121 protein-coding genes, 3 pseudogenes and 2 riboswitches (1 of these 126 only partly in view) are annotated in these 114512 nt (G+C 49.4%); of the genes and pseudogenes, 45 read left to right on the plus strand and 79 right to left on the minus strand.

Translation table 11 applies throughout. The features are described 5' to 3' along the window. Positions 1 to 24 precede the first annotated feature (24 nt). From B1728_RS28765 to B1728_RS28775, 3 genes are all read left to right on the plus strand, one after another. The gene (locus B1728_RS28765) at positions 25 to 504 is read left to right on the plus strand and encodes a VanZ family protein (protein WP_256865551.1); all 480 of its coding nucleotides are present in this window, start codon (positions 25 to 27) and stop codon (positions 502 to 504) included. A gap of 76 nt (positions 505 to 580) precedes the next feature. Beyond that, positions 581 to 766 (plus strand): YjfB family protein, encoded by a 186-nt coding sequence (locus B1728_RS28770; protein WP_179136248.1) that lies wholly within the window; start codon positions 581 to 583, stop codon positions 764 to 766. A gap of 167 nt (positions 767 to 933) precedes the next feature. Then, positions 934 to 2316, plus strand: a complete 1383-nt coding sequence (locus B1728_RS28775) for an S-layer homology domain-containing protein (protein WP_079913869.1) — start codon at positions 934 to 936, stop codon at positions 2314 to 2316. Positions 2317 to 2392: 76 nt separating this feature from the next. Here B1728_RS28775 and B1728_RS28780 read toward each other — a convergent pair whose 3' ends face one another. Next, positions 2393 to 2818: a DUF2621 family protein gene (locus tag B1728_RS28780; RefSeq protein WP_079913870.1), complete on the minus strand. Its 426-nt coding sequence runs from the start codon at positions 2816 to 2818 to the stop codon at positions 2393 to 2395. A gap of 120 nt (positions 2819 to 2938) precedes the next feature. On the opposite strand from B1728_RS28780, the gene B1728_RS28785 reads away from it, so the two are divergent. Both B1728_RS28785 and purU read left to right on the plus strand, forming a co-directional pair. Further along, the gene (locus B1728_RS28785; RefSeq protein ID WP_079913871.1) at positions 2939 to 4063 is read left to right on the plus strand and encodes a deoxyribonuclease IV; all 1125 of its coding nucleotides are present in this window, start codon (positions 2939 to 2941) and stop codon (positions 4061 to 4063) included. Positions 4064 to 4099: 36 nt separating this feature from the next. Further along, positions 4100 to 4993, plus strand: a complete 894-nt coding sequence (gene purU / locus B1728_RS28790; protein ID WP_079913872.1) for a formyltetrahydrofolate deformylase — start codon at positions 4100 to 4102, stop codon at positions 4991 to 4993. Positions 4994 to 5110: 117 nt separating this feature from the next. Here the strand turns inward: purU and B1728_RS28795 are convergent, their stop codons facing one another. Then, positions 5111 to 6217, minus strand: a complete 1107-nt coding sequence (locus tag B1728_RS28795; protein WP_079913873.1) for a GGDEF domain-containing protein — start codon at positions 6215 to 6217, stop codon at positions 5111 to 5113. 298 nt (positions 6218 to 6515) lie between these two features. Between B1728_RS28795 and tkt the strand changes: the two genes are divergently transcribed. Beyond that, entirely contained in the window at positions 6516 to 8525 is a 2010-nt protein-coding gene (gene tkt, locus B1728_RS28800) for a transketolase (RefSeq protein WP_079913874.1), read from the plus strand. A gap of 61 nt (positions 8526 to 8586) precedes the next feature. Next, positions 8587 to 8904, plus strand: coding sequence for a pyrimidine/purine nucleoside phosphorylase (gene ppnP / locus B1728_RS28805; RefSeq protein ID WP_079913875.1), 318 nt, complete (start codon positions 8587 to 8589; stop codon positions 8902 to 8904). 231 nt (positions 8905 to 9135) lie between these two features. On the opposite strand, the gene B1728_RS28810 is transcribed toward ppnP, so the two are convergent. Beyond that, on the minus strand, positions 9136 to 10383 hold the full coding sequence (locus B1728_RS28810) for an NAD(P)-binding domain-containing protein (protein WP_079913876.1): 1248 nt from the start codon (positions 10381 to 10383) through the stop codon (positions 9136 to 9138). Positions 10384 to 10512: 129 nt separating this feature from the next. Here B1728_RS28810 and B1728_RS28815 point away from each other — a divergent pair, with 129 nt between their 5' ends. Further along, complete coding sequence (locus tag B1728_RS28815) at positions 10513 to 11868, plus strand: glucose-6-phosphate isomerase (RefSeq protein WP_079913877.1); 1356 nt, start codon at positions 10513 to 10515, stop codon at positions 11866 to 11868. A gap of 132 nt (positions 11869 to 12000) precedes the next feature. Next, positions 12001 to 12639 carry a YigZ family protein gene (locus B1728_RS28820; protein WP_079913878.1) on the plus strand — a complete coding sequence of 213 codons (639 nt, stop codon included), beginning with the start codon at positions 12001 to 12003 and terminating at the stop codon, positions 12637 to 12639. A gap of 178 nt (positions 12640 to 12817) precedes the next feature. On the opposite strand, the gene B1728_RS28825 is transcribed toward B1728_RS28820, so the two are convergent. Then, positions 12818 to 13003, minus strand: coding sequence for a hypothetical protein (locus B1728_RS28825; RefSeq protein ID WP_079913879.1), 186 nt, complete (start codon positions 13001 to 13003; stop codon positions 12818 to 12820). 98 nt (positions 13004 to 13101) lie between these two features. Here B1728_RS28825 and B1728_RS28830 point away from each other — a divergent pair, with 98 nt between their 5' ends. The 3 genes from B1728_RS28830 to B1728_RS28840 all read left to right on the plus strand — a co-directional run bounded on the left by B1728_RS28830 (position 13102) and on the right by B1728_RS28840 (position 14547). After that, positions 13102 to 13686, plus strand: coding sequence for a TetR/AcrR family transcriptional regulator (locus B1728_RS28830; protein WP_079913987.1), 585 nt, complete (start codon positions 13102 to 13104; stop codon positions 13684 to 13686). A 208-nt stretch (positions 13687 to 13894) separates the two neighbouring features. Next, the gene (locus B1728_RS28835) at positions 13895 to 14119 is read left to right on the plus strand and encodes a DUF1128 domain-containing protein (RefSeq protein WP_079913880.1); all 225 of its coding nucleotides are present in this window, start codon (positions 13895 to 13897) and stop codon (positions 14117 to 14119) included. Positions 14120 to 14262: 143 nt separating this feature from the next. Then, positions 14263 to 14547, plus strand: coding sequence for a 50S ribosomal protein L33 (locus B1728_RS28840; protein WP_079913881.1), 285 nt, complete (start codon positions 14263 to 14265; stop codon positions 14545 to 14547). Positions 14548 to 14631: 84 nt separating this feature from the next. On the opposite strand, the gene B1728_RS28845 is transcribed toward B1728_RS28840, so the two are convergent. The 6 genes from B1728_RS28845 to B1728_RS28870 form a co-directional block, all read right to left on the minus strand. Next, entirely contained in the window at positions 14632 to 15723 is a 1092-nt protein-coding gene (locus tag B1728_RS28845) for a GerAB/ArcD/ProY family transporter (protein ID WP_079913882.1), read from the minus strand. An 18-nt stretch (positions 15724 to 15741) separates the two neighbouring features. Then, positions 15742 to 15966 (minus strand): hypothetical protein, encoded by a 225-nt coding sequence (locus B1728_RS28850; protein WP_079913883.1) that lies wholly within the window; start codon positions 15964 to 15966, stop codon positions 15742 to 15744. Further along, positions 15963 to 17156, minus strand: coding sequence for a Ger(x)C family spore germination protein (locus tag B1728_RS28855; protein ID WP_256865565.1), 1194 nt, complete (start codon positions 17154 to 17156; stop codon positions 15963 to 15965). The genes B1728_RS28850 and B1728_RS28855 overlap by 4 nt, the downstream gene beginning before the upstream one ends. A gap of 2 nt (positions 17157 to 17158) precedes the next feature. Continuing rightward, positions 17159 to 18760 (minus strand): spore germination protein, encoded by a 1602-nt coding sequence (locus tag B1728_RS28860; RefSeq protein WP_079913885.1) that lies wholly within the window; start codon positions 18758 to 18760, stop codon positions 17159 to 17161. 162 nt (positions 18761 to 18922) lie between these two features. Then, positions 18923 to 20086, minus strand: coding sequence for an SEC-C metal-binding domain-containing protein (locus tag B1728_RS28865; protein WP_079913886.1), 1164 nt, complete (start codon positions 20084 to 20086; stop codon positions 18923 to 18925). Positions 20087 to 20423: 337 nt separating this feature from the next. Next, complete coding sequence (locus tag B1728_RS28870; RefSeq protein ID WP_079913887.1) at positions 20424 to 21707, minus strand: histidine--tRNA ligase; 1284 nt, start codon at positions 21705 to 21707, stop codon at positions 20424 to 20426. A gap of 383 nt (positions 21708 to 22090) precedes the next feature. Here B1728_RS28870 and B1728_RS28875 point away from each other — a divergent pair, with 383 nt between their 5' ends. The 8 genes from B1728_RS28875 to B1728_RS28910 all read left to right on the plus strand — a co-directional run bounded on the left by B1728_RS28875 (position 22091) and on the right by B1728_RS28910 (position 25510). Beyond that, on the plus strand, positions 22091 to 22633 hold the full coding sequence (locus B1728_RS28875) for a hypothetical protein (protein WP_079913888.1): 543 nt from the start codon (positions 22091 to 22093) through the stop codon (positions 22631 to 22633). A gap of 88 nt (positions 22634 to 22721) precedes the next feature. Then, positions 22722 to 22973, plus strand: coding sequence for a hypothetical protein (locus B1728_RS28880; RefSeq protein WP_079913889.1), 252 nt, complete (start codon positions 22722 to 22724; stop codon positions 22971 to 22973). Between the two features lie 38 nt (positions 22974 to 23011). Next, the gene (locus tag B1728_RS28885; RefSeq protein ID WP_079913890.1) at positions 23012 to 23314 is read left to right on the plus strand and encodes a hypothetical protein; all 303 of its coding nucleotides are present in this window, start codon (positions 23012 to 23014) and stop codon (positions 23312 to 23314) included. Between the two features lie 83 nt (positions 23315 to 23397). After that, the gene (locus B1728_RS28890) at positions 23398 to 23844 is read left to right on the plus strand and encodes a hypothetical protein (RefSeq protein ID WP_079913891.1); all 447 of its coding nucleotides are present in this window, start codon (positions 23398 to 23400) and stop codon (positions 23842 to 23844) included. Between the two features lie 169 nt (positions 23845 to 24013). Further along, positions 24014 to 24454 carry an Hsp20/alpha crystallin family protein gene (locus B1728_RS28895; RefSeq protein WP_079913892.1) on the plus strand — a complete coding sequence of 147 codons (441 nt, stop codon included), beginning with the start codon at positions 24014 to 24016 and terminating at the stop codon, positions 24452 to 24454. A 42-nt stretch (positions 24455 to 24496) separates the two neighbouring features. Beyond that, a complete protein-coding gene (locus B1728_RS28900) occupies positions 24497 to 24721 on the plus strand; it encodes a hypothetical protein (protein WP_079913893.1) in 225 nt (74 codons plus the stop codon). Positions 24722 to 24726: 5 nt separating this feature from the next. Further along, on the plus strand, positions 24727 to 25155 hold the full coding sequence (gene gerPC, locus B1728_RS28905) for a spore germination protein GerPC (RefSeq protein ID WP_079913894.1): 429 nt from the start codon (positions 24727 to 24729) through the stop codon (positions 25153 to 25155). Positions 25156 to 25183: 28 nt separating this feature from the next. Next, positions 25184 to 25510 (plus strand): hypothetical protein, encoded by a 327-nt coding sequence (locus tag B1728_RS28910; protein ID WP_079913895.1) that lies wholly within the window; start codon positions 25184 to 25186, stop codon positions 25508 to 25510. Between the two features lie 61 nt (positions 25511 to 25571). Here the strand turns inward: B1728_RS28910 and B1728_RS28915 are convergent, their stop codons facing one another. The 8 genes from B1728_RS28915 to B1728_RS28955 all read right to left on the minus strand — a co-directional run bounded on the left by B1728_RS28915 (position 25572) and on the right by B1728_RS28955 (position 32768). Continuing rightward, positions 25572 to 26567 carry a hypothetical protein gene (locus tag B1728_RS28915; protein WP_079913896.1) on the minus strand — a complete coding sequence of 332 codons (996 nt, stop codon included), beginning with the start codon at positions 26565 to 26567 and terminating at the stop codon, positions 25572 to 25574. Between the two features lie 150 nt (positions 26568 to 26717). Next, entirely contained in the window at positions 26718 to 27035 is a 318-nt protein-coding gene (trxA, locus tag B1728_RS28920; protein WP_079913897.1) for a thioredoxin, read from the minus strand. Beyond that, positions 27032 to 27409 carry a MerR family transcriptional regulator gene (locus tag B1728_RS28925; protein WP_079913898.1) on the minus strand — a complete coding sequence of 126 codons (378 nt, stop codon included), beginning with the start codon at positions 27407 to 27409 and terminating at the stop codon, positions 27032 to 27034. Before B1728_RS28925 ends, trxA begins: the two co-directional genes overlap by 4 nt. A gap of 241 nt (positions 27410 to 27650) precedes the next feature. Continuing rightward, positions 27651 to 28814 carry a DUF4317 domain-containing protein gene (locus B1728_RS28930; RefSeq protein WP_079913899.1) on the minus strand — a complete coding sequence of 388 codons (1164 nt, stop codon included), beginning with the start codon at positions 28812 to 28814 and terminating at the stop codon, positions 27651 to 27653. A 141-nt stretch (positions 28815 to 28955) separates the two neighbouring features. Further along, entirely contained in the window at positions 28956 to 29537 is a 582-nt protein-coding gene (locus tag B1728_RS28935) for a DUF4256 domain-containing protein (protein ID WP_079913900.1), read from the minus strand. Between the two features lie 222 nt (positions 29538 to 29759). Then, positions 29760 to 30533 carry a hypothetical protein gene (locus tag B1728_RS28940; RefSeq protein WP_079913901.1) on the minus strand — a complete coding sequence of 258 codons (774 nt, stop codon included), beginning with the start codon at positions 30531 to 30533 and terminating at the stop codon, positions 29760 to 29762. A gap of 345 nt (positions 30534 to 30878) precedes the next feature. Then, complete coding sequence (locus tag B1728_RS28945; protein ID WP_079913902.1) at positions 30879 to 31580, minus strand: CPCC family cysteine-rich protein; 702 nt, start codon at positions 31578 to 31580, stop codon at positions 30879 to 30881. Between the two features lie 657 nt (positions 31581 to 32237). Continuing rightward, a complete protein-coding gene (locus tag B1728_RS28955; RefSeq protein WP_256865566.1) occupies positions 32238 to 32768 on the minus strand; it encodes a TetR/AcrR family transcriptional regulator in 531 nt (176 codons plus the stop codon). Between the two features lie 402 nt (positions 32769 to 33170). Here B1728_RS28955 and B1728_RS28960 point away from each other — a divergent pair, with 402 nt between their 5' ends. The 3 genes from B1728_RS28960 (at position 33171) to B1728_RS28970 (ending at position 36053) form a co-directional block, all read left to right on the plus strand. Next, a complete protein-coding gene (locus B1728_RS28960; RefSeq protein ID WP_079913905.1) occupies positions 33171 to 33929 on the plus strand; it encodes an SDR family oxidoreductase in 759 nt (252 codons plus the stop codon). A 209-nt stretch (positions 33930 to 34138) separates the two neighbouring features. Then, positions 34139 to 35137, plus strand: coding sequence for an NADP-dependent oxidoreductase (locus B1728_RS28965; protein WP_256865552.1), 999 nt, complete (start codon positions 34139 to 34141; stop codon positions 35135 to 35137). Positions 35138 to 35183: 46 nt separating this feature from the next. Further along, a complete protein-coding gene (locus B1728_RS28970) occupies positions 35184 to 36053 on the plus strand; it encodes an SDR family NAD(P)-dependent oxidoreductase (RefSeq protein WP_079913906.1) in 870 nt (289 codons plus the stop codon). 153 nt (positions 36054 to 36206) lie between these two features. On the opposite strand, the gene B1728_RS28975 is transcribed toward B1728_RS28970, so the two are convergent. Both B1728_RS28975 and B1728_RS28980 read right to left on the minus strand, forming a co-directional pair. Next, positions 36207 to 37937, minus strand: a complete 1731-nt coding sequence (locus B1728_RS28975; protein ID WP_079913907.1) for a recombinase family protein — start codon at positions 37935 to 37937, stop codon at positions 36207 to 36209. Positions 37938 to 38008: 71 nt separating this feature from the next. Then, the gene (locus B1728_RS28980) at positions 38009 to 38155 is read right to left on the minus strand and encodes an SHOCT domain-containing protein (RefSeq protein WP_079913908.1); all 147 of its coding nucleotides are present in this window, start codon (positions 38153 to 38155) and stop codon (positions 38009 to 38011) included. On the opposite strand from B1728_RS28980, the gene B1728_RS35930 reads away from it, so the two are divergent. The 4 genes from B1728_RS35930 to B1728_RS28995 all read left to right on the plus strand — a co-directional run bounded on the left by B1728_RS35930 (position 38147) and on the right by B1728_RS28995 (position 39998). After that, on the plus strand, positions 38147 to 38461 hold the full coding sequence (locus B1728_RS35930) for a hypothetical protein (protein ID WP_144028044.1): 315 nt from the start codon (positions 38147 to 38149) through the stop codon (positions 38459 to 38461). The two genes, B1728_RS28980 and B1728_RS35930, sit on opposite strands and share 9 nt — an antisense overlap. 356 nt (positions 38462 to 38817) lie before the next feature. Beyond that, positions 38818 to 38880, plus strand: a riboswitch (Fluoride riboswitch). A gap of 30 nt (positions 38881 to 38910) precedes the next feature. Next, positions 38911 to 39342 carry a fluoride efflux transporter CrcB gene (gene crcB / locus B1728_RS28985; RefSeq protein ID WP_079913909.1) on the plus strand — a complete coding sequence of 144 codons (432 nt, stop codon included), beginning with the start codon at positions 38911 to 38913 and terminating at the stop codon, positions 39340 to 39342. Beyond that, positions 39342 to 39701 carry a fluoride efflux transporter FluC gene (locus B1728_RS28990; protein WP_079913910.1) on the plus strand — a complete coding sequence of 120 codons (360 nt, stop codon included), beginning with the start codon at positions 39342 to 39344 and terminating at the stop codon, positions 39699 to 39701. Before crcB ends, B1728_RS28990 begins: the two co-directional genes overlap by 1 nt. 24 nt (positions 39702 to 39725) lie before the next feature. Further along, entirely contained in the window at positions 39726 to 39998 is a 273-nt protein-coding gene (locus B1728_RS28995; protein ID WP_079913911.1) for a phosphatase PAP2 family protein, read from the plus strand. A 288-nt stretch (positions 39999 to 40286) separates the two neighbouring features. Here the strand turns inward: B1728_RS28995 and B1728_RS36555 are convergent. Then, positions 40287 to 40415, minus strand: a pseudogene (locus B1728_RS36555) (ketoacyl-ACP synthase III); the annotation flags it as partial. Positions 40416 to 41369: 954 nt separating this feature from the next. Here B1728_RS36555 and B1728_RS29005 point away from each other — a divergent pair. From B1728_RS29005 to B1728_RS29015, 3 genes are all read left to right on the plus strand, one after another. Beyond that, positions 41370 to 42668, plus strand: a complete 1299-nt coding sequence (locus B1728_RS29005) for an IS110 family RNA-guided transposase (RefSeq protein WP_079913913.1) — start codon at positions 41370 to 41372, stop codon at positions 42666 to 42668. 410 nt (positions 42669 to 43078) lie between these two features. Beyond that, positions 43079 to 43408 (plus strand): ArsR/SmtB family transcription factor, encoded by a 330-nt coding sequence (locus tag B1728_RS29010; protein ID WP_079913914.1) that lies wholly within the window; start codon positions 43079 to 43081, stop codon positions 43406 to 43408. 175 nt (positions 43409 to 43583) lie between these two features. Continuing rightward, the gene (locus B1728_RS29015; protein ID WP_079913915.1) at positions 43584 to 45344 is read left to right on the plus strand and encodes a SulP family inorganic anion transporter; all 1761 of its coding nucleotides are present in this window, start codon (positions 43584 to 43586) and stop codon (positions 45342 to 45344) included. 700 nt (positions 45345 to 46044) lie between these two features. Here B1728_RS29015 and arsC read toward each other — a convergent pair. From arsC to B1728_RS29030, 3 genes are read right to left on the minus strand one after another with little or no spacing between them, the layout of a single operon-like run. Further along, on the minus strand, positions 46045 to 46473 hold the full coding sequence (arsC, locus tag B1728_RS29020; RefSeq protein ID WP_079913916.1) for an arsenate reductase (thioredoxin): 429 nt from the start codon (positions 46471 to 46473) through the stop codon (positions 46045 to 46047). A 20-nt stretch (positions 46474 to 46493) separates the two neighbouring features. Further along, a complete protein-coding gene (gene arsB / locus B1728_RS29025; RefSeq protein ID WP_079913917.1) occupies positions 46494 to 47549 on the minus strand; it encodes an ACR3 family arsenite efflux transporter in 1056 nt (351 codons plus the stop codon). A gap of 16 nt (positions 47550 to 47565) precedes the next feature. Continuing rightward, the gene (locus B1728_RS29030; protein ID WP_079913989.1) at positions 47566 to 47889 is read right to left on the minus strand and encodes an ArsR/SmtB family transcription factor; all 324 of its coding nucleotides are present in this window, start codon (positions 47887 to 47889) and stop codon (positions 47566 to 47568) included. Positions 47890 to 48100: 211 nt separating this feature from the next. Here B1728_RS29030 and B1728_RS29035 point away from each other — a divergent pair. The 4 genes and pseudogenes from B1728_RS29035 to B1728_RS29050 all read left to right on the plus strand — a co-directional run. Next, a pseudogene (locus B1728_RS29035) lies at positions 48101 to 48447 on the plus strand (MarR family winged helix-turn-helix transcriptional regulator); the annotation flags it as partial. Between the two features lie 94 nt (positions 48448 to 48541). After that, positions 48542 to 49624 carry a GerAB/ArcD/ProY family transporter gene (locus tag B1728_RS29040; protein WP_079913990.1) on the plus strand — a complete coding sequence of 361 codons (1083 nt, stop codon included), beginning with the start codon at positions 48542 to 48544 and terminating at the stop codon, positions 49622 to 49624. Between the two features lie 6 nt (positions 49625 to 49630). After that, complete coding sequence (locus tag B1728_RS29045; RefSeq protein ID WP_079913918.1) at positions 49631 to 51190, plus strand: spore germination protein; 1560 nt, start codon at positions 49631 to 49633, stop codon at positions 51188 to 51190. Next, positions 51187 to 52341 carry a Ger(x)C family spore germination protein gene (locus B1728_RS29050; protein WP_079913919.1) on the plus strand — a complete coding sequence of 385 codons (1155 nt, stop codon included), beginning with the start codon at positions 51187 to 51189 and terminating at the stop codon, positions 52339 to 52341. The genes B1728_RS29045 and B1728_RS29050 overlap by 4 nt, the downstream gene beginning before the upstream one ends. A 132-nt stretch (positions 52342 to 52473) precedes the next feature. On the opposite strand, the gene B1728_RS29055 is transcribed toward B1728_RS29050, so the two are convergent. Continuing rightward, a complete protein-coding gene (locus B1728_RS29055; protein WP_079913920.1) occupies positions 52474 to 52791 on the minus strand; it encodes a hypothetical protein in 318 nt (105 codons plus the stop codon). A 187-nt stretch (positions 52792 to 52978) separates the two neighbouring features. Between B1728_RS29055 and B1728_RS29060 the strand changes: the two genes are divergently transcribed. The 4 genes from B1728_RS29060 to B1728_RS29075 all read left to right on the plus strand — a co-directional run bounded on the left by B1728_RS29060 (position 52979) and on the right by B1728_RS29075 (position 55671). Further along, on the plus strand, positions 52979 to 53323 hold the full coding sequence (locus B1728_RS29060; protein WP_079913921.1) for a helix-turn-helix domain-containing protein: 345 nt from the start codon (positions 52979 to 52981) through the stop codon (positions 53321 to 53323). A gap of 278 nt (positions 53324 to 53601) precedes the next feature. Beyond that, a riboswitch (cyclic di-GMP riboswitch) is annotated at positions 53602 to 53685 on the plus strand. Positions 53686 to 53764: 79 nt separating this feature from the next. After that, positions 53765 to 54481, plus strand: a complete 717-nt coding sequence (locus B1728_RS29065; protein ID WP_079913991.1) for an EAL domain-containing protein — start codon at positions 53765 to 53767, stop codon at positions 54479 to 54481. Positions 54482 to 54526: 45 nt separating this feature from the next. Then, positions 54527 to 54880 carry a hypothetical protein gene (locus B1728_RS29070; RefSeq protein WP_079913922.1) on the plus strand — a complete coding sequence of 118 codons (354 nt, stop codon included), beginning with the start codon at positions 54527 to 54529 and terminating at the stop codon, positions 54878 to 54880. Continuing rightward, on the plus strand, positions 54877 to 55671 hold the full coding sequence (locus B1728_RS29075; protein WP_079913923.1) for a GGDEF domain-containing protein: 795 nt from the start codon (positions 54877 to 54879) through the stop codon (positions 55669 to 55671). Before B1728_RS29070 ends, B1728_RS29075 begins: the two co-directional genes overlap by 4 nt. 146 nt (positions 55672 to 55817) lie before the next feature. Here B1728_RS29075 and B1728_RS29080 read toward each other — a convergent pair whose 3' ends face one another. The 3 genes from B1728_RS29080 to B1728_RS37390 form a co-directional block, all read right to left on the minus strand. Next, a complete protein-coding gene (locus B1728_RS29080) occupies positions 55818 to 56246 on the minus strand; it encodes a hypothetical protein (RefSeq protein WP_079913924.1) in 429 nt (142 codons plus the stop codon). A 37-nt stretch (positions 56247 to 56283) separates the two neighbouring features. After that, positions 56284 to 56664, minus strand: coding sequence for a hypothetical protein (locus tag B1728_RS29085; protein ID WP_079913925.1), 381 nt, complete (start codon positions 56662 to 56664; stop codon positions 56284 to 56286). Between the two features lie 122 nt (positions 56665 to 56786). Beyond that, on the minus strand, positions 56787 to 56912 hold the full coding sequence (locus B1728_RS37390; RefSeq protein WP_368665242.1) for a Ger(x)C family spore germination C-terminal domain-containing protein: 126 nt from the start codon (positions 56910 to 56912) through the stop codon (positions 56787 to 56789). Between the two features lie 447 nt (positions 56913 to 57359). On the opposite strand from B1728_RS37390, the gene B1728_RS36560 reads away from it, so the two are divergent. Further along, the gene (locus B1728_RS36560) at positions 57360 to 57608 is read left to right on the plus strand and encodes a hypothetical protein (protein WP_218672324.1); all 249 of its coding nucleotides are present in this window, start codon (positions 57360 to 57362) and stop codon (positions 57606 to 57608) included. Positions 57609 to 57635: 27 nt separating this feature from the next. On the opposite strand, the gene B1728_RS29090 is transcribed toward B1728_RS36560, so the two are convergent. The 3 genes from B1728_RS29090 to B1728_RS29100 form a co-directional block, all read right to left on the minus strand. Then, positions 57636 to 58871 (minus strand): C40 family peptidase, encoded by a 1236-nt coding sequence (locus B1728_RS29090; protein WP_218672325.1) that lies wholly within the window; start codon positions 58869 to 58871, stop codon positions 57636 to 57638. Between the two features lie 761 nt (positions 58872 to 59632). Further along, the gene (locus B1728_RS29095) at positions 59633 to 60040 is read right to left on the minus strand and encodes a DUF6075 family protein (RefSeq protein WP_079913993.1); all 408 of its coding nucleotides are present in this window, start codon (positions 60038 to 60040) and stop codon (positions 59633 to 59635) included. Between the two features lie 118 nt (positions 60041 to 60158). Continuing rightward, positions 60159 to 60578 carry a sigma factor-like helix-turn-helix DNA-binding protein gene (locus B1728_RS29100; RefSeq protein WP_079913926.1) on the minus strand — a complete coding sequence of 140 codons (420 nt, stop codon included), beginning with the start codon at positions 60576 to 60578 and terminating at the stop codon, positions 60159 to 60161. Positions 60579 to 61288: 710 nt separating this feature from the next. Here B1728_RS29100 and B1728_RS29105 point away from each other — a divergent pair. Continuing rightward, the gene (locus B1728_RS29105) at positions 61289 to 61831 is read left to right on the plus strand and encodes an RNA polymerase sigma factor (RefSeq protein WP_079913927.1); all 543 of its coding nucleotides are present in this window, start codon (positions 61289 to 61291) and stop codon (positions 61829 to 61831) included. 345 nt (positions 61832 to 62176) lie between these two features. Here B1728_RS29105 and B1728_RS29110 read toward each other — a convergent pair whose 3' ends face one another. Then, on the minus strand, positions 62177 to 62785 hold the full coding sequence (locus B1728_RS29110; protein ID WP_256865553.1) for an ATP-binding protein: 609 nt from the start codon (positions 62783 to 62785) through the stop codon (positions 62177 to 62179). A gap of 73 nt (positions 62786 to 62858) precedes the next feature. Between B1728_RS29110 and B1728_RS29115 the strand changes: the two genes are divergently transcribed. Further along, positions 62859 to 63407 carry a GGDEF domain-containing protein gene (locus B1728_RS29115; RefSeq protein WP_179136250.1) on the plus strand — a complete coding sequence of 183 codons (549 nt, stop codon included), beginning with the start codon at positions 62859 to 62861 and terminating at the stop codon, positions 63405 to 63407. 190 nt (positions 63408 to 63597) lie between these two features. On the opposite strand, the gene B1728_RS29120 is transcribed toward B1728_RS29115, so the two are convergent. Genes B1728_RS29120 through B1728_RS29135 form a run of 4 tightly spaced genes read right to left on the minus strand, consistent with a single transcriptional unit; the run spans position 63598 to position 67581 of the window. Beyond that, on the minus strand, positions 63598 to 64698 hold the full coding sequence (locus B1728_RS29120; protein WP_079913929.1) for a GerAB/ArcD/ProY family transporter: 1101 nt from the start codon (positions 64696 to 64698) through the stop codon (positions 63598 to 63600). A 3-nt stretch (positions 64699 to 64701) separates the two neighbouring features. Beyond that, positions 64702 to 64950: a hypothetical protein gene (locus tag B1728_RS29125; RefSeq protein WP_079913994.1), complete on the minus strand. Its 249-nt coding sequence runs from the start codon at positions 64948 to 64950 to the stop codon at positions 64702 to 64704. A 10-nt stretch (positions 64951 to 64960) separates the two neighbouring features. Further along, a complete protein-coding gene (locus tag B1728_RS29130) occupies positions 64961 to 66148 on the minus strand; it encodes a Ger(x)C family spore germination protein (RefSeq protein ID WP_256865554.1) in 1188 nt (395 codons plus the stop codon). Further along, positions 66145 to 67581 (minus strand): spore germination protein, encoded by a 1437-nt coding sequence (locus tag B1728_RS29135; protein ID WP_256865555.1) that lies wholly within the window; start codon positions 67579 to 67581, stop codon positions 66145 to 66147. The genes B1728_RS29130 and B1728_RS29135 overlap by 4 nt, the downstream gene beginning before the upstream one ends. Here B1728_RS29135 and B1728_RS37030 point away from each other — a divergent pair. Further along, on the plus strand, positions 67468 to 67812 hold the full coding sequence (locus B1728_RS37030; protein ID WP_256865568.1) for a hypothetical protein: 345 nt from the start codon (positions 67468 to 67470) through the stop codon (positions 67810 to 67812). The two genes, B1728_RS29135 and B1728_RS37030, sit on opposite strands and share 114 nt — an antisense overlap. A gap of 44 nt (positions 67813 to 67856) precedes the next feature. On the opposite strand, the gene B1728_RS29140 is transcribed toward B1728_RS37030, so the two are convergent. The 7 genes and pseudogenes from B1728_RS29140 to B1728_RS29170 form a co-directional block, all read right to left on the minus strand. Continuing rightward, on the minus strand, positions 67857 to 69581 hold the full coding sequence (locus B1728_RS29140) for a methyl-accepting chemotaxis protein (protein WP_079913930.1): 1725 nt from the start codon (positions 69579 to 69581) through the stop codon (positions 67857 to 67859). A 94-nt stretch (positions 69582 to 69675) separates the two neighbouring features. Further along, on the minus strand, positions 69676 to 70317 hold the full coding sequence (locus B1728_RS29145; RefSeq protein ID WP_079913931.1) for a GGDEF domain-containing protein: 642 nt from the start codon (positions 70315 to 70317) through the stop codon (positions 69676 to 69678). A 10-nt stretch (positions 70318 to 70327) separates the two neighbouring features. Then, positions 70328 to 70634 (minus strand): annotated as a pseudogene (locus B1728_RS29150) (response regulator). A gap of 187 nt (positions 70635 to 70821) precedes the next feature. Beyond that, positions 70822 to 73146, minus strand: coding sequence for a VirB4-like conjugal transfer ATPase, CD1110 family (locus B1728_RS29155; RefSeq protein ID WP_079913932.1), 2325 nt, complete (start codon positions 73144 to 73146; stop codon positions 70822 to 70824). After that, complete coding sequence (locus B1728_RS29160) at positions 73139 to 73504, minus strand: PrgI family protein (protein ID WP_079913933.1); 366 nt, start codon at positions 73502 to 73504, stop codon at positions 73139 to 73141. The genes B1728_RS29155 and B1728_RS29160 overlap by 8 nt, the downstream gene beginning before the upstream one ends. 34 nt (positions 73505 to 73538) lie before the next feature. Beyond that, positions 73539 to 73895 carry a hypothetical protein gene (locus B1728_RS29165; protein ID WP_079913934.1) on the minus strand — a complete coding sequence of 119 codons (357 nt, stop codon included), beginning with the start codon at positions 73893 to 73895 and terminating at the stop codon, positions 73539 to 73541. A gap of 26 nt (positions 73896 to 73921) precedes the next feature. Further along, positions 73922 to 74107: a hypothetical protein gene (locus B1728_RS29170; RefSeq protein WP_079913935.1), complete on the minus strand. Its 186-nt coding sequence runs from the start codon at positions 74105 to 74107 to the stop codon at positions 73922 to 73924. A gap of 166 nt (positions 74108 to 74273) precedes the next feature. On the opposite strand from B1728_RS29170, the gene B1728_RS29175 reads away from it, so the two are divergent. Continuing rightward, positions 74274 to 74612: a helix-turn-helix domain-containing protein gene (locus B1728_RS29175; protein WP_256865556.1), complete on the plus strand. Its 339-nt coding sequence runs from the start codon at positions 74274 to 74276 to the stop codon at positions 74610 to 74612. 33 nt (positions 74613 to 74645) lie between these two features. Here the strand turns inward: B1728_RS29175 and B1728_RS29180 are convergent, their stop codons facing one another. From B1728_RS29180 to B1728_RS29250, 15 genes are all read right to left on the minus strand, one after another. Next, positions 74646 to 75485, minus strand: a complete 840-nt coding sequence (locus B1728_RS29180) for a VirB6/TrbL-like conjugal transfer protein, CD1112 family (RefSeq protein ID WP_079913936.1) — start codon at positions 75483 to 75485, stop codon at positions 74646 to 74648. A gap of 66 nt (positions 75486 to 75551) precedes the next feature. Continuing rightward, positions 75552 to 75851, minus strand: a complete 300-nt coding sequence (locus tag B1728_RS29185; protein ID WP_079913937.1) for a glutamyl-tRNA amidotransferase — start codon at positions 75849 to 75851, stop codon at positions 75552 to 75554. Positions 75852 to 75857: 6 nt separating this feature from the next. Continuing rightward, entirely contained in the window at positions 75858 to 77627 is a 1770-nt protein-coding gene (locus B1728_RS29190; protein ID WP_079913938.1) for a VirD4-like conjugal transfer protein, CD1115 family, read from the minus strand. Beyond that, positions 77614 to 77805 carry a hypothetical protein gene (locus tag B1728_RS29195; protein ID WP_079913939.1) on the minus strand — a complete coding sequence of 64 codons (192 nt, stop codon included), beginning with the start codon at positions 77803 to 77805 and terminating at the stop codon, positions 77614 to 77616. The genes B1728_RS29190 and B1728_RS29195 overlap by 14 nt, the downstream gene beginning before the upstream one ends. 47 nt (positions 77806 to 77852) lie before the next feature. Then, the gene (locus B1728_RS29200) at positions 77853 to 78758 is read right to left on the minus strand and encodes an ArdC-like ssDNA-binding domain-containing protein (protein ID WP_079913940.1); all 906 of its coding nucleotides are present in this window, start codon (positions 78756 to 78758) and stop codon (positions 77853 to 77855) included. Next, the gene (locus B1728_RS29205; RefSeq protein ID WP_079913941.1) at positions 78755 to 79651 is read right to left on the minus strand and encodes a PcfB family protein; all 897 of its coding nucleotides are present in this window, start codon (positions 79649 to 79651) and stop codon (positions 78755 to 78757) included. The genes B1728_RS29200 and B1728_RS29205 overlap by 4 nt, the downstream gene beginning before the upstream one ends. After that, a complete protein-coding gene (locus B1728_RS29210; protein WP_079913942.1) occupies positions 79560 to 80981 on the minus strand; it encodes a relaxase/mobilization nuclease domain-containing protein in 1422 nt (473 codons plus the stop codon). The genes B1728_RS29205 and B1728_RS29210 overlap by 92 nt, the downstream gene beginning before the upstream one ends. A 31-nt stretch (positions 80982 to 81012) precedes the next feature. After that, positions 81013 to 81357: a plasmid mobilization protein gene (locus tag B1728_RS29215; protein WP_079913943.1), complete on the minus strand. Its 345-nt coding sequence runs from the start codon at positions 81355 to 81357 to the stop codon at positions 81013 to 81015. A gap of 279 nt (positions 81358 to 81636) precedes the next feature. Next, positions 81637 to 81954, minus strand: a complete 318-nt coding sequence (locus B1728_RS29220; RefSeq protein WP_079913944.1) for a type II toxin-antitoxin system RelE/ParE family toxin — start codon at positions 81952 to 81954, stop codon at positions 81637 to 81639. Then, complete coding sequence (locus B1728_RS29225; protein ID WP_079913945.1) at positions 81932 to 82222, minus strand: type II toxin-antitoxin system Phd/YefM family antitoxin; 291 nt, start codon at positions 82220 to 82222, stop codon at positions 81932 to 81934. The genes B1728_RS29220 and B1728_RS29225 overlap by 23 nt, the downstream gene beginning before the upstream one ends. A 164-nt stretch (positions 82223 to 82386) precedes the next feature. Then, a complete protein-coding gene (locus tag B1728_RS29230) occupies positions 82387 to 83337 on the minus strand; it encodes a DUF3991 and TOPRIM domain-containing protein (RefSeq protein ID WP_079913946.1) in 951 nt (316 codons plus the stop codon). A 49-nt stretch (positions 83338 to 83386) separates the two neighbouring features. Beyond that, positions 83387 to 83671 (minus strand): hypothetical protein, encoded by a 285-nt coding sequence (locus B1728_RS29235; protein WP_079913947.1) that lies wholly within the window; start codon positions 83669 to 83671, stop codon positions 83387 to 83389. Positions 83672 to 83920: 249 nt separating this feature from the next. Continuing rightward, complete coding sequence (locus B1728_RS29240; RefSeq protein WP_256865557.1) at positions 83921 to 84928, minus strand: HD-GYP domain-containing protein; 1008 nt, start codon at positions 84926 to 84928, stop codon at positions 83921 to 83923. 8 nt (positions 84929 to 84936) lie between these two features. After that, the gene (locus tag B1728_RS29245; RefSeq protein WP_079913948.1) at positions 84937 to 86796 is read right to left on the minus strand and encodes a flagellar assembly protein A; all 1860 of its coding nucleotides are present in this window, start codon (positions 86794 to 86796) and stop codon (positions 84937 to 84939) included. A 30-nt stretch (positions 86797 to 86826) separates the two neighbouring features. Continuing rightward, a complete protein-coding gene (locus B1728_RS29250; RefSeq protein ID WP_179136251.1) occupies positions 86827 to 87186 on the minus strand; it encodes a response regulator in 360 nt (119 codons plus the stop codon). Positions 87187 to 87565: 379 nt separating this feature from the next. Between B1728_RS29250 and B1728_RS29255 the strand changes: the two genes are divergently transcribed. Further along, entirely contained in the window at positions 87566 to 87805 is a 240-nt protein-coding gene (locus B1728_RS29255; protein WP_079913950.1) for a helix-turn-helix domain-containing protein, read from the plus strand. Positions 87806 to 87945: 140 nt separating this feature from the next. Here B1728_RS29255 and B1728_RS29260 read toward each other — a convergent pair whose 3' ends face one another. The 6 genes from B1728_RS29260 to B1728_RS29285 all read right to left on the minus strand — a co-directional run bounded on the left by B1728_RS29260 (position 87946) and on the right by B1728_RS29285 (position 93254). Continuing rightward, on the minus strand, positions 87946 to 88224 hold the full coding sequence (locus B1728_RS29260; RefSeq protein ID WP_079913951.1) for a hypothetical protein: 279 nt from the start codon (positions 88222 to 88224) through the stop codon (positions 87946 to 87948). A 425-nt stretch (positions 88225 to 88649) separates the two neighbouring features. Next, entirely contained in the window at positions 88650 to 89546 is an 897-nt protein-coding gene (locus B1728_RS29265) for a hypothetical protein (protein WP_256865558.1), read from the minus strand. Between the two features lie 83 nt (positions 89547 to 89629). Beyond that, positions 89630 to 91453, minus strand: coding sequence for a recombinase family protein (locus tag B1728_RS29270; protein WP_079913952.1), 1824 nt, complete (start codon positions 91451 to 91453; stop codon positions 89630 to 89632). A 52-nt stretch (positions 91454 to 91505) separates the two neighbouring features. Continuing rightward, on the minus strand, positions 91506 to 91670 hold the full coding sequence (locus tag B1728_RS29275) for a stage II sporulation protein R (protein WP_144028045.1): 165 nt from the start codon (positions 91668 to 91670) through the stop codon (positions 91506 to 91508). Positions 91671 to 91793: 123 nt separating this feature from the next. Continuing rightward, a complete protein-coding gene (locus B1728_RS29280) occupies positions 91794 to 92654 on the minus strand; it encodes a ParB/RepB/Spo0J family partition protein (RefSeq protein WP_079913954.1) in 861 nt (286 codons plus the stop codon). A 285-nt stretch (positions 92655 to 92939) separates the two neighbouring features. Further along, on the minus strand, positions 92940 to 93254 hold the full coding sequence (locus B1728_RS29285; protein ID WP_079913955.1) for a hypothetical protein: 315 nt from the start codon (positions 93252 to 93254) through the stop codon (positions 92940 to 92942). Positions 93255 to 93731: 477 nt separating this feature from the next. Between B1728_RS29285 and B1728_RS29290 the strand changes: the two genes are divergently transcribed. Further along, positions 93732 to 94850 carry a hypothetical protein gene (locus tag B1728_RS29290; protein WP_079913956.1) on the plus strand — a complete coding sequence of 373 codons (1119 nt, stop codon included), beginning with the start codon at positions 93732 to 93734 and terminating at the stop codon, positions 94848 to 94850. Here the strand turns inward: B1728_RS29290 and B1728_RS37290 are convergent. The 15 genes from B1728_RS37290 to B1728_RS29365 all read right to left on the minus strand — a co-directional run. Next, a complete protein-coding gene (locus tag B1728_RS37290) occupies positions 94760 to 100087 on the minus strand; it encodes a DEAD/DEAH box helicase family protein (RefSeq protein WP_306293559.1) in 5328 nt (1775 codons plus the stop codon). The two genes, B1728_RS29290 and B1728_RS37290, sit on opposite strands and share 91 nt — an antisense overlap. A 68-nt stretch (positions 100088 to 100155) precedes the next feature. Continuing rightward, positions 100156 to 100596: a TnpV protein gene (locus B1728_RS37040; protein ID WP_306293560.1), complete on the minus strand. Its 441-nt coding sequence runs from the start codon at positions 100594 to 100596 to the stop codon at positions 100156 to 100158. 770 nt (positions 100597 to 101366) lie between these two features. Next, positions 101367 to 101633, minus strand: coding sequence for a helix-turn-helix domain-containing protein (locus B1728_RS29310; RefSeq protein ID WP_079913960.1), 267 nt, complete (start codon positions 101631 to 101633; stop codon positions 101367 to 101369). A gap of 21 nt (positions 101634 to 101654) precedes the next feature. After that, the gene (locus B1728_RS29315) at positions 101655 to 102095 is read right to left on the minus strand and encodes a hypothetical protein (protein ID WP_079913961.1); all 441 of its coding nucleotides are present in this window, start codon (positions 102093 to 102095) and stop codon (positions 101655 to 101657) included. 32 nt (positions 102096 to 102127) lie between these two features. Then, positions 102128 to 102304 carry a helix-turn-helix domain-containing protein gene (locus B1728_RS36450; protein WP_179136252.1) on the minus strand — a complete coding sequence of 59 codons (177 nt, stop codon included), beginning with the start codon at positions 102302 to 102304 and terminating at the stop codon, positions 102128 to 102130. 9 nt (positions 102305 to 102313) lie between these two features. Beyond that, positions 102314 to 102799 carry a hypothetical protein gene (locus B1728_RS29320; RefSeq protein ID WP_079913962.1) on the minus strand — a complete coding sequence of 162 codons (486 nt, stop codon included), beginning with the start codon at positions 102797 to 102799 and terminating at the stop codon, positions 102314 to 102316. Positions 102800 to 102823: 24 nt separating this feature from the next. Continuing rightward, positions 102824 to 106642, minus strand: coding sequence for a DUF5704 domain-containing protein (locus B1728_RS29325; protein ID WP_256865560.1), 3819 nt, complete (start codon positions 106640 to 106642; stop codon positions 102824 to 102826). Positions 106643 to 106646: 4 nt separating this feature from the next. Beyond that, positions 106647 to 107753: a copper amine oxidase N-terminal domain-containing protein gene (locus B1728_RS29330; protein WP_256865561.1), complete on the minus strand. Its 1107-nt coding sequence runs from the start codon at positions 107751 to 107753 to the stop codon at positions 106647 to 106649. 115 nt (positions 107754 to 107868) lie between these two features. Then, entirely contained in the window at positions 107869 to 108852 is a 984-nt protein-coding gene (locus tag B1728_RS29335) for a hypothetical protein (protein ID WP_079913963.1), read from the minus strand. After that, positions 108839 to 109387 carry a hypothetical protein gene (locus B1728_RS29340; RefSeq protein ID WP_079913964.1) on the minus strand — a complete coding sequence of 183 codons (549 nt, stop codon included), beginning with the start codon at positions 109385 to 109387 and terminating at the stop codon, positions 108839 to 108841. Before B1728_RS29340 ends, B1728_RS29335 begins: the two co-directional genes overlap by 14 nt. A 10-nt stretch (positions 109388 to 109397) precedes the next feature. Beyond that, entirely contained in the window at positions 109398 to 109787 is a 390-nt protein-coding gene (locus B1728_RS29345; protein ID WP_079913965.1) for a hypothetical protein, read from the minus strand. 83 nt (positions 109788 to 109870) lie between these two features. Beyond that, entirely contained in the window at positions 109871 to 110350 is a 480-nt protein-coding gene (locus B1728_RS29350) for an ABC transporter permease (protein ID WP_079913966.1), read from the minus strand. Between the two features lie 75 nt (positions 110351 to 110425). Next, positions 110426 to 112495, minus strand: coding sequence for a hypothetical protein (locus tag B1728_RS29355; protein WP_079913967.1), 2070 nt, complete (start codon positions 112493 to 112495; stop codon positions 110426 to 110428). Continuing rightward, positions 112485 to 114356: an ATPase, T2SS/T4P/T4SS family gene (locus B1728_RS29360; protein WP_079913968.1), complete on the minus strand. Its 1872-nt coding sequence runs from the start codon at positions 114354 to 114356 to the stop codon at positions 112485 to 112487. The genes B1728_RS29355 and B1728_RS29360 overlap by 11 nt, the downstream gene beginning before the upstream one ends. Then, positions 114353 to 114512: the final stretch of a CpaE/TadZ family protein gene (locus B1728_RS29365; RefSeq protein WP_256865562.1), read on the minus strand. Its footprint extends 599 nt past the window's final position; the window shows 160 of its 759 coding nt (coding positions 600–759); its start codon lies beyond the right edge, outside the window — the gene reads right to left on this strand; it ends in the stop codon at positions 114353 to 114355. The genes B1728_RS29360 and B1728_RS29365 overlap by 4 nt, the downstream gene beginning before the upstream one ends.

Here is a 114512-nt window from a genome sequence, read left to right on the forward strand (position 1 = left end):
GTAGCAAAGCGGTGGACATTTTGGGTGTGGCTGGCGCTAACCTGCTTTTGGGTCGTGCTTATATTTGTCAAATCGGCCCAAACCTATGCAGAGCAGGATATTCGCCCGCTGCTGGCCGAGTGGCTTCCCTATGAAACGTTGCTTCATTGGATTCCTCACGTGGAGTTTTATTACGACGGAGGCTTAGTCACCTGGACGAAGCCGTATGATTTTATCGAATTTTTTATCCGTAAGGGCGGTCATGTCACGGAGTTTGCGATCCTCTGCTTTTTTAGCGTGATGACCTTGCTATCGAGGCCGTACAAGCCTTTTCCTTCTATTGGTATAGGCGCAGTCTTCTCGATTTTGTACGCAGCTTCGGATGAATGGCATCAAACCTTCGTTCCGGGGAGAACCGGCCACGCTATTGACGTGATGGTGGATTCTATCGGCGTAGTGCTGGCAGCGCTCGTAATCGGTTTGGCTCGACTTGTTTTCCGCAAACGGAAAGCAAACCGTTTCTAAAGATTAGGACTTTAGTATCCGATAATAGAAGAGGATGCTATCGTGTCCAAATCGAACGGAAAGGGGGCCGCGAACAATGGACGTAGGAAGTATAGGCTCGGCATCCATGGCACTGAGCGCAAGCGCATTAAAGCAAACCGTAGGGATTGCCGTGTTGAAAAAATCGGCCGATATGCAGACTGAGCAGGTGAATACGCTGTTGCAGGGCTTCGCTGCGGCTCAGCATCCCTATTTGGGACAAAGTCTGGATTTGAAGGTCTAAAGGCATAAACCAACCATAGCGCGGTCGCTCATCTTGGAATGGCTTCGACGGAATTTTTCATCATGACTTGGAACGTGACGGCTCTTTTGGGGCCGTCTTTTTTTTCTATGGATTAACAAAATAGGCGGGATTAACCGATATAAGTAGAGAGGATTGGAGGGTATGCAATGAAAAAGAAACGAGGCTTCCGCTATACTTGTTTGTTATGGTTGACTGTGATAGGGCTTGCATTGCCCCCGATGCCGGCCAAGGCAGAGGTTCAATTCAGCGATGTCAGCGCGCAAGCAAACGGCTGGGCTATCAATTCCATTTATTTGATGGCGCAAAAGCAAGTATTGACCGGATATCCGGACGGAACGTTCAAACCGAACCAAACGATCAGCAAAGCCGAATGGACAACCATGGTATACCGTTTGTTCGATAAATACCGGCCTAATTTATATGCAACAGGATTGCAAAAGGTTGAAGGATTTTCCGACGTATCTCCGCAGCATTGGGCGTATAAGCCGATTTCGGAGATTTACAACCAAACGTTTAACTGGGGCGTGTTCGGATTAACGAATACGGGGGAGCTAACCTTTCGCCCGGATGCCCAGCTGACACGGCTCCAGCTTGCGGATATGCTGTACTCCTTCTTTGATACGAGGATGATCGATCGGCGCATGAGCCCGAATGACGTATGCTCCGTAGTATCGGAATATAAAGATATTCCGATCAAAATGTTCGAGGAGAAGGCGAAGTATGACGATGCCGCCAAATCGGACGGCCGCCTGGACGCATCCGGCATGGCCTTGCTGCAGACGAACAGCGTCCTGCCCATACTCATGATGGGAACAGGAAAGAGCGACTGCACCTTCGGTACGGATGCTTTCTCCAATGCCCAGGCGAGCAGCCTGGCGAGCTTACAGGTTTCCGGCATCATGACGGCCAATGAGCTGGGGTATTTCCGTCCGATGGATAAGGTTACCCGTGCCGAGGCGGTAACGATTTTGAACCGGATATACAATTATTTAAACAAAAACTACTGGCTGGGCGACTATTCCACGATTGAACTGGAGGGTTCTGGCTCAGGAGGCTCAACCGGAGCGGGCAGCGGCCCCAATTCCGGCATTTACAACCCTGACACGTCGGCTTTGTATCCGGACTGGGATACAGGGGGATCCATTATCGGCGGCAATAACGGGGCAAGCTGGTCGAATGATTCTATCGTCAATGTTCGCGATTACTTCGACGATAAGGGCGTGCTGCAAAAAAATCTAAAGAACGGCGAGATTGAAGCGGCTATTTTGCCTAAGGACAATCGATATTTGACCGTCGATATGAAAACGGACGATGAGGTCGATTTGTACCTCATTCTGGACGGAAAAATTGCTCATCTGACACAGAAGGAGCTGCCCAAAACGATATCGGTGGAAGGAGTCAAGCTGGTAGGCTTCCGTACAACCCAGCTGAAACCAAATCCGCTGAAAATCGCAGGCACTCCGGTCACCTTGACGGTGAAGCTGGATAAGGAGAAGCCGGAGCCTGTTAAGCCCGGCAAGAAGAAGTAAGAGGACCTCATCCTGAGGTCATCCATCCATAGCAACGAAAAAAGGCTTCCGCCATCCGGCGGGAGCCTTTGCTGTATCATTGAAGAAGATGCTTTAATGCGCTATAGTCGATTTGTTTTTTGTCGAGATAAGAGGTTAAGCTTTTGTAATCGCGTCTCGGAGTGGCCAGAATATAGCCGCGGAGACAATGCTCCTGCGTAATCCGGTCGGCTTTGTCCTCAAGAGCGACCTCCCCGATTTTGGCGGCAATGGAATGGCGGGCAATGTCCCGGAACGGGGCCGGTACAGGATCGACCAGCATATTAAGAAAGTCTTTGGCTTCCTCTGTCCATAGGTGGCGGGAGGCTTCGACATAATGGTTTTGCCAATCCAGCTTGGACTTGCCGTCCGCTTTAGGCAGCACCTTCAGAAACTTGCGGAACATAAAATAGCCGCCTATCGACATAAAGAAGAGAAGCACAAAAACCCAGAAGAAGATAAAATACATAAAACCCGAATTCATGATTATTGTCACCTCATCCTTATTATAACTTACTTTGGCGATATCCAAAAGTAGCCTTGTGGATAAGAGTCAATCCTAGTAAAATAGAGTGAGTGCGAAAAAAAGGAGATGAGGAATACGATGGTAAAAATCGGTTCTCACGTATCGTTTTCAGACAAAGGGCTGCTGAATGCGGCGGAGGAAGCTGTCTCTTACGGATCATCTACATTCATGATATACACGGGGGCGCCTCAAAATACGCGCCGTAAGCCGATAGAATCGCAATATATTGATGAAGGCAAAGCCTTGATGGACAAGCATGGCATCGGAGAGATCATCGTTCATGCCCCTTATATTATTAATCTGGGCTCTTATAAAGATGATACCTACGAGCTGGCGGTTCGTTTTTTGCAGGAAGAGATTCGCCGGACGGATTATTTGGGCGTGAAGCAAATTGTGCTTCATCCCGGAGCTTACACAGACAAGGATGCGGAATACGGGATCGCACGGATCGCTCAAGGATTGAACGAGGTGCTGGCCGGGGTTCAGGATACGAACGTGCAAATCGCCCTGGAGACGATGGCGGGCAAAGGAACGGAATTGGGCCGCAGCTTTGAAGAGCTCGCCGCCATCATTGACAAGGTAGAGAATAATGATAGATTATCTGTCTGCCTGGACACCTGCCACGTTCATGATGCTGGCTATGACATTATCAATGATCTGGACGGGGTGCTGGAGCATTTTGATAAAGTGGTCGGACTTGACCGGATCAAGGTCGTTCACTTGAACGACAGCAAAAATCCGAAAGGCGCAGGCAAAGACCGCCATGCTCCTGTTGGTGCCGGCTGGATCGGGTTTGAGGCGATGAACAATGTAGTTCATCATGAGAAGCTGACTCATTTGCCGCTGATTCTGGAAACCCCATGGATCGGAAAAGAGGACAAGCTGCAGCGTCCGATGTACGAAGCGGAGATCGCTCTGCTGAGCGGTACGGTCGAACAGCGGTTCGGCTCTAATTTCCTGGAGGATGTTGAACGGCTGGCGCATTTCTTCAACAAGCAGGACATCAATCCGCGCGATTATGTACTGAATGTATGGGAAGTGCTCAAAACGGATGCCAAAGCCAAAAAAGAGGACGGCCGCGAGCCGATGGAGCGCCTGTACGATCTGGTTGCCGAGCATCGCGTGCTGCCGGAATTATCGGAAGAGCAAATTAACCAGCGCTTGACAGCGTGGTTTGCAGGCCAAAAAGTATTTCAGCTGTAACGGAAATTTTGAAATAATGAAGGAGTAGTTTGTATCATGACACCGAATGTTTTGCCAAAAGCCCAGCGGGATGATTTGAAAAACCGCGCCAGAATGCTAGTTTCCTGCCCGGATCAGCCGGGAATCGTTGCGGCGGTATCCCGCTTTTTACATGAACAAGGTGCGAATATCGTACAATCGGACCAATATACAATGGACCCGGAAGGCGGCATGTTCTTCATCCGCATCGAGTTCGACCTGGATAATCTGGACGACCGCAGAGAGAAGCTCAAAGAGGATTTTGCAGCGGTTGCGGAGCAGTTCCAGATGCAATGGAGCATTACCCGCGCCAGCCGCAAGAAGCGTCTAGCCGTGTTCGTATCGAAGGAGGATCACGCTTTGCTGGAGCTCTTGTGGCAGTGGCAGGCGGGAGATCTGGAAGCCGATATTGCCATGGTTATCAGTAACCATGATGACATGCGGAGCCTGGTTGAATCGTTCGATATTCCTTATCACCACATTCCGGTGACACCGACAACGAAGGCAGAGGCCGAGCGCCGGCAGCTTGAGCTTGTGGTGGGCAAGGTGGATGCGGTTGTTCTGGCCCGGTATATGCAGATCATTACGCCGAAGTTTATCGAGCATTTCCCTAACCGGATCATCAATATCCATCACTCGTTCCTTCCGGCGTTTGTGGGCGGCAAGCCTTATGCCCAGGCCTATAACCGCGGCGTGAAAATTATCGGCGCTACCGCACACTATGTAACAGAGGAGCTGGACGGAGGCCCGATCATCGAGCAGGACGTGCAGCGTGTAAGCCATCGCCATAACGTAGACGACCTCAAGCGTATCGGCCGCCATATCGAGCGGATCGTTCTTGCGCGTGCCGTATCCTGGCATGTTGAAGATCGAGTGATCATTCACGGCAACAAAACCGTTGTATTTAATTAATAGAAATCAAAAGAGACTGAAGCCGTCATTCCCATGACGCTCAGTCTCTTTTTTTCAAATGCAGCGTGTATAAATTGCGCCCAGCCTTGTGCGGATATTTTGCCTCCAAGCCGCCGCTCAAGCACCTTTGTGGTCGCCGATGAGCGCCTGAATGACCGATTTATTTTTGCCGGTTCGTTTGGCGGAGTAGAGCGAGGCGTCAGCACCCTTGAAGAGTGCTTCCTTGCCTTCGCCTGTCTTGTAATCATGAAGCCCGATGCTTAGGGTAACCGCTTGTGAATCGAGCTCGGGCTGCAGCGTGACGGACAGCTTATGGCGGATTTGTTCGGCAATGCGGAACGATTGCTCCATCGTTTTCTCCGTGAAGATAACCGCGAATTCTTCACCCCCATAACGCGCCACAAAATCATTCGGCGTAACGGTCTCTTTAATGATGTTGGCCACCCGCTGCAGCATAATGTCACCTACCCAATGACCGTACGTATCGTTAATTTTTTTGAAATTATCGATATCGATAATAGCCAGCTGGAGCGACAGATGATTCCGTTCGTTCTGCTCAATCAGCTTTTCCAAGTACTCGTGGAAGGTCTTATGGTTGTACAAATCGGTCAATGCATCCATCTTGGACAGCTTGTCCATAATAATCGTCTTGACCAGCAGCTCCTGCTTCGTCTCGGTCGCGTTCTTCAGATTGTTCAGCAGCTCATTGCCGCTATTCGAAATGTTCATGGCAATGATCGTGACGCCGATGTACAAAAATAAAGTACCGATAATATGGATAGGCTTCATGGAGATACGCAGCTCGGGAGTGATGGCATACATGGCGGCAAAACAAATGAGTATCAAGGAAAGGGCTATCACAATTCGCTTCTTGTTGAAGGATAGTACGGATGTTAGGATGGGAAAAATGTAGATTGCAGGTACAATGCCGATGTTAGGGTTCAAATAGATGATCGATGAGGCGAAGATGATGCCGGTAATAATCATTAAATCATCGCTTTGTAATTTGCGATACCTGTAAAGCATCTCCGACGTACCGGTCACAGCTGCTAATCCGATCGCCTGGAGGACCAGAGGGCTTAAGATCGATTTCTCGCCTCCGGAAGGATCCAAGCGGTGAATCAGGTATTCCAGAACCACGGTGAACAGGATGGTAATCCAGTATAAATTCAGCATCTTCCGATAGGTTTGACGCGTCTTGGCAAGCTCCAATAACAGATCCATAATTGACTTCTACCACTCCAAGTAAACAGGATTCATTCATCCACAGAATACTACATATTCGCCAGATTAAAACAAATTCCTCTAGTGTCCGTCTCAATTTCCGTATGAATTTTTTCTATCTAATTCAGGTTTAAGCTGGCAAACCGATACGGACAATGGTAAAATGGTGCCAGTGAGTTTCCGTGCAATTGATCATGCACACGTTAACAATGGCGTTCATTTCCGTACATTCTGCCGATTATGCCGAGCAGCGTCCGGAATTGCCGCTTTCACTAAAATAAGTAGGAGGTTTTTTTTCATGACAGTAATGAATAAAACGATCGAGCAATTGTCCATTGACACGATCCGTACACTATCCATCGATGCCATCGAGAAAGCTAAATCCGGGCATCCGGGAATGCCAATGGGCGCAGCGCCTATGGGTTATGAGCTGTTTGCGAAAGTAATGAACCATAATCCGGACAATCCGACCTGGATTAACCGCGACCGTTTCGTTCTGTCCGCCGGCCATGGCTCCATGCTGCTGTACAGCTTGCTTCATCTTAGCGGTTATGATCTGCCTATGGAAGAGCTGAAGCAGTTCCGTATGTGGGGAAGCAAAACCCCGGGTCACCCTGAAGTTGGACATACCCCAGGTGTTGACGCAACGACAGGCCCATTGGGACAAGGCTTTGGTATGGCAGTAGGTATGGCTATCGCTGAGGCACATCTGGCTTCAGTTTACAATAAAGATAAATTCAATATCATTGACCACTATACGTATGTCATTTGCGGCGACGGAGACTTGATGGAAGGGATTTCTTCCGAGTCCGCTTCGCTTGCAGGACATATGAAGCTGGGCAAATTGGTCGTATTGTATGATTCGAACGACATTTCCCTGGATGGCGAGCTGAGCCTTTCCTTCTCCGAGAGCGCGACCAAACGCTTTGAAGGCTATGGCTGGCAAGTGCTTCGCGTCGAAGACGGCAACGATCTGAACGCGATCGACAAAGCGATCCAGGAAGCTAAGAAAGACGAGCGTCCTACGCTGATCGAAGTAAAAACCGTCATCGGCTACGGCAGCCCGAACAAAGCAGGTAAAGGCGGTCACGTCGGTCCTCACGGTTCTCCGCTTGGCGTAGACGAAGTGGCTCTAACCAAGAAAGCTTACGGCTGGCCTGAGGATCAACACTTCTACGTGCCTGAAGAAGTACGCTCTCACTTTGCTGCTGTAAAGCAAAAAGGTGTCGAAACGAATGCTGCATGGCAGCAAATGTTTGCTGAGTACGCTAAGGCATATCCTGAGCTTGCGAAGCAGTTCGAAACAGCCGTTAACGGCGACCTTCCTGAAGGCTGGGACAAAGACATCCCTGCTGCCGCTCCTGCGGAAAAGGGAACTCGTACCGCTTCCGGTATCGTGCTGAATGCTATCGCTAAGAACGTAAAATCTCTTGTAGGCGGCTCTGCGGACCTGGAGTCCTCCACCATGACGCATATGAAAGATCTTGGCGTGATGACACACAAAGATTACAGCGGACAAAACATTTACTTCGGCGTGCGCGAGTTCGGTATGGGCGCTGCAGTGAACGGTATGCTGCTGCATGGCGGTCTGAAAGTATTCGGCGGTACGTTCTTCGTCTTCTCCGACTACTTGCGTCCGGCTGTTCGCTTGGCAGCCATTATGGGCGTACCTGCAATTTATGTATTTACTCATGACAGTATCGGTGTCGGCGAAGACGGCCCTACTCATGAGCCAATCGAGCAATTGGCCGCTTTGCGCGTCATTCCTGGCGTTACCGTGATTCGTCCGGCTGACGGCGACGAGACGGCTGCAGCATGGCGTTATGCGGTTGAGAACAAAAAGGGCCCTGTAGCTCTCATCTTCTCCCGTCAAGCTGCTCCTAAGCTGGAAGGCACAGAGCAAGCAACAGCTAGCTTGAGCCGTGGTGCGTACGTTCTGTCCGATGCGGCTAACGGCAAGCCTCAAGCGCAAATTATCGCTACCGGTACGGAAGTACAGCTTGCAGTAGCTGCCCAGAAGCAATTGGCTGAAGAAGGCGTACAAGTTCGCGTTATCAGCATGCCAAGTTGGGAACTGTTCGACAAGCAATCCCAAGAATACAAGGACTCCGTTATTTTGCCGGAAGTGAAAGCTCGTCTTGCTGTGGAGATGGGTCATTCCTTCGGCTGGGAGCGTTATGTAGGCGAGCAAGGCAGCGTTCTTGGCATCGACCGTTTCGGAGCATCCGCACCAGGTCCTGTAGTTATTAAAGAATACGGCTTTACCGTGGAGAACGTAGTTGCCCGCGTGAAGCAGCTTTTGAAATAAAAGAATACCAGTAGACCGGGCTGATCAGCCCGGTCTTGCTTCCAAAGGAGATAAGCGAACCATGTCCCAATTCGAGAATGTGACCGTATTGAAAAAAGCGAACTTTTACTTCGATGGTAAAGTAACCAGCCGTACCGTACTGTTCGCGGATGGAACGAAGAAGACGCTGGGGGTTATGCTTCCAGGGGAGTACGAATTCGGAACGGATGCTAAGGAAATCATGGAGATCCAAGCCGGCGAGCTGGAGGTTCTGCTTCCAGGAGCAAGCGAATGGCTTCATATCCAAGGCACAGGGGAATTCACCGTTCCTGCGAATTCGAAGTTCAAGCTGCAGGTGAAAACACCGACTGACTATTGCTGCTCTTATATTGCAGAGTAGTCCAGGCAGCTGTAACGGATGATGGAATGAGAAATACCCTGCCGCCAAGCAACTCCAAGGAGGATGCATAGCAGCAGGGTATTTTTTCTCCCGGCAGGAGGTTTAATTCACTAAAGCATGATCGTAGTGAAGGACATTCCTATTGCCGAGAAAAGCTCGCATCCTTAGGGGAGCGCCAATGGATGAAAAAAGCTTCGATGATTCACATTGCAGCCCGGCAGAACCAATCTCTTATTGTTGGTTCAAGTGACTGGCAATATAGGTCTCCAGCTGCAGCCTGTCAAAAGGAGCCAGTCCGGAGAGCAGGCAGCCGTAACGGAAGGAGCCGTTATTGTCACTCTCGATGCGGATGACTCGTCCGGTTACTGGCGGCAGAGACGCCTCCTTAGGGAAGTGAATGACGACAAACATGTCCTCGGCCAGCGGGAACTGGGAGATGATTTGCAGTCCGTTCTCGGACAAGTCGTACAGGATGCCCGGGATCGTTTGACCGGTAAAGGCGCCTTCCTGCTCCCACTGATGAACGGATAGATGCAGAGGAATGTTCAGCTGCACCCGGCTTGATCTGCGGCGCTCCTCCACCACGGGGGATGCCTTGCCGATCTGCTGCTGCATCCAGTCCTCGTAGACTTGGGCTACGGAACACAGATCAGCCTCGCCGAGTCCTTTGCTGAGCCCCATTTGGAAAATGCCCGCCGCTGCCTTGAGCATCGGAGAAGGCATCTGGAAGCGGTTGGTGACCTCGTTAGCCAGCAGCAGATCCTTGAGCATCAGCTGAAGCGAGAACTGATTGCTGAAGTCGCGGTTGATGATTTTGCCGCCTTTGAGCTCCGCCTGCTTGCTGTTGCCGCTGCCTGCAAATACGATTTGCAGAAACTGCTCTGCATCCAGGCCCGCCTTGGTCACGATGGATAGGCCTTCGACCAGCCCGAGCGCGTTAATGCCGACCATCGTATTATGCGCCAGCTTGGCGTAAGAGCCGGACCCAGTAGGACCCATGTAGACGATTTTGGAGCCCATGGCTTCAAATACGGGACGCTGCCGCTCCAGCACAGCCTGCTCGCCGCCGATCATGAAGACAAGCGTACCGCTTTCCGCGGCGGGCTTGCTGCCGGTTACGGGAGCATCGAGAAAATCGACGGCTCGTCCGAGAAGCTCGCCCGCGATGCGCTTGCTGGTATCGGGAGATACCGTGCTGCAGTCAATGACCGTTTGTCCGGCCGACACCCCATGGATGATTCCTTGTTCGCCAAGGACCGCTTCGAGTACGACGGTATCGTTGCTTAGCATCAATACGACGACATCCGTGTCCAGAGCCGCGGCGGACGGTGTTGATGCCGTGCGTGCGCCAAGCGATACGAGCTCAGCCGCTTTTTCCGGGCTTCGGTTGTACACGACAACGTCGTAGCCCTTTTTCAATAGATTGGCCGCCATGGGCTTACCCATAGTTCCTAATCCGATAAATCCAATCCTTTTCATCGAATCACCTCTGTGTCCATTGTAGCATTTTACCAGTATCGGTGTGAATGCGTCGCTTGCTTTTCCTTTGCGAAGTACAGTATTCTAATTGAAAGAATAGAAAGCCAAATTCAAGGAGGATGAATCCGAATGAGCGCCAAGTTTTCTTTTGATTACAGTAAAGCCTTATCTTTCATTCAACAGCATGAAGTTGATTATCTTGCGGAGCCGATCAAGCTGGCCCATGAGCAATTACATAACAAAACCGGTGCAGGAAATGATTATTTGGGATGGATCGATCTTCCGGTTAATTACGATAAAGAAGAGTTTGCCCGCATTCAAAAAGCGGCTAAGCAAATTCAATCCGACTCCGACGCCCTTATCGTTATCGGTATCGGCGGTTCTTACCTAGGGGCCCGCGCAGCGATCGAGATGCTGTCCCACTCCTTCTATAACCTTTTGCCGAAGGACAAGCGTAAAACGCCTGAAGTGTATTTCGTCGGAAACAACATCAGCTCCACTTATGTCACGCATTTGCTGCAGCTGCTCGAAGGCAAGGATATTTCCGTTAACGTGATCTCCAAATCGGGTACGACGACGGAGCCTGCGATTGCCTTCCGTATTTTCCGCGAACTGTTGGAGAAAAAATACGGCAAAGAAGCTGCGCGCAAGCGTATCTATGCAACGACAGACCAAGCTAAAGGCGCTTTGAAGAAGCTTGCTACCGAAGAGGGCTACGAGTCCTTCGTAATTCCGGATGACGTAGGCGGACGCTATTCCGTGCTTACAGCGGTAGGCTTGCTGCCGATCGCGACGGCTGGCGTTGACATTGAGGCTATGATGCGCGGAGCGGCTGACGCTAGAGAAGCATTCTCCAACCCGAACCTGCATGAAAATCCGAGCTATCAATACGCAGCGGTTCGTAACGCTTTGTACCGCAAAGGCAAAACAACTGAAATTCTCGTTAACTACGAGCCTTCCCTTCACTTCGTATCCGAGTGGTGGAAGCAGCTGTTTGGGGAGAGCGAAGGAAAAGACAACAAGGGAATTTATCCTGCTTCCGTTGACTTCTCGACAGATCTTCACTCCATGGGGCAGTTCATCCAGGAAGGCAACCGTACCTTGTTCGAAACGGTTATTCAAGTGGCGGACGTGCCTGAGCAAATCACCATCGGAACGGATGCCGACGATCTGGACGGCTTGAACTTCCTGAGCGGCAAAACGATGGATTTCGTCAACAAAAAAGCGTTCGAAGGAACGATGCTTGCTCATACGGACGGCGGAGTGCCTAACCTGATCGTGACCCTTCCGGATATGAGTCCTTACACATTCGGCTATATGGTTTATTTCTTCGAGAAAGCCTGCGGCATCAGCGGCTACCTGCTCGGAGTGAATCCATTCGACCAGCCCGGCGTTGAAGCGTACAAGAAAAATATGTTCGCACTGCTTGGCAAGCCGGGCTATGAGAAGGAAAAAGCGGAGCTTGAAGCAAGATTGTCCAAGTAACGCACAGAAAAAGCAGTTCACCTTTTGCATGATAGAGGTGCGCTGCTTTTTTCTCATGGGGTTAAGTTGACGTTTATCCCAGAATGGAATACAGTAGGGTATTGCAATGGTTTAGAAAGCGAGGGATGGGAGATGCTGCCCTATTATAAAACGGTCAAGCAGGCCGGAGTCTCGGAGATTGTGATCAAGAAGTCCCGTTTTATCGGACATGCCATGCCGGTTGAGACGGAGGAGGAAGCGATCCAATTCATCGAGAGCATCAAGAAGGAGCACTCCATGGCGACTCATAATTGCTCTGCTTATATGGTCGGGGAACGCGATCAATTTCAGAAGCAGTCGGATGACGGCGAACCGAGCGGTACGGCGGGCAGACCGATTCTGGAGGTCATCAAGAACCAGGGCTTGAAAAATGTAGCCGTGGTCGTTACCCGGTATTTCGGTGGCATTATGCTGGGCGCAGGAGGGCTTGTCCGTGCCTACACGGATGGTGCGGTAGCAGGCTTGGCAGCTGCGGAGCCCATTTACAAAGTGCTTCACCGCGAGGTGCGGATTGAGATCGATTATACGTGGCACGGAAAAGTCGAGAACGAGCTGCGGAACCGCGAGATGCTGATGGGTGAGACGGAATTTACGGATAAGGTCACGCTTCTCTGTCTTCCTCTGGCTGGGGAGGCGGACCATTTCGTGGCTTGGATGACCGACATCACGCAGGGCCAGGCGGTCATCACCTCAGGGGAAGAGAAATATGTGGACCATACCGAGAAGCCGTAGCTTGACAGCGGCTCGCTTCCATACTACACCCTTCACAAAAAAAGCGCCGTAAGGCGATTCAGGTTGTTGAAAAACCTAATCGTTCAGAATATGCGAAGGGTGAAGGTGGGGTATCCCTTGGAGGAGCGATAGCGTCCGCCTTTGTTCTCGGAAAAAATCCGCCGTAAAGCGAATATAATCAAATTTTTCCGAGAACAACAGCGGCCGGAGGGGGATACCCCGCCGGGGTACCAAAGCAATTTTTCAGATTTTCAGGTTTTTCAACAACCCCAGCGCCGAAAGGCGCTTTTTTTCTACTATTCTCGGCTAAACGGCAGCCGCACATCCATAAAAGGGCTTCGTCAGGTTTTTTCTCCGATATCATACTTTTATCCTATCTTTTCTCTTGCTTTGCAGTAATAAAGTGATAAACTATTAAAGTATAGAGATAAAACCATATACAAGAAAGCGAGTTGAATCGTGTTGGCCAGAAAAGCAGTGGCGCAAGAGCTGAGCCGCGAAAGAATACTGGAGGAGGCGAGGCAGCTTTTCGCCGAACACGGCTATCATACTTTAACGATGCGAAGCATCGCCAAAGCGATGGGTTACAGTCACGGGGCGTTGTATTATCATTTTAAGGAAAAAGCGGAGCTGTTTCATGCGTTGGTAAGCTCCGATTTTCAAATGCTGCTGGAAAGACAGAGAGAGATGCTGAGACGTACCCGAATGGGCGATCTTGGCCAACTGGAGAAGCTGATGCTGGAATTTATCCGATTCGGACTGGAGAATCCGTATCATTACGAGATCATGTTCATGATTAACGATGCGGAGCTGCAGGGATACGGGAAAAATGAGCAAGCCCAGTGCCTGGAGTTGTTCGCCACGGTAGTCCGTTCCGTTATTGCCAGACAATCGGGCAACGAACAGAAGATGTATAGCGTCCCTTGGAGCTTATTTATGTCCATGCACGGCTTTATCTCCTACAATATCCGCTACAACCAAACCTACGAAGACGTCAGGAAGCTGGCCGAGCAGCATGTGAAGTATTTATGCGAGGGGCTTCAATAGCCTGCGGCTCAAGGCTGCCGGTCCTTGTCCGGATTATCTATCTTGCAAGCGCCTCTTCTTATCCACTATGCCGTTTTGTACAGCAAACGGTTTACATAGTACTCGCATCCGCTCAAAACATGGTACAATGGGGTAGCCAAAGACTAGCCGGAGGAAGTTGATAACGTCGACGTCCTTGGCGGTCTCAGATGAGAAAGGATGAGTCAATTTGGATTTATCTCAAAATACATTGGAAAATGCAGCGTATATGATCGAAGAGATCAAGAAGAAGCTTCGGATGGCGACAGGCGCCGCTTTGAAGGCAACCGAATTAAATGACGAGCAATACGAGGATTTGAGGGACATCTATGAGATGGTTGCCTCGAAGCCGAATTTCAGCATTAGTGAAATCGAGGCGATTACGACCGAGCTGGGACGTCTGCGCAAAGTGTAGGGACGGCTGTCACACGGTCATGTCCCTAACTTCTTCGGACAGGTACAAGTGAACAAGCAACCGCTCCTTCTATTCCGTACTATGTAGGGTAGTTAGATGCTATGTGGCATTAGCCTACATTCAGGATATAGAGGAGGACTCCCATGCAAAAGACGGTCAGCAAAAAGGATGTTCAGCAATTTATCGGCCAAACGATTTATGCCGTTAAAAAAGACGGTACCACAGTCAGCGGCAAGCTGGTTCGTATCAGCGGAAATAAGATCATCCTGGCTCCCGAGCAGGGCAAAGAGGTCACAACATCCGCATTAGCGCCGCTGGTATTATTCGATCTCTTGGCCATTGGCACGGCTCCTTATGCTTATGGCGGCGGCTTTTACGGCGGCGGGTTTGGATATCCGTACGGCGGCTTTTACGGTGGATTCTGGTAAGAAACAAGGAAAGCTCATTCGAGGCTTCTCAAGCTCTCGGATGAGCTTTTTTGCTATGCTGACGATTTTATAAAAAATCGAGGGTTATTTGGGCTTCGCTGTTTTGAAAGAACGAATCCGGTCGACGAGCAGATAGAAGGCCGGGATCACCTCAATGAGGATGATCATGCCGATAAGACCGTTTGAAATCAGCTCCGAAGTCTCCGCCGTCGAGCCCACAACGAATAGGGACATTCCGATAATAAGAATGGCCGTTGACAGCGTCAAGGGCTTGTGGTCTTTTAACGAGAAGAGCTGGGCCAGATTCATAACGATCAGATACATAAGAAAGCTGATTTTAATAAATAAACCGGTGATCCATAGCGCAATAAGGACAGGGTCCAGATTCTCAAAGAACGTGCTCCCGTGAATGTATCGAATAAGCTCGAGTTCAGGGTAAGTCATATTGGCCATCAAATTGGGTCCGAAGATCAGCATGGCGGGCAAGATGTTCATTAAAATGACAACGGTCGCGGTAAAGGTGGCGCCGGAGATAGTGCGCATCGTTTTCCCGGGGTTGCCTATTTTCGGAAAGAGGTACAGAATGAACGCGGTCTCTCCGAACAGAGAGGCGTTCGCCCACATCCCGTTCCAGACTTGAGCAAAGTCGAAGCGATTGATGAAAGCGACGGCCATATCCACATCCATTTCTTTTTTTACAAAAAAAGGGGTCGCAAGGAGGCCGAGAATGCTGATAAAGAAAATCCCCTGGGCGCAGCGGAAAATCGTTTCGATGCCGCAGCGCACCGCAGCCGCAAAGCATACGCCGAATAATACGGCAATGGCCCAATTGGGGGTTGCAGGCAAATACACCTGAATGATGAAGTCCTCCAAGTCATGTAAAATAAAGGCTGTGATGAATAACAGACAAATGGTGATAAATACCACAAGGGGATAATGGATCCACTTCGTCAAGATCTCCCTGCCGTAATAAACGAAATATTGATCCGGCCTGCGTTTGGCCAAGCTGTAGGAAAAATAGGTGATGAGGAGGGAGAGGCAGGCACCCAGCAGCACGCTTAACCATGCTAAATAGCCGGAAGTGTTGACAACAAAATTGACATATAACCCAAGCGTGCTTGTAAACAAGTAGATGGAAAACATCATAAACAGCTGCTGTTGGGTGATTTGTCTCACTGTCCCGTCTCTCCTTCCTTATTCATTAATTTTCAAGATGGCTTGTACAGGTCCGAACACAGCCTCGATAAAGTCCTTTAACCTCCATGTCTCCCTGAAGAAATACAAGAGCTCGAGACAGAGCCAGGACGCAGCGCTGTAGCCAAGAATGATGAAGAACGTCCGGGGCTTTCTTCGTTTCCAGGTCAAGTACCGCCATTCCAGGTACATTACGATTGCGTATACCATCAAGCTAATAATCAAGATGTGTTTTCCTCCAATTCGACGGATTTGGTTTCGGTTCCCAGCCTCCGGATATCGATATCGGCATGGATGATGACTTCAGCCGTTCGATTGGAATAATGCTCGACCCATTGCGGCTGTAACGTCTTCCACTGCTTTGGATAGTACCAGGCGATGAAGTTGCCGAATTGAAAAGCGTCCGACTTCGCTTCCCGTGTCTTGTCAATCACGCTCATGATGCGTCTTTCTACTTCCGTCTCCAGCTGATGTTCCAGCTCTTTCAATTGCTTGGGGTCCTCTGCATCCAGCATCGAATCTGAGGACAGCAGCCGGGCATTCGCTGTGCAATTGAGCTGTATAGAGGCTTTTCCGCCCGATAGCTGAGGTTTTATTTTGGTGTGGGAATGCTCGATAAAAAAACTGACCTTGCGACCGTCACTTGGTGAAGGAATCGTAATTTCCGCATCAGCAAGCTGTCCAACAACCCAAAGCGCCCCCCGCATTTCCTTCACCCCGATGGTAGACTGCAGCTTCTTGTTCTTAAAAATGGCCGCGCCGCCAACGCCCATCCAATCCTGTAATTTGCCTTTCTCACTCGCAATTTTTTGCGGTTTGAAGTAGAGCAGGGGGGCAATCATATCCCCCCCGGTGTAGTTGGCCATAAGGAAATCTTTGATCGTTGTCTGCATCGTCTCATGCTGAAGAACGTAGGCGGTTAATATATCGGTCGGAAATCTTTCGAAAATCGTCGGAATATTGGCGATCTCCTTGCCTTTTCCTTCCGTCACGAACACGCTGGCATTAATGTGAACACGGGGCTCCCGGGCCAGAAACTCCAATACGGGGTCTATTCCTTCCTGTGCCAGTTCTTTGCCTATGACGACGACACTGGATTGCCCTAGAGTAATTTTTCTAGACAGATCAATTTGAATGTTGCGAAGCGCCTGTCCGACATTGACGCCTTCTTTGGTAATAAACGTATAGGGACTTCCGCTTTGCGGTCCTCCTCCGCTGCCGGCCATTCCGGGAATCATCCGGTTAGGGAGCGGGAACCCGAGCGTAAGCTCGATGCCTTCTTTTCCTTTATCAAATATCATCATCCTTGCGAAGGCGCGATCATTCAATTCAACGGTCGACCAGCATCCGCTTACAAGCAGCAGGAGGGGAAGAGCTGTCAGCACAATGAGTATTTTTCGAAGGCGGCTACCCATGTTCAATCTCCATCTTCCTCCTCCTGCTGTGCCCAGCCTCTTGTGTGCTTCGGTTCTCTTTGCGTTCCGGTCGATGGAAGAGAAGGTCTTCTTCTCATGAACCACCATGGAACTCTCACGAAGGTATCCTTCCAATCGCTGAACGAGAGAGGGGTCAGTGGAGTAAGGTACGGGGTTCCGAATGACCGCAGAGAGAGCAAGTGCAGATAGATAAGAATCAATCCGCACGCTATCCCGATCAGCCCGTACATCCCCGCCAGAATCATAATAGGGAAGCGCAGCAATCGGAAGGCTAATCCAAGATCGTAATGCGGGATAATGAACGAAGCGATCCCCGTTAATGCCACAATAATAACCATCGCCGCGGATACGATCCCCGCTTGCACGGCAGCCGTTCCGATAATCAGCGCTCCGATAATGGAGACGGCCTGTCCTATCGATTTGGGGATGCGTATGGCAGCCTCACGCAGTGCCTCGAAAGCCAATTCCATCATGAAAGCCTCGATCAGCGCGGGAAAGGGGACGACCTCCCGGGAAGAGGTGATCGTAATGAGCAGCCGTTTCGGAATGATCTCCGGATGTACGGTCGTTACCGCAATATAAGTGGAGGGCAGCAGCAGCGAGATAAAGATAAACGCAAACCGGATCCATCGGATCCAGGTGGAGGAGATGAACCGTTGGTAATAATCCTCCGCGGATTGCATCAGCATGAAAAAGGTGACCGGAGCCAGCAAAGCAATCGGCGTACCGTCCACGAGAATAGCGACTCGCCCTTCCAGCAGGGAGGCGCAGACGACATCAGGTCTTTCGGTATACTGCATTTGAGGAAAGGGGGAGTAGGGATTATCCTCGATAAATTCCTCGATATAGCTGCTTCCCATAATGCCGTCCAATTCGATTTGAGACAATCTCCGCTTCACTTCCTGCACCAGCTCCGGCTTGCAAATCCCCTGCACGTAGCTAATGGCGACATCAGTACGCGAATGTCTTCCTATCTTCATATACTCCAGCTTGAGATCCGGCGTCTTGAGCCTTCTGCGGATCAGCGTAGTATTCACCTGCAAATTTTCGATAAAAGCTTCCCGCGGACCGCGAATGACGGACTCGTTGGGTGCTTCGTCAATGGCTCTCTTGGGATAAGAGGTAACGGGCAGATCAAGAACCCGGCAGTCTCCCTCTACCAGAAGCAGTGCGTGGCCTTCCAATATGGAAAGCAAGCCTTGGTTTAAGGAAGGTGACAGCTGAATTCCGGTAACGGGCAAATGATGCTCGTCGAACATCTGCCGGCAGAAGTCCGCCGTATTGCTTGCTTCAATGGCTAGAGCCGCTTGAAGCACTTCCTTTTGCACGGTCTCCTGATCGATCAGGCCTCTAATAAACAAGAGTGCGCAAGGAGTCCCGCAGCTATGGGTGAAATATTGAATGACGACATCCGCGTCGTCATGGAATTGCTTCTGAAACCATGCGATACGATCGTTCACGCTAACCGATCGATCAAGTGCATGGGGTTGTTCGGGCTGGACTTTTCTTCCAGGACCGGCTTGACTATGGTTGTTGGCCTTGGTGTGAACGATGTGACGTCTTAGCCAGGAAAAAAGCGGCATACGCATCCCTCATGATCTGTGCTGTTCATGTCTAAATGGTTACCTGGAATGGAATTTTTTATTCTGCACAGCACAAATAGCCATCCCGCGCAGATCATGGTTACCTGGGGGGACAGCTATTTCGTTATAGAACCTATCTAGGGTTCCCGGTATAGAAAAGGGTTAACGTCCGCAGCACTTTTTGTATTTTTTGTCGCTTCCGCAAGGACAAGGGTCATTTCGTCCGACCTTTAATTTTGCCGCAAATGTCACGACATTCGGCTTCATCGGCGATGCTTCTGCCGAGGCATCCTTAGCAGGAGACAGTTGAGAAGGAGTATATCCCTTTATGGTCCATTGTCTTGTATGGTTATGGAGATCGGCAATATGATCCATGAATGCTTTGACCATATCCAATTCATTGATCTCAAGAAGCTGCTGAAGCAGCTTGAACACTTCTGCCGGAGACTGACCGTTGCGGATGGCGTCCACACATTGTTCTACAATAAAGTCCGCCTCGTCCAAAGAAATGGTATAGTTTTTGCGAATGAAAAGCACAAACGCCTGATAGCTTTCATTGCGGTCGACGAAATTCGGCGCGCCGGCATGCAGCAGCTGGGCTTTGGTAAATGGATAGTAGGGCACTTGAGGTCTCGACTCTTGCTCGCTTATCACCCTGTCCGGATTTTCTACGCTGCTGTTGGCATAGCCGTACGTATCGGTCTTCAGCTCTTCATAGTAGGAGACGGCTTCCTGAAGAATAGCCGTATAATCGCCGAGCTTGATTCGGGCTCCGGTCAGTTGGTTGATTTGCCTTTCCAGCTCATTCAGGCTGAGAACGCCATAGTAGTAGAGCAAGCCTTGCGTGAGCTTAATCCACTCCGTATTTTTACGGACCTGATCCCGATAAGAAGAACTGTCCACACGCTTGAAGCATGCTAGCACTTCCTGAGGCATAACCAGTGTCTTGTCTCCATTGTACGTACCTGTACAAAGAATTCCTCTTTGCTTGAAGTATTCCAGCTGGTGCATTTCGAGTGGCCTGAAGCCATGTCCGCCGCGGTCCGCCAGCTGCTTCAATAGTTGGTAGCGGGTTTCATCGAAGGCTTGAAGCAGCTGCGGAAGCGCTGCAGGCAGTTGCTCTACCAGCACATCTATCAGCTCTTGCTTCTTCAAGGAGCTTGCTCCTTTGATCCCCAGGTTCATACGAATGGTCGACAGCTCCGGTTTAGTAAGCTTGGCAAAATAATCGGAAAGTGTAACCGGCACCTGAATATTGGGCCAACGCTTTTCTTCCTCTTTCAACAGCATCTTCTGATCGGTTTCGCTCAGATGCTTGTCCATCATGTATTCATCCTTTCTGAGCAGGTAAAAGCCCCATCCGAAATTGAGTTTAGCTTGGATGGGTTTTATTGCAACCTTATTTTGGATCCGTTCTTCATCCAATCACACTTGATAAAACATAGAGCGTGTGATAACTGCTCAAATGTAATTATATAGCATAATAAAATAAATTTTAAGCGAATAGGCGAAATTGTCAAACTTTCTGGCCAAAATCGCCGTTTTTTGTCGTTTGAACGGTGATTTTGTAGTAAAATGAGCCTATTTTACGTAGTTTACCCATATTTATTCGGATCCATCAACGAACTGTGGGAATTTAGACCGCTCTTTCTCTTTCGGATGCTCAGAGTGCCTGTTTCTGAAGGATGAGCAGAGCCTTCTCTATAGATAGTACTGCTTCTGTCATCTCCACCATGTCCTTCAAACGAATCCTGTTATCACGGGCTTCATCCTCTCCAACCAGGATAACATACCGGATTCCTTGGGATGCGGCGGCGGCAAGCAACTTCTTCAATTTCCTTCGGCTGGTGTCCAGCCCGGTGCGAATTCCATTCGTTCGCAGCTCGGACGCTGCAAGCAGAGCCTCGGGAATGGTATTCCCTATGGGAATAACCAACGCTAATGGTGCCTTGGTTTCCAAGGGGCGGCTCTGCAGCATCGCCATTATGGACTCCATTCCGAATGAGATGCCGACAGTCGGGTAGTGAACATCCTCGCGCCCGATCAGCCTGCCGATGATGGCGTCATAACGCCCGCCCCCGCCCAGGCTGGAGGTGAAGGAACCGGATGCGTCGAAGATTTCATACACTGTCCCGGTATAAAAGGAGAGGCCGCGCGATAAAAAGGGATCGAAGCTGCAAGTCGGCTCCAGCCCAAGCCTGGAGATGAGCTCCTGTAAGGCCCGGATCTCCCTGTATCCTGCAGAATCACGGATATCGTAACGTTCCAGGATTTGCTCCATACTTGGGTTGTTCCACTCGATCAGCTCGGTCATGGAACGGATTGCTTGAGGGGCCAAGCCTTTGCCGATCAGCTCTTGGACAACTCCATCGGCTCCGATTTTGGCGATTTTATCCAGCGTTAGCATGACCGTCGGTTTGGTCTCCGGCGCCACGCCGAGCTTTTCCAGAAGATCACCCAGGAACTGCCGGTTATTCCACCGGAGCGTAATCGGGATATTCAGCCGCTTGAACACCTCGACGGCAACCTGCATTAATTCGGCCTCCGCCTCGGGGCCTTCAATTCCGACTATATCCACATCGCATTGTAAAAATTCACGCAGGCGTCCGCGTTTGACGGGCCCATCACGGAACACCTTGCCTATTTCATATCTCTTGTAAGGAAGCTCGATACCCGGGTTCAAAGCAATGACCTTGGCGAAGGGAATCGTCAGATCATAGCGAAGGCCGAGGCTGCGTGAGCCTTGATCCGTCAGCCGATACATCTCTTTCAGAATCTCATCGCCGCCTGCATATTTGGATGTCAGCAGATCAAGCTCGTTGAGGATCGTTGACTCCATTCCTTCAAAATCATACAGCTCGAACACTTCCTGAAGTACGGATTGCACCTGTTTTCGCAGCGCCTGCTCTTTTCCAAAGAAATCGTAGGTTCCTTTTACATTTTGCATAGCTCCCATTCCTCTCTTCACAAATAAAATAAAAAACGCGCCGGACCTCTTGGTCCTGCGCGTTCGGTATGCCGCAGGGAGGCCAACGCGAGAAGCGTTAGCCCACCCCGAAAATGTACAGGTGTGCTAACGCTGCTTGTAATGATGCAATTGTTGTAACAGGGTGGTGTTCATGATTTCAAATCCCTTCAACAATGGTTGAAAAAGATTATAGCAAGATCTTGAAGGTGATGCAAGGGGAGGGAAAGGCTTTATCGCGAATGGGACCACAAAATGGGCAATTTATTCAGTAGCCAAGCAACAGAACGGAATGACGGAATACAATATAGGCATACACCTTGTTAAGAAGACGATATTGCTTACATCCGGCAGGAGGTGGGTCCATGAAGCTGAATCATCAAAAAGCCTGTGTGGTGTTCAATAAATTGCTGGTCAATAATATTGAAGATTCATCCGGTATTTTTATCGGTACCAACCAGGCCATCGGCTGGTCCTCTTACAGCAAAAGCAATCAGGGGTTTGGCAGCTTAAGCGGCTCTACCATGACCCATGCAGTAAGTGTTGTGCAGGATTCGGATTTGATTGACGCCCCCTTTGAGGATATGAGATACATCACGCTTGCGGAGACCGGCAGCTCCATGCAGCAATGCGCCATAGATTTTAACGCTATCCATGCCAACGTGTTAAACAATGGCTCGGCCATGGACTTGGGAGATAACAAACCATTAGGCTGGAGAACCGCACGGAAAGTCAACTACGGCTTTGGAAAAAGCCTGGGCCGCAATCAGGTAAAGAAAGTCGCCAGCATGGTTCTCGACGACGATGTGATTGACGCGCCATTTCGCAATGAAGGAATCATTAATGAACATGTTCAACACGTGGAGAAAAACATCCGGATTACCCAGAAGCCAAACCATAACGGGTAGGGGCAAGCCGCACGGCATCCATAGGCTGTAACCTAAATAGAGGGACTGAATACTATAAGGCATAGGCCTTTGTCGGGGGTGAACCATTGTGGCCGTTATTATTTCTTTGGCTGCCGGTGCGATCAATGTGAATACATTGAACAGAGGTTCTGTCATAGCTGTCGGAGAAATCTCCCAGCCCGGTTGGAACCAGAACGGAAAGACAAACTACGGAAACGGTCAATTATTCGGAGCTAATATTGAGGCCGGCTTTGTATCCACTCTGTTTGACAGCGATGTCGTGGATAATCCGATTACGGAAATTGAACCGGCTCCATCCATTCAATCCCAAGTGCTATAATGAGGGATAGATAACAGCATGAGAGGAGAGAGAGGTCTGTGAGTAATAAGAAACCAGTCACCTGCCTGCGCTGCTCCAAAACAGCCAATGAGAACGATAAGTTCTGTATTGATTGCGGCGCTCCCCTACAAAACCGCTGCTCTGACGAGCCTGGCTTATTAAAAAAAGGTTGTTCGCATCTCAATGTGCAAAACGCCGCCTTCTGTGCCAAATGCGGAGAACCGACGCTGTTTCAGCTTCACGGGCTCATCACCCCGATCTACGATAACGCGAATAAGCCGCTTTTTAGCCGGATCAACCATTTGCAGCAGGCATTAAAAAACAATATGTTCGGGGACTAAACTGCTTCGGCTAAAGCCGGCAGACGGTAAGCAGCAGGATTCATTCAGGACGGATAGCTTTTTCTGAAAGGCTGTGAAACATTATGGACCCTACCCGGAATTCCATCAAGAGCTGGCAGGAGCTGCAGAGGGCCCTGATCGAGCAATTCCCTCTTCCTGCCGGAAATACCGGAATTGAAAAATTCGTGCATAAAACCCTCAAAAACTTCGTACAGCACTCCATACCCCACTCAGCGGGATACGACCCCTTTTCGACGGAGGATAGCCTTGAGTATGAGCTGTTTGAAAGCCAAAGGGTGATTTTCCTGCACTGTAAAATCCCGGAGGGCATGTCCAGCAGCAATCTTCGTTTTTTTGCCAACAGGCATACCTGCAAAATAGAATTTATGGGGGGCACCCAGGAAATCAGACTGCCCAGCGACATATCGCCGGCCCAGGCCAGCGCAAGACAAGACGGCGATGTGATTGAGGTGCAGCTGCCCAAATCGCGGCATCAAGAGCCGTTTCATGAAATAACCATTCGGGAGTAGGCGGCTGATAGGGGAGCGCATCAAGATGTTGACCGGCACCGGGATATCCCATGTCGCGTCTGCTTTATATAGGACAAGCCGGCGGGGAGGCATGGAGCATCATTTCTTTTCTTGTACATATACATAGATAATGATAAAAGCAACTGTCAGAGCGTGGTGATGTCGGCTGGTGGATAAGGAAAAAACAAATCCGATGAAGGAAGTGCATACGTTTCATAAGCAGGCCAGCGAAGTGTTGGGGGAGGAGTTCTGGCAGGATATCGCCGAGATGATTCCTAAGACGGGTCCGCGTGTTGATATTTATCATACCCACACCGCCGTAGTCGTGCTTGCCGAAATTCCAGGTCTCAGCTCTCCGGATCAACTCGGCATCTTTCTTCAAGGGCAGAACCTTGTGCTGGAAGGGGAAATTCCCTGTACATATCCAGTCACCGAGAATCGGATCACCTTGAATGAACGGTTCTTCGGGCCATTCCGGCGGGTTCTGCCGATGCCTAAGCCGGTATGCGCAGACAGGATCACCGCTAAATATAGCAGAGGCTTGCTTCTGATTGAGCTGCAAATTGAAGCCTCCGTACAGCAGACACAGATCCCGATCGATTTTACTTGAACCTTTCTTCTAGGGCAAAAAAGAACGCGAGGTGGGTAAAAGGTGGTACGAATCCATTTCTATGATCTTCAAATTGGAACGGTGTCCAGCTCGTCAGGCATTTTCCATGGAAGCAACATTCAGTGCAATTATAAGCATAAGGCCAAGCGCAACCAAGCCTTTGGCACAGTCAACGGAAAGAATCTTCTTATCACCGGTCTACAAGCGTCTTTAAGGGATGATGATCAATTCGATACTGTATCAACGACCAAGTTACGAAACATGTGAGTCATATGTTTTGGAAAAAGCGGCCGCCCCAACCCCAAGCGCTGGCTGTGGAGCTGGATAAACGGTTTCAGGATTTAAACAACCGGTTTAGCCGAATTGAACAATCCCTTGAACAATTAAGAACGAATACGACGCAGATTACCATCGAAAATGTCCATATTCATCAGCCGGTTGTGGAGAAAATGGAGTATCGTCTGGACAATCTGGATATCGAGCAGCTAAGCGGCTCTCTGAATTTGGGGAACAATTTTGGCGCCAAGATCACCCCGGATTCATCTTCCCTGCAGGCCGACATCCGAAGGAGGACGGATTCTGCGGCGCCCTCCGAGCAGCGGCAGAGCCCCCATAAGGCGAATCCTTCCTCCCAGATGTCGGATCCTCCTTTATCAGGCCTGCAGCGGACGCAAACCGGTTACCGCGTAACCAAAAGCTGATCAGCGACTCATTCCAGGATGGGAGGTTATGGCCATATCTTCTTTTTTATCTCCTCAATTTGTGATCGGCTCCATCCGTATCGGCTCCGTAGAAAATGCGGCCTGCATTAATATGGGCAACAACTGGCCGACTGGCTTCGAGAGCCACCAGAAGCTGACCCAAGGGTTCGGCTCGGTAAGCGGTGATCGCAATGCCGTCTCCGGGATCCGTTCCCTGCTGCACGATTCTGATTTTCTGGATATGCTGAACGTATCGGACTCCGAGGTCCCGGAATGGCTGCAGAAGCTGATCGTCTCTGCGAATGAGCAGCACAAGGGAGCGGGGGAAGCGGATGTGGGCGGCTTATCGGAGTAAAGTTGTAACATATTGAAGCCCAGGCCTGCCAGCCTGGGCTTCTGTACGGAGCTGTATGATATCAGGAAGGGGAAGGGGAAGGGGACTGGAATTTGTCGCGGATAAGATGGTAGATGATATCTTCCTGCAGCTTATCCAGCTTCTTATACTGCCATGCCATTTTGGCATCGACGACCAGTATAATCAATTCCTTGTTGTCACACGAGCATTCTCCCTGAAGGAGAACCAAGGAGCCTCGCCGCTCTTCCAACTGATATTGCAGCGATTCTACAACCTTGGCGTTCTGGAGACGAATGTTTTTATTCGTCGCTACCTGGGTATGTGCATAGAATGTGGATGTTACCGATGGCTGAATGGATTGGAACAGAAATGCTCTTTTTCCCTTTAAATCATCGCTGTTATAAAAGTCATGGATGTAGGCAAGCCCCACTTCCTGATCCTCTTCCGGCGCCCCCTCTGTTAGGGTTAATGCGGGAACCTCTCCCGCCGCGGTCTTGAACTGATGCCGGAGTAAATAGAAGGACAGCCGTTCGTGAAAATCGTCTGTTTTCAAGTAACCCCACACCATTTTGTTATCTGCGATCATCAGGATGACTTCTTTAATGGTTTTGAAGTTATTGCATGCGCGGCATGGCTGGTCTTCATACCCCTGAATGAGTACCAGGGTAACCTGAACCCCGTTAACCGGCATTTGTATCGATTCCTTAACGCTCGGGTCTTTGAAGCGTTTATCCTTCTTTGTGACAGTAGAGGCGTATTTCAAGGCCGTCTCCTGCATATCGGGAGCAAAATGCTGCTTCACGTAATTGGCTTTGCCCTCGGGATCGTCACTATTTAAGTAGTCGGTAATATAAGCCAGGGCGACTTCTTCGTCGGGTGTCAGCTTGCGTTCCTCCGGCTTCGGGCTTGGTGCCGCCGGTAAGGAAGGAGAGGGAAGAATAGCAGAAGGAGCCGCCTGACTCTTCAGATTCTCAGCTTTGCCGCTGGTGGCTGATCCGCAAGCAGATGCGATGATCATCAGGAACAGCAGCATGATCGTAAGGGTGATTCGGTTCATGGAAAATGCCTCCGTTACTTCATTCGATGGAATGTATTGACGACAGGTTATACCTATCAGCTTTACTTTCTTTCGACATATGGAGGGGATTTCCTGCAAATTTGTCACAAATTGGCGAAGATTGCTGCGGCATGTCGCTTTTCGGAAGTATTACGCATACCGCGAAAGCGCCGCCTGATATACTCCCTTGGGCCGGAGGCCAATAAATTTGTCCACGGGTTCGCCGTTATGAAATACGATAACGGTCGGCATGGACATAACGCCATATTCAGCTGCAATCTCCGGCGACTCGTCGCAATCTATTTGCAAGATCGACAGGCGGCTTCCTTCCTCGTGCTGCAGCTCTTCTAGAATAGGAAGCAGCACTTTGCAGGGCGGGCACCATTGGGCGCTGAAATCGATGAGCGTCACTTCCTTTTCCTTAATGGCGCTCCGAAACGTGGTTGTGTTGACTCTGGGTATGCTCATTTTTGTTCCTCCTCATCATGGGTTTGCCGTTCATCCAAAATCGACTGAATACGCTCCTCCAGATTCGACTTGATGTTTTGCAGCAGGTGGATTTGAGCATCGATCTCCGCAAGCTTTTGGCGGTAAACCGGGAGCACTTCCTGGCAGAAGGCTTCCTTATTTTTCAAGACACAATGAAGAAAACCGGCGATCTGCTCCGTCGACAGTCCGAGCTTGAGGTAGAACTGTATGGTCCGCACCTGCTCTTCCGCCAGCGGCGAATATTCCCGGTAGCCGTTCTCACGCCGAACCGGCTTGATCAAGCCTAGCTGGTCATAATAACGCAGCGAACGGATGCTGACCCCGGTAAGGGCTGCAAGCTCTCCGATTTTCATGCTTCAACGCCTCCTGATGATCGATTCGATTTCATTATAAACCCTGACATTAGTGTTAGGGTCAAGCGAAAAGATGGAGTGTAGGTAGAGTGCTTTACGCTAAGGCATCGACTTTAAAAGCAAGAAAGCGCCTCGGCTGATGGAATGTGAGCATGTGCCCTACAATATCTATCAGGAGGCGCTTTATAAAGTTTACTTGAGATCAGATCGCTTGCGGCACGTTCAATCCCAGGCTCCCAATCTACAGCGTTTCCGTACTGAGCGTAAATCCGTCAATGACGGCGTCCTCGTCCACCTCGATCAAGATGCATCGTTTCCCTTGATAATTGACCTGTCTTACGTACTTCAGATCCTGAGGACTGACCGAAATGGTGGCGATCTTCGTATCGATCTTAATCGATTTTGAAGTGAATTTCGGAACGACGCTGCTCGCTTTAATTTCGTAGTTTTTGTCGTCGACGATCGTTTGGAACGCTCGTTCCACCCTTTCCGCCGTCACATTCTCCACGCCGCTGACCGTCAGCAAGCGTTCCACATCTTTATAGTCCAGCTTCGCAGGTTCTTCCTCTTCATGGGTCTCGATGACCTGATGAATTTCCTCGTAAACGCTGGCTATCGTTGAGGTGTCAAGCTGATCTCCCGCCACTTCCTTTACGATCTCTTCAAAAATGGCTCTCTCTTCCAGCGCAGTCACGCTCTTCTCGGCATTCAAAACTTCCTCGATGAAATGCTGATTCGGATCATTCGCTCTCCCCGAGCAATACAGAATACGATTCACATCGGAATAACCATCCGTTACACTGGGATAGAAAAAGCCCTGCTCCGGCGAACTCAACTTAATGATCGGATCCACGATGACATTGTATTTGAATTCCCGCTCGACGTAATCGAACATGAGCGTTTTCTTTTGCTGCTCCGTTGAATTGATGCTGCACAAAATGAACAGGTTGGAGAACATCTCGTCGTTTTCACTCACCTCGGCTTCTTCGTTTCTAGCCTTGGTTGGCTGGTAGTATTGGCCTCGGACAAAAGTAATCACCGTATCCTTTTCATACTGGGTATCCGCCAGCATTTTCTCCACTAGCAGGATCATCAGATCATGCCATTCCTCCGGATTGCCGGTCACCAGACCTTGATGAAGAAGCACCCGCGTAGGCGTCTCCGCTTCCTCGTGAAGCTTTAGCTCGAACAGCTTTTGATCCAATTCGCCGGCCATCAGCTTTTTGAAATTCCCCATATAAAGCTCCTGCTTTTCCCTGTCCAATAGTGCAAAAGGCTGACGTTCGTAATGATAGATCTCGCTTGTTTCCTTCATAATATACACATTCAAAATATCGTGAATTTGAAGCTTTTCATGATCCAGCTTAAACAGCTTGCGAATATTAGCGACTTCTTTCTTTAACATGTTCTATGAGACATCTCCTATGATGTGTAATGGCCTTACTGGAATAAATGATAGATTTGCGTTCCTAAACGCTCCAAAAAAGAATGCCCTCTGTGAGAAGGGCATCATACAGCACTCCACATGACTGAGGGACTCCAAAATTCAGACCCTCAGCGAGCCGCGGAACCCTCTGGCGGCATAGTAGGATTCCGCGCCATTGTGGTACACAAACACAGTCTCGTAGCGCCGGTCACAAAAGAGGGCTCCGCCAAGTTTTCTAATATTGTCAGGGGTTATCACCCAGCTCGATGTTTTCGTATCAAACTTTCCAAGCTTCTGTAATTCCCGGTATTGTGCTTCCGTTAAAAGTTCAATCCCCATGGAGGCTGCCATATCCATAGCGCTATTCTGCGGCTTATGTTCTTTTCGTGACTCCAGAGCTTCCCGATCGTAACAAACACTTCTGCGGCCTTTAGGACTTTCCGCGGAACAATCGTAAAAGATGTATTCATCCGTCTCTAGCTCATGACCGACCACATCCGGTTCGCCGCCGGTTCTCTCCATTTCATGGAGCGACCACAATTTATCAACATTAGCTTCGAGCTTGGCTTGAACATGAGCCCACTCAAGGCCGTCATGGCGGTTCATATTTTTCTCAAATCGGGCTTTCAATGCTGCGAGTAGTTCTTCACGCTGTTCTGGTGACAACCCCTTTTTATCGCTGGTGTCATTACTCTTGGTCATGGTCGATCCTCCCTCATACGTAGTTCTAGAAAATACGGATTTCCTTCATTCTACCTCAGCTCTTTATATCACAACTTTATTATAGTTTAAAGCATGTCCAAATAAAAAATAGGGAAAGGTTTGAGGGAGCAGGCTTCTTTAGCCTTTTCGCTGTATTCTTTCCCGCTTATTATTCAAAATCAATTCATTGATATCCTAGAACCTAGCAGCCTTTTCAATGCTTTATTCTATGTCCCAAGAGACTGTAAAACTACCTTTTAATCTATCCGCATGAGCTACGAGCTTATAAAATCCTTCTTCTTCAGCATTTATCTCATGCTTATGATCACTTCTTTGGTGCAACGATGCATATTTGCCATTGGGCGTTAGTACTTGATGCCCAACTGCCCCGCCATTACCTACAGGTGTTGTATTCCAAACAAACACATAAACCAGTTTCTGCCCTTTTTTTAGATAAATCGGGATTTCTTGATTCCCATTAAAGTAATCGAACTTGGCTTCGTATGAATTGCTACTAATTACATCATGGAAATTTACCTTTTTGTCAGCTAGCAGAATCTTCATTGATGTAAATAAAAGCAGTGGAATAATAAATGCAAATAGCCACATCATTTTACGTCTTTTAGGTAATATTATGGTACCCCAATAAAAAATCAAGGAGAATATCACACCGAACACACCCATAAAGATTATCCATTCTTTCCCCGCCGAAAAAATGAAAAATCCAAAGCCTGCCGCGGCGTATAACAGTAACTTAATAATAGATTTTTTGGAAGGTATGTAATTTACAATTAAATCAATTATTATCGAACACAAAAAGCCATATCCATATATTGTTATCCACCCATTGATTTCGTTAATAGAAGCAAAGGATTCGTACAATTTAAAACCTGTTAGCAGCAGGACAAAAACCCATAGGAAGAATATTGCATAGCCAGCACCAGCGAGCTTGAATGTTATATACCGTATATAATCAACAACCTTAATTGGTGACACCCCCCAATGGCCAATATTACCATATTACAACCATTACAAGTAGGTAAAAGGTTGTTTTGTTGCGTCATGATGCACACTCGGATTTCTATTTATATACGCATCATGCACCAATTCTGGGCATCTAGTGAGAAAGCTAGGCTAAGGAATTTCAACTTCCTGGGACATTCCAATAATAAAAGAAGCCATTTCCATTAATGAATGGGAAGCGGATCAAATTCTTTCGTTGAGGTCTAATGGGGGCCGTTCCTTATCTGAATAATGGTTATACTGACTGATGATGCGGAATTGGATTTAATCGTAACCCCCCAATAAAAAAACGCCTCAGAGAAGGCCTCCAAAGCGTAATTACTTGCAAAACAACTCAATATCATCTAATGCTGAATGAGCATGTCCTCTAACAAATTTACTTTCATCACTCAATGCATCATTAATAAGTGGAATAATTAGTTCCTTATTAACCGCTCTGTGTATTCTAGCAATATGACCAAAACATAGAATGGCTATTCCTCTTATATTTTCGTTTTTGTGCTGGCTATATCGGACCATTAGGTCTTGTACAAACTCTCCGTCATCCGCATTTAATGCTAGGGAAAGCAAGCCTCTTACTATTGTATCGGTGTTATCAGAATTAATTAGGTTTATGATTTCTTGATTTTTCTCTATATTATCGCTGTAGCGCTCTGAACTTTCATGAACAATATCATCTAGTATCTTTTCTAAAGAGTCGATTTCCTGCCATATTTGATGAACAGATTCATTATTTTCACTTCTAAGTTTTTCAAATGCATTAATTAAACTTTTCTTTGTTTGAATTTCTTTATCCGTTTGTTTTAGGATTCTTCGTCTATCTCTATACATGATATAGTGTTTTTTGAAGTTCTCCCGAGCCTCTGTAAGTGAATAATCTTGATTTGGACCGCCCCAAACTTTATCTGCGTGGGGGTCATCTTGTCCATCATCTTCCCAATTACATAAACAACAAATCTCCCAGCCTCGTCTTTCCTCTAGTGTGGGATAACCACAACAGGGACAATTATGCCGATTCATCTGACACTTACCTTTCTTTTTCAGCCATCAACTATTATTTGGGCTGACCACAGTTCGCACACAGCTTTGCGTTTGGCGTCCTCAATGGCTTGCCACAATATTGGCAAGGGTCGCCAAATAAAGATATTCGATGATGCATAATTGCGTTATGATGAACGCCCGAAACACCAGTTATTTTTTCGTATTCCTTTACGAAAGGACTAAATCTCTCATCCATAGATATCTGTTCTAATGATAGCCCATGCTCTTGCCTAAACTCCTTTGATGCTTTCATACAATCACCATACAGCTTATGAATCCGTGCATATTCTCCTTCATCTAACATAGGCATTTCACATTTACAACGCCAACACCACATCATTTTCATGGTTCGTTACTCCATAGTCTCATGAGACTTATCAGCAAGAGTTTTGATTTTTTAGAGGCTTATTAGGTCGAACATTACATAAGTACAAGATGAATCTCCACACGGAGCAGACAACCATTTGTTACAGGAGGGGCAGAGCTCGTTATCATATTTGTCGTAATAAATAATTACACTCCTACTGGAACAACTGCCCACCGATACGAAAATAGTCATCGACTATTACTTGTCGCTCTTCATCACAATTCTGATATTCACAGAATCACCTTTCGCCTGTTCACAACACTATATCATTACCCTATTACGGGTGCTAAACCAGCAGCAACGACCACCAAAACTTCTCGAGCCATGTCTTCCGCCGATCTATGTTGCGGATGTCTGCTCCACTCGACGGCTGATCCAAAAATGCTCCAGCTTGTAATCAAGGCGGCAGTCTCCACCGTTTCTCGTGAAACGGAAGGTTCCGCTTGTTCACTTAACCAGGCAAATAATAGGTCATATAGTTCCTTTTGCATCGCGACCTGAAATAACGGTTCATACTGGCGGTCAGCTAAAGTCATATACGGACGAGTACAGAAAAGAAAATCGAAAACGATTAAAATAAGCGTTCGCAGGCTCCCTGTATCGGATAAAGCAGCATTAGGCAGCTCATTCTTCAGCTTCTCTTGAAATTTCTCCCTCATCCAGCTCTCAAGAAATGCGAATTTGTCTTCAAAATGCGCATAGAACGTGGAGCGATTTACGGTCGCGTTAGCCGTAATATCTTGTACGGTAATAGAAGAGACATTCTTCTTCTTCTCAAGCAATTCCATAAAAGCTTGCATCAATAGCTGACGTGTCCGTTTCACACGGGGATCGTTTGTGTGAGTGAGCATGTTATGCTTCTACCTCTCTCTTTGGGATATAGTGGTAAGCATGCGTTGTTAGGAAAGCTAAAGACAACAAATAAATACATGTGTTGTATAAGCCACAAATGCGGCTGTTTACTGGTTGTACAACCCAAACCGCTTAGATAAGATTAACACAGACAGTGTAGTTTTTACTACACTGTTGGGTCTATCGTTGGTTCAAAGTAAAACAAGAAAACTAGAAACGATGGGTTCTGTGAAAGCAGTGCATACCCATTATGGTGATTGCTTGTGCAATCTACCTAAGGGCTTCTTATCCAACAATAGTCCGTCAGTTGCAAGATTATATACCGGATAAACCAAGGGAGGAAGATGAACATGGAAAACAATCCTGTTAGTAAATACGCTGGCAAGAAAGTAGTGATCACGGGAGGTAGCAGCGGACTTGGCCTCGTGACGGCGAAGCTGCTAGTGGATGAAGGAGCACGCGTTCTGATCACCGGACGTACCCAGGCTAAGCTTGACTCGGCTCGTGAGGAACTCGGCAGCAACGCGGTCTCATTGCTGAGCGACATCGCATCGTTGACGGATATCGATAAGCTGGCCGACAGGGTCAAGGCCGAGTTCGGCACGATCGATGCCCTGTTCGTTAACGCCGGCATCACGCGCTACGTCCCTTTCGAGTCAATGTCCGAAGATGTGTACGACGAGTTACATACAATCAACGCTAAAGGTCCGTACTTCACCGTACAGAAACTTGCCCCATTGCTTAACGAAGGAAGTGGCGTGGTGCTCACCACCTCTATAACGAACGTATTGGGGATCCCGATGATCAGTGCGTACGCGGCCAGTAAAGCGGCGCTGCGCTCCATGACTCGTAGTCTGGCCCGTGAGCTGTTACCGCGGAAGATTCGCGTCAACGCAGTCAGCCCCGGCCCCATCGACACAGGGATCCTGGAGCGGTCAATGCCGAAGGAAATTGCAGAACAGACGAAGGCGCAGATGAAACGGCAGATCCCAATGCTGCGTTTCGGCGATCCAGCCGAGGTCGCCAAAGCCGTAGTATTCCTAGCATTTGAGGCCACCTATACCACCGGAGCTGAGTTCCCTGTTGACGGAGGCGGCTCCCAGATCTGAGCACTCTCAGTTCGCAACTGACTCAGGGCTTCTTCTCATGACTATTAAAGCGTAGGCAGGAATGTCATGAATTTTCATGTAACTTTCCTCCCAAGTCATCTTACCTTCAAGTGAACTTAATCGTTTAGGATTTCGTGCTTTTCCTTGGATGACCGTATGAATTCACAGAGAACACTATTCCATCAGAGCAAACTGGAGGGAACATCGAATTGGAGAATTTAGATACGTCTTTCAAAAATGTGAAGAATCAGGCATCCAATCCTGCTACCATGCGAACAATTCGGTTCCACGACTACGGTGAACCAACCGACGTCTTGCGCCTGGAGGAGGTGGAGATCCCAGAACCTGGGCCGGGACGCATTCGCGTGAGTGTACGCGCTTGTGGGTTAAATCCGGTTGACTGGGTAATGTGCCGAGGACACTTTGCCGGTCAACTGCCCTTGCCTCGCGGGATTGGGCTGGATGTGTCAGGTATTGTAGACGCAGTTGGAGAGGGCGTTACCGATGTCGCCATAGGTGATGCGGTTCTGGGTGCCGCCGATTTCATGGGTGGATCAAGCGCCGGTGCATCCGACAGAGCGATCATGTACTACTGGTTCCGCATCCCGATCGGACTCGACTTTGTGCAGGCTGCAGCACTGCCAATGGCGGTCGAAACCGCCTACCGAGGCATTGATACTCTCGGGGTGAGGCCGGGCCAGACCGTACTCGTGCACGGAGCCGGCACCACGGTAGGCTTTGCCGCCGTTCAGATTGCGCTTATGCGCGGTGCTCGTGTGGTCGCAACCGCCGGTACCACCTTCGCCGACAAACTCCGCGCAATGGGAGCGATGGTGACCTCGTACGGTGATGGAATGGTCGAGCGAGTGACCGAACTGGCGAAGCAGCCGGTAGACCTCGCCCTGGATGCCGCACCAATCAGCGGCGCAATGATAGATTTAATCCATATCGTCAATGGGCATCCCGAGCGCGTCCTAACCGTCAGCGATTTCGCCGCAGCCGCTGAATTTGGCGTTCGCGCCAGCTACGGAGAAGTACATACCCTACGTTATGATGTTGTCGGCGACTTTGCCCAGTACGCAGCAGACGGCAAGTTCACTATTCCGGTCGCCAGGACCTTCGCACTCGATGCATGGCGTTCAGCCGTCGAAATCAGTCAGAGCGGGCGTGCCCACGGCAAACTGATCCTCCTGCCCGCCTCCGACTGATGTGCGCATATGACCGATGAATAGGCTGAATGAAGGAGGATGTACATTGAATATAAAACAACGAGAACATATCGCACTGATTACAGGCGCAAGTAGTGGGATCGGGTTGGCATTAACCCGGAAATTGCTGTCGGAGAACTGGCAGGTGGTTGCTTTAAACCGGTCGAATTTTCCAGCGGACGATACATTCATTCAAAATCATCTGAAGAACGGATGGCTCCGAGCCTATAAAGTGAAGGATCTCACCGATTACGGCAGCTTGAGACACTCTTTGGAAGAAATCAAAAGCAAGGAGCAGCGGATCGATATTTTGTTCAACAACGCTGGAGGAGGCTTGAGTGAGCTGCGCTATTCGAAACAAGGGCGCGAAATGCATTATGAATTGTTGGCGGTCGTTCCTTATATTATTCTGATGGAATTAAAGGAGCTGTTGACAAACGGCAGCTTAAAAACGGTGATTAACACTTCATCACAGGCGCTTAGATTTACTAAGGAGTTTTCGATCGAAAACTTAGAGCATCCCAAAACCTTCCGCAAAATGTTTGGCCCTTATGCAACTTCAAAGCTGGCTCTTTCGTTGTGGACTCAAGCCGTCGCACCGCAACTTGCCAAGGAAGGCATCAAGATCCGCAGCGTGGACCCGGGAATTAACAACACGCTTAGAAAAGGAAAGGACTCCGGACTGGCCGTATGGTTTGAACTGTTTATGAAGTTTTTTTCCTCTCCGCCCACCCTTGGCGCCAACCTATTATTTGAGGGAGCCCTCGGCAAACACTGCAATGAGACCGGCGTGTTTCTGTTGAAAGATCGGGTTGCGGACTTGAAATTCACAGAGCACGCGCAGCGTGTGCTGGATAAAATCACTGATATATATACCCAAGAATTTCTCGGCGGGAGTGTTCAAGTTAATGGCTGAGTTCAAGTGATTAAGACCTACTAAAGTGAAATTAAAGCAAATCTCAAGCTTGTTCAATTAATTGCATAAAAAACGAAGATCTCAGGCAGCTTAATCGCGTTTGAGATCTTCGTTATATTTGGGCAGGTACATGCGGCTAGAATTGGTTATTTTCTAGTGAGCGACACACAGCACTCCACATGTGTTGTTCTCGGAATAGGAAGGCACTCTCCCCCTTTCACTTCGCAAGGACTTTTTTTGCTTATGCATCTTGCTTTGGATGCTGTTATGAAAGCCGGTCTTATAGACGAAGGTCAGTCTGTACGGCTCGGGACTTTCCTGATTGGTATTCTCCCCAATAATCACTTTATCAACGATGCTTTCGAATACGTTCCGATCGAATGTGGTTAGAACCTCATTTGTTTGAAGCACTTTGCGGAAATGTTCAAGCCGCTTTCCCAAATCAATCTCATCTTGTGCGGATTGCTCCAGTTGTTCCTTTTCTTCGAGCAATTTAGTAAGCGAAGTATCGAGCTCCGCATATTTCTGTTCGTAAGTAGCCCTGTCTATTTTCTCATCCAGGCACAAATCAATCAGCCTGCAACGTTTTTGCTCCATGGCCTGAATCTCGCTGTTAATTTTGTTCAGTCGCTTTTGATTATTCTGGTCGCTAAACACCGATTCCATTCTTTTCATAAGCTCGTCCAGCACGTCCGAATTATTGCGGCACACCAATTTATACGATTCGACAAAAGCACCCTCAATCAGCTTTTCCTCCAAGGCTTTACTGTGAGGGCAGTATTTCTTCCCCTTTTTCGTGGCTGTCACGCACTGCCAAATCACCTTCTCGTGCGGGGTTCCGCTGTGCCAGTTCCGCCGCGAGAGATTGCTTCCGCAGAAAGCACATTCCAACTTGCTGCTGAAAGCAAATTTTCTGCTGTACTTGTCCCGCTTGCCTTTTGCGCCGCGGCGACGATTCTTGCCTCTTCGATGCAATATGTCCTGCGCCTTCTCAAATACTTCCTCGCTGACAATCGGCTCATGATGATTTTTGACATAAAACTGATCTTCCTCGCCGTAATTATCCAACCTTCTCTTGGAAATGGGATCGACGGTAAATGTCTTTCCTTGCAGCAAATCGCCTTTGTACTTCTCATTCTTTATGATACCAAGAACGGTTGTGTCCTGCCATTCGCCCCTACCGTACTTGGTCTTATGTCCCGCCTCAGTCAGTTCCTTGGCAATAACGTAAGCGCCGATCCCCGATGTATATCGTTCAAAAATATAGCGGACGATTTCGGCTTCTTCTTGATTAACGGTGATCTGTTTCGTATTCACATCGTAATCATAGCCCAAACAACTTTGAAATCCCACCAGTTCACCGCGCTTCATTTTCATCTTCAATCCTTTTTTTACGTTGGCGGAGATGTTCTCCACTTCCTGCTGCGCTACGGAGCTTAAGATGACAAGCAACAATTCGCCGTCCATGGTCAGCGTATTGATATTCTCGTCTTCAAAAAATACGGCGATGTTTTTTTCTTTCAACATTCGGACGTATTTCAACGTATCCAGCGTGTTTCTTGCAAACCTGGAGATAGACTTCGTGATGATCATATCAATTTTCCCGTCCATGCAATCGTTAATCATTCGTTGAAAATCCTCGCGCTTCGTTACCTGTGTCCCGGTTATGGCTTCGTCCGCATAAATATCGACAAGCACCCAGTCGCTGCGTTTGCTTACGAGATCTGTATAATAGGCGACTTGCGATTTGTAACTGTTCAATTGCTCCTCGGTGTCGGTACTTACGCGGGCATAAGGAGCAACGCGAAGAATATCCGATAGCTTTCCAGCATTGCGATCGGATATTTTCCTACTTGCTTTAATCACTTCCACTTCAAGAGCCATGGTGTTGTCCTCCATTCTTATTTACTCGCCATCAGTATAATAAGAGGTGGGCGGACCGACAAATGTGCGAATCAAGAAGTAAGGTCCGAAATGATGCCGTAATCCCGCATTGTTTTGTTCTTTATCAAATGAAATTCGTTTTCGGTAATCAAAGATAATGCCAGCAGCTGCCTTATCATAGCGATTTGCATACTGTACCGGACGAGTTTATGGTTCATAGCTACCTCCCAATCACTTTTAAAAACAGAAAAGCAGAGATGCGCAACAAAACAAAACCTTATACGCGCATCTCTGTCTCCGCCTCTGTTTTGGTTGCTTCTCTTACATTAACCTTATCCGGCGGACAGTGGTTAGCCGTCCTCATAGGCTTCAAACCTCTTCCAGGATCGCTGCAAGCCGCCCCCATTGCGCTGAGCTGTGGCTGGACGGAAGTATCATTATCCCTCCGCATGGGTCTTCGCCATAAATGGCACCACTATTTATTTATTGCATGGGCAAAATCGCTCGCAGTTTACCGCTTCTGATTTCAAGGCATGCAGAAATAAGAATCGGCAGACTGGTCGTGGCGCGCCTGCAAATTGGCTATCCTTCCAGGCCATGCGGGGAACGTACCGGATAAGATTGTATCCAGTTTTCAAGGAGCATTGAGGGGTTGAATAATGTCCCTCTAATATTCATTTCATTTTTAGGGTAAAATCGGAACTGCTTGCCCAAAAACTACCCTCCGAGGCTTTCTTTTTTCGATACAATCAAATGCCTAATTAAATGTAATGAATTGAAGCTTTTGTTGATCGATTTGCGAAATATTATCACCGGCTCCTTATAACTCGTTCCAAATAAAGATTGACTTGAACGGGAATTTCAACTAATATAAATTACATGTTCATAAGGCGATGGAGTTCGCCATAAACCGCCGGTAACGGCTAATAACTCCTACTAGAATTCTTATTCTGGTAGGAGTTTGTCTTTTTATATGAATAGTTGGAAAGGCGGGGTTGATTTGATTTATGTGTATCTCGGTGTCGGCGGAACGCTCGGCGCTATTAGCCGCTATTCACTTGGCATATGGATAGGAGAACGTTTTGGACAAGCATTTCCGGTTCACACGCTAACGATTAATTTATTGGGTTGTTTCTTACTTTCTCTCTTCTATACGCTGACCACGACAAGATATTTGGTACATCCGCACTTCCGCTCTTCTTTCGGAACAGGATTTGTTGGGTCGTTCACTACGTTTTCAACCTTTAGTTATGAAAATGTAACATTGCTTCAATCAGCACATTATGGATTAGCATTGCTCTACATTGCAGCAAGCCTGCTCGGCGGTTACCTGTTCACAAGCTTAGGTATACGCCTGGGTAACTATGGAAAGGCAGAATCCAGCAGGAAAGTGAGTAAACGTTAATGGATATTTTATGGATAGGCATTGGTGGGTTTATTGGGGCGATTAGCCGATTTGTTGTCGTAAATGCGTTTAGTCGACGATCAATATCATCGATTCCTTTCGAAACGTTGACTGTAAACCTGGCAGGCTCCTTTTTACTCGGCATTTTGTATGGGCTGACTTTGAATTTACATCTTACCGCCCTTATAGGAACGGGCTTCTTAGGAGCCTTTACAACTTTTTCTACATTCCAGTACGAAATTGTACAGATCCGCCGACTATATAAATGGCGCTCTATTGTCTCTTATGTGTCTATCAGTGTGATTTCTGGAATTGCTTTCTGCGCATTAGGTTATGTATTCGGGCATTTGTGGACCTAGACGATCATCAGGAGGATTGCCGCTATGAATTATGCTGTGTTTCAATTCATTAACGATTTGTCAGGACATCTTGTTTGGCTCGATACGATTATGGTTCTTGTAAGCAAATACGGTTTGGAGTTATTTGCTATATGGCTCGGATTCGTGTGGATACTTGGCGATGATCGAAGGAGACATATTGATGTGCAGTCGGGGTTCTCCGGGATACTGGCTTTGTTTCTGAATTATGTGATCGTTTGTAAGCCATTCGGTTCATTTACTGTTCCCTCACGCAGCGGATGCTTCCTTTCCAAGTGATCATACATCGGGGGCATTCGCACTTGCATTAACGGTACTTATTCGTAAACGCTGGTCCGGATGGTGGGGCTACATTATGTTGGCTTTAGCCAATAGATGCCGCGCTTGAGAAGGATTTCGACATTATAATTTATGGACATCCGAATGCCGGAATTGGACGGCATTCAAGCCACATAATACATTTTACTGAATTGTGCGAACCGAAAGTAACCTTGTATTATCTCCATCACAGCGTTCAGTAATTACCACGACAGATTTTAAGAGGCAGGAATAAGTGAAATGATCTCAGCGTTCATGAATGCCTGTCCGTTGTACGATCCATTCATGACTGGTATCCACCATCTTTTCCAAATCATCATTTGTCAGTTTTCGTTGGGGTACATACGTTCCAATGGCTGTAATACGCGAATGAAACACCAATATTCCCACCGTTCATCCTTATTGAAATTGCTACGAAATCGGAAATTTTTGTCGATATTCAAGAAGTTCTTTTTGAAAACGGTGGAAAGGAATGGATAACATTTTTATATTCCGTTTTATTTTGGTTTTCCTTTTCCGATTATGCTGACACTCGTGGAGTTGATCAATCTGTTTATCGATTTTTTCCCGTAGGGTTAGGATAAACCCGATCGCAATGTGAGATTTAGCCAGTTCATGAAGATCAGTAGCAAGAGCCTCACTCAAATTGCGAAGATCCGGAAGGTATAACGACTTTGTCACATAAAAGACCTCTGGCGTAAAGTCCTCACGGTAATCTTGTCCCGGGACTTGCTCCCAAAAGTCATTCCATTCTCGTAGTAGACCAGTTTCATACAAAAAGAACTTTAAAAACCCGCATAACCATGCCGTACAACTTGTATTTCGTTTTTGGCATCCAATACCTTTGACAAGATGTCGACACCCTTGACAACAGGAACCTCCATTGGCGATACAAACGTTACAAATGGAATTGGACCCAATCTCATGTAACGCATGAATCCCCATTGTTATGACGGTTTGTCTGCTTACCTGCATGAAAGGTGTAATCAATTCATGAGAGGATGACGAATCTTGATGTGATGAGTCATTACTCGTTGAGTCCGGCATTCGTACCCACTCCTTATGTTCTTTTAATCAAATAATCAGATATTTGAATATAATGGGTATTATATAGGAGTTGCAACCAAATCACAATCCATACTCCAGAGCCTTCTTTCCAGAATGTTTTTGGTTGAAGTTGTGTTATGATATTCATATATTCAAAAGTATAGTGATTAAGGAGCTATTCCTGTAATGAATTAATTTGCGGTTTGAAAAGAAAAAGCGCCTCCTGTATGCTGGGTCTCGAATGTTGCGCACATTCACTGCCCTAATAAGAGGAGGACGCTCTAGATGAAGCATAACCAATCGAACAAGCAAAATCAACGGATTTCGAGAATTTCTGAAACGACGCTGGTCATCGGGACTGACATCGCAAAACACAATCACGTCGCTCGCGCCTTTAATTACCGAGGAATCGAGCTCGGCAAGCGCTGCTTATTCCAGAACGATGAGAATGGCTTGTTGAACCTGCTGGCGTGGGCGGAATCCATTAAGCAAGAGCATGGACTGACGGACGTGCTGCTTGGCGTAGAGCCGACTGGTCACTATTGGTTCCCGCTGTTTCACTTTCTGAAGCAGTACGGAGTTGAAGTTGTACTGGTAAACCCGCATCACGTCAAGAAAAGCAAGGAACTGGACGACAACTCGCCGACCAAGAATGACATCAAAGATGCGAAAGTCGTCGCCAAGCTCGTCATCGACGGACGCTATACACAGCCGCAGCTGCCGGAAGGCGTTTACGCTGACCTACGAGTGCTGATGAACCAGCGAGACCGTCTGTGCGGGGATTTGAACCGCGTGAAAGGAAGAATCCACAATTGGCTGGATCGCTTCTTTCCCGAATATACACAAGTGTTTAAAGACTGGGAAGGCAAGGCCTCGCTCATTACGTTACAGCACTTTCCGCTGCCGCAAGATGTCATCGCCGCCGGTGAAACAACAGTCGTGGCGATCTGGAAGAAGAATGACGTGAAACGAGCTGTAGGCCCCAAGAGAGCGGAGCTGCTCTACCGGAAAGCCCAAAAATCCATCGGCCTCACGGAAGGCGCTACGGCGGCCAAGCATGAGCTAGCCATGTATTTGGAGCAGTACGCCATGCTGTGCAGGCAGATTGAGCAACTGATGGAGCTTGTGGCGGGTCTGGTGGAACAGATTCCGGGAGCCACCCACATGATGAGCATTCCGTCCATCGGTCTTACCACCGTGGCAGGTTTCCTGGCGGAAGTTGGCGACTTGAGCGGCTATGACCACAGCCAACAAATCGTGCGTCACGCCGGTCTCAGCCTGCGGGAAAACAGCTCAGGGCTTCATAAAGGGGAAACGACCATCAGCAACCGAGGCCGCTGTCGTCTCCGAGCCTTGCTGTTCCGGGCGGCGCTGACGATGGTCGCGAAGAACCAAGAGTTCCGCGCGCTGCACTTGTACTTCACGACGCGTCGGGATAACCCGCTGAAGAAGAAACAGTCGATGATCGCGATCTGCAACAAGCTCATCCGCGTCTTGTTTGAACTAGGCCGCAAACAAAAGGAATATGACGCCAGCAAAGTGCTTGGCCCCCATCGGGAGGCTCAATTGCAAGCGGCAGCTTAATTGATCTACAGCTTAGCAACTCGCTTTCGTTTCATCGCTTATACACATGTTGATCTTTGACAAACGAAGCACGGATAGGCCGGGAGAAATCATCACCATAAGGGCATCGACCCCGTTAAGGAGCTTGCCTGGCCTCCACCCCTTGAGAGGTAGAACGAAGGAATGTAAGGGCATCGACCCAGGGAGATATGGGAGGGTAAACCACAAGGGTTCATGTGGAGATCCATATGCGACCATACGGCTTTAAAAAAGCGGGGTGACCACCACCTCTATTCCCGCCAACAGGTCGATCCCAAATATTCGCTCCTCGTCAAATCCTATCCAAGGGGGCTTTGGATGTCAAAGATGAAATCATGCGAAAAGGCGAGAAAAACGGAGAAAACATTATTTAATTGAGGGAGGCGTTAGCCATGAATCAAAATATCCAACAGTTTAAAGCCGATTTTTTTAAGGCGCTGGCGCATCCCATGCGGATTCGAATCCTGGAGGTTCTGAGTGAAGGAGATAAAAACGTAAATGAGATACAGAGTATTTTAGGCTCAGAAGGTTCAGCCGTTTCTCAGCAGTTGGCCGTATTGCGAAATAAAAATGTGGTGACGGGCATAAAAGACGGTACTTCTGTCATTTATTCGTTACGTGACCCGCTGATTAAAGACCTGCTCGCAGTCACAAAGCAGATCTTCGATAATCATCTCGTGGATGCCATTTCATTACTTGAGGTCATTCGAAATGAATCTTAAACTGAAAAACAAGGGTATCCATGAGCAACATCAAGGATCACCTTGTTTTTTCGTTTTGCAGTCGGGAACATGCGGAGCGACGCGAGATTATTACGATTGACATTATTCGATGACAGGAGTAACATTTCACATATATTCAAATAATCAAATATATGAAGAAGAGAAGGTAATTCAGATGAAATGGACGGGAAGATTTGAAGGATACCATGCAGCCGCATTCCGGAAGGATCTCATTTCAGGCCTCATTGTTGGCATTATCGCCATTCCATTAGGGATGGCGTTTGCTATTGCTGCTGGTGTAAAACCGGAATATGGCATTTATACCACCATCGTTGCCGGTATCTGTATTTCCTTGTTCGGAGGTTCTAAATTTCAAATCGGCGGCCCGACCGGTGCATTTATTCCGATCCTTTTCGCGATCGTCATGGAATATGGATACGAAAATTTATTGCTTGCAGGATTTTTGGCGGGAATTATTCTTGTTCTCATGGGGCTGTTTAAACTCGGTGCGTTGATAAAATTTATTCCTCGCCCTGTAACCATCGGATTTACCGCTGGAATTGCCGTCATAATCTTCAGCGGACAAATTGCCAACTTTTTAGGTTTGAGCGGTATCGAGAAACATGAGAATTTTCTACCCAATATGAAGGAAATTGTAATGCATCTCGCTACTACGAATTTCTACAGTATTATCACAGCGGTCGTCTGTTTGGCAGTTATCCTCCTAACACCGAAATTTTTACCGAAGGTCCCTGGTTCCTTGGTAGGGCTTATCGTATCCACTATAGTGGCGACCGTATTCTTTAAAGGGGAAGTTGCAACGATTGGATCGTCATTTGGAGCTATTCCAAGCACCCTACCCCATTTTCATTTCCCTGATCTAACCTGGGATCGCATTGAAAATTTGATTCGCCCCGCCTTTACTATTGCCATGTTGGGCAGCATCGAATCTTTATTATCGGCGGTTGTTGCCGACGGCATGACCGACAGTCGTCATAACAGCAATCGGGAACTGATTGGGCAAGGCATCGCCAATATGGTAACCCCTCTTTTTGGAGGCATACCAGCGACAGGAGCCATTGCACGAACAGCAACCAATATCAAAAACGGTGCGATCTCACCCCTGTCAGGTATTATACATGGTATTGTTGTATTGCTGGTGCTCATTTTGTTTGCACCTTATGCATCAGAGATCCCACTTGCTAGTATGGCACCGATTCTAATGCTGGTTGCCTGGAACATGAGCGAACGAAAAGAATTTGCTCACGTCTTAAAAACCAAAACGAGCGATTCTTTTGTCCTTCTCATTACCTTTTTGCTAACGGTCTTTACGAATTTAACGACTGCCGTTGAAGTCGGATTAATTTTGGCTGTTATACTGTTTGTGAAACGAATGAGTGATGGGTTATTGGTTTCCAAGGTATTGCCTGACCCAACAGTTAAACATGAAAAAGTGAAAGCTCATATGGTGACCGAAGGCCACGATTGTCCACAAATTGGGATCTATACCATCGAAGGCCCCCTCTTTTTCGGCGCCGCGAACATGTTTGAAAAGTCCATTATGGATTCGATTCATCTAAGACCGAAAGTGTTACTGCTGCGCATGGGAAAAGTACCTTTTATGGATACGACGGGTGAATCAAATCTTTCCAGTTTGGTGATGCATTTCGAGAAATTTGGTGGGATTATTCTTGTATCCGGAATTCAAGCTCAGCCTTTAGATGTATTGAAGAGAACAGGGTTGTATACGCTGATTGGGGCTGAACATTTTTTTGGACATACCGGTGAGGCACTTAACTTCGCGCTATTGCAACTGGATTTGAATAAATGTCTAGGTTGTAAACATTTTGCTTTCCGTGAATGCGCGGCGTTATCAAACAAGGAGTCTCAAAAAGAAGTGATCACCAGTTTAAAGGCTGATCCAGCAAGGACATAGCCTAATCTCATTTGAAATCGCCCTAAGGACGAAATGAGGTGAATGGCTATGCAACTTGCACTTCAGCAATACAAAGTGATCATGGCTCATCCGCTGCAAAAGGTGTCAATGAGCATCAATCGCGTATTATGACTCGCGTCGTTTATTCAGTGCAAGACAATGACAGATTAAAAATATTGTTTTGTGTCGACTTGTCAGAAGGTCACGTGAATCTCGAACACTATTCATATTGTTTCGACAAGAACAGTTTCTAGACAATATCGAAAATTAAAAGGTTACCATGATTGTCGAGCGGATAAATAAAAAAGTGTTCTAACAATCTTATCGTTTATCTAAGCAAAAATGAGATCGACTGCGAGGCGCTCTCTCGTCCAACTGAAACAGTAACATACAGACACGCCCATGCTCGGATTCTTTTGTTACACAGCCACTTTCAAGTCATCCTCGGCAAATGATTGCGAATGATTCCACTATAATATACGGTTGCGTAAGCAGAGTTCGAACAAAATAAATAAGAGTTGTCGGGATGAATGGTTTCTAAAGCAGAAGCTTTAACATGTACAGCAATCCATCCTAAACCACTCCTCATGTAGACGAGAATGGGCTTAAGGGTGAGGATACATTTCTTTCTTTACTCATTTAATCCTGCCCATGGAGTAATGACAATGTTTAGTCTACAACTTTACATTCCCGTTCAAATTTACCGACCTTCGGCTAGAAACTTTTCGATACGCGACTTAATCGCATCCCGAACCGCTCGAAATTGGCTCATGATTTCTTCCTCGGTGCCGGTCGCCTTGGCCGGATCATCGAAGCCCCAATGCCATTTCACGACGTTTTTATTCGAAATCACCGGACAATGTTCGTCTGCATGGCCACATAACGTAATCACATAGTCTGCCAGATTCAAAATCTCCGGATCGATGACATCAGATGTATGGCTGCTAATTTCGACGCCAGCTTCCTTCATCACCTGGACGGCACGGGGATTCAGCCCATGTGCCTCTAACCCGGCGCTTTTTACTTCGTAGCGATCAGTACCGAGAGCCTTCAAAAAGCCATCCGCCATTTGGCTGCGGCAAGAGTTTCCTGTACAAAGGAAATAAACGAGTTTTTTGTTTTCTGACATGATGAGTCCTCCTGTTTATATTAAGCTGCTTGCTTTGAAAAATACTTCCGCTGGAATCGGAGCGCGACGTTGACTAAGGCAATCATCACGGGGACTTCCACAAGAGGACCGATGACGGCCGCAAATGCTGCGCCGGAATGAATACCAAACACCCCGACGGCAACGGCAATCGCCAGCTCGAAGTTATTCCCCGAGGCAGTAAATGCCAGTGTAGAAGTCACCGGATAACCAGCCCCTGCTTTTTTGCCCATGAAAAACGAGATCAAGAACATGACGACAAAGTAAATCAAAAGCGGAATCGCGATCCTCACGACATCGAACGGCAATTGGATAATCATTTCGCCTTTCAGCGAGAACATGACGATGATCGTAAACAATAACGCGATCAGCGTAATGGGGCTGATTTTCGGAATAAAGACCGTTTCGTACCAGGACTGTCCTTTTGCTTTTACAAGAGAATAGCGAGTAATCATTCCTGCCAAAAACGGTATCCCTAAATAAATGAACACACTCTTGGCAACTTCTACCATCGTAATGTCAACAACGACGCCTTCCAACCCGAACCATCCCGGCAAAATCGTAATAAAGATATAGCTGTAGACGGAATAAAACAAAACTTGAAAGATCGAGTTGAAAGCAACGAGTCCCGCCGCGTACTCGGCATCCCCTCTGCACAAATCGTTCCAAACGATGACCATTGCAATACAACGGGCTAAACCGATCATAATCAGGCCGACCATATATTCCGGATAGCCTTGGAGGAAAATAATAGCCAGGAAAAACATTAAGATCGGGCCAATGAGCCAGTTTTGAATCAATGAAATGGTTAACACTTTGCCATTTCGGAAGACACGGCCAATTTCTTCGTATCGTACCTTCGCCAGCGGCGGATACATCATTAAAATGAGGCCAAGTGCAATCGGTATCGATGTGGTTCCAACTTGAAATTCATTCAAGCCGGCGACAAAGTTAGGAAATACGTAACCCAAGCCAATTCCTATCGCCATCGCAACAAAAATCCATAACGTCAAATAGCGATCCAGAAATGAGAGTCGCTTTCTCTCTTGTTTACTCACTTGCTGTACACCCCCTTTACTCGCATGTAACCGTCATTCCTTGTTGCTCCAAATTCCGCAGCTCCTCGGATAGATCAGGCAAGTGGGACAGAGCATAACCAATTTCCTCTAACCGCTTCTCATTGATGGAGTAGAACACCCATTGCCCCTTTCTCGTTTCGCGGACCAGTTCCACCGTTTTTAGACGGCTTACATGTTTGGAAATAGCTGGCTGGGAAATGTTAAAGATGGGAACCAGTTCACACACGCAGCAATCGCGAACACGGAGCAAAGAAAGGATTTTCAGCCTTGTCGGATCGGCAAGAGCTTTCAGAATATCTGCTATTTTTTCAAATTCCATTGGCATTCTTATCACCACCAAACTTAAAACCTTATAACCATATTGTTATTTATGTATGATAAAAAGTCAATATGGAAAATGATACTTTTATATTCCCTCTACAATAGCCTGTCTAAGACAAACCCTTTCCGGAGTACTTATTTTTTTGCAATGCAAGCAAATTATTACTTGCAAATGACTGTTGTATAACTGATTCATGAGGTGAAGCACCGTGGAAAATGTACGCGAATTATTTCAAATCATGACTCGTCGCTTTGGCTTTCTGGATAAAACTGCTGTTCTGCCGGTGGCTGCGACATCTCCTTTATTCAAAGCCATATTCTTTACGAAATTGATCGCCAGCACAAGCCTTCCATCCAGCAAGTAGCAGAGGCATTAGGGACCGATATCACGACATTCAGCCGACAAGTCTCAGTCGTTAATCAAGATGAAATTAGTAAAAAAACGCCCGATCCCGATGACCGGCGGGTGAATCTGCTTTCCTTAACGACAGAAGGAAAATATGTTGCGGCGTCGATTGACCAGCAAATGAATGACTATTTAAACGAAATCTTCTCATTTGGTTTTGTTCACGTTTTTTTGTTGTCAGACATGTTGTTTTAGCAAGGGGAAATTTGGAAAGCATAAGAAGAGGTTCATTCGGAAAGTGGTGATGGATATCGCACCGGCCAATCATAAAATATCGTTGCTTCAAGGATACATGCTGATCCTGATGGCGATCGGGATTCTGAACCACGTGATTATTATCCCGCTTTTGCTGACTGCTTCCAAAAGAGATGCCTGGGTAACCGTTTTAGCCGTTTTGGCAGTATCGCAAGTCTGGATCGCCTGTTTATCCTATATTCTTAAAAACATGAATGGGACGCCGGTCAAAACCTGGCTGTATCGTCATTTCGGCAAACTTCCGGCAAACGGTATGCTTATTTTAATCACGTTGTATCTGTTCGCAATGGGCGCCATTTCACTCAAAGACACCATCACCTGGACGATTGCCTCCTATTTGCCACAGACACCGGCTTTTGCGTTGGTGCTGGCGGGAGTCGCGTGCAATCTTTTGGCAGCGTATGCCGGGTTGCGAGTAATTGCAATCGTCACAGGCATTTTGCTCCCGGTTGTGATCGTGCTCGGTGATTTTGTGATGACAGCAAATTACAAGTACAAGGATTACAGCCTGCTGTTTCCAGTCATCGAATTTGGGTGGGAGCCTGTATGGAAAGGCGTTATATATGCCGCGGGAGGGCTACTGGAGTTAATCTGCATTCTCTTTTATCAGGAGCATTTAACCAAACGACCTCGATTCGGCACTCTCATGTTCGTGAATGTGCTGCTGGCCGGTTTGATTCTGGGACCGCTGATGGGTTCCATCGCCGTGTTTGGACCTGCTGAGGCGGCAAATCAGCGTTACCCTGCTTTTGAGCAATGGCGTTTGGTTCAACTCGGGCAATATATCTCGCACCTTGATTTCTTCTCCATCTACCAGTGGCTTTCCGGCACGTTTGTTCGTGTCTCGCTGGCTCTGTTTATTATGGTTGACATTTGGAAACCGGACAAGCGACTGCCATGGTTCATCTTTTTCGGCGCACTGATGATTGCTTCCGTTGTTCTGCCCGTCAGCGATGCCCGGTTCCTTGCTTTTCTTGGAAACGTGTTTTTTCCGGCGTCCGTTTACGCTGCTCTGGGCTTGACGGCTTTGTTTGTCGCGAAAATCTGGATTTCCAATAGAATGAGAAGGTGAATCCCTATGCTCAAAAGGTGGTTGAGACCGTTTGTTTTCAAAAAATCTGCAGGATCGATCGCCGACTCTTTTCGGCCATCCCCTTCAACTTCCGAACTGCCATCCATTGAAATCATCGATGCTTCAGCTATTTTAAAATTGTTCAATAGATGCGCCGATGTCAAGCATCATACCTACACCTTGAACGCACGAGAGGAACGTTCAACCGTGCTGTTCGTCTTCTGCGAAGGGATGAGCGATAGCCAACATATGATTCATGAGGTAGTGCTTCCCCGGTTGCAACGTTTCTATGAGACATACGGCTTTACAGACGCGGGCATGCTTCAAACGGCGAGTCAGCTTCAACTGGAACGTCTGCCGGATGTGAATTGGCAACGGAAAGCAACGCAACAAGTCTTTGATGGCAAATTGCTCATGTATATTCCTGCGCTTCGGATTATCTGTTCCGTTGACATTGCCAAGCTGCCGGCGAGAAAACCGGAAGAATCCAACGTCGAAGTCTCCGTTCGGGGAGCCAAAGATTGTTTTGTGGAAGAGTTGGCCACAAATGCCGCGCTTGTCCGCAAACGGATTAAATCGCCTTCGTTAGCCTATGAGCAAATCGTTCTTGGCGAACGTACCCAAACCCGGATCGGATTGATGTATATGTATGATATTGCCGATCCAAAGGTCTTACAGGAAGTGAAACAGCGCCTGCAAAAGATAACCATTGACGGGGTATTCAGTGCTACGGAACTTGAAGAAATGATCGAACCGACATGGGCGCTATTTCCGCTTATGGCGTATACCGGAAGACCAGACTTTACCGTCAATTGTTTGATGAACGGAAGATTTGTTATATTGGTGGACGGAACGCCGGCAGCGCTCATAGGCCCCGCCAACTTAATGCTCCTGATCAAAACGCCGGAAGACATCCACTTTACAGCGTTATCCTCAACGTTCGGACAGATGTTGCGGTTGTTAGGTTTTTTCGTGTCGCTCATGCTTCCGGCATTTTGGCTCTGCCTGCTTTCTTATCATCAAGACCAACTTCCGTTTTATTTGCTTGCGACGCTGACTGTGAATCGTCTCGGAATCCCTTTATCCACCGGCCTGGAGATGTTTCTTGCGCTCATTTTTCTTGAAATGTTGCGCGAGGCCGGCGTTCACCTTCCTTCCTCTATCGGTTCGACACTTACCGTTGTAGGAGGCTTAATCTTGGGCGATACAGCCATTCGAGCCGGAATTTTGTCGCCCGGAATCGTGATCATCGGCGCGATCACGCATGTATTCGGCGCAACACTTACCAATCAGGCGTTAGGAGGTGCGGTGAGCATACTGAGAATCATACTGTTTATATTTTCTTGCATATTCGGTTTATACGGTTTTTTTCTCGGCGTATTTTTGTTGCTGGTTTTGCTGGCGTCTCTTCAGTCTTTCGGGGTCCCGTATCTGGCTCCGATGTCACCTCCGTATTTCAGAGACTTGCCGCATGCATTGTTTCGGTTACCAATGGCATGGAAGCGAAAGCGTCCGAAGATGCTTCATCCGATTGACGATACGAACCAGGGAGAACAGTCAAAATGAAAGGCGTGAAATTAACAGGAATCTTGATTGTTCTGCTCGTTATCACGACCGGTTGCTGGAATATGAAGGAAATTCAAAATATCAGTTATGTAACGGCTATCGGGTTTGATTATGACGACGGAAAGTACATTGTGTATTTGCAACTGATTGATTTTTCCAGCGTCGCCAAGCTGGAAGGCCAGCAAAAAGCAAAAGAAGCGCCTGTATGGGTGGGGAAAGGAACGGGCGCATCGTTTACGGAAGCGGTAAACCATTTATATGAGACGTCGCAACAAAGAGTGTTTTGGGGGCATGTTTCCGCGCTCGTGTTCAGCGAACCTATTTTGAAACAGAACAAATTTCAGGATGTAATGGATTTGCTGAACCGTTACAGGGAAATCCGCTATTTGGTTTGGGTTTTTAGTACCAAAGAATCAATTGAAAATATTTTCAACTCGACTCCTTTCTTTAATGAGTCCCCGATGATGTCCATTTTGCATAGCCCGGAGGAACCGTATCGGCAACGGTCGATCATCCCGCCAATCAGGCTGTATCAATTTGTTATGACGCTGAAAGAAGCTGCGCGCATGACTTACTTGCCTTCTCTGCGTATCGAGAAGAATCAGTGGGAAGTTAGCAGAAAAACGCATCCATTGTTGGAATATGCAGGTATAACCGTGTTTTGGAACAATCGGTACCATGGAGAATTGGATCCGGACGATTTGCATGGATTGCCCTGGCTGCATAAAAAAACAGTTCGCGTGCCGCTTTCTCTCGAACGCGGAAAATCGTTAGCGGCTGTATTGGTTATGGAGAAGCCAAAAGTGCGCATCAAGCCGTCGGTTCAAGATCTTCGCGTTTATTTTGACGTCGAGCTAACGATAAAGGCAGGCATTAACGAGATGCATCAGGAAATGTCCAAAAAAGAATTGATCGACCTGGCCGAACGAAAGATTGAAGAACAAATCCGCCATACTTACCGGAAAGGCTTTGAGCGAAAGGTCGATGTTTATAATCTCGGCGAGTCGTTGTTTCGACGCGATCCCACGGTATGGCACCGGATTGAAGACGAAAATCATTTTGTGCTGCATGAGGATTCTTTACGAAACATACGAATCCATGTTCAACTGACCAATACGGGGAGGTACAAGTTAAAGCCCAGTCAAGCCTAGATGTTGAAAATTCCGATTTTCAAATGATGGATTCGCGGCGCGATTGATACATCCGATCAATCGCGCTTCCACGTCGGCAGCAATGCCGTAACCATTTTACATCCATCAAGCTTTCTCTCTGAAGACAACCTCCTATTCCATTTCGGACAATTCCGTATCGGATTCCATCCATAGCAGCTCCTTGAACAAAAAAGCAACAAACTCTTCTTCAAGTCCCATGTCCCAAGCTGTCGCTATACATTCGAGCAGTTGTTCCTTGCTGAGCAGCCTCGTGGCAACCCTTCCCCTTATTTCTCGCATTCCATTCTCAGTCTGTTGACTTACGCTTTCCAATAATCGAGTCAGTCTTGTAATCTCCTTGGAAAGCTGGACCACTTGATTATGGCTCAAGCCGATTTCCTGCCGTTTCCCAAACAATACAGTCTGCGCAGCGATCATGACATGATGCATGACTTCTGACTCCTTTTTATCGAAAATATTGGCTTAAAGGAATTTGTGACAAAATAAGCTCTTTGGAAAATTATATCGCAAAGATTTTAAAGGTACAATCAATTGAATGGACTGTAGTTTAAGAGTACTCCATCCCTCCGACTGCTTTGACTACACTTTACTATAGAGAGGGGTTGTGAGGGACATTATGTCTACCTTTGCACAAATAGTCGGAGCAAAAATTCGCCTATACCGCATGGAGCAAAATTTGACTCAGGAACAACTAGCCGAATCGATCGGCATGGCCGCGACATATCTTGGTCAGATTGAACGCGGCGAAAAAAACGTCAAACTTCAGACAATTGAAAAAATTGCTTTGGCATTACATATGAGCGTATACGATTTATTCAGCGACGAGAAAGAGGCCAATTTGCAACAAAAAAAATGGTTATGGGCCAGCATTCTCTTATTGCTCAAACACAACGATGCCAAACAGCGACAAGCGTATCGTATTTTACGGGAACTGTTGGAACCGGCAACCGAAGATTCGTAAAAAGTGATTCAAGCTATGAAAAAAGCAAGCGGTTGGGACGATCTGAACCAACCGCTTGCTGCTTATTTACCGCGATTCTCTATGTTAAATGACAAGTCTTTACCTATTTTTTGGATAAATACGGTTTCTTAGGAACACCCGTTTGGAAGGAGTTGGCGCTTTTTGCGCGAATTATTGGGTATAAAGAAGGATTTTGTCGTAAATGATCCAACTTCATTCAAAAGGGGGAGGTTCTATTCGTAGGTCCTCAGGCTGATCCCTTTCTTTCAGGATCATAAAAAACGAAACGGCAAACCCATTGAAAAATGGGGGCGCAAAACTTCAGGCCTAAGGATGATATCTATGGTAGCTGGGTTGCCGAAATTATTGCTTCCGAGCTCAAAGCTGCCCCAAATCGGGGTGGCTTCTTATTTTGATTCTCCAGCAAAGGGAGTAGCCTCGATGCCGAATATTGAACAATTAATAGTACAAAACGATTTTTATCATGTGTTCCAGCCCATCTTGGGGTTTCCCGAAAAGAGAATCCTTGGTTACGAGGCCCTCATTCGCAGTAACTCCAACATGAATCCGGATCTTTTATTTCAGCGCGCCATGGAGCAGAACAAGTTGTTCGAAGTCGATTCTTTTTCAATTTTCCAGGCGATTTCAGCCTACTTTGAATTTCCGGGCTCACGTGAACATAACCTGTTGTTTATTAACATTTTCCCTTCAACTTTGGTCTCGCCTTTATTTATCGACTTACTCGACTCCCTTGCCGAGCGATTCGAGCTATATAGAAACCAAATCGTATTTGAGATTAACGAGTCCATTTATGAGGGCCTCTTATGGAAAAGCGCTTCTTTCAGAGATGCCATCCGATTGCTGCGTGAACTGAATTTCCTGATAGCCCTGGACGATGTAGGAGATGGAACAACTTCTTTTCGAAATATTGTGGACGTCTCGCCTGATTTTATCAAAATCGACCGATTCTTTGCTTCTGACTTGAGTACATCCAGGAAAAAACAAAAAGTTGTCGCACTGTTTGCCGAGTACTGCAATGACGAGGCCAATCTGATCCTGGAAGGAATCGAAAAAGACGAGGATTTGGATACCGCTTTGTCTTTGGGTATCAAGATGGGACAAGGCTATTTATTCGGAAAACCGAATCGGTTAACGTAAACGGTTGAACGTGAAGTCTCACCCGAACATGAAGGAGTAATCAGGATGCAGGATAAACTGAACTATTTCCGCAAAGCAACGCTCTCTTTAAAAATTTCAGAGTTTGAAGTTCCACCCATGCAGGATTTGTTGATCATCGGGAAAAAAGCCCCGATCGGGCCGGAAGCGGTAAAGCGAATGGCGCAGGCGCTATCGCCGGAACAATTTACAATCGTGAAATTGGACCATGCCAAAATTGAAGCGGTCTTGATTCGGAACTCCATTCTTCAAATGTTGGACGAACGTTTGCTGATGCAAATCATAATGGAAGAAGCGGACCGGTTGATCAGCGACACCATGGTCCTTCGTTCCGAACAGAAAATTTCGGTGTCCGTTCAGCGGGAGGTGGAGTTGTCATGAAGGTGGCGGAATTCATGTCGTCCCCGGTCTACACAGTTTCATCGGAACGAGGCGTCCAGTTCGTCTCCGACATGATGAATGAACTTAAAATTGGTTCGCTGGTCGTCACAGATCATGGATCAATCGTAGGGATCATTACGTCTCGGGATATCCGATCCTCCCACCCCAATCGCATTGCGGCAGATGCGATGACCCCAAACCCGATCAGCATTTCGCCTGACCAGTTTGCTTGGGAAGCGCTGGAATCGATGGAGCGGCATCGCATTGAACGACTTCTTGTCGTTTATGAAGATCAGGTACTCGGGATCGTGACCCGCGAGAAACTTCAAATCAAACTGAACCAGCTCGTTGACCCTCTAACGGGACTGTACCGCGCACCCTATATTCAACAGATCGGCGAACATTTTCTGAACCGTCGCCAACATTTCCGTTTGCTCTTTATTGATCTCAATAACTTCGGTGAAATCAACAAATTGCATGGGCATCCGGTAGGGGACGACTTTCTTGTCGAGTTCTCCAATCGCTTGCGTACAATAACCAACGAACAGGATTATGTATGCAGGTATGCAGGGGATGAGTTTATTGTGATTACATGCCGGAATGAGAACGATGCCATGCAATTAGAGGCGGCCCTGTCCCAACCCGTCGTCATTCAAAACGTTACATTATCGGCATCGGTGGGAATCATAAACGGCTATCTCGTGCCTGACTTTTTCTCGCTGTCTTTTCGAGAACTGATCAGCAGAGCCAGTCTTCTATCCACTTCTTTGAAGCAAAAATCTTTTGCATGATAGAAAACCTGACTTTTTGCTAAACTTGAGAGCGGTAAAAAGCGTCAAGCATTCTGACACGCTTTTTAAGCGTGAACAGAAGGTTGGCGCTATTCTTTTGAAACGGATGTTTATCATATCAGAACGCGTCCAACTGTCCCCGCGATTCAATCCTGCATATTTTTCTTCTCCCATCGTCTTCTGATCCAGGCCACAACGAGTAGCTCCGCAGGAATGCATACCAATACCATTAACGCCGAAAGAAAGATGGAAGTGGACAAAGCATGCGTCAACTCCTGCAGGTTGGGCGCGACCCAAATGCTCATTAAGAGCAGCAGGAAGCCGATGGCAGGCTCATCCACTGAGCGGCAACCATAGCCGTCACATAAGAGATAACACATATTTTTACAAATGCACCCAACACCCAAATAGCCAAAAATCGATTCCAGATGGGTAAAGAAATCGGCCAGGTTGATGTATCTGGCGACTATCAGGAAAGGGATAGGTATAATTTCCGTTAGACCCCCCAATAGCAACAGCGTAACCGGATTGGACGGCACAAGCGTCACGATGACGGCTAGCAAAGTCATCGCCATACTTTTTTCACTTTTTCCGCACGGTTTGCAAATGTAATTAAAACGACACGGTCAGAAATTCGCTGAACCATGCTTGCAAAACAACCGCACCGGAGAGGGAAATAGCCGTCGGAGTAACCGCCAAATACATCATTTTCCGATTTGCGGGGTGGATTTTTTCCCTTTTTCCAACACCATTCACCCGCTCCTTAGCAAGGTGAGCTTCTCCAACAAGTTTACCAGCGGTTCCATCCATCCACTGCGTAGGATCCGGCATTTGGGGATCGAGAACAAGCAAGATTGCCAATATCGCCCCCAATCCGGTCAGGACACCATAAGCCGTCTTCTCCCTCTTGGTATAAGACGGCATGGCGCGCCAATCATGCAAAATCATTAAAGCGAGCGCCGCGGCAACGCACAACAATCCCTCCCATAACATGATTCCATCATCACCTCTGCTCAGGCTTGAATATGCTTTTGTTGGTCATGCCGGGACGGACAACTTTGACCTTAGCTTGTATGTTGACTTCCAAATGGGAATAAAGATTGTCCCAGCGGTCCTTATATCGACCACTCCCTCGGGTACTTCCGATAGAAGGCATCCGCGAAATTGTAAATATTCGCTTTCATTTCTATTTGCGTCCGTTCCAGCGCCATTTGAACGCTGCGTATGAAATCGTCTTCCAGTTATGGCGGTAACCCTCCTTTCGTGGGTCTGGTATTCATAATCGGACGCAGCATGGCGCGGCGGAGATTGTAAAGAATCATTAGATTCAAGTTACTACGGCTGCCCTCTTGCTCACCTCAACTGACTTCTCAGCGACTCTCGGTGAATACACGACAGGTCTACCCCTCGAGCCAGCATATCGCGGTAAGCGACAAATAGCCCTATATATGCTCGTGCACTCATGGTTTTCGGGCTTACAAAACTTGGGGAACGAATAAATGAAGAAGGGCTTCATTCTATTAGCACCTTTCTTTAAGAGAATATGCAAATTTTGGAATCTGTCAATATTTTTAGAACGGTGCTATGTAAGGGGCAACAAGGTGATTTCATATTTGCACCAACTCGAATGGCTCGTTAGGGAATAGATTCCAGAAGTAATTCCAAAGAGCGTAAAGTTTTTTGCGCTGGTGCAGCCAGAGAAAGTGTTCGGGCAAATCTCGCTTCGCAAAATGGAACAAGGCGCGGATGCGGTCAAAGCGCCGATACAGCCTTCCTCGTTCAGTACCATGGAAGAAGCGCGCGGGTCGCTCGGTTTAAGGAGGGGACAAACGGCCCTCGGGGGCAGTGAACCCACGTCCAGACTGAGCGAGTCGAATCATTGCGTTAAACGCAGTCTTTTCTTTGAGATTTCTTCGATAGAAGCTTATTTTTATTAGGAATGGGGAAGAAAACTCTTCAGAACATCAATTAGCGTTTGAAAGATGCGGTCTACCAAACAGTACTTGTTTATCCGAATCGAACACCCCGCGATAAACCACCTGCCCGCGACTTGAGGAAGCATCTACAACTTTGCCATCACCCGCATAAATCCCAACGTGAGTAATATCCATAAATCTACCATTACGCTCGTAGCTCCAAAACACAAGGTCACCCGGAACCAACTCCGCCGCGCTTACGGTCAGGCTATTCTCCACACAAAACCTGGCCTGCTCCGCTGCGGTTCGCGGCAAGCTAATGCCTAGCTGACGATAAACCCATTGGACGAGATAGCTGCAATCCGTAAAGTGGTCCTGTCCAGCCTTCGGTTGGCTGTACGGATCGCCTAGACGAGTCAGCGCCAACTTGACGGCCTCACTGCCCAATTCGCCATCGGGCAACTGCTGGTGAACCAAATCAAGCTGCTCCGGCGTCAAGCCAATATCCGCATCTTTTCCAAGTATTGCATACATGAGCGGGCGGAACTCCTCGGACAGCATCTCCTTCATAAATTCCATCTGTTCATTTGTAAAGCGGTATATATCTGCCTGTTGCTCCGCAGTACGGCTAGTGACGGTAATATGCAAAATGCGCTCATATCGGGTAATCGTCTCTTCGCTGCTGCTTCCGTCCTCATGTTCTGTCGTAACCGTTTCCTTATGTTCTATCGTTTCAACACGAGATTCCAGCGAATTCATATCCCAAAACACCGATCGAATGATACCGATTCTTGTTGCATCAAGCGTGGCCACATCCATTCCGTTTTCCACATCCGTGACGGTCTTCACGGCAAAGACGGCGATAATGTCCATCCAGTTATCGATTCGCGTATTGTCCGCGCTGCCGGGATAATGATATTCCACCCGGTCTACATTGCCAGCGGATTGCTGTAACTCTACCAGTCGGGCGGCAAATTCAGCGTCCAGCTCTTGAACGATTTGGGAAAGCGGCTTGACATCGGCATCCGTATTTTCACCGGACACAAAGATACCGAACGGAGAGGAAATGACAGCGGCTATCACCATAACAATGCATAGAACTACAATTACCGAACCGCTGAATCCCAAAAGCGCCGTCAATCCCTTGACAAGCAAGGCGGCGGCTCTTTCAACCATTTTAACGATAAGACGATTCAATCTCGCGGCAGCTCGCGCGGTCTGGATGGATCGACGAGCAGACACCACCATCTGCGCAGCCCGCTGAGCTTCCTTGACGGCATTCATTCTCCCTTCAGTTTGAGCATCTGAAGGATTGTTAGCGTGCTCTAGCCGATGCCCATTTTTTGTAAATGGCGATAACGTCTTGAAATTTCGTACCTTCCGTTTGATCGTATAATCTGATTGTTTTGATATAGCAGAGGGGACTCGGGTTAACGGTTTCACGCGTCCATTTGCTGAACGAGATACCGCGGCGGAGAATGTTTCCTTCTTCCCGACTGGTTTTGGATGTCCGATATTCCGTTTTTGCATCCGTTCAGAAAAGCTGCCTGTTCGAGAACGATGCAGAAGCCGGGTATTGACCCGGCTCCGTATAAATCGTTGTTTTCCTGAATGCGAACCAGAAGACAAGACGTATTTTACATCAACCGGCTTACGAAGACGTATGCTACGGGCAGGTCGCGGTGTACGCGAAATCGATGACTCCGTATGAACATTAATCGGGCTCTGACTTGTGACAGAATCACCATCTGGCAACGGCCGCCTTTTTAGAATGTGCCGAATCAATCTCTTGTTGATATGCAGACTCATCCCCATTTGGGCACGTATCGTTTTTTTCGTAGCCGCTGCGGAATGGCGCTGCGCATATTCAACTGGAGACTGGGAAGTCGTCTTGTCATGATCAACTTGCCGCTTGGCACGAGCGCTTGAACGGCTTACACGATGCAACACGTTTGGGAATTTGTCCAAACGTTTGATGTCTTTCACAACATTCCTCGTTTTAATTTCCTTCATCGTCCCATTCCACTCCCGTCGCTGGCAGCCATTCAGCGAATTTGTTCGGCCAACCGTTTGATCGTTCTCTCGTGACTTCGGCAATATTCGGGATAACGAAGACGAATCGCTTCAAAAAAGTAGGGGGTATAGCTGCAATCGAATAATTCGTGGGGAGTGGAGTACCGTTCGCCCACTGCTTCGGTCCATCCGTTCCACAAATTAAAGGCGAGCCGGCATACGCGAATGGAATTGCCCGTCTGCCAAGGGGCCGAAAGGCCTTCAGGCTTAATGCCGCCATTAGAAAAATCAAACAAATCGCGGATATGACTTCTGGTTTCTCGGGAAATGCCCAATGTATAGAACAGTGCTCGGTGATAGCCGTCGCTGCATTTCCTTTCATCCAGCATCTGAACATAAAACCTCTCGTGTTCATCATCTCGAAACCGAATCGGATGCATCGTCACATACCCCTTTCGTGGAGAATGCAGCGGCTGGTTGCAACCAGCCGCTGTCTGAACATGGTCCTCTATATAACCGTTCATTTTGGCAGGAAAATCGGACCCTCCGACGAAACGATTACATGTTTTTCAGCAAGTATTCCATTTGTTTCAAGCCTCTTTGGATCGATTTACGAACCGCCCGCTCATCGACATGCTCGGCTTTGGCAATATCGACTTTTCTCATGCCCAGGAAATAATGGGCGTAAATCCGCCTGGCAGATTTCTCCGGCAAAAGGCACATAGCTTCATAAAGTTGCTGCCGTGAAAGTTTGCGCTCGTAAACCTCCTCCGGTGAAAACGAAAGAAATAAAACTTGCTGCTCAATCCCGTCGTTGCGATCCAGCGAATAATAGGCCCGATGGCGATACGTTCGCAGCCTGTAGGCGCTTTCTTCCAAGTCAAAGCGGCGGATTTCATGGGCAACTTCTTCATCCACATCAACCCATACATCGGACTTAAAAAAAGGATACATATCCCGCAAATTCATCTTTTTCATTCATGTCCCTCCATTTTGGTTTGTTGGCAAACCAAAACAGAGGGGGGTGAACGACAACCAGCGCTTCCTTTCAAGCGTTTGTGAACTATCTCAACAAAACAAAAAAGACCCTGCCGCAGAGCATTCCAACGCTCCGCTGCGGCTAAGTCTAAAAATGATGGTGATAATGACCGTAGAACAGACACATAAAAAGATTCCGGCTCGACATTATAGGCAACTGGGGGCACATAATATCAGCTCCGTTCTCACATGGCAACACCACTGCGAGAAGAAAGGCCTGTCTGTTTTTATGTTGGTGCTGTCATACGTTTTTTTGTCCGGACGCTCCTTTTCATCCAGAACTTAGCCAGTTATAGGTCATTTGTTCGATAACAGGACTTCCACTAATCGACGTTTTAGGAGCATCATCTCCCGTCTATTAGGTCTCATTGCCCTCAAATATAATGTTGCTTGAAAAACACAGAATCACCTAAATATTGAACGATTTTGCGATTGGTGTAATTTCAAGTCGATTGATGTGAGAGTTTACGAGAGAAAGATTACTACTGAACTCTCCCAAATTAAGCCTTTGGAAGCAGTATTTAAGTCACTTATTATGGTAAAATATAGGTGTGTGCATCAAACAAATTAGTTATTTCGTATGAGATTGAAGGAGGGATAAGGATACCTAAACGTGGTTAACATTCATTCGTAGAGGAGGTTTCGATGAAATGCATGAGTTGAAAAGTAATGAGGAATTTTCGGAAGAAATATGCCGCAGACATTTTAATCAAGTTTATAAGTACTGCAAAAATCTGTTAAAGGGACAACCTGATGATTTGGCAGAGGAATGCACGCAGAATACGTTTTTGCAAGCGCATACACAAGCATCGAAATTAAAAGTTCACCCAAATATTGTAGGCTGGCTGTATACAACCTCCCGGAATCAAGTAAACGCGGCATATAGGAAACAATACCGGAAAAGAAAATACGAATTTATTTTGAGTGGAGAGTTGTCAAGCAAACTTGTTTCCGACAACCGCGAACTGGATGAAATATTGATTTCAATTCTTAACATTGACTCCTTGGTGGAAACCGTGTTAAGTAAGCTCAACAATTTTGAAGCCAAATTATATACAGAATATTTTAAGAATCAGTTATCGATATCCCAGCTTGCTGAAAAATACAATCTTTCACAGACTGCTATCACAACCCGAATTTACAGATTAAAGCGAAAGATTAGAGCCATTGCTCACTATACACTGTCAGCATGAATATTCTGTGCGCCTGAACCGCGAAATAGTGCAAGCCCCATGTTAATTATTTAAAGCCACTCTGGCGACGTCTGAGGGGTATACCTCTTTTTCGTTTAACTCACAGTGGCTGCACTAGCAATTCAAAACTTTTCGAGAAGGGACTTCTGACCCTTCTGCATGAAGCAGGTGCTGCAGAGGCATCCATCACCTTCTTGGGTTGGCCCTGTGTACAGCAGGCGCCATTTTTGTTTTGCAAACCGCATTCATAGCCGGAAAAGCTCCAGCAGTGTAATTGAGTGCTATTTCTCCAAGATGTATTATGGTCAGCCGCACTTTCACGGAATCAGGAATATTTAGGATATTTTAAACTCCCGTGCTGGCCGGCAATTGAACGATTACGCTTGTGCCGGCATCCGAGCTTTCGATATTCAAGGTTCCCCCCATTTTTTCGATCATAGCATAACTGAAACTAAGCCCGAATCCGATAGCGTCCGGTTTACTTGTAACAAACGGTGTGATGATTCGGGGCTGCAAATCTTTTGGAATTCCTGCACCTTGATCGCGAACAATGATTTGGATATGATTGTCGGTAATGTGCGTGCGAAGCGTTAAGACAGAACCTGGGGGACTTGCATCTAAGGCGTTGTCAATGATTTCTTGCAGCGCGGCTCGCTTCTGATGAGGCGGAGAGGCAGCAAATTGCAGAACGGAAACATGATCTTTCAAACTTTTTTCCAGAAGTTGAAGCGTCCCTTTGATTACCGCTAAAGGATTTAAAATGATATTGGCTGTGCCCGCCGCCATATGCCCAATCGTTTCCCTTCTTTCTTTCTCGCATTGAATTTGCACGTACTGTTGAAAATCTTGGATATCGGCCATTAGAACAAAACATTCCCCTTTTAACTGAGGGTATACATAGGCGATCATGGATCGCACTTTGCCATCTAATAACAATCCCCACTGTTGTTCCATGATCCGTTACGACCAGAGAACCGCGTCGAGGGATATCCGATCTTCCCATCCCAATCGCATTGTGGCCGACGCGATGACCCCAGACCCGATCAGCATTTCGCCTGACCAATTTGCTTGGGACGCAATAGAAACGATGGAACGGAACCATATTGAACGCCTTCTTGTCATTCATGAAGATCAAGTAATCGGAATCGTGACCCGAGAGACGCTTCAGATCAAACTGAACCAAATCGTTGACCCTCTAACGGGACTGTACCGTGCACCTTATATCCAACATATCGGCGAACATTTTCTGAACCGTTGCCAACATTTCCGTTTACTCTTTATTGATCTCAATAACTTTGGTGAAATCAACAAATTGTATGGACATCCAGTAGGGGACGATTTTCTTGTCGAGTTCTCCAACCGCTTGCGTACATTAACAAACGAACAGGATTATGTCTACAGGTATGCGGGGGATGAGTTTATTGTGATTACGTGCCGGAATGAGAACGATGCCTTGCAATTAGAAGTTGCCCTGTCCCACCCCGTCGTCATTCAAAACGTTACGTTGTCCGCATCGGCGGGAGTCATAAACGGCTTTCTCGTTCCCGACTTTTTTCGCTGCCTTTTCGAGAACTGATAAGCAGAGCGAGTCTTTTATCCACTTCTTTGAAACAGAAATCTGTTGTATGATGGGGAAATCGACTTTTCGCCAAACTTGAGAGCGGTAAAAAGCGTGAAGCATTCTGACACGCGTCCTAAGCGTAAATAGAAGGTTATTTTAAAACGGATGTTCATCCGATCAGAACGTGTCCGACTGTCTTCGCGGTTCAATCCTGCATATTTTTCTTCTTCCATTGTTTTCTGATCCAGGCCACACCGAGCAGCGCCGCGGGAATGCAAACCAATACCGTCAATGCCGAAAAAATGATCGAAGTCGATAACGCATGCGTCAACTCCTGCAGATTGGGCGCGACCCATACGCTCATTAACAGCAGTAAGAAGCCGACAGGGAATACGATTGGCTTGTATTCACGAAGGTTCATCCATTGAGCGGCGCCCATGGCCGTCACATAAAAGAAAACACATATTTTAACAAATGCGCCCAACACCCAAATAGCCATAAAAAGTGACTCCAGATGGGTAAAGAAATCGGCCAGGTTGATGTATCTGGCGACAATCAGGAAAGGATAGATATAATTTCCCGTTAGATCCCCCAATAGCAGCAGCGTAACCAGGTTGGATGACACAAGCGTCACAATGACGGCCAGCAAAGTTATCGCCATGCTTTTTTTCACTTTATCCGCACGGTTTGCAAATGGAATTAAAAACGACACGGTCAGAAATTCGCTGAACCATGCTTGCAAAACAACCGAACCTGAGAGGGAAGGCCCGATACCTTCTCCCATGATCGGCAGCATCTTCAGAATATGAAGATCCGGAAACAAGGGGATGATCAGAAGCAGAAAGAGCAGCGCAAAAACAGGGATAAATACATCGGCAAATCTTGCGATGATTTCCACGCCGCTGCGAACAACAATGGCACAAACGAACACCATGCTTCCGGATACAACCAGCAACGGCGTTTGAACAAGAAACGCTCCGACTACAAATTCGCCGTATTCCCGAACGATAATGCCGCTTAAATACAAATAGTACAACAGTATAACCAACCCGAACACTTTACCCAGCATTCGACCTAATATACGTTTGCTTGACTGGACGAGATTCTCGCCTGGAAACAATGTTTGAAACCCTAACGCAATACCAATCGCGATCAAGCCGCTGAATGCCCACATCGGAGATATCCACAAATCCTGCTTGGCAAATTGATACGTAATCGACTGCGTGCTTAAAATAGCCGTCGGAGTAATCGCCAAATAGATCATTTTTCCGATTTGCGGGGCGGATATTTTTCCTTTTTCAATCATGTTTCACCCGTTCCTTCGTACGGTAAACTTCTCCATCAAGTCGACCAACGGTTTGTAGATAACATCCAGCCATTGCGTAGGGCCCGGCATTTGGGGATCGATCACAAGCAAGATCGCCAAAATCGCACCCAGTCCGGTCAGGGCGCAATAAGCCATCTTCTCCCGCTTCGTATAAGACGGCATGGAGCGCCAATCATGCAAAACCATCAAAGTAAGCACCGCGGCAACGCCCAGCAGTTTCCTCCAAATCAAGATCATATCATCACCTCTGCGCCGGCTTGAATATGCTTCTGTTGGTCATGCCGGGGCGGACAACCTTGACTTTCGCCTGTACGTTGACTTGCAGATGGGAATAAATTTCGTCCCAGCGATCCTTGTTTCGGTTCCACTCCTTCGGATACTTCCGGTAAAAAGCATCCGCAAAATTGAAAATATCGGCTTTCATCTCTTTTTGCGCCCGTTCTAGCGCCATTTGAATGCGGCGTTTAATATCGTCTTCCAGCTCGCGCTCCAATTCGCTGATATGGTCCGGCACGGACAGATCCAGTTCCGACGTGTTTTCAACGATGTCATCCTGGGTTTCGATTCGAACCGTCAGGCTCCATTCTCCTCCTCCTTTAAGGTGCGGGATCAGATCCGTACGGCTTCTCAGCAATTGTAGCGACACGAGTCCCTTGCTCTCGCCTGGGGAAACGGTAACCGTCGCTTTTTTCACTTCGTTTCTCAACCACATGATTCCGCGTGTCTCGGCATCGTTCATGCGGCCGATCATCTTTCCATTTTTCAGAACCGCCGTGCCTTTAATGAATGCGAACGCTGTTTGCTTTCCATCGCCAGGCTTGATTTCGACCCATGGGATGACGGCGGATCTGGATCTGCCCGCCATCATCTCCGCCAATTCTTTCAACGTAATATTCAGACCTGTTTCATTTTCAGCCATTTTACGCAGAGCATGCGAAACCGAGCGTTCAATCGGCGGATCGATTTCCAGTACTTCCTTGGCAGGACTTTGGCTGACGAAAACATTGGCCCGCTCCCTCGGAATCGGATGCCTCGTCAAAAATTCCAAAGGTTCGGCGAGCCCTTCTTTCGCCAGCCGCTGACCGAATACGAACACCTCGTCCTGGCCCCAAAACACTTTGCGGCTTAACACCTGCTGCAAATGGGATGCCGCATCGGCCATCGATAACCCACGGGAGGAACGAACAACCGATTTGCCGGAACCTCCGCCGACGTCTGAAGATACGCTGCCCGATTGATCGGAGGATGATGGCGATACCAAATATTGCTTGACGGAAAGCTCCAGTTTCCGATCTTCCGTCAGGTCCAATCCGCCGGCCGTAAGAATCGCCAAATCGTTTACTTCGGTTCGGTCCCAACATCCGGACAGCAGCACCGCCGAGGCAATCAGCCCCCCCATAAACGTCCTCTTTGCGCTCAGCTTCGTCAATCTCCTGTCTCCCCTTTATGCGGGCCCGGGCGTTGACCACGGGGCTGCCTTCTGGGATTCCACGCCCCCGTCATGTGGGGACGTTTGGTCATGAGCCAGCGCGGAGCGCGCCAGAGTACATCGTTCAGGCTGCGCCACTGCATCGGGGCCAGGGGGGCCATATACGGAGCGCCGAACGAACGCAGTTTGAACAGGTGATTCAGAATGAGAATGCCTCCCATAATCAATCCCAGCAGCCCAAGAAAGCCGGCAAGCACCATCATGGGGAACCGCAGCAGCCTGATGGCAATGCCGACGGTAAAACGGGGGGCCATAAACGACGCGACGCCCGTAATGGCCACGACCATCACCATCGGCGCAGAAACGATACCCGCTGCAATGGCCGCCTGACCGATGACCAGCGCTCCGACAATACTGACGGCGGTGCCGATTTGCTTCGGCAGCCGCGCACCGGCTTCGCGCAGCGCTTCAAACATGGATTCCATCAACAATGCCTCGATAATGGCGGGAAACGGGATTTGTTCCCGGGATCTTGCCATTGTAATCAACAAAGCGTTCGGTATCATTTCCTGATGGTAAGTAATAACCGCAACGTAAAAGGACGGCCCTAACAAAGAGATCAAAAAGAAGAAATAGCGCAGCCAGCGTATTGCGGTACCTACAACAAACCGCTCGTAATAATCTTCCGGCGACTGCAACAAGGAGTAAAAGGTGATCGGCGCGATTAGCACGCTGGGCGTTCCGTCGATCAACACGACGACATGTCCTTCGAGCAAATAAGCGCTTGCCACATCCGGCCTTTCGGTGGAAAGCAATTGCGGGAACGGGGAGAACGGGTTGTCCTCGATCAGTTCTTCGATGTACACGCTCTCCAAAATGCCGTCGATCTCGATTCGTTGCAGACGGTTCGTCATTTCTTCCACCAAAGCAGGGGCTGCAACCCCCTCCAAGTAGGCGAGCGCAATCTGCGTGCTCGTATAAGTCCCCATGCTCATCGTGACGATTTTGAGATGGGGAGTTCGGATTTTACGCCGCAACAAAGCCGTATTGGTGCGAAGCGACTCGATGAACCCTTCCCGCGGCCCTCGTAACACCGATTCGGCAGACGGCTCGTCGATGGCCCGTTTTTCCCATTTCGGCAATCCGATCGCCAGTCCCTGGTGTTCACGTTCCATCAGCAATACGGGATTACCGCCGGATATTTCTTCAAGCACCTTGGCAATCGTATCCACCGGCTTTATCGAGGAGACGGCAATTTTTCCGCGAATGTCTGCCAGCGTGCCATCCATAGGGAAATCCTGTTGCAACGGAGCGAGCACATGTTGATCCACTTCTTCGATATGAGCCAGACCGTCGATGTAAACGAGCACAGCCTCCATGCGATTGCCTATGCAGAACTCGTGAAAAATCACGTCAGAACAACGAGTATACAAGCGCTGAAGCGCCTGAACATTCTCGGCCAGATTTGCGGAAAGAACCTGATCGAGTTGCCGATTTTCTTCCTGATGAGCAAAGCGATCGGTCTCGCGCTGATTGGAACGCGGGCGGCGGCTCCAAAATCCGTTCGATTTCCCCATGGCGATCCCCTCATGTTTCATTTCCATTTTATTGTTGACAATTTACCCCCTTTTTATTCAGTGTCGGGGAGGGGGCGCACACATTAAAAAAATCCCGATCTCCGTTCGGGTGAGGGGATCGGGACTTGCACTCATACTTTGAACTTGCCGACTAACGTTTTCAGGGAATCGGACATTTCGCCAAGCTGGCGAGCGGTTTGCAGCATTTCCTGACTCGTGGCCGCCTGCTCCTCGGTCATGGCCGCAACCTCTTCGGTGAACGAGGCGGTTTCTTCCGTAATTTTCGTAATTTCCCGAATGGAACCTTCAATCGCTTTGCTGCCGGCGGACATCTGTCCCACAGAAGCGGCAACCTCCATAACTTGAACGCTCAAGTTGTCCACTTCGTTCATGATGGCCCGGAACGACTCGCTGGCCTTCATCATGGCCTGAACGCCATCCTTGACGCCATGGCTGTTCTCATTTACTTTCTGGACGAGTCCGTTGATGCCGTTCAACATCACTTCGATGGTTTCATGGATCTCGCGGCTCGAATGCGCAGCCTGGTCCGCCAGCTTGCGGATTTCTCCGGCGACGACGGCAAACCCGCGGCCTTGTTCCCCGGCGCGCGCCGCTTCGATGGCGGCATTCAGCGACAACAGATTGGTTTGATTGGAGACGTCCTGAATATATCCGACCACTTCCCGAATCTTTACAGACAACGATGCCAGTTCCGCGGCGGAAGCCTGAATTTCGGAAAACGTTTCTTCGATCTGGCCGATTTTTTCCGCATTTGCCTGCATTTCGCCGGCATTCTCCGTCGCGACGGACTGCGCCCGCTTGGCAAGTCCGGAGACGTCGGTTGTCGTGACGGCAACCTGCTCCAGTCCCGATACCGTCTCCTGCAAAATCGCCGACATCTCCTCCGTCTGGGATACTTGCTGCTCCGCTCCCTGCGCAACGCGTTGAACAGATTCAGAGATTTGATCGGCGGCTTTGTAACTCTCTTCTGCGCCAACCTTCAACATGGATGAGGAGCGTTCCAGTTCCTGCGTCTTCCCTTGAATATCGGCGATCATACTCTGAAGACTGGATAACAGCAAGTTGGTTTGATCGGCCAAATCCTTCGTTTCGTCCTTGGTTTTCACTGTAATTCGTTTCGTCAAATCGCCGCCGGAGGAGGCAATTTCTGCAATGGCGTTCCCGACTTTGCGTACGTTCCTGGCCGTCAATGCGCCGGTGAAGTAAGACGAGATGACCGAAACGATAAGTACCAGCAACAGAGAGCCGTATAGCTGCAAGCGGAGTTGACCGTTTTTCTTTTCGAGCGCCGACACCCGATTCAACGTAAGCTGTTTTTCGATGGAACGGAACGACGAAAGCTGCTCGCGCAGGGCATCCATATCCTGCTTTCCCGGATCGTCCTGGAAAAACTGCTGGATTCCCTTGTTATCATTGGCCTTTTTCAAGGCAATTACTTTCTCGCCGGCCGTTTGAATCCAATGTTCCACGTTTTTTTGAATGGCTTTCAAGTTGTCCTGCTGGCTTGGATTGTCGGCAACAAGCTGGAAAAGGGCGTCAAAGTGCTTTTGCCAATTGGATTTGCCGTTGTTGTACGGGTCCAAATATTTGTTTTCTCCGGTTATAATAAAACCTCGTTGGCCGGTTTCCATATCCACCAAATCCTTCTCAATGGATTGGGCCAGACTATGTACTTGCATATCATGATCCGTAATGAACCTCGTTTCCTTCTGGAAAGAGGATAATTGCCGGGTTACGCTAAGAATGGCGAAGACAAAAAAAATGACGACGACCAGAAAACCGAGGCCGATTTTATTTTGAATGCGGTTTAGACGGATGGGTACAGTTTTCATCATTGAGTTCTCCTTGTTGTAGGTTGAATTCAGAAACGGATTAACGTAAAATGACTTTGTTCAAATTGTCAGGCCTTGCCTGTGATGCCCATGTTAATCATCTGGGCGGCTTGCATTTTTGCTCGTACATTCTCTTGTCCGCCAATCTCAGGAGTTCGCCAAGATCGGCGCTCTCATCGGGACAAACCGCATAACCTGCATAAAGATATACGTGCGTCTTCAACTCCTCAAGTGATATGGACAGCGCATTGCCATGACGTCTCCGAAGCGCTCTGGCTCCTTCTTCGTCGGTGTATGGCACATTGACTATAAATTCATCGCCTCCCCACCTTGCAACATAGTCGTATTTGCCCGCTGCTTTTGCCAGCATGCTTGAAAGTTGACAAAGTACACGATCTCCGGTTACGTGAGAGTACGTGTCGTTAATATTCTTGAAGTTGTCTACGTCCACATAGAACACGAGCAGTTGTTTTCTCAACCTTTGAGACCGGCGAACCAGCCTGGGGAAAACGCGCTGAATGAACCCGCGATTATACGCCCCGGTCAGGTCGTCTCTTTGCAAGAGCCGCAACAACGCATCGAATCGCTTGCCGCATAGGTATCCCAACGGCAAAAAGACCGCAAGCGACATGGCCACGGCCTTATCCACTGCCTCGTAAGCATGCTTAATATAAATGAGCAGAACTGCGCCAAGAGAGAGAACGAAAACGACACCCGTAACGCGCCCGATCTTGTACATAAATCTCCGGCTACTTCAACGCTTTGGCCAGCGTCTCCAGAACTTTCTCCCGTTGAAACGGCTTGACGATAAAATCCGCGGCTCCTGACGTAATCGCATCGACAACCCGATCTTTTTGCCCCATTGCGGAGCAAATGATGATTCCGGGGCATCGTAATATCCATCGTGACAAGTTCGGTTTTGTGCTGCCTGAAAAATTGCACAGCCTCTTTTCCATTCTCCGCTTCCGCTACCACTTCATAGCCGTTATTCGTTATGATCTCTCTCAGCATCATTCTCATGAACGCCGTATCGTCCACAATCATAATTTTGGCCATGACAACCTCCGCTTGCCCATGCTCTCAAAGGCCTATGATTCCAAACCTATTATACTCGAAATTGGAACATATTTCATAGTCCGCCGTATTAAGAATCAGTTCATCGTATTTTTGTCGATATCATAATTATTCATCGACAAGAAGGGGCTGACCTCACCTGAGTCCAGCCCCTTCTGGCCACTTCCTTCTATTCACCAGGCTTCGTCGTCATCAGGCGATACAGCTTCGTATGCCGCGGAAACTTGTCGGTAAACGGCACAAGGGAGCTGCCGACTTTCATCAAGCCATTCCCGGCGTCAACATTGGTAATATAAGAGAGTTGCAGTTCCGAAATATTTAGCAGTTCGGCTAGCTCTTTCCGGTCGGTGCTGGCCTGATTCAGCATGACGATAAATTCACTGTTTGCCAGCATGGTGCGGGCCGTATGGCTTTGCAGTAAATCGTCCACATTTTGCGTAATGCCCGTACAAAAAGCGCCATACTTTCGGACGCGCTTCCAAAGCGTGAACAGAAAGTTGGCGCTGTATTCATGCTGGAACAAAAGATAGATTTCGTCGATAATGATAAACGTATTTTTGCCTTTTGCCCGGTTTTGCGTAATCCGATTCAGGATGCTGTCCAGGACGACCAGCATGCCGATCGGAAGAAGCTGTTTGCCCAGGTCGAGAATGTCGTAGCAGATGAGCCGGTTATGGACATTGACATTGGTCGGTTTGGCGAACGTGTTCAGGCTGCCGGAAGTAAACAGTTCGATCGCCAGCGCAATGTCCTGCGCTTCCGGCTCCGATTGCTTGAGCAGTTCCGCGCGAAAGTCTTGAAGCGTCGGCGGCTGCCCCTTATAGTTGCTCTGCAAATACTTCCTGTACACGCTGGCGGTGCAGCGGTCAATAAGCGACTTTTCCTTGGCTCCCAACTGGTAACCGCCAATCAATTGCTCGCAAAGCGAGAGGACGAATTCCGATTTGAGAATAATCGGATTGGCTCCGTCGCCATACTGCCTGTTCATATCCATCGCATTGATATGGTTGGACGAAGTGGCGGATATATGAATCGTCTCGCCGCCCAATGCGTCCACCAGCGCGGAGTATTCCCGTTCCGGGTCGATCAGGATAATATCGTCGTCGCTGGCCAGCATCTGGTTGACGATTTCCCGTTTCGCGGTAAAGCTTTTGCCGGAACCGGATACGCCGAGGATAAAGCTGTTTCCGTTTAGTAATTGCTTGCGGTTGGCAATAATCATGTTTTTACTGATCACATTTTGTCCGTAGTAAATGCCGCCCGGATGCACGATTTCCTGCGCCCGGAACGGAATAAAGACAGCCGTGCTTTCCGTCGTTAACGTCCGCAAAGCGTGAACCTTCCGCAAGCCGTAGGGCAGCGCCGTATTCAAACCGTCCATTTGCTGGTAGGTCAGCGTGGAAAACTGGCACAAATGCTTGCGGGCGGTGGTGAGCAGCGCCTCCGTATCGCTGTCGAGCTGCTCCTTACTGTCCGCGATGTGGACCATCGTCAGCAGGCCGAACATCATCCGCTGGTCGCGGGTGGTCAGGTCGTTTAGAAATTCTTTGCTCTCTTTGCGTTGCTGCTCCATATCGTAAGGGACCACGGCGGAAAAATTGTTGTTCCGGTTTTGTCGCCTCTGCCAGTTGGTGATGTTCGTCTCCACGCCGAGCAAACGGCTCTCTACCTCGCGAACGGCCTCGTCGGTCGGAATCGGGATGATATCCAGCGACAACAGCAAATTCCGATTCAGATCGCAAAGCTCGGACACCATACTATCCTTTATATAGCTGGCGTATTCCCGCAGAAAGATGACGCGGCCAAAAAAGCTGCCCATCCGAAAATGATCCTTCTCAAACTCGAATGTATCTGGGCAAATGAAGTCCTTGAAATCATGCCCCTTGCGCATCGTTTCGGACAAGTGGAAACGAAAATCCGCTTCTTCGCCGATCCGAAAGAAATCATGGAAAATGCGCAGACGGTCGGTTGCATCCAGTTCGATACATTTGGAACCGAGACGGGAAAAATGCGACATCAATTCGGTTCCGACCCTCGCGAAATATTGACGGGCTTCCTCCACATTTTTCTTAACCACAGAAATGGTAACGTACTTTTCCTGAATCGTGCCGTTCGCGCCGATGGCCTTTGCGAGCAACATCTCGTTGTACTCTTGCCGGTACAAATCGAGAGGGTCCTCCCGAAGCGGAATCAGAATCGAGCTTTCAAAATCGGCCCGATTGAACCGCCGGTTATGGATTGTAATTTTCGTGGTCGCTCCGCTGTCAAAGGAATTGAGCAATTCGGAATAAGACAAAAACATCGCTTCCTTGTCCTCCCTGGACGCTACGGCATAGTTGATATCCTCGAATCGATACGATTTGGAAAATTTGTTGGCGACAAAAAAAATCCCGTCCGGCCAGAGGGCGCGAATCGGGATGACTTGCTGAACGCCTTTCGGGATGACAAATCGTTCCTTGTCCTGCTTAATGATGCGTCTGAGCGTTTTAATCACGGCGCATCATCCTTTCCTGCTCATGATGCTGCATGCTCTTTTTCAGCGCTTCAACGTAGATGTTGGTCGAATAGAAGACGAATCGCCTTGGCAACAGAAATTCCGATTTCACATACGCCCAAAGCAACTGCTCGGCCGTCATGCCGTGATAGTTGATGAAACCCAAGGCTGTGCAAGGCGCTGCCCCCAAAATGCACATCCAACTGAGCGTTTCCAAACCAAAGCGGCCGCGCAGTCCAAAATAAAGTCCGATCGCCACGCCGACAGCCAGTACAGAAAAAAAGAACTGCCGCAAAGACAGTCCAAAGAATAAGCTTTCGGTATAATCCCGGATTTCCCGGTTGATTTTCACTTCCATTTGAAATCCTCCCATAAACGATGCTCACTATGGTCTACAACTCGCCCTCAGCTTCCGTTTGAACCGATGTCGGCTCTGTCTTTTTTGATCTTGCCAACAACTCATCGCCGGATGGAAGGGGATCGGCCAATAGCGCAAATACAAGCTGAGCGCCGTCTCGCATGCCTTGCAAATATATCCATTCATTCATGATCGCCTGCTTAAAATGAAGCTTATCCTCCCATTCCGTATACTCCGGCATGCGTCCAATGTCCATACCAGCGAACAAAACTTGAAATGCCTTGCTTTCTTCAGCACGAAAACGGCTCAGATCAGGATGATATTCAATTCGAGCAGAAACATCATCCAATCGGCTTTGAATAGCTTGCCGAAACCACGCTGGAAATTCCATCGCCTTCTTCCTCCCATGTGCCCCTTTTACCGTACCCGCTGCTTTCGCTGAACTTTCAGGTCATAATAGCGAGCCACTAGCTGATCGACCTTTTGACTCTGTTCCTGAAACGCTTGGCTGTCGGATAAAGAAATCGATTGTTCCATTAACTTTTCCCCAAACGTATTCAGCTTTCCTCGCTCCTCCTCCAGTTCTCTTAACAAATCGTCCATTCATACATCCTCCCGTTCTTCCCTGTGAGGGCAGCTATTTATGAAAAATTTATGGTGTATGTTAAAAAACTACTTTTATCGTAATTTCAAACCTCATTTATGTCAATTGTATACTCCTCCATAATAGGAGTTATAAATTCTTAACCCAATGGATATAGGTGATAAAATGATGGGTGTTTACGATAAAAAGAAGGTGGGGCAACGCATTCGGAAGCAACGAGAGGCTTTGGAAATTTCTCGTGAGCAATTGGCTGAACGGATTGGACGAGTCCCGAGATTCTGTGCCGACATTGAACGAGGTAAAGCCGGTATGTCCATTGAAACCATGCTCAACATCTGCAATTTGCTCAAACTTTCTCCTAACGAACTGCTCTTGGAGCATGAAGCAAAGGTTACGCCGAGCGATGAAACGGAATTGATTGTAGCCGCCCTTCGTCATTGTACAGAGAAACAACGCAAGGACGCATTGGCTCTTTTAAGGCTGTTTCTTACCGCAATTCGTTAATGCAAGACTCAATCTCAGCAACGGAAGCGCGTTTCACAGCCCCATCATCTCCCTCACCACCCGGTCCGCCATTTTGACCGTCCCCACAAGCACCAGCATGTTGAAAATCAACTCGCCAATGTACGTCCACACCATCGTAACCGCTCCTGCGCCTTCATCGACCGCCGGGGGAGCGGAGGCAAAGGCAGAGTAGATGATACAAGCGAGTACGATAATCGCTCCCTCCAGACAAGCAGCCGCATACCCTTTGAGAAACGATTTGCCGATATTTTGGCTTGGCTCCCCGGCAAAGGCGGAAAGCGGAACGGGAGCGATGGCTGTATATAAGTAGATGCGAAAAAACCGTCCGTACACCGAGAGGATCATCACAAAAGACAACACCGTGATGAACAGACTGCCCAGAAGGGAGACGACCCACAGCGGAATGCTTTGCCAAAAGCCAACATCTTCAATCGCTTTGGCAATGGTGTTCGGCAAGGTCATGGCCTCCGTCTTTCCGAACCCGGAACGTCCCATCATCGTGGAGATGATTCCCTGAACAATGGTAAACAGCGCCATCATGATCTCCAGCCCGTAGGTGACGACCGCTTTGGCCAGGACGAACCGGATAAACAGCTTGACGGCCATCTCCGGCTTTTTCATTTCGGCAAAACTGCCGGTCGTCTTCACCACGCCAATCACAAAAAACAAGACTAGCAGCGCCAATCCCGTCGCCTGCAACGCGCCATGAATGTCGGTAATGACGCGCCAAACGCCGCCGCCCTTGAAGTCGGCCGGCGACTCGGTGACAAGCTGCCAGATTTCGTTCATTTTCTCGTTCCACGTATCGAGCGCATGTTCGAGATTGTCAATAATCCAACTGTTTTTGGCCATATTCTCACCCCTTTCTGTAAACGGGGAACAGACAAACTGTCCGTTCCCCTCATTTGCGACTCCTGTTTATCCGGCAATCAGGGTAAGAATTTCCTTCGTGAAGGTGATGATAATCCCGCCGGCGAGCGTCAGGAACCCGTTCGCCCGCTGGGAAGGGTCATGAGACTTGAGCGACAATCCGATCTGGACAATGCCGAAGCCGAGGATGATCATGCCGATGGCCCGTATTAAGCCGAATATGAAAGTGGACAAATTATTGACCGTCGTCATCGGATCGCCCTCGGCATAAGCGGTGGAGACGAATACAGTTCCCGTTAAGACCAGCATGATGTACAGCGCCAGCAGCCGTTTCCCTTTGATTTTCAAATTCCATCAATCCCTTCGTAAAAATAGCGACTCCATATCTTCTTCCGACAGAAGCTCATACTCTCCGTTTTCATGAAGCAACACCTTTCGCCAATCCAAAGCGTGTTCCGTGCCGCCATGCTGGAAGGGAGGACCTTTGCCGTCCGTCGTGAGCGCGACATGGGGATGCCTGAGCAAATCGTATTTGTCGTCTTGAACAGGACGCTCGCCGCGAATAAAAAGCAGGGAATAGCGGTTATCGAGAAGACGCACCTCATCGGGCGTCAGCAAGTCTCGGCCGGACAACTGATAGTTGATCGAATAACTGCCGCTGCGGCCCTTGCTTCGACCATATGTGTTCGTGTCGATCGTTTCCTTGCCCAGCAGCTCCGAGACGTATTTGTGGGTGGATTGTTCATTGCCGCCAAGGTACAAAAACACATCGCAGTTCCCCACGATCGATTCCCACGACTCCTTATACAGCGCTTTGAGCTGCGCCAAATTTTGCAGGATGATGGAAACCGAAATCTCGCGGCTGCGCATGGTGGAGAGAAGCTTGTCGAATTCATCGGGCAAGGCGACGTTGGCAAATTCGTCCATCACAAAATGCACGTGTACCGGCAAGCGTCCGCTGTGACGGTAATCGGCCTCGTACATCAGGCATTGGAAAAGCTGGGTGTAGAGCATTCCGACGATGAAGTTGAAACTGCTGTCGTTGTCAGGAATGACGGCAAACAGGGCCGTCTTCTTTTCTCCCATAACAGCCAATTCCATTTCATCGACCAGGCTCATCCCGGCGATCGTATGCAAGTTGAACTTCTCCAGCCGAACGCCAAGGCCGATCAAAATCGATTTGGCCGTTTTGCCTGCCGCCAGCTTGAAGATGTTGTACTGTTTGACCGCCAAATGCTCCGGGTCGCGCATGGCCAGCCGTTCAAACAACTCGTCCAGCGGACTTTGGTAGGTTTCGTCTTCTTCCCGCACCTCGGCGGCGGCGATCATTTCCATCACCATCGGAAAATTCTGTTCCTCCGGCGGCGCTTCATAGAGCAAATACAAAACGAGCGCCTCCAGCAACGCCGTTTCGGACCGTTCCCAGAACGGGTCGTTCGTGTTGCTGCCCTTCGGCGTCGTATTGCGAATCAGGTTGGTGACCAGCTTCAGCACATCCTTGTCGTCCTTCAAATAGGCGAAAGGGTTGTAGCCGTGGGAACGATGCGGATTGATCAGGTCGAGCACTTTGATGTCATATCCTTTGGATTTAAGCAGATGGCCGGTATCCCGCAAGATTTCGCCTTTCGGGTCGAGAACGACGAACGATGTGTTCGCTTGCATGACGTTCGGTTTTGCATAAAACCTTGTTTTGCCGGAGCCGGAACCGCCTACGACAAGCACATTCACATTCCGGCGATGCTTGCGGCCGTCGAGTCCGATGCAAACCTGCTTTGTTAAAATTTTGTTTTGCTCCGGCTGCTTGCTTCGATATTTGGCGCATATGGTTTTCGCCCGGCCCCAACGGGCGCTGCCGTGCTCCTCCCGTCGTCGATAGTTTCGCGGGGAGGCCAAGTAAATACAGACGCCGAGTCCATAGGCCAGCGTAAAAATGAATAGGCAGCGCGGCGTATCGTCTACCCACTGAATGTCGAACGGTTGGTTGATCGCCGCGCTGAGATGCTTCACCATCGCCGGAAGCCCGCTGGAAAGAGAAGGGGCGGTGAGCAAAGCCGTCCAAACGACAGGAATGAAAAAAACCGCAAAGAGTATCAAATGATTCCTTGCGGTTTCAACGCGCCTCATGATGGCTCCGTCGTTTATGTTTTTGATAAGGGGCGTCAATCGTTTTGAGCAACAGTTCATCGACGGCATCGGTGGGGCGCTTCTCGCCGATCAAATCGTTTCGCAGCGCATTCAGCGCATGCACCACAATGCCATGCTCGTAATGATTCAAACAGAGAATCCGTTCTTCCTCCTTCACAAGCGCTCCCTCCTGAACAAAAATTGAGCAAGTCCCGCGCAGCGCTCCTATCTTGCTGGTTCTGTCCGATGATGCTGCCGTTGCTGCGCCAGCATCCGGTTCATCCTGCGGGCCATGTCATGCGCGGCATCCTTCATCACCGTCAGTTCGGCGCGAATGTGCTGCGGCTCCATATCCTTCAGCTTCTCCGGCACTCGATGAAAACGAAAAGAAGACGTGTCTACGCCGAACTGTTTGCAAAGCATGTAAGAGGCGCAGTAAGCATGGAAGGTATTTTCAGAACGGCTGTAAACTCCATCGCCGCGATCCAGTTCCGCATGCGCCAGCTCCTGCGCGAGCGCCCGAAAAATATCTCCCGCATCCATGCCGCGGCGGATGACAATATTCCGCATGTCCGGCTGATAGAGCGCATGCGTTTCCGGCGGCAGCGCATCGCCGATGACGATCGGAACAGGGGCGCGATCCATCAGCGCTTTGATGCGCATCCGGTCGTCCGGATTGGTCAGTTGCTCCCGCTTTGGGTTGGCCGTCGTTTGTGCGATGTCGAACATTTTTTTGAGGTTATAGCTGATGCCGGTGCTGCCGTCTTCCCTCCGGTACTCCTCGCCCGGCTCCAAAATGTAAAAGCCGGTTTCCTTGCGGCGAATAAAGACGCCTTGTTCCTTCCACGAATCGAAATCGCCGATGCGGGTCGCCTCCGGCCGCTGCATGAGAATCAGAAGCGCATTGGATACGCTGTAACGGTCGAAACGGCTTTGCACATCCAGATACCGCTGAAATTCATCGCCGCTTTGCGAGATGGCGGTCGTGGCGGCATCAATCGTCTCGTAGGCCCATTGCCTGAGTTCCTGCTTTTTCTGTGCCCACGCTTCCTTGTCAAAAGGTTGCTCGGATGGATTCGCGGAAGAATGGCCGGATGCTTCCTGCCGGAATAAATCGTCCAGATTGCTCATTTGGCTTTCCCTCGCTTTCGTGTTCCGATTGGTTTGGTTTTGCCCGTCTTCGCTTTTCCATTATTTCGCTCGCTTCGCTTGGGCAGCGACGATTCCTTGACCATCTGACGCCGTTCTTTCTCCGCCTTCCGATTTTCTTCCCGGATCTCGCGCAGCAGTTCGCGGATCGATGGCCGCCGCTGCACTTTCCCGGCTTTCGGTTCAATCATACCCCTTGCGGATGCTTCGTTGCGCCCGGAGGTAGGCTCGGACGGATGGGACGGCTCCGTCGTCGCCATCGCGGGGTTTGGGTTGCCGTTCGCCGGGGAAGCGGGTTGCGTCGATTCGGGTCTCTGCATCAGTTCGTCCAAAAAATCGTCGTTGCTCTTCTCCGCAGAAGTTCCCTTGACTGCCGCTCCTTGTACCTCCGTCTCCTGCCGGGTTTGGTCCGATGCTTGTTGTTGACCCTCCCCAAGCGTTGGATTGTCCTGCTGTTTCCCGGTGCGGGATTTCTCAATTTCACTCTTAATGCTGGTTGTATCCACGGTCGCCAGTTTGAACCGCTCGACGATGCGGTTGATTTTGGACGCGTCCTCGGCCCGCACCATCACATCGCACAAGCCATCGACATTCTTTTTGTCCCGCAGGGCGCAGTACAGGACGCCGTATCGTTTGGCTTCTTTGCAGAACGTGGGCAGGTCCTCGTTTTTGACGGCAAACACTTTCAATTCCTTGCCGCTGCGAAGCAAGCTTTCCAGACGGATGCTGCCCTTCGTCCGCTTCTGCCCCTGCAGGGCGGCAAACAAATAGACGGCCAGATGTTTAGCGCCTTCGCCGGAAATCTTGGCCATCACCTCGATGCCCCGCAGACTCATGTTGACGACCTGATCGGCCGCCTCGGCTCCACTGCTCATGGATGACGTCCTCCCTTCGTAATGGTTGATTTTTCCTGTCGCCATGTAGTTTAGTCATCATTTCACCGGATCGGGCAAGGATGCCCGCACACAGCTTCACCTCCTTTCGAAGCGCGGCAAGCCGCTTGGATAATACGGCTATTTGCGCTTTGCAAGCGTCGATCCGGCCTTCCTCCTTGCAGCGGCGAAGACGGTTGTACAACGCTTTGCGCTCGCTAGAAAGCAGGCGCATCTCCTGTTGGGCAATGGATGCATAGTCCAAAAGCTGCTCTTTGCTGGAAATACGGCGCTGGCATAGCAGTTTGGTCTGAGCGGTAATAACCGCCAAGTGACGCAAGTCTTCCCGCAATAAAAAAGGCGTCCTTCTCACGGACGCGCGTAAATGAGGCCATATGCCCATCTCATATAAATATCGCAGGTACAATGCTTGCAAGCCGCTGAACTTCCTGCCGGATCGAAGCGTTCCTTTGCAAACGGCCCGTCTGCGTCGCGGCATCGGCAAAGGCGGTAATTTCCGGGGAACACGGTTTCGCAAAATGCGTTGCTTCAAAGCATCCTCCGTGTAATCTTCTCCCAGGCTGCGCAAACGAACGAAGCGTTCCTTACCGGGCGGGCGTACCGCCATATGCTTTACCGTCGTCTTCACTTCATAGCCTTGCTTCTGCAACGCGGCGATCAACTGGGTCCAAGTCATCGATGCCGCAATCGCCTGATCCACATCGGTTCGAATCAGCCCTCGCCAAGTCGGTTTGCCATCTCGATCCGCTTTCCATTCCCCGTAGTGTTTGGCTTTGCCCGGCTCGGGTTGCTCGATGACTGACAATGCATGTTCCCGGCATAATCGATCGGATGTTTTCCGCAGTAGGGCGTAGGAGGCTCTGTTGTCGTAGTACCGTTTGCCGTCGATAAAGGAGACGGAGTTTAGTACAAAGTGATTGTGCAAATGCTCTTTGTCCAAATGGGTTGATACGACGACTTCAAAGCGCTCTCCCCAAAGCTCCTGCGCCAGTTTGACACCGATGGTGTGCGCCATTTCCGGCGTCGTTTCGCCTGGTGCAAACGCTTGGTATCCGTGAAACGCGACGATGCCATCCATTTTTTGAAATTGACGCTTGGTGCGCTGCATTTGCTCGTAAGCGGTAAGCGGATCGCAATTGATACCGCTCACATAAAGCTGCCTCTCTGTTTTGACATCCGATACTGCATATGCGAGCGCCTGTTGCAAACCTTCATTCTCGACGCGCCCTAAATCCGTTTTGTCGGGATTGGAAGCATAGTCCAGCACGCGCTTGAGTCGGTCGGTAACGTCCCAGATTGCAGTTGTCGCCATACGCATGCCCCCCTTTACGGCGGATGTACGTTCAGATTCCCGCCGGCTTGGTTCTAGGCTCCGGCGCTGTTACAGCCTGTTGAATGTATTGGACGGCGCGGCGCAATTGATCCGCCTCCTGCTGAAAAGCGGCCCGATCCAGATGCCCGGTTGCGTGCGCCTTCGCCGCCAATTGATTGAGATTATTGCCGATTGCGTGAAGCTCGCGCATCATCGCGTAATAGTCCAGCGGAGGCAACGCCTTGGGAACATAGCCGTTGATGAGCGCACGAATAAACGCTTCCTGAGAAAGCCCCGATTTCTTCACTTGAGATACGAGGTGTTGCCGCTCCTTTTCATTCAGGCGTACTAGAACACGAATGGAACGTTTCCTCATTCGATCACTCCTTTCAAAATTGCTATGTAAAACAATCGTTACCGAGATGAACGAGTTACCTGCAACACATTCGATCATCTAACCGGTGGCATCGAAACGGAGGGGTCTTAGGGGCGAAGCCCCTAACAAGTGAATTTGGCTAGCCAAATTCAGTGCTTGCTGCAACACGAGACAGTCGTCTCGTGTTGCCTTCAAAAGCACCTACCGGGAAAAAGGGAGGACCCCAAAAACACAAAAAAGACGCCGATCCGCTCGGGCGTCTTCCGCAGAACTTTTTTGTTATCGCACCAACCAGCGGTAATCCTGGCGGCAGTCTACTATGAAATCAACATACACGATTTTATCCTGAATCTGATACAACTCCAGATACCATTTTTCCACGAACATCTTGTGATACTTGTTTGACGGGATAAATTCCGCTTCGAGAAAAGGATAACGTTCCGGCATTTGCGCCAAGGAACGTATCGCATGCAGCAATTCGTTTTTCGTTTTTCGCGCCGCATCCGGATTTTTTTCCGCAAGGAATCGCACATGAACCGCTAGCATTTGGCGGGCGCGATCGGAAACGATGATCTTATAACGGGGCATCTTTTCCATGCTGAACCTCGTCAATAATGCCCTCCAGGTAATCGTCCAGTTCATCTGGCGTCACACCAACACGGCCCGCCAAACGATCCTCTTGCACAGCGAGCAGTTCTTCGCGCAGCTTTAACATCTTCTCGCGACGCGAGTACGTCTCAATGTCCATCACGACGAGATCGCCTTCACCGTTCTTGGTCAGATACACCGGTTCCCCGGAAGATTTGCATAGATCGGCGATTTCATTATAGTTTTGCCGGATACTGGCGGAAGGTTTGATAATCATCGTAATCACTCCTTGTATAGCTGTATATTGTTTTTATTATACCTATTACATGCTATGCAATCAATGCGGTTGCGCTTATCCTCAATCTATTCACATCTTATCCACATGCTGTGAAAAATTTCCGTAACCCAAAAGCAAAGGCGTCGACCGTTCAGCGTCGATCGCTATCGAGATGGTTCATCACGTCTTCTTCGGAATTCCATCAATTCGTTGTTTACATCCTTTCCGAACTTAGGCGGCTCATCGGATATGAGAAGGGCTGGAGAGAGGAGTCTTTGTATCGTGGCTGCCGCCAATCGCCCCGGCTCATCATTGTCCAGATGCAGGACAAGTCGATTCACCTGGGGAAAGCACTGCAAGTAATGCATTAGGGCTGACGGGGGAGTAGAGTTCTCCCCATTTGTCCTCGGCCTGTATATTCCGGCCAGCGACAGCTTATGCGCCTCCCGCCAATCCCGGCCGGCGAGATGTTCCAGCGTACAGTAGGATAAAAGATCAATGGCGCTCTCAAACAGATGCAGTTCCGTACTGTTTTCCGAGGCCGAAAGGGAAAACGAATACCGCTTGTCGCTGCCGGCGGCTTCCCCCATATAACGGGTGCTTGTCGTACCGCGTATTGCCGCATAGCGCGGCGTCCCTTCTTGGTCAAAACCGACGAATACCGCGTTGTGATAACGGCGGCTTTCATACAACCTTCCCGTTTCGAAACAGTAGTCGATCACCGAACGGTGGATGCCTCGTTTGCTCAAATAAGCGATGACGCGATGAGAGTTTTCATACGGTTCTGGAAGCTCCAGCCGCGCCGTAGATGTGCGTTGTTGGCATGATTGCGAAACCATAAGAATATTGCCGGGATGAACGCCTTCAATCCGAAGCACCGCATCGGGAAAAGGCATGCCGCGCACTTTGATCAAGTAATCCAGCGCCGAGCGCCCGCCGATTCCCCTTGACCACCAGTACCATTTGCCGTTGGAAATTTTCAAGCTGTCATTTGTTCGGGTGGTATAGACATTGCGGGAGCAACGTACCAGTTCCGCAGGCTCGTACATTTGCAAATACGTGAGCAAATCCAATCTTTTTGCACGTTCGATCTGTTCCTTGTTTACGTAGCTCATTGCCGCAGCCCCTTTTGGAAATCCAGGCAGCGTCCGATGGGTATATTGTTCATCGTGCCTTACCCCGCTTTTTGGGGTACGTATAAGCTCTGCCTTCATTCAACTTCGTAACTCCATTCTTTTTCATGAATGCGTCTAAATCGCCTTCATAAACTTGACTGGTCACCCCGTTTGAGTCGCGGATGTAATAATACGTGTCGCCAAATCCGTTCTTCTCTTTGGATATCAACTCCAATGTTGGCACGGCTTCTCCCTCCTCGATCAAGCCGGTTCCATAACAAAAAGGCGGTAGAATCGGACAAAAGCATCCGCCGCTTGGGATGGCATATAACATGTTCATTCCTCCGGAAATGAGAAAAGGACCCCAAAATCGGAGTCCATTTCGTCATGTGATTTTAACAAGTGACCTATATTCGACCTGTAAATGCTACGCATCGAAGCCACAATTCCCCAAACTACAAAAAAAACTGCCGCGCGATGAAGCGCAACAAGCTTTCTAAAATAATGTATCCGGTTTTAGGTCGAAAAGCACGAAAGATACATCTCTAAATGAACCTATCAAAATAAACTAGTTTCTGTATTATTATTGGATACTGGCAAAGTCCATAATTTTACTTTTAGACAGCCTTAAATCATAATATTTCCCTTGCGATTCAACCAACGGATTGATCAGGTCATCTGGATGGAGCATCACAATTCGAGCCACTTTACCGTCTGACAACAGAACTGAATCTCCAATCATTCTGTTCATCAAGTTAGTAATGAAGCATTGTACGATCACAGGGTTAAACAATCCGAATGCTCTTTGATAAATCTCCTGTAATACTTGGAATAATGGGATTGCTTTCTTATATACCCGCTCTGAAACCATCGTATGAAACACATCGGCAACAGCCACAATCTTACTAAAATATTCTATTTCTTCACTAGACTTCCTATAAGGATAGCCGCTACCATCTTCTCGTTCATGATGTTGTAGGGCAACCAGAGCTTGTTGATCCGTCATGTTTGGGAGTCTAAGAATCATCTCATATCCGTACACCGTATGAAGCTGCATTTCAGCATACTCATCCGAACTTAATTTACCTGCCTTTAGTAAAATCGAGTCAGATATTTTTGTCTTACCTACATCATGTAACAATCCCGCAACAGCAAGGTCATTTAACTCCTTCTCTTTCAGACCTAACCATTTTCCAATAAAATAGGATAGCACCGAAACGCCAATACAATGTCGATACGTATAATTATCTTTCTTTCTTAAACCCAATATTACATTTGAAAAATTATAATTGGAACACAATTCCTGGATCTTTGGCATTACCTTTTGACGAATCATTTGATTTGAAGGCTTCTCGGCGCTATGATTTATCTTTTCGTATATAAATTGAACCTCGGAGATTGTTTCATCTATTATAAATTCGGTAACAAGTTGGGTGTCCTCGTCCAACAAATTAATACCATGTTGATTCAAGAGGTCAAGATTATGGTAACTTAATACACTGTTCTTAGGTAAAAGCAAGCTTCCTTGCCTAGAATAAATATTGGTATTTAATTTTCTTCCAATAAAAGATGTATTGTCTATAGGAATCACCCACTTTCCTAAGCAAGTCGTATGATACTAGTACGATCAAAAGTCATTTCTTCTACTGGCTCAAAGATATCTGTACTATACCGGTCAACAGTTACTCTACCTTCAAACATTTTCTTTACAATAACCTTTTTTGTTGCTTTTAAGATTGTTCCAACTCCAGTGATTCCACCTACATACATCGCAGAAATGGTGTCACCAGCTTCAAGCTTAGAGCCTCTGCATACAGAATTATCTTGGAAGAAGATGATATTACCCGCGGAATAGAGATCACATTGAATAACACCTTCTCTTCGAATCAAAATATCCCCATTTGACTTTAATGTAGAGTTTTGAGCTTGGTTAATATTTATCTGAACTTGTGATTCTTGGCTTAACGCAACTCTCATAAACGCTTCTTTCAATACACGAATGAAATCTTCCATTCTTGGAGCTGACATCACTTCAACGATCTTAGTCGGTAGCAAGAATAACTCCAAATAATCTTTCAATTGCTGCATAGCGTCCTTATTATAAGTCTGAAGACTTGAAATAACGCCAAGCAATTCCTTCACAACTTCCCAAACCTGCTGATACTTGCTCTCAGTTACTAGCAATAATGCTTGTCCATACTTAACTTGTAGTTTCTTTTTACTGATTTCAATCAATAACATCTTTACACTTTCCGCCATTTTTTCAAGGAAGTCCATTAACTGTTTTGAACCGTTATAAAGTCTGTTGTAGAGCATGCCGAAATACCCCGAATAAAGATTACTTCCAATTACATTTCCCTTCACAGCAATACTACCAGTGGCGGTTAAGGTTGAATTATAAACACTTCCGGAGATGTAAATGTTTCCAAGTGACTCAATGATCATGTTGTCCATGACATCGCCATATACAATAACGTCTCCAGCAAAAACGATATTACCTGTCTGCAAATCAACATTACCCGGAACAATGAATGCGGTGTTAATATCGAAATACTTTATCTTATTTCCAGTGACTCGCGGTCTTCCTTCATTCCGAGCAATAACGATATCGTCTGGTGTTATTTCAACATTGTCTTTCCCTGCAATACGAATGTCATGAACCGGATTAGGAAGTAACACATTACCAAAGACATCATACCCCGCCTGACCTTCTACGGGAGGTGTCTTCTTTGCAATCACATCTCCGCTTTTGACAGAAGGAATATTCATGTGATTCTTATAATCCACAAAACCTCTTACCTCTGTAAAGATGTTTTCGATATTTTCCGAAAAGAATATTTCTAAGCGAGCATCTTGACCCAGCACTGGTGCTTTGCCTCTGGCGATAGTCACTGGTCTATATGTAGGTTGAATAATCTCGGTTTGAATAACTGCAACATCAAGATTCATTTTGATATTCATGTTTTCAACTTCAGCGAGAATATCCTGCAAGTTTAGTGTTTCCAAAATAATCGTTGAATCTTCTTCAGCAGTAAGGGTTAAATCTAAAGTTGAGGTACTATCAGATAACACCCATGCATGCCTCTGTGGGCGATGAACAGTCAAATACGCAGCTAACTTATCATCTGAAACTTCAATCTCGAATAATGGCTTTTCTTCAATCTTCCACTCAATAACGCTTTCTGAAGATACTTTAATTCTTTTGTGGATCTCTTGACCATCCACAAATAGGATCACAGGTGAATGGGCTTCGATAGTCGGAATCTTACCCCCATTTGAGGGATTTACGACGATGATTTTACCGTGTTCGACTTTGATGTATCCATCCACTACTTGACCATCTATGTTAATCCCCGTTACTGAAGATGACCCCATCCGTTCACTTTCCGACTCTTGGGAATCTTGGTCGAGTTTCTTCAATAGCTTCAATATTTCTTGCTCACTGATAAAGTCTGACATACGAATCACCTCATCGACAGCAGCTGAGAATTAATTTTCTAGAGCTGCTGTAACTAATCCTAAAAATTCATTGTTGTCGAATGGTTTTGAGAGCACTGCAACATCCTTAGGTATCCTAGTATCATTCCCCAACTCTTCAATGGAGCCTGTGCAAAGCAAGACTTTGACTTCAGGATCATCTTTTGTGATTTCTTCTATAAGCGAAATGCCATCCATGACAGGCATTTGATAATCGACTATCAACAAATCAGGTTTTGTATTGAAATAGGCGTTCAATGCCTCTTGACCGTTCTTCGCTTGTAAAACGACTTCATGACCTGCATCCGTAACTAAGGCTGAAATCAATAATCGAACAGAAGGATTATCGTCTGCGATCATAATTCTCGCCATAGGCATCCCTCCAATAGAAAATAAAAAATCATCAAGAAAGTAATGTTTTAGAGGTTCAACTCACCTTCGGTAACTTGGCGACCATAGAATTGTCTTCCCTAGTCCCAAAATTCTACCCCCTTCTTTTCATAGGGTATCCGTTTCGTTTATGAGAACTATAAAGTTAGTTTTTATATTTACAAAACGAAAACAGCTCAAAATTTGTCAAATCTAAGTGTAGCTTTAACATCACCTAACATAAAAACGACAAGAATCGACGTAATATTTGTATAGTTCAATATTACTACAGATGTTCAGCTAAATAAACCCTTTTTGTAGAGTATACTCTGTAGAAATTACCCCCATACTAACTAAAGATAAAGCTTTAAAGGGGGTAACTATGACAATTGAACTATCGTTTGCTAAAATTCTGAAAACGTTGAGGATTAATAATAAGTTGAGCCAAGAGGAACTTGCCTTTAGAAGTAATCTTGATCGAACTTACATCTCAATGTTGGAAAGAGGTATTCATCAGCCGACCATTTCCACTTTATTTGCCTTGTCAAAAGCTCTAAACATCAAAGCTTCCGTGATGATTCAACTTGTCGAGCTTGAATGTGAAAATAAGAATGAATCATAACAGCAATAATAAACGCATTTGAGTACAGCAAGAAGTTCGAAGATTTGACTCTGCCCCCAGTGTTCCTTAGTAAAAAAATCGCATTGTAGGGAATTGATACCCCGACAATGCGATTTTCTTACTTATACCGGTAGATCGACTTAGATGTTACTGAATTTCCGCAATAATTGCATTCCATCCCTTATACCAGCAAAATATACCCACTCTTTTTCAAGTGTACACCGATGGTTAAAAATGTCCTCCCACTCGAGAAGAAGATCCAAATGGGCTTGTGATAATTCATCCTTAAGCAGCTTTTCTATTTCGTTCTGCCTAAATCGGAATTGTTCAACCTCCATTTGACTTCCAGCTTCCTTAGCAACTTCAATAAAGCGTTGATCAAAAGCTGGTCTTAACCATTCTGGACCTATATGATGCATATTTAACCCTCCTTTCATTCAGAATGTACCGATGTTACAGCGACAGGAGGGGTATCTCAAGTAATTATTGGAACTCTTCTATGTTTACAGTTTACTTTCCAGATTCTTAACTCTCCATCTCCAACAGTACGTTGAACCAAGTTGCATCCAGCAATCCTCACCAATGGAGCTCCAGAGTAGTAATGTTGATGTCATCAGTAGTATGTTGATGTCATCGGTTGATGGTGCAACCCCCAACTCGCCATTATCGAAATATTGCGGAGATGATTTTACTGCCGGAACAATCGTACGTATATCTCCTCGCTAGCGCTTTCAATCTGGTCGAATACGACCTCCATTCGCGATAAATACGTCGATTCCAAATACGTCCCCTTCCTGCTTCCACTATAACAGGAAGCAAGAAAAGGAACGATGGTGTCAAACCGTTATCGCTCACGGCCCATAGCCCGCCGTTCCGGTGCTTCTACTTCTTCGTCCGGCACGCTGTCCACGGCTTCGTTTTCCCGTTTGTCCATGTTGAGTAGCGCATTCAGTTCCGCAAGCCGCGCCGCTTTCGCATGCAACTCCTGCTCCTTCTCGAATGGAGCCGCGATTTGTTCCTTCGCCGTTTCCATTTGCAGACGCAAGGTGGCAAGCTGCTCGCGGGCATGCTCCAGCTTCGCAGGCAAGTCGGACAAGGCATTGTTAATGCGGCTTATGTTACCGCCTGCATCCGCTCCGAGCGTCACCGTATGACCGAGCGCGCCGCGAAGCGTGACATTGTACTCCTTATGGAAGATGTCAAAGGACAGCCACATGGAAAATCCCCGGTAGCTGCCGAATTCCTGCGGATCGGGCGACGTCATGCCCTTGCAAGCGTCCAGCAAAGCCGCGCCCGCTGCCGCCCTCTCCGAGTAGGTGTAATCTTTGACCGTCATGCCGGGGAATTTATCTGCCCCATCCGCCTCGGATGCCAGAGAACGTGTATACAAAGCAACGTCCTGTTCATAGCCGGCAATTCGTTCCTCCGTGGACTTGATTTGCTGCGGCAGCAGCTTGAGCAGCCGGTCCTCCAGCGCATAGCGCTGGCTCAAGTGGTTCGCTTTGAGCAGCTTCAGTTTGGATACCTGGATGTCCAAGTCCATTTTCTCCTTGATGTACGGGTTGCCGGTCGCCAGCGCCTTCACCTCGGCATAGGAGAGCGCCGTCTCGTCAATATCCTCGGCGGAACGCACCGGCGACTTGCTGGTCATGATCTGCGAAATGAAGCGCTGCTTGTTCTCCAGCGTTTGATAAAGGTACGCGTCGAACGTGTTCTCCGTCACATAGCGAAAAATATGCACCTCGCTGTTCTGGTTGCCTTGCCGGATAATGCGCCCGCTGCGCTGCTCCAGATCTGTCGGACGTGCTTTGCGGAAAGTCTATTTCATGCGCCGTTTTGGTGCTTCTTACCGCGTACGCGCCGCTTGCTGCTTTCGATCTCCTGCTGCTTGCGGACAATGGGCCGACACGTCGGGCAGTACTTTGCCACGTTGGAAAGAGGGGAGTAGACTTCTCCGCAGCGCTGGCATGCCTTATCCGGCACAAGGCACCGCCGCGGCGTTACCTCATGGACTCGTGCGGAGTCGAGCGCCCCTACAAACTTGTAGTAAATTCGGATATGCTGCTCATAGCCGCCGCCCTCGACCTTTACCCGCTCAGATACCGTGATGCGATCAATCAGTTCATTCACGATTCTGGCCGTCAGTGTTGTGATTCCCTTGTATTCGCGAATACGTTCCACAAAGGCAGCTATGCCTTTATCGTTGCGTCCCTTGGCAACCAGTTCCGCGTCTATGGTGCTCAGTCGAGCTTCAATATTCATCTGCTCCTGCTCGTACTTCGCTGCCATCAGCCGGTAATTGCGTTCGGTGATTTTCTCCATCACCTTGTCCTCATACAAGGCGGCAAACAGCTTGTCCAGTTCGGCAACCCGCTTGGCCAGCCGCCGCCGTTCCCTGCCGTATTCCCGGGCCTCCTGATCGCTGATCTTGGACAGACGCTGCTGCAATGTTTTAACCGCCTTTTCGTCATTTACAGCCATCCGCGCATATTCGTTAATGTCGGTCATGACGGCGTTCAGCAGGTCGCGCGCCTCAATGGTGTGCGAGGTGCAATGCACGTTGCCGTATCGACCAAAATTGTTGCAGCAGTACTGCACACAGTCGATAATATCCGGGCGCTTGCGCCGGTTTGCGCTGGCCGCTCGCATGGCGTAACCGCAGTCTGCGCATTTCAACACGCCGAGGAACACATTGTCATATCCATACTGGTTTTTTTCTCGCCTTCGACTGGTCATAAGCTGCTGCACTGTATCAAATTCTTTCTGTGTCACAATGCCCTCATGCGTTCCGGGAACGGTCTCCCATTCCTCCGGCAGACGAGAGGGACGCTTCTTGCTTTTCATGCTGATGGTCGGACGCTTGTAGCCTGTTAGATTCCCCGCATACACCGGACTTCTTAAAATGCTCCGAACGCTGTTTTCGCTCCAGATATAACGGTTTTCCTCCGAATCCTTAAAATAGCGCTCGTATCCTTCTCCGTTTTCAGCGGCATACGCGGCCGGGCGCAATATGCGCTGGCTGTTCAGATATTTTCTTATTTTCCCAATCCCGTTGCCCGCCAGTGCAAGGTCAAATATTTTTCGGACGATCGGCGCGGTCTTTTCGTCAATCAGCAGATGATTGTTGTCAGCCGGGTCTTTGATGTACCCATACGGCGCTTTGGTTGCCATGAATTTTCCCTTGTTGAACCGCGCCCGATACGCGGACTTGATCTTAACCGATACGTCGGCAGCGTACATTTCGTTCAAAATATTGCGAAACGGCGTGATGTCCATAGCCGCCCGGTTCAGGGTATCTACACCGTCATTGACGGCAATATACCGGACGTTATGCTCCGGGAAGAACACCTCCAGATACAAGCCGCAGTCCAAATAGTTCCGACCGAGCCGGGAGAGATCTTTGGTAACGACACAATCAATCAGCCCGTTCTCAATGTCTTTCAGCATAGCTTGAAAATCCGGTCGATTGAAGTTTGTACCGCTGTACCCGTCGTCTACATAGATTTTCGCCAGATGCCAGCCCTGCCGCTTCACGTAGTCGGTCAGAATCGCTTTTTGGGTGCCGATACTGGCGCTCTCCGCTTCGTTGCCGTCATCCTTGCTCAAACGGCAATAGACGCCGACATTGTAAATCCTGTCCGTTTTCATCGGTTCCCTCCTCCTTGTTGCTGACGGCGGATAACCGTCGTTTGCGTACATTCTATGTGCTGTCGTCCTCCTTGTCGAAGGTGCGGACTTCCTCCGCATGGCGAAGTAAATCCTCAAGCACAACGGGCAGCAGCGCATCGGTTGCGCTCTGACTGCCGACAAATTCCCGCTCTACCACCAGCCGTGCCGGCTTGCGGGAAACGCGTTGCGATTTCATCGGTTTCTTTTTTTTCTTCATGCCTTCAAGTCCTTTCGTTTGATTTGTGGCCGAGCAGGAAGGGAGCTCAGACGAAAAAGAGGCATCGGTCGCCCAATGCCCCGTTTACCAGCCGGGAAAAAGTCAGCGGCTGTTCTCGCGGCTTCGTTCCCGCTTTTTTCGCCATTCCTCCAGCAGCTTCAATATGGTTTTCTCCATTTGCTGAGTCGTATAGCCCTTCGGAAAATAGTCCTTGATGCTTTCCTTTTGCAACTTGATCTGCTCCCGCTGATTCGGCTTTTCCTCGGTCATGATTCTGAATATCGCTTCCATGTCGAGTAGGCCGTCCGCGCTCAGCTTTTTCATGCGCTGAGCTTGGGAAAGAGAGGGGGTGCGGTCTTCGCTACCCATCGTTTCCAGCAGCGCTTCCTGCTCCTTCTCGGACAGATAGGACAGCTCCACGGCAGGGTTGAACGCCACCTTCCCGCTGTCCACCATTTCAAGCAGCGGCGGAATCAATTCGGTGAGCCGGATATAGCGTTGAACTTGTGTCGCGCTCGTTCCCACATCAACGGCAATGCGCTCCCGCGACTTCTGTCCGAGTTGGTCAGGAGTTCCGCTATCAGTCAAATCGTTGCGCTGCCCTTGCCGTTTGATTGCATCCAGCTTCATTTTGTAAGCCCATGCTTTTTCGGACGGCAACACATACTCGCGGTGCAGATTGCTGTCCACCAGGGCGATAATCGCGGCGTTTCGATCCATTTTACGAATAAAGGCGGGGATCGCAGCGATCCCCGCCTTTTCACAAGCTGCCCTTCGGCGATGTCCAGATATGATTTCATAGCCTCCTTCTTCCCGCGGCCGCACGATAAGCGGCGAGATTACGCCATGCGTCCGAATACTTTCCACGATGGCCTGCAACTCGTTGTTGTCCGCGACCTGATAGGGATTCTCGGGGAACGGGTGAAGCTGATCTATAGGGATGGTCGTAACCATTTCGTTCATCGGGCGGTATTCCCTCCTTTTTCCCGGCAGGTGTCTGTTGGCAACGTGAGACTGTGTCTTACGTTGTAGCAAGCACTGAATTTGGATATCCAAATTCGCTTGTTAGGGGCTTCGCCCCTAAGACCCCGCCATTTTGCCGCCGCTACGACTTCAACACATTGAGCGAGTAGGGGGACACATCTATATAAAAAGCTCCGGAACGGTGTCGACTCGCAGTTCTGACGCTTGGATTTTCTACGCAAAGAAAAAAGGACGCCATTGAATCGCAGCGACCTTTTCGGAATGTTATTTGGTTGGTTCTGGTTTAACCTGCGAATTAGCGAGCATCTGTACGGCCAGCATAAACCCGCATTGCAAACCGATTTCCATATACACATCTTCGCATGTACCTGCATAGTCATAAACCTTTGCAGTTGCTTCTTCGTATTCAGCCATGTCGGGGAACTTATCCTCTAGAAACTCAATAACAGACTTATGCACTTCGTCAATCCGCTCCTTGTGGCTCTTCGGATTGATGTCGGTGCCTGCCACGCCACGTAGCAAAAATTCACGAATACACTGAATTTGGGCTCTTTCAAAGATTTCTGACATATGGTTCATTTCTATCACACCCCCCCTGTTGATTCGTATAGCAATGAAATCAACAACATTGTAATCCCGTCACCCTTTGTTGACAAAGCTATACAGCTTCACCACCGCTGCGGCAGCGTGAAGATGGGGGATTGGGGGTGCAGCCCACAACAAGCGAATTGGGGAGACCAAATTCAGTGCTTGCTGCAACGCGAGACAACCATCTCGCGTTGACTTCCAGAACCCGCCGGGAAATAGGACGAATACCGATGAAAAGAGCATTCGCGGCGGTACCATCGATTAGCTTGATGCCTTGAGAAAATGAAGTTGTAGATAGATGTCGGGCTTTAAGCTAACAGGCAGATTTGCTTGGTAAGTCGCCGTCCACCTTTATTGATATTAGATAGCATATAGAAACAAAATTCCCTATTTATTCGTCTAACGTATGAGTACTTGAATTATGGTGTAATTGCAGAGAAAACTTATTTAAAGGAGACATAATGTAATATGAAAAAATTTTTTTATGCAATGGTACCCGCGTTGCTATTAACTGCGTGCTCCGATGCGACAACAAACATCACGAATTCACCGACTCCTTTATACGCGGCAACCGCAAGTCCAATCCAACCTTCGCTTACAGCCGCATCCAACACAATCCTTGTAACGGGACCGCTCACATTGTCAAGGAACGATCTATTCCAGATTACAAAAAAGCAAGAATACTTGAGTGTGGTACTTACTAACGGAAAGTATTTCGAAGACTGGTCCCCTGGGCCTTTAATGGGTCGCAATTGGGAGGGGGAATTCCAAATCCAGCTTTCCAATGAAAACGGCGAAGTGAAAAGCGCCGTCGATTTAAACGGTTATTTTAATGACAAAATAGTGTTCAACTCGTTCTTTGACATCGAGTTCGATGATTACAACGGGGATGGGAATATCGACTTTACAATTGGTCAATATGCATCGAGCAACGGCAGTATATTTAAGCTGTTTACGCTTGATAAGTCTGGACAAATCGAAGAGTTGCCTATTAAAGGGCATCACGAAATATTCGCGAGCGGTATTGGGCGTTATTCCACCAAGTTAGCTAAAAACAAATTGGGTTTTTCAAGCACGTATTATGACAACAGTATCGGAAAAGACGTAGTACAATCCTTTGCGTGGAACGGAAAAGAATTCGTTAGTGAATCGGAATTCGTCCAACCGATAACGGACTCAGAATACGATGTCTCCAATCTGGAACTGCCTCTGCCGAAGGGATGGAACTCGAGTACCGAAGACCGCTTTGGCGCATCTATCACCGACGAGAACGGAGTCAATCTCGGGAGTGTTGTCACGTACCCGTATGCTGACGATTTTGACTTTAGATCTTACAAGCCCAACCATAGCGAAATTATAAATGAAGAAACGATCGATACTCCCATCGGAAGCGGTAAACTATATACGCTCGACGCTGACAACGGTACTGCCGCCTCCGGCCTAACTGGCACACATGACGTCTATTTTGCCGTTATCCCTATACAAGACAGAATTGTTTACGTACTGGAATTTTCAAAGCGTGATAAAGAGGCTGCGTCCAAAATGCAATTCATCGGTCTACTAAACGGGTTGAGGTTAAAAAAGTGAACTCCAACCGATTGGAGATAAGGCTGATCAGGGAGGCCCTTCAGCCCTCGGGCTTTATTTTCGCGTCCTAGTCTGGCGTTGTTATTTTTATCGGATCCAGTCCAAAACATAAATATGCCTGAAAGACAAGGGACAAAGCCTCGCATCTTCATTGCCCGCAAAACACGGTCGACATCGCGCGGACGCCAAGGGCAGTCAAGGTCGTGAAGGGCAATCAGCTTCGTTTGCACGTTGGTGCCTGCGCCCATCTTGAACGTCGATCCGAGCAGTATCCGAACCTGTCCGCTGCGTACTTTGGCGAACAATTCCTTTTTCTTGACCTCGGTATTGGCGTCGTGAATATAGGCGATTTCCTCGGCAGGAACGCCTTTCTCCATCAGCTTGCGCCGCAGCTCGTCGTACACATTGAAGGCACCATCCTGTTTCGGAATGGACAAATCGCAGAACACCAACTGGGTCAAACGCTGCTCCTGATGTTCCTCCCAATACCGGAAGACATTGTCCGCGCAGGCGCTGACCTTGCTGCCTTCGTCGTCGGGAAGCAGGGGACTCATCAGCCGCTGATCGAGCGCGAGTTTGCGTCCGTCATTGGTGATCGTCAGCATATTGTCCTCGTGCGGCTCCACTTCCTTCGCCCGCACCCGTTCGGCGCGGCGGGCGAGATCCGCCACCATTTCCCGCTGAAAGTCGCTCGGCGGCACGGCCACATTATGGAAGTGGGCTTTCGGCACGGGAAGCTGGAGCATGTCCGCCGTCTGGATATCGGCCACTTCCTTGAACATATTCATCAGTTCCGGCAAATTGTAAAAACGGGCAAACCGGGTTTTCGCCCGATAGCCCGTTCCTTCCGGCGCAAGCTCAATCGCGGTGACGGTTTCGCCGAACGTGGACGCCCATGCGTCAAAATGCTGCAAGCCTTGCCGCTTGAGCCGCTCATATTGCAAGTAGCGCTGCATCGTATACATCTCGGTAATCGAATTAGAGATCGGCGTACCCGTCGCAAAGATGATGCCCCGGCCTCCGGTCAGTTCGTCCAGATAGCGGCATTTGGCAAACATGTCCGACGACTTTTGCGCTTCGGTTTGCGACAGTCCGGCCACATTGCGCATTTTCGTGTAAAGAAACAGGTTTTTGTACGAATCGGCTTCGTCCACGAATAGCCGGTCTACGCCCAGTTCCTCGAAGGTCACGACATCATCCTTGCGGCTTGTGTCGTTCAGCTTCTCCAGCTTGGTTTGCAGCGTCTTTTTCGTTTTTTCAAGCTGCTTGATCGCATACCGTTCGCCTCTGGCTTCCTTGAGTTCCCGGATGCCGCTTGTAATTTCCGAAATCTGCTCGTACAGTTGCTGCCGTTGCCGCTCCGTCGAAATCGGAATTTTCTCAAACTGCGAATGGCCGATGATGATCGCATCATAATCGCCGGTAGCGATCCGCGCACAAAACGTTTTGCGGTTTTTCGTTTCAAAGTCCTTTTTGGTCGCCACCAAAATATTCGCCGACGGATATAGCTGCAAAAACTCCGCCGCCCACTGTTCGGTCAGATGGTTCGGAACGACCAGCATGCTCTTGTTGCACAGTCCCAAATGCTTGCTCTCCATCGCTGCGGCGGTCATCGCAAAGGTTTTTCCTGCGCCGACACAATGCGCGAAAAGGGAGTTGCCGCCGTACAGCGCCCGGGCAACCGCATTGACCTGGTGCCGGCGCAGCCGGATTTCCGGGTTCATCCCGGTGAATCGGATATGACTTCCGTCGTACTCGCGAGGACGGATGGCATTGAACCGGTCATTGTACAGCCTTGTCAGCCGTTCGCGCCGCTGCGAGTCTTTCCATATCCAGTCGCGGAACGCTTCTTTCATCATCTCCTGCTTTTGCTGGGCAATGGCCGTTTCCTGTTTGTTCAGCACACGCTTTTCCACGCCATCCTCATACACGGTGTCAAATACGCGCACGTCCCGCAAATTCAGCGTATCCTCGAGAATTTTGTACGCATTGACGCGGTTTGTACCGTACGTGACGTTCGCCTTGATATTGTTGCTGCGGTCGTCGCTTTTGCCTTTGACGTTCCAGGCAGCCGTATATTCGGAATACATGACATTGATGTAGGTCTGGTACATCGGCGGCGTGTCCACAAGCTCAAACAGAAATTGCCGAATGTCTTCCGGCGGCAGCCAGGTTGCGCCCAAGCGGACATCGATTTCGGCGGCGTCCAGGTCTTTCGGCTGCACCGCTTCAAGCGCTTTGACGTTTTCGCCGTAACGTTCGATATCGTATGCGGCAAACTGTCTGGCCACACGCAGCTTCTCCCGCACATGGCCGGACAAGTATGCGTCCGCCGTTTCGTAGATCGGCTTGCCTTCCTCGTCCAGATTTTCGGGATTGGGAAAGATGACGCCGCGCAGCTCTTTTATCAGCTGTTCTTCCGTCAAGCCGGTTAGCTCCGCCATATACGGCAGATCGACACGGGCTTTTGCGCCGATGGAAACGGCAAGCGCCTCCGAAGCGGTATCCACCTGTTCCACGCGGATGCGCTGCCGGATGGTGCGTTTGGTGAACATATCCGCCTTGCGCAGCAGCCGCCCTTCCTCGTCGATGATTTCCAGCGAGCAAAGCAGAAAGTAAGAACTGTCATCCGAAAAAGCAAGGCTGTTGGCGCGGCTGTTGATCAGGCCGTATTGCACCGTAAACCGGTCATACAGCGCATTCAGCTTGCGCTGTTGCTGCTCTATCATCTCATCGCTGTAGTCTTCGGTTTGGTACTCGATGAGCTCGCGCACGGTGTCCCGCAGCTGGATCATTCCCTTGATTCGGCCTGCCGCCGTAGCGGAAGTGTCCACGCGCCGCATCCGGCTGTTCTCCCGATAGTAGATTTGTCCATCCACCAGCGCAAAGCTGAAATTGCGGACAGACGGATCGGCAGGGAGGGAAGGGTCTTCTTCCTCCGGCTGGTCTTCCCGTTCCAGCTCCACCCATTCGGCATGGATGTTGGACAACGCTTCGCGCAGCAGCTCATCCAGATTGGCGTCCGGGAATGGCTTGCAGGACGTTTCCTGGCGGTTACCGTACATCCGGTCGTCAAAAACCATGGTGCCCAGCACCATATCGGGATGTTCCGCGAAATAACGATTCACCGGCACACCGTCCGCTGTCTCGGACAGGGATAGCCATGCTTCGGTTTGCTCGCTGACGGCGACCATGCGATCCCGTTTCTGTAAAAAGATGATGTCGGCGGTTACTTCGGTTCCGGCATTGGCCAGAAACGCATTGCTCGGCAGACGCACCGCTCCGAGCAGTTCGGCGCGTTCCGCAATATATTTGCGAACCGCCGGGTTCTGCTTGTCCATCGTGCCTTTGGACGTAATAAAGGCGATGATGCCGCCCGGACGCACTTTGTCCAATGTCTTGGCGAAAAAGTAATCATGGATGAGAAACTTGTGCTTGTCGTAACGTTTATCCGCCACGCCATAACCGCCGAACGGCACGTTCCCGATGGCGAGATCAAAGAAGCTGTCCGGCAAATTCGTCTGTTCGTAGCCGCTGACCGCAATCGACGCCTGCGGGTATAGCTGCCTGGCAATCCGGCCGGTAATGCTGTCCAGTTCCACGCCAAACAGCCGCGAGCCTTGGAACGACTCCGGCACCAGACCGAAGAAATTGCCGATGCCGCAGGACGGCTCCAAAATATTGCCGCTGCGAAAGCCCATCGATTCCAGACAGTCGTACATCGCCTTGATGACGGTCACAGATGTATAATGGGCATTCAGCGTTGACGCGCGAGCGGATGCATATTCATCCGGCTCCCGCACATTTTTCAGTTCCGCATATTCGGCTGCCCACTGCGTGTTCGCTTCGTCAAATGCCTGCGGAATGCCGCCCCATCCGACATAGCGGGCCAGCACCGCCTGCTCGTCCGCTGTCGCTTGCCGCTGCTCCTGCTCCAGCTTGTTCAGCAGCCGAATTGCTTCCATGTTCCATTTGAACTTCGTTTTTGCGCCGCCATGCCCCAGTTCATCATCCGTAATCCGGTAGTTGACAGCCGGGGCAGACGGACGGGCTGGCACGGTGCGGCCGGCCACAGGATCAGGGGAAAGGGAAGTGTCTGGCTGCGATACGGTCTCTGGCCCCTCCGTCACCGGCTCTTCCGGTGAAACCGCATCTTCCGCTGTTTCCCATGCCGCTTCTCCAGACCGTTCCGGCTCCTGCTCTCCGGTAATCAGATGATCGTTCAGCGGATTTTCGCGCAGCATCCGCTCAAAATCCCGGCGATTCAACTCTTGGATGAAGAGCGGGAACTGACGGTCTTGCAGCACCACTGTTCGTTGCTCCAGTTGCACAATTTCATATTCGTCCGCACCAATCCAGACCGTGCTGCCCGCGTCATAACCGTAGCGCGCCCGTTCCCGATTCACCGGCATGCGTTCCGGTTCCGCTTGCGCGTCCGGTAGAGGAAGCCCCGACGATGCATCCGGCTGCGGCACATAGGACCTGGCCAATTCCGCCGCTTGCAGCCGCCGCTTTTCCTCCTGTTCTTCCGCAAAGGCGGGCAATCGCTCGGCTTCCTGCCGGTTCAAGTAACGTCCCGCTGCCAGCAGTTCGCCGATACGTTTCTGCACCTTCATCCACGGCACCACCACCTGCGTATCCGGGTTCATGATGGAGCCGCGGGTCAGCGTGATGCCTTTGCTGTCATAATTCATGTGAATATCCGTGCCGATCAGCGCGGGAAGACGCCCGCCGGTTCCGTATTCCCGTTTCAGGAAATCGGCGTTCTCCTGTGCGGACAGCGACTGCTGGAAATGCAGCGCAATGCGATACTTGCCGTTCTCAAAACCGCTGCCATTTTGCAAAATGGCGTCAATGACCACTTGCGGCATGAAAAAAGCGGAGGCTTTTGCGTCCTCCGCTTGTTCCATCCACAGCGTCTGTTGCTCGATGGATGGTTCTGACTTTCTTGACAAGTCAAATTCGTTTAACAGTATCATGCTGGCGAGATGCCCGGCGATGACACCCCAATCGTAAAAGCCTTGCGCCGTGCGTTCCTCCGCCGTCCCTGTCCACAGGTGCAAAACGTTGCGATACGGTTCAAATCCTGCTCGTACGCCTTCATCAAGCGTCAGTTCGGTGATGCCTGCCGGAAACAAACCGCGCACATACAACATGCGCTCGCGCTCATCCTCATGGGCAAGGAAAAACGTCGCAATGTCCGACTTGCTCTCCCGCAGCGGCGCGGCTCGGAGCATGTCATTGATGATGGCATGGTCGTGAAAAAACGGAAGACTTCGGTCCTCCGTTTCCCGGTCGTACCATTTTAATGATAAATCAGTTCCGCCAGAATCAGTTCCTCCGCCTGCTGCTTCAGGTTGTTCATATGTCCCGTCCAGCCCAGCGGATCGCTCGCCTTGTCCGGGGCCGGGTGAGACGTGAGCATCTCCTGTATCGTCCGGTCGATCTGCTCCCGCGCCGTCCGGTCGATGTCCGCCAGATGTTGGTTCAACTGCTCCGACAACATCAGTTGGGCGTACATGCCCTTCCGCTCGGTTTTCAGAAACGTCTTGCGCATCATCCCGTACTTCCCGATGGTCGTCTCCGCTTCGCTCAGCGTCAGGTTGGGCAGCAGATAATCCCCTTGCGGCGTGTACGTCAGTTCCATGTTCATCCTTCCTTTCTTGCAGGGTAGCTTCATTGTGCGGCAAGGAATCGGGTCTTGCAAGGGTATGAAACGATTGCCTCTCATTTGCACGTTGTGCATCCCGGCGCAGCGCCCGGACGGTCGATTCAATTTCCCGCAGCATCATCTCGGACACATCGCTGATCGCTGCACCCAAGTGGGACAGCACAGGAAGCGTGTTGAAATACCCGATGCCGGACAAATCCTCGATGCTGATGTAATGTGCGGGATCGAGCCCGCAACGGGTCATCGCCATGTAAGCGACAGCCTTTTCGGCAGCTTGCTTGAACAACAGCTCCACATGCGAAATATCCAGGTCTTCCAGCAAACTGTGTTCCCGCTCTTTCATCAACTCCGCCACATAATCGGCGCTGTTGTCATCCACCGCATTCCGCGCAGCAGTGAGGAGCGCAGCAGGCAGCTCCGCACGTAGTTCCATCTCATCCGGCGCGCCGAACGCATTTTCCAGCGTTTCGATGACATGAGCCGTGTCGCTGTCCTGCAATCGCCAAAGCGACACCTGCGGCTGGCGTCTGCTCTGGGTATCCGATACGTCAAACACATGGCGCAGGCCCAAGTGGTTGCCCCGATCTTCGATCAGGGCAATCCCTTTCGCGCCGCGCTTTACCCAGCGATCCAGCCGCTTGTTCCAGACGTCAATCGGCGCGCAGGCCGTTGCGTCCGGACGTTGTGCGTAGATTAACAGTTGATCCTGAAACGGATATTTATAGTTCCAGGCCGCCGTCCGCAAAAAATCCGCCCATCGCTCAGGCTGATTCGTCACCGTGCGAGCCGTGCTGGCAGCCAGTTCGACGATGCGCTGCAACTTGGCTGTCACGAGAGCACCTCCCTTACCGAAACGTGATTTGATTGGTCAGGCGAATGCCTTCTTCGGAATAACGGGCCGTAATCCGAAGGAGTCCGATACGCTGCAACAGGTGCAGATTGCGACGGACGGTCGAAGGGGAAAGACCCACCTCGAAAGCCAGCTTTTTGACGGACAACAAGACGCAGCCATGCCGTCCGCCTGCGCGGTCCATCAGGTAGCTGTACAATAGCTTTGCGGCAGGAGATACCTTCGCTTTGGCCAGCAGTTGATACCGGGTGAGATCATTCATAAACTTCCTCCTCGGCAGACGCTATCGCTCCGGCGATCGTTCCGACAAACGCTCCGGCCGGACATAGCAGTACAGATAGAAATTGTAGTCTCCCGCGTGCGGGAAACAACGCAGGTAGTACCGATGGTGTGCGGTTTGAAAACAAAAGCCGTATACGCCGGAATGCCACGCCCCCGATAATCGGGCCTCCGGATGCAACATGCAAAGTTGATGCATTCGGCTGCGGCTTTGAAGCCATCCCTGCTCCGTCAATGCCTGCACAACCGCATCCAGTTCCGCCCGGAAAGCCGGCGTTTTTAGCGTTGGCAAATGCTCGAACCAGTTTGCCCAGAATGTCTCGCCGCTGCTGCCAAAATAACCGCGCAGGTGCCCGATGCATCCGCGTTTCGTATCCTTCTCTATGGAAGCGGAATAAAAATAGGCCGCATCCTCCGACACGGCCGTTTGCAGTCTTTCCAGCATATTCTTTTCCTCCCGGCTGGTAGGTGTTCGCTCTAGGTTGCGACACACATAGAAGGGGAAAGTCCGATATCTGCCACAAGCCGACGGGAGGAAAGCCACACGGGGCTGTTTTTTCCGCCCGCCAAATCCAGTAAATAGCAGTACACCAGCTTGGCCGCAAGCGGAAGCGAGGCTCCGTCCAGCAGCCGATAACGAGTGAGATCGTTCATTGCGTCCTCCTATCGTTGCGTTTCCGTTTTTTTCTTCTGTGCGGCAGGCGTGGAAGGCGCTTGCTGTTGCTGCTCCACCAAGCGCTCCGGCCGGGCATAGCAGTACAAGTAAAAGTTGTAATCCCCGGCAAAGGGAAAGCAGCGCAAATAGTAGCGGTGATCCTGCGTTTGCATGCAAAACCCGTACACATCCGTGCTCCAAGCACCGCCGATGCGCGCCTCCGGATGCTCGCTGCAAAATCGTAACATATGCTGGCGGCTTTTCAGCACCTTCTGATCGCCGATAGCTTGAAAGACCTTACCCAATTCTTCTTTAAAAGCAGTCGTTTCAAAGGGAGTGCGCCGGGGAAACCAGGTTACCCAGAACTCCTCGCCCGACCGCCCAAAATCGCCGCGCAGGTGGCCGATGCAGCCACGTTCGATCTCCTCTGTGGCAGAAGCGGAATAAAAATAAGCCGTATCCTCTGGCGCGGCACTTTGCAGCTTTTCCAACATGTTTATCCCTCCCATCTGGTGAATTTAATGGGTGCCTCCCGTCCCAAAGTCGTCGTAGCTGGACAAATCGGCATGATAAAAGACGATGTCGCCGTCCAGCAGGGAGAACGTTGCCCCGTATGGATCGACGAAGCTGCGCTGAAACCCTTCCATCCGCCACTGATTGTCCAGCGGCGCGTTTTTGTATTGCAGATGCGGATGGTTCAAGTCTTGATCGCGGATCGTTTCGATGTTGAAATTGACGATGATGTACCCATCCTTCAGAAATACGGGCGCATGGTCGTCCAGCCGATGCGTGCGGCCGTACTCGGCCAGATTGAAGTCTTTCGGCACCACGTACGGCGCGGCGGGCAAACTGTAGTCCCCCCTCCACCGCTGAACCGAAGCGTTGGCGCGGGCCGCATCGATGCCGGAGGGCACCTGCATGCTTCCGACAAACGTCCGAAGCTGAGGCGGCAGCAGCATGATATCGTAGCCGCCCACATAGGTCGGCTTCTGCGCATCCTTTACATATTGATCGATAAACGTCTGCCTGTCTCCGGGCGAACCGTTTAGCGACCAAAGCGCTGCGGCGGTGTCGGTCAACTCCTGCTTCGGCACATTGCGCAGGCGAGCGTCGAGCGTCACATACCGTTTCTCCGCATCGTCGCTGGAGCCGATACGAATAAACCGCCGACTGCCTGAATGATAGTACAGATCGACTTCTTGCCTGTTCTTCCCCTTGCTGTCCACAAAATAAAACGTCGGTGTAATGAGGATGCCGTCACCCGAGCCGAACATGTTGCCTTTCGTCATGACTTCGAATTTGAAGTGGTAGCCTGTTTTGACCGCAACATTTTTCTTGCCGCTCTCCGGGTGACTGCCTTGCCGTACCGGCAGCACGTAAGGAGGGGTGTTGCCGCGCGGTGCGCCGTCAATGCCTTTCGTGCCGACCCAATAGGCGTTTCCTGTCGGGGTCGCGCTGCCCTTTTGGGTGCGGAACACCGTTTCCCAGGCAAAGTCGGCAATGTCGGTGATCCGGAAATCATACAGACGGCCAATGACTTCCACCGGAACCACCTGCGCAGCTACATGGTTGGTCAAGTCCAGATTGGCATTCATTTGAGATGTAAAGGAAGCCGGACTATTTTCGGCAAACGTTCGGAATAACACGTCGTAATGGCCCTCGTCCACCCAAACGGGCAAGTAGAAGGTCGTCTGCGTTTGTTCGACCGGGATGGACACCCACGTTTCTTTCGGGACGAACGTCGTGCGATCCGCCTTATACACATCGAAAGGAAACCAAACCTGTTTGTCTCTCATGTACTTGGCATAATCCCGATTGCCGTAGCCCTTGATATCCTTGTGTTGACCGCTTGTAGGAATCGTCACAGTAAAGGGCCTGTCTAAAATGAGCGCCGATCGCCCGGAAGTCGGTTGCGTCTTCTGATTGTGCGCCTGATCGTCCGATACCGAAGCGTAGTTCACCACCGGTGTATGCACAGTCACCGGGTTGATACCGTTAATGGGATAAGTTTTGTCTCCGCCGCCGCCAATGCCTTTAATCAAGGAATACGTTATGTTCCCGGTACTTGGCTGATTCGCTTTGTTTATTTTGGAAGCGTCGATGAGATAGCCCTTTCCGTACAACACATCTTGCCCGATCATCGTCGGTGCCGGTATCGCGCCAGGCGTCGGCGCTTTTTCTTCGACGACTTGGTTATCCATAATTGTCTTTCCGTTAAAGACGAGCGAATCGTTTTTTACCTTGATCTTACCAATCGCTTTTTCGGCCTCATTCTTCCAGTCCTCGTTCGGAACGGAGGGGCGGCTGGAACCGCCGGAAATGGTTTGACCGGGAAGCGTCACATTCGTATATACCGGATCGGTGATATGCGCACTAAGTGCCGGATCATGCGCGGCGGAAACGGTTGGGGGCGTGTAGCCGTTCGGCATAAGCGTGACCGTTCCCGAAGGAAGCGCATAATTGGAGACCGTCGCCTTCTGAATACCGTACACTTCGAGATTTTGAATCGTCCAGTAGCTGTACCTTCGTTCAATTGAATAGTTTTTGGTGACCGTCTGTGTGTCGGAACGCGGGACCGTAATGGTCGTCGAATTCCCGTTCGCATCGGGCGGGCCGGGTACGTATTCCGTCCATCGCAACGTATACGTCCGGCTCACGGAAATAGGGTATTGTTTCGCTCCGGTCGTTTCCGCGAACGTGTTGCGATACAGGTACGATTTGGCCGAGGCGTTCACATACAGACTTTCCGAAGTCGAAATGCCTTGCAATACATCAAACTTTTCAGCGCCGCGCGCATCCGCCTGAATGACGGCGGAAACGCTCGGTTCCATTACCTCGGCCTGCTGGGAAGCGCCGGGCTGCGGTTCTCCGCCGCCGTCGCCTTTACGCACCGTATGATCGGATGTCGAATCCCCCGTATTGCCGTCCACATCCTTTACGACGACAGTGATTTGCACGCTCACTTTGTCGCCGGACGTGAACGGGATTTTGATCGGAATCGTTTTACTCGTTGACGTGCCGGAGAGGGTTCCGGTTTTGTCGCCCGTTTGAACGAGCCTGGCATTTCGAATATCCGTGATCTCGTATGACTGCAAATTTTTTAACGACTTGACTTCAAAAACAAAATTCCCGTCCACTTCGGTCACGTTTTGGTCAACCGTTTCCGGCGCTTCAATCCGGGACGCGACCGTTACCGAGGAGGGAATTTTGTAAATGCCGATAAAGTTAGAGCCGCCCGATCCCACCAGAATGGAACGCTCTTTGAGTTTGGGGTCGCCTTTTTCCAGAACGAACAGCTTCTCGTCGGGTTTGTTATTGTTCGTAACGTAAGACCGGATGATTTCATACGTCTGACCGCCGGAAGTGATTTGTCCTTCAAACGTATGGTTCGCTTCCTCGCCGGTTGCGAAAACGCCTTTGTCCACTTCTTTGAGTCTGGTGCCGTCTTCTTTTTGATAGATGGCCTTCACCGGATTGTTCTCCGTATATTCGGCAACCGCGTCCGTTCCGCCCAGATGCACCGTAAAGCTTCGCGTTCGCACCTTCGGATTCGTTTCAGGATTTTCTTGCAGCCAGTCTTTCCGCGTCGGGTCCTGCTTTGGCGATAAATAGGAGCGAACGATCGTATACGTTTTTCCATTGTCCTCAATTGTTTCGGGAAATTCATGATTGATCGTTTCCCCGACCTTGTATTTGCCCTTTAGAAATGTAACTTCTGGTTTTTGAATGACTGTGCCGTCAACGGTTTTTGCGATGACATCGACGGGAAATTCCGCGCTTCGATAGGGTACATGAATGCCGAAATAATCGTCCAAATCGTCCGGATGCGCCCAATGTTCGGCCCTCTTGATCTCATCCAACGTATAAAAGGGCCCTTTGCGCACGTTGCCGTTCCCGTCGATAGACACCATGATGGCATGCAAATATAAGTCGTCGTTGTCTTTGATGTCGCCCATGCCCGCTTTCCACATACCTTCCGTGACGAGCGCCTCGCTGACTTCGTAATAGGTCGTGACAGGCTGGCCAGGGATGGGCGGATTCGGTTCCTGTCCTACTTGCCGTACTTGCTGGTCCAAAAAAGAGGCGTGTTGGCCGCTTCTCGGATCGCCGCACTGCATGGGCGTCGTATTCGAACATAATTGGTCACGGCGCACTGTCCAACCCACGGTTCTGTATTTAATGGACGATGTTGCAGCCGTACTGGTGATCTTAAATTTAATGGTGCCATTTTCAGTTCTGACATCGGGAGGTTCCGCGAAAACAGAGGTTGGAATGGAGAAAAACAAAAATAAGCATGCCAGCAGCATGCTCAACAATCGTTTATGCAATTTGTTCATATCTCTACTCCATCCTTTTCATCGTATGGTTGTAGAATAAACTAGCGCTCGGACTTACTTTCAACGTTGGCCCCCAATCGCCTCCCACATTCGTGGACATCGAGATATCGGTGTAGCCTTCATACCAAATTCCTTTTTCAAAAGATTGTTGGTTAGGGAACCTTTCATCATAGAGCAAGTCTTTACTTTCCTTAAACGAAACAAATTTAATCCTGAATTTGGATCGGATATAATTATCGCCGAATCCGTTCCGATAGATCATGGAAGGCTCGGGATCAAGGTATCCTTCGATCTGAATCTTGTTTTCTTTAACCCAATCCACATACCGCCGGATGTATTTCAATTCCGCATTGGAGCTTTGCACCTTCGTGGCAAATACCGCCTGCGCCCAAGAATCGTCAATCGTTTTGTAGTCCACATTCAGCCACAACGCGCCGAACGTTTTCAGACGGTTCATCCATATATTCACGTTTTTCTTATTGAATTCCGGTATGGTTGAATACAATGCCGATGAAACTTTGCTGTCCGTAGGATGCGAGTAGGGGTAGGCCATTTCATACGCTTCATTCGGCACATCGGCAAGTATATAAGGATAATCTTGCGCATTCTTGGGTAGGTTGGTTGTGCGAATCAGACGGCCCCATTCATCGTACTTTGCATTGGCGTCTTCTTGTGTAGAAATAAATACGGTCGATGTCGGGCTATCCCAATTCACTTCCGCCCCCAGCGCTTCGCTGACAAAACGCAGCGGGACAAACGTCCGGCCGCCGCTGGTGATCGCCTTCGAATCGAAGGCCACCTCTTTGCCGTTGACGAGCGCCCTGCTATCGCCGATCGTAAGCACAATATGCAGGTCGTCCCGCTCAATCGGTACGGTCATCGTTTTGGGCTCCCAGCCTACGTTTGCGCCCATCTGTTCCGCGATGAATCGAACTGGCACGAGCGTCCGATTGTTTTCATCGACAAATGCTTGTGCATCGGGAAACCAGATTTTTTGTCCGTCCATGACGACGCCGACAAAGGACGGAAGTCGGCTCGCCGCGCTTGCCGTTACGGTGAACAAGCTGCAAAGCATCGCGGCGACAAGTCCTGTAATTATCCATTTTCTCACGCCATTTGCTCCTCTCTTCATAGGGGTCATGACAAGTTTGGAAGATTTCGACTGTTAGGTTCATCATAGAGCCGATCTGACGGCGTGTCCACTTTCCGAAATCACCGCCGTCTCGTTAAGATGGCGAGACAGGACAGTCCAGCGGCATATAGCCTTTTTGCGCGGCCGCTTGTTCGCTGGAAAACGTCTCTTCCACCGGATAAGCAAAGCCGCATGTGCTGCGATAATACACCTTCATGCTTCCTTTCCTAGCCCCGACAATCTCCGGCTTCTTGAGCACGCGGCTTCCGCCGAGCGCATAATGGTTGTAAAACTTGCCTCCCATCGGAATGCCTTGGATAAAGGCAAGCACCCCGACATCATTCACGGTATTGTGCCATTCCTCCTGCGAAATGGTCGGCAGCATGAAGGTGTAAGAAAAGCCGTATCGGGAAACCGATTCGTTGTGTTTATTGATCCGGTAGGCGAGTTCGTCTTCAATTGCGCGGACGATGGTGCTCCGGCGCACCTGCTCAAATCGCTCCGCATCCTTTAATAGCGCAATATTCGTCTGCTGCCCGACGTCGGCCCGCAAGCCTTCGTGCCAGCTCCGGCTGCCCGCATCGTAAGCGAGGACGAAATCGTCCAGCGTGAACGAAAGGCTGTTGCCCGATGAATCGGCGTAAGCATACGGCTTTTTCGCTCCCCAAACCGGTTTCTGTTCCGTGTGCCCATCGGCTCCCGTCCACTCCTCCTCGGCATAGACGTAGAAGCCGTCGTAACCAATCACGACAATAGCCGGGATATACCGACCCAGTACGCCTTGCGAAACGGGATCGTCGGCAATGCCGAAGCTTGCGTACAGCGTCCGAAAAAAAGCGGCTATCGCCTCGTCCTTGTTCAGCGCCACCCGCTTGGCCGATTCGTATTGCGTCTCCCGCCGCTGGTCGGTATTGACGGTCAACATCCGCGCCGCGTCATCCACCGCTGCGTCCAGCGCGGCGTTATAGCGCAGTTCAGTCAATAGCGCCTTCCGCTGCGTTTCGACTTCGATCCGGTTCACGGTCGCAAACGGCAGGAAAATGAGCGCCCCGACAATGGCCCATTCAATCAGCCTCATTGCGCACCACCCCGCCGTAAGGAATGAAGATTTTTTCATTTGGACTGATGGCCTGGTTCAGAAAATCGAACAGGATCGTGCCGGGAGTCCGGTTCGTATTTTTGACCGTGACCGCAAACGTGTCGCCGACCCGCAGCTTGTAGCGTCTCGCCGGATCGTCTTTTGCGGCCGCGCTGTTTGGGAACAGAACAGGCAAAATCTGTGCGTTGTAAAACTTGTCGTAGTGTACTTCGTAGCTGCCCCGAAACGTGTCCGGCCTTGTCGGGTCGTCGTAAACCGGCACGTACTTTTTGCTGCCGTGTTCCATTTGCACATCGAAGGTGTTGCCCGTTGCGGCAATCGCCTCCATAAAGTCGTTGTACATGGTCGGCGACACAAAGCCTTTGTCCCGCACCGCATCCACAAACGTTGTCGTCGCCCGCAGGACGACCAGTTCCGAAATATCGTCCTGCTGGTCGAAGGCTGCGGAAATGGGGTAGAGGTAGAGCAAAAGAACGGCAATGAGCGCCGCGAAAACTTTCGAGATACTGTTCATGGCATTCTCCTTAACGTAAAGCGAAAATGAGACGCACCAGTTGTCCGGACGCATCTCGCTGGGCGACTGCCGTATACCGGGCATTCAGGCGAACGCCGGCGGGGACGAACGGGTCCCGATCGAGCGGCGGCGCGTATCGAACGCCGTCCACCACAATTTCCGCGTCTCCCGTCTCCAGCCGGGCAACAGACTGCGCTACCTCTGCGCCGGATACGGTGCCGTCGCCGGCAATCGGCGAAAACGCCATCTGCACGTTGCGATCCAGCGACTTTCCCGACACATAGGCGGTGGCGTTCAGCGCAGCCCCGGTTTGAAAAAGCAGCAGTCCGCTCGTTACGGCCATCAGAAAAAGAAGACAGGCCACACACATTTCCAGCATCGTTCTGGGGGCATATTCCATCGGCTTCCTCCTTGAAAAACGCCGAGGCGTCCGTCTATACCCGAAAGGACGCCCCATCAGCGTTGTGATGTCAGCACGGACGCTTACTGTTGCCGAAACACAATGCCGCGGATGACGTTGCTGCTATCGTGCACGAGTTGCGCCCGAAATTTCCCGCTCGGATTGACGTAGTTGATATTCGCTTCATCGAGCGCATGGCTCAGTTGCCCCGGCGCATCACCAACCACTGAGCCGTAGGTCACGCTGTCGATCGGAACACCAGTGTTGATCACCTTGCCATACCACTGCCCCGCCGGATTTTTCCCGGTGACAATCTGGATGCCGAACTGGTCTTGATCGCTGAACTTGCGCAGCGCGTTGACCACCTGACTGCCCGACAACGTCGTGTTGTCGTACACCGTAAACGCCGTTTGCGACAGCTCCGTCTGGATATTGCTGAAATTGCTTTGCGCCGCCTTGGTGGAGTCTTGCGCGGAAATAAACAATACGACGGCGAGGGTAATGAGCGCGATGGCAAGAAAAATGCCTGCCGCCATCACGAGTGCTTTTTGCGCGTTGGACATGAACCGATCTCTCCTTCAAATAAAATTCGAAATAAAAAGACACTTCCCGATTGGAAAGCGCCGCAACATGTCCGTTTACTGAATGCGTTGAATCTGTTCGTAGTAAACGGACATCTGGTGCAAGCTGACGATGACGAGCGGAATGACCAGATAGCCGAAAATGAGGGCCATCATCGGCGCAAACCCGATCCATTTTCCCCAGCCCGCCTTTTGCTCGATCAATTGCTCGTACTCCTGTTTGCGCTGCTCCTGCGCATAAGCCTGTTCCGACTCCAGGTCGTCGAACGCTTCCCGAATCGGCAAACTTTGCGCCGCCAGTTCCAGCTTTTCGACCGTGCGGACGAACGGCACAAACGGCGCATCCTCTTTCAGCTGCGCCAGCGCCTGATCCGCGCCCTGTTCGAAGTGAAGCAAGCAGGTTTGCAGCGGTTCCTTGAACACGCGGGCAAACTGTTCCATCCAGATGAGCAGATGCTCGACCGACATCCGGTCCATATCCGCCAGCATGGCGATGACGGCATGCAGTTGATCCACTTCATGCTTCATCTCCATCTGCCGCATGCGCCGCTGGAACAACCGAACGCCGACCGGCATGGCGTAGCCGCCCCATCCCGCGAGAGCGGCGAGGAGCGCTTCCCACCACTTCACATACTGATTGTCCAGCTTCGTGAGCTTGACCATAATGCGCCGAGCCGCGGCGCGAAGCTGATCGTCCTGATTCGCCGTCGGCGTTTCGCTGCGGAGCAGGGCCATCACCGTTTCTTCGGTGCGGTGCTTCACCTCCTTTACGCGATCGATGATGCGGCGATCGAGCGCCGCCGCCTCGCGCGCCTTGGCTTCCTCCTCCGGCGAAAGTTGGCCGAACAGGATGCCCGGCTTTACCGGCACATACAGGATTTGATGCCGGCTTGCGGCATGAAGCGTAATAAACATCCCGAGCACTGCCAGAAAAGCCATGCCCCCCGCCACGATGCGCTGCACATAGAGCCATTCCAGCCGAAGCGGCGACGCGGTGTCTTTAAGCAGCTTGACCATGCGGTCAGCTTCCCGGGAACCGGGGGCGGGACCGAAACGATGCACAACCCAGCGCATCCACGGCCATTCGCAAACCCGTTTCTCCCATCTTTTTCGGCCGGTTGGTTTTGGACTCGCGTCCAGCTCCTGAATGTTCCGCAGCAGGACGTAGGACAGCCATACGACCGCAATCAGGCCGATTTTCACGATCCAGCCGGTCGTGCTCGCATAAAAGGCGTCCATGGCCGGAAAGTAATGGCTGGCCCAAGCTTCGATCGGCCGGGTAAACAAGAGCGGCAACAGCGCGATGGCGGTCAGTCCTTGCAACAGGAAACTGAGGCGCTCGCGGCGCAGCAGTTCCAGATTCAGTTCTGTCGCGAGCTTCCCGAGCGCCTTCAAGTACACGGAACCGGCTGCGGTTCGTTTGTCGCCGTATTCCTTCACCAGATGCGACAGCCCGGCCAAGCCCTGCAAATAGCGGTTCGGCGCGCTCTCGATATACTGCGCCAGCCGCTGCTCGGCGTCGCTTGCCGTGAGCACTTCGTATATTTCGTGTCCGTGCAGCGCCATCTCATACGGCGCGCCGTCCGCCGCTTCATAAATGGCTTCTTCCACCATGCCATGACGATGATAATGATGACGCACATCCGAGAAAAAATGCCGGAGTTGCCGAAGCAGTCGCGTCTCCAGCCGATGGACCAGGTTGTCCGAAAAGATCCCGTGGCCAACCCAAAAGCCGATGCCAATCATGCCGAGCGCGGCCGGGTCGCGCACGCCGAGCGCCAGCGGAACAGCCGCCGCGAGCAGCACGCCCCATATGAGGAGCGCCGTCTTCATCGTCTCCAGCCGCAGCTTCCATTCGTCGCCAAGCTGGAGAATGGTCATTCGTTTGCGAAGTTGGTGCAAATAAGCGCGTAGAATCGGTACGCGTTCGCATAGGCGATACAACTGCTGCAACACGCTATTCAGCGCTTGCTTATTGCGGGCTTTGCCCGGTTTGCGCAACGCTTCATACCGCCGAACGGCCTCCGCGTCCGAACCGTGGCGGGATACCCATTGAAACGCCGCCACCATCACAAGGAACAATACCGTCGCGGCGCCCAGCAAAAGGGACAGCCATTCAAGCCTCATCGCTATCCCCCCAGTGAACCGCCAAAAACGCCTCGAACGCCGCCTGGTCCGGCCCGGCGAGGCATGCAGCGATTTCCTTGCGGCTTCGCTCGGACAACGGATGAACGGCGACATAGCGTCCGTCGCGGTACTCGATGACGTTCCGCGCGACGTAAAGCGGGCGGTCCGTCGAGCGGCGGAAGTATTCCAGCATCGTCTCCATGAACGCCGTCATTTTTTCCTCGGTCGTCGTTTTGTGGCGGAACGTCTCCGGGTAGGCCGTCTCCTGCTCCACCGGCACACATTCGGTAATCCGTTCGATGTAGCGATGTCCGTCCGCGTCCCGCCTGAGGTGAATGTCGAAGTTGATGACGCTGACGACCTGCTGCTCGGCCACTTTTTCGTTCGTAAACACCCTTGTCTTCAGCAGCGAATTGCGCAGCGAATAGACGAGATCGCGGAACGTTTTGGCGTGATGCGTAAACAAGGTGAACAGCGAAGCGACCTGCGCCATCTGCACCATCCAGGCGGCAACCGGGTCGGTCGCCACTTCTCCCAAAATATTGACCGAGCCGTCCGTTTTTTTCTGGATGTCCAGACCGTCCTGCCCGGAGATCGTTTCCGTTTCCCGCAAGCTTAAAATGTTGCGTTCCCGGTATATTTTCCGAAGCTGCAGCTCAAAGCTCATTTCCTGCACCCGGATCGGCAAGATGGCCGGAATGTAGCGCACCATCGCCATCAAGAGCGTCGTTTTGCCGCTGCCTTGTGCGCCGGTGATGGCCGTGATGCGTTCTCCCATAACGAGGTATCGGATCAGCCCAATGGGAAGCTCAGCGTTGTCATCCTGGATCAATTGTTCGAGCGTGGCGTTTTGCACATCGAATTTGCGCACAAAAAAAGCCCACGATTCGCTGAACCGGGGGCGCAGCACGACGACGCGGGAGCCATCGGCCATTTCGTTCACCTTATAACCGTTCGCCTCGGACAACTGACCGGGGAAATTATGTTTGTACACGTTCTGGCACACGCGCCTTAGCTCTTGCTCCGAACCGAAAGACAGAAAGCTCAAATGAATAGATTTCCCTTTATAAAACAGCCATACGCTGTCATGCGACCTCGGCACCTCGGAAAGCTGCGCTTCCTCCTCCAGGCTCCATTCGCCTTCCCACATCGAGGGCGGGATGCCGGAGACGCCCCCCGATACGCCGTCGATTTTCATGTCGCGGATTTCGTCGATGACGCTAAACCCTTTGTACTGCTGGTAGATCCGCTGCACAACGATCTGCGTTTTGTCCCCGGCAGACAGCTTACGCGCTTCCTGCTTGTAAATGTCGCGGATTTCGTCGGCGGTAATCCGATATGACTCGGTTTCTTCGTCTTCCATACTCCGTTTGGGGCGATCCAATTCGTATTTTTGAATCAGTTCGTCCAGTGCTCTCAACCGATGTTGTTTCTTAAACAGATAGAGCAGGATGTCAAACTGATCTTGCGGTGAGAGCGCCTGCGGGTCATCAAACGGCAGAAGCCGATTCAGGTTATTGTCGTCCAGATTGTAGCGCTGTTCGAGCAAATCGGCGATGACCTGCTTCACATACGCCTTGTCCCGCAAATCTCCGGACGTGCAGCCCCGCAGCGCTTTCTTGAGTTCTGCGCGCTTGTTTTTGCGACGGCGGTATTCTTCTTCCGACATGCCGAAGTCGATCAGGCTGCTGCTCGTCATCTCGTGCAGCGCCTCTTTCACAAACGTGGTCATCGCTTCCAGCGTGTAGGCCGGTTTTTCGTCCGGCTGCTCCGGCAAGCGGCGGCTCATGCGCAAATAGAGCAAGACGCCAATCGCGATGAGGATGCCCGCCAGAAGCAAGCCGTTCAGCGCGAACATCATCGGTCATCGTCCTCCTTCCCGCCGAAAAGAGGCTTGTTCAGTCCGGCGTTGTTGATGAGCGCCTGCGCCAATGTCCGCACTTGCTGCATAAACAGTGAGTTTTCATGACCGCGCGGCACCTGTCGGTTGCGAAATAGAAAACGGACGGCTTCTCCT

The sequence above is a fragment of the Paenibacillus sp. 32352 genome, assembly GCF_002042965.1.
GTDB classification, from domain to species: Bacteria; Bacillota; Bacilli; order Paenibacillales; family NBRC-103111; genus Paenibacillus_S; species Paenibacillus_S vulneris.

Excerpts from the sequence above, each read along its gene's own strand:
- B1728_RS28770 (WP_179136248.1), top strand. The coding sequence starts at position 581 with ATGGACGTAGGAAGTATAGGCTCGGCATCCATGGCACTGAGCGCAAGC.
- B1728_RS28775 (WP_079913869.1), top strand. The coding sequence starts at position 934 with ATGAAAAAGAAACGAGGCTTCCGCTATACTTGTTTGTTATGGTTGACT.
- B1728_RS28780 (WP_079913870.1), bottom strand. The coding sequence starts at position 2,818 with ATGAATTCGGGTTTTATGTATTTTATCTTCTTCTGGGTTTTTGTGCTT.
- B1728_RS28785 (WP_079913871.1), top strand. The coding sequence starts at position 2,939 with ATGGTAAAAATCGGTTCTCACGTATCGTTTTCAGACAAAGGGCTGCTG.
- purU (WP_079913872.1), top strand. The coding sequence starts at position 4,100 with ATGACACCGAATGTTTTGCCAAAAGCCCAGCGGGATGATTTGAAAAAC.
- B1728_RS28795 (WP_079913873.1), bottom strand. The coding sequence starts at position 6,217 with ATGGATCTGTTATTGGAGCTTGCCAAGACGCGTCAAACCTATCGGAAG.
- tkt (WP_079913874.1), top strand. The coding sequence starts at position 6,516 with ATGACAGTAATGAATAAAACGATCGAGCAATTGTCCATTGACACGATC.
- ppnP (WP_079913875.1), top strand. The coding sequence starts at position 8,587 with ATGTCCCAATTCGAGAATGTGACCGTATTGAAAAAAGCGAACTTTTAC.
- B1728_RS28810 (WP_079913876.1), bottom strand. The coding sequence starts at position 10,383 with ATGAAAAGGATTGGATTTATCGGATTAGGAACTATGGGTAAGCCCATG.
- B1728_RS28815 (WP_079913877.1), top strand. The coding sequence starts at position 10,513 with ATGAGCGCCAAGTTTTCTTTTGATTACAGTAAAGCCTTATCTTTCATT.
- B1728_RS28820 (WP_079913878.1), top strand. The coding sequence starts at position 12,001 with ATGCTGCCCTATTATAAAACGGTCAAGCAGGCCGGAGTCTCGGAGATT.
- B1728_RS28825 (WP_079913879.1), bottom strand. The coding sequence starts at position 13,003 with ATGATATCGGAGAAAAAACCTGACGAAGCCCTTTTATGGATGTGCGGC.
- B1728_RS28840 (WP_079913881.1), top strand. The coding sequence starts at position 14,263 with ATGCAAAAGACGGTCAGCAAAAAGGATGTTCAGCAATTTATCGGCCAA.
- B1728_RS28855 (WP_256865565.1), bottom strand. The coding sequence starts at position 17,156 with ATGGGTAGCCGCCTTCGAAAAATACTCATTGTGCTGACAGCTCTTCCC.
- B1728_RS28860 (WP_079913885.1), bottom strand. The coding sequence starts at position 18,760 with ATGCCGCTTTTTTCCTGGCTAAGACGTCACATCGTTCACACCAAGGCC.
- B1728_RS28865 (WP_079913886.1), bottom strand. The coding sequence starts at position 20,086 with ATGATGGACAAGCATCTGAGCGAAACCGATCAGAAGATGCTGTTGAAA.
- B1728_RS28870 (WP_079913887.1), bottom strand. The coding sequence starts at position 21,707 with ATGCAAAATGTAAAAGGAACCTACGATTTCTTTGGAAAAGAGCAGGCG.
- B1728_RS28875 (WP_079913888.1), top strand. The coding sequence starts at position 22,091 with ATGAAGCTGAATCATCAAAAAGCCTGTGTGGTGTTCAATAAATTGCTG.
- B1728_RS28890 (WP_079913891.1), top strand. The coding sequence starts at position 23,398 with ATGGACCCTACCCGGAATTCCATCAAGAGCTGGCAGGAGCTGCAGAGG.
- gerPC (WP_079913894.1), top strand. The coding sequence starts at position 24,727 with ATGTTTTGGAAAAAGCGGCCGCCCCAACCCCAAGCGCTGGCTGTGGAG.
- B1728_RS28910 (WP_079913895.1), top strand. The coding sequence starts at position 25,184 with ATGGCCATATCTTCTTTTTTATCTCCTCAATTTGTGATCGGCTCCATC.
- B1728_RS28915 (WP_079913896.1), bottom strand. The coding sequence starts at position 26,567 with ATGAACCGAATCACCCTTACGATCATGCTGCTGTTCCTGATGATCATC.
- trxA (WP_079913897.1), bottom strand. The coding sequence starts at position 27,035 with ATGAGCATACCCAGAGTCAACACAACCACGTTTCGGAGCGCCATTAAG.
- B1728_RS28925 (WP_079913898.1), bottom strand. The coding sequence starts at position 27,409 with ATGAAAATCGGAGAGCTTGCAGCCCTTACCGGGGTCAGCATCCGTTCG.
- B1728_RS28930 (WP_079913899.1), bottom strand. The coding sequence starts at position 28,814 with ATGTTAAAGAAAGAAGTCGCTAATATTCGCAAGCTGTTTAAGCTGGAT.
- B1728_RS28935 (WP_079913900.1), bottom strand. The coding sequence starts at position 29,537 with ATGACCAAGAGTAATGACACCAGCGATAAAAAGGGGTTGTCACCAGAA.
- B1728_RS28945 (WP_079913902.1), bottom strand. The coding sequence starts at position 31,580 with ATGAATCGGCATAATTGTCCCTGTTGTGGTTATCCCACACTAGAGGAA.
- B1728_RS28955 (WP_256865566.1), bottom strand. The coding sequence starts at position 32,768 with ATGCAAGCTTTTATGGAATTGCTTGAGAAGAAGAAGAATGTCTCTTCT.
- B1728_RS28960 (WP_079913905.1), top strand. The coding sequence starts at position 33,171 with ATGGAAAACAATCCTGTTAGTAAATACGCTGGCAAGAAAGTAGTGATC.
- B1728_RS28975 (WP_079913907.1), bottom strand. The coding sequence starts at position 37,937 with ATGGCTCTTGAAGTGGAAGTGATTAAAGCAAGTAGGAAAATATCCGAT.
- B1728_RS35930 (WP_144028044.1), top strand. The coding sequence starts at position 38,147 with ATGGTTCATAGCTACCTCCCAATCACTTTTAAAAACAGAAAAGCAGAG.
- B1728_RS28980 (WP_079913908.1), bottom strand. The coding sequence starts at position 38,155 with ATGAACCATAAACTCGTCCGGTACAGTATGCAAATCGCTATGATAAGG.
- crcB (WP_079913909.1), top strand. The coding sequence starts at position 38,911 with ATGAATAGTTGGAAAGGCGGGGTTGATTTGATTTATGTGTATCTCGGT.
- B1728_RS28990 (WP_079913910.1), top strand. The coding sequence starts at position 39,342 with ATGGATATTTTATGGATAGGCATTGGTGGGTTTATTGGGGCGATTAGC.
- B1728_RS28995 (WP_079913911.1), top strand. The coding sequence starts at position 39,726 with ATGAATTATGCTGTGTTTCAATTCATTAACGATTTGTCAGGACATCTT.
- B1728_RS29005 (WP_079913913.1), top strand. The coding sequence starts at position 41,370 with ATGAAGCATAACCAATCGAACAAGCAAAATCAACGGATTTCGAGAATT.
- B1728_RS29010 (WP_079913914.1), top strand. The coding sequence starts at position 43,079 with ATGAATCAAAATATCCAACAGTTTAAAGCCGATTTTTTTAAGGCGCTG.
- B1728_RS29015 (WP_079913915.1), top strand. The coding sequence starts at position 43,584 with ATGAAATGGACGGGAAGATTTGAAGGATACCATGCAGCCGCATTCCGG.
- arsC (WP_079913916.1), bottom strand. The coding sequence starts at position 46,473 with ATGTCAGAAAACAAAAAACTCGTTTATTTCCTTTGTACAGGAAACTCT.
- B1728_RS29030 (WP_079913989.1), bottom strand. The coding sequence starts at position 47,889 with ATGGAATTTGAAAAAATAGCAGATATTCTGAAAGCTCTTGCCGATCCG.
- B1728_RS29040 (WP_079913990.1), top strand. The coding sequence starts at position 48,542 with ATGGATATCGCACCGGCCAATCATAAAATATCGTTGCTTCAAGGATAC.
- B1728_RS29045 (WP_079913918.1), top strand. The coding sequence starts at position 49,631 with ATGCTCAAAAGGTGGTTGAGACCGTTTGTTTTCAAAAAATCTGCAGGA.
- B1728_RS29050 (WP_079913919.1), top strand. The coding sequence starts at position 51,187 with ATGAAAGGCGTGAAATTAACAGGAATCTTGATTGTTCTGCTCGTTATC.
- B1728_RS29055 (WP_079913920.1), bottom strand. The coding sequence starts at position 52,791 with ATGCATCATGTCATGATCGCTGCGCAGACTGTATTGTTTGGGAAACGG.
- B1728_RS29060 (WP_079913921.1), top strand. The coding sequence starts at position 52,979 with ATGTCTACCTTTGCACAAATAGTCGGAGCAAAAATTCGCCTATACCGC.
- B1728_RS29065 (WP_079913991.1), top strand. The coding sequence starts at position 53,765 with ATGCCGAATATTGAACAATTAATAGTACAAAACGATTTTTATCATGTG.
- B1728_RS29070 (WP_079913922.1), top strand. The coding sequence starts at position 54,527 with ATGCAGGATAAACTGAACTATTTCCGCAAAGCAACGCTCTCTTTAAAA.
- B1728_RS29075 (WP_079913923.1), top strand. The coding sequence starts at position 54,877 with ATGAAGGTGGCGGAATTCATGTCGTCCCCGGTCTACACAGTTTCATCG.
- B1728_RS29080 (WP_079913924.1), bottom strand. The coding sequence starts at position 56,246 with ATGGCGATGACTTTGCTAGCCGTCATCGTGACGCTTGTGCCGTCCAAT.
- B1728_RS29085 (WP_079913925.1), bottom strand. The coding sequence starts at position 56,664 with ATGTTATGGGAGGGATTGTTGTGCGTTGCCGCGGCGCTCGCTTTAATG.
- B1728_RS29090 (WP_218672325.1), bottom strand. The coding sequence starts at position 58,871 with ATGAATGCCGTCAAGGAAGCTCAGCGGGCTGCGCAGATGGTGGTGTCT.
- B1728_RS29095 (WP_079913993.1), bottom strand. The coding sequence starts at position 60,040 with ATGCATCCGATTCGGTTTCGAGATGATGAACACGAGAGGTTTTATGTT.
- B1728_RS29100 (WP_079913926.1), bottom strand. The coding sequence starts at position 60,578 with ATGAAAAAGATGAATTTGCGGGATATGTATCCTTTTTTTAAGTCCGAT.
- B1728_RS29105 (WP_079913927.1), top strand. The coding sequence starts at position 61,289 with ATGCATGAGTTGAAAAGTAATGAGGAATTTTCGGAAGAAATATGCCGC.
- B1728_RS29110 (WP_256865553.1), bottom strand. The coding sequence starts at position 62,785 with ATGGAACAACAGTGGGGATTGTTATTAGATGGCAAAGTGCGATCCATG.
- B1728_RS29115 (WP_179136250.1), top strand. The coding sequence starts at position 62,859 with ATGACCCCAGACCCGATCAGCATTTCGCCTGACCAATTTGCTTGGGAC.
- B1728_RS29120 (WP_079913929.1), bottom strand. The coding sequence starts at position 64,698 with ATGATTGAAAAAGGAAAAATATCCGCCCCGCAAATCGGAAAAATGATC.
- B1728_RS37030 (WP_256865568.1), top strand. The coding sequence starts at position 67,468 with ATGTTGATCCACTTCTTCGATATGAGCCAGACCGTCGATGTAAACGAG.
- B1728_RS29140 (WP_079913930.1), bottom strand. The coding sequence starts at position 69,581 with ATGATGAAAACTGTACCCATCCGTCTAAACCGCATTCAAAATAAAATC.
- B1728_RS29145 (WP_079913931.1), bottom strand. The coding sequence starts at position 70,317 with ATGTACAAGATCGGGCGCGTTACGGGTGTCGTTTTCGTTCTCTCTCTT.
- B1728_RS29160 (WP_079913933.1), bottom strand. The coding sequence starts at position 73,504 with ATGGAAGTGAAAATCAACCGGGAAATCCGGGATTATACCGAAAGCTTA.
- B1728_RS29165 (WP_079913934.1), bottom strand. The coding sequence starts at position 73,895 with ATGGAATTTCCAGCGTGGTTTCGGCAAGCTATTCAAAGCCGATTGGAT.
- B1728_RS29170 (WP_079913935.1), bottom strand. The coding sequence starts at position 74,107 with ATGGACGATTTGTTAAGAGAACTGGAGGAGGAGCGAGGAAAGCTGAAT.
- B1728_RS29175 (WP_256865556.1), top strand. The coding sequence starts at position 74,274 with ATGATGGGTGTTTACGATAAAAAGAAGGTGGGGCAACGCATTCGGAAG.
- B1728_RS29180 (WP_079913936.1), bottom strand. The coding sequence starts at position 75,485 with ATGGCCAAAAACAGTTGGATTATTGACAATCTCGAACATGCGCTCGAT.
- B1728_RS29190 (WP_079913938.1), bottom strand. The coding sequence starts at position 77,627 with ATGAGGCGCGTTGAAACCGCAAGGAATCATTTGATACTCTTTGCGGTT.
- B1728_RS29200 (WP_079913940.1), bottom strand. The coding sequence starts at position 78,758 with ATGAGCAATCTGGACGATTTATTCCGGCAGGAAGCATCCGGCCATTCT.
- B1728_RS29205 (WP_079913941.1), bottom strand. The coding sequence starts at position 79,651 with ATGAGCAGTGGAGCCGAGGCGGCCGATCAGGTCGTCAACATGAGTCTG.
- B1728_RS29210 (WP_079913942.1), bottom strand. The coding sequence starts at position 80,981 with ATGGCGACAACTGCAATCTGGGACGTTACCGACCGACTCAAGCGCGTG.
- B1728_RS29215 (WP_079913943.1), bottom strand. The coding sequence starts at position 81,357 with ATGAGGAAACGTTCCATTCGTGTTCTAGTACGCCTGAATGAAAAGGAG.
- B1728_RS29220 (WP_079913944.1), bottom strand. The coding sequence starts at position 81,954 with ATGGAAAAGATGCCCCGTTATAAGATCATCGTTTCCGATCGCGCCCGC.
- B1728_RS29225 (WP_079913945.1), bottom strand. The coding sequence starts at position 82,222 with ATGATTATCAAACCTTCCGCCAGTATCCGGCAAAACTATAATGAAATC.
- B1728_RS29230 (WP_079913946.1), bottom strand. The coding sequence starts at position 83,337 with ATGAGCTACGTAAACAAGGAACAGATCGAACGTGCAAAAAGATTGGAT.
- B1728_RS29235 (WP_079913947.1), bottom strand. The coding sequence starts at position 83,671 with ATGTTATATGCCATCCCAAGCGGCGGATGCTTTTGTCCGATTCTACCG.
- B1728_RS29245 (WP_079913948.1), bottom strand. The coding sequence starts at position 86,796 with ATGTCAGACTTTATCAGTGAGCAAGAAATATTGAAGCTATTGAAGAAA.
- B1728_RS29250 (WP_179136251.1), bottom strand. The coding sequence starts at position 87,186 with ATGGCGAGAATTATGATCGCAGACGATAATCCTTCTGTTCGATTATTG.
- B1728_RS29255 (WP_079913950.1), top strand. The coding sequence starts at position 87,566 with ATGACAATTGAACTATCGTTTGCTAAAATTCTGAAAACGTTGAGGATT.
- B1728_RS29260 (WP_079913951.1), bottom strand. The coding sequence starts at position 88,224 with ATGCATCATATAGGTCCAGAATGGTTAAGACCAGCTTTTGATCAACGC.
- B1728_RS29270 (WP_079913952.1), bottom strand. The coding sequence starts at position 91,453 with ATGAAAACGGACAGGATTTACAATGTCGGCGTCTATTGCCGTTTGAGC.
- B1728_RS29275 (WP_144028045.1), bottom strand. The coding sequence starts at position 91,670 with ATGAAATCGCAACGCGTTTCCCGCAAGCCGGCACGGCTGGTGGTAGAG.
- B1728_RS29280 (WP_079913954.1), bottom strand. The coding sequence starts at position 92,654 with ATGAACGAAATGGTTACGACCATCCCTATAGATCAGCTTCACCCGTTC.
- B1728_RS29285 (WP_079913955.1), bottom strand. The coding sequence starts at position 93,254 with ATGAACCATATGTCAGAAATCTTTGAAAGAGCCCAAATTCAGTGTATT.
- B1728_RS29290 (WP_079913956.1), top strand. The coding sequence starts at position 93,732 with ATGAAAAAATTTTTTTATGCAATGGTACCCGCGTTGCTATTAACTGCG.
- B1728_RS37290 (WP_306293559.1), bottom strand. The coding sequence starts at position 100,087 with ATGCTCCGAGCCGCGCCGCTGCGGGAGAGCAAGTCGGACATTGCGACG.
- B1728_RS37040 (WP_306293560.1), bottom strand. The coding sequence starts at position 100,596 with ATGCACAACGTGCAAATGAGAGGCAATCGTTTCATACCCTTGCAAGAC.
- B1728_RS29310 (WP_079913960.1), bottom strand. The coding sequence starts at position 101,633 with ATGAATGATCTCACCCGGTATCAACTGCTGGCCAAAGCGAAGGTATCT.
- B1728_RS29315 (WP_079913961.1), bottom strand. The coding sequence starts at position 102,095 with ATGCTGGAAAGACTGCAAACGGCCGTGTCGGAGGATGCGGCCTATTTT.
- B1728_RS36450 (WP_179136252.1), bottom strand. The coding sequence starts at position 102,304 with ATGAACGATCTCACTCGTTATCGGCTGCTGGACGGAGCCTCGCTTCCG.
- B1728_RS29320 (WP_079913962.1), bottom strand. The coding sequence starts at position 102,799 with ATGTTGGAAAAGCTGCAAAGTGCCGCGCCAGAGGATACGGCTTATTTT.
- B1728_RS29325 (WP_256865560.1), bottom strand. The coding sequence starts at position 106,642 with ATGAACAAATTGCATAAACGATTGTTGAGCATGCTGCTGGCATGCTTA.
- B1728_RS29335 (WP_079913963.1), bottom strand. The coding sequence starts at position 108,852 with ATGAGGCTGATTGAATGGGCCATTGTCGGGGCGCTCATTTTCCTGCCG.
- B1728_RS29340 (WP_079913964.1), bottom strand. The coding sequence starts at position 109,387 with ATGAACAGTATCTCGAAAGTTTTCGCGGCGCTCATTGCCGTTCTTTTG.
- B1728_RS29345 (WP_079913965.1), bottom strand. The coding sequence starts at position 109,787 with ATGGAATATGCCCCCAGAACGATGCTGGAAATGTGTGTGGCCTGTCTT.
- B1728_RS29350 (WP_079913966.1), bottom strand. The coding sequence starts at position 110,350 with ATGTCCAACGCGCAAAAAGCACTCGTGATGGCGGCAGGCATTTTTCTT.
- B1728_RS29355 (WP_079913967.1), bottom strand. The coding sequence starts at position 112,495 with ATGAGGCTTGAATGGCTGTCCCTTTTGCTGGGCGCCGCGACGGTATTG.
- B1728_RS29360 (WP_079913968.1), bottom strand. The coding sequence starts at position 114,356 with ATGATGTTCGCGCTGAACGGCTTGCTTCTGGCGGGCATCCTCATCGCG.